The organism is Curtobacterium sp. UNCCL17, assembly GCF_000686685.1.
GTDB classification, from domain to species: Bacteria; Actinomycetota; Actinomycetes; order Actinomycetales; family Microbacteriaceae; genus Curtobacterium; species Curtobacterium flaccumfaciens.
Window position 1 is genome coordinate 448112 of sequence record NZ_KK366002.1, and the last position, 115080, is coordinate 563191.

Below are 115080 nucleotides of genomic sequence, written 5' to 3' on the forward strand. Positions count from 1 at the left end.
ACGGACCACCGCCGGTCAGGACGTAGATCTGGTCGAACGCCTGCAGTGCGGCGATGAGGGCGACGATCACGACGAACGCCATCGTGTTGCTCAGCATCGGGAAGGTGACGTTCGCGAACCGCTGGCGGCCGTTCGCCCCGTCGAGCTGCGCTGCCTCGTACAGGCTCGTGGGGATCTCCTGCAGCCCGGCCAGGAAGATCACCATGTAGAAGCCGAAGTTCTTCCACACGGCCACGAGCACCACGGTGGGCATCGCGAGCGTCGGGTCCTGCAGCACGTTGCCGAGCCGGATGCCGACGAGCTGCAGCCAGTGGTTCAGCAGGCCGATCTGCGGGTCGAGCAGGTACGACCACGCGAACGCGGCGACGGCCAGGGACACGATGAACGGCAGGAACAACGCCGACCGGAAGAACCCGCGGAACGGCAGGGCCGGGTGGTTCAGCACGAGGGCGAGCACCAGGGCGACGACGATCGCGACGGGGGTGAAGAGCACCGAGTAGAGCGCGGTGTTGCCGATGGACCGCAGGACGTCGGGGTCGGTGAAGACCCGGACGTAGTTCGCGAACCCGATGAACGACGGGTCGCCGAACCCGCTGGCGTCGGTGAACGACAGCCGGAGCGCCGAGAGCATCGGCCAGAGCACGAACGCCCCGAGGATGACGATCGCGGGTGCGAGGAACCCGACGATGGTGGCGCGGCGGCGGAACGTGCCGTTCAGGGGCGATCGTCCGCCGAGCTGGCCCGGTGGTCGGTACCGCCGGCGTCGGCCGAGTTGCTGCGTGGTCACGAGGGTCCTCCGAAGGCCGCTGCTGCTACTTCAAGGCCGACTGCACGTCGGCGTCGGCGGTGGCGAGGAGCGATCCGGGGTCCCCGCCCGCCATCGCCTTCTGGGTCGCGGCGTCCACGGCGGTGAGCACGTCAGCGCTGTCGACCACGCCGGGCAGGAGCGGGATCGTGGTGCCCGGCAGCCCGGTGAGCGTCGCGACGGTCGGGTTCTCGTCGACGTCCGCGGCGGTGACGTCGGTGCGGAGCGGCGGCCAGCCGGACCCGAGGGCCCACTTCGTCGCGACGGACTGCTCGTTGAAGTAGCGCAGGAACCGCTCGGCCGCGGCCTGCTTCGCGTCGTCGGTCTGGGCCGTGACACCGAGCGAGATGCCGATGGCCGAGGCCACCTGCGCTTCGGGGCCCGCCGGGATCGCGGCGATGCCGTAGTCGATGTCCGAGGCCTGGGCGACGCCGGCCATCCAGGGGCCACCGATCTCCATGGCGGTCTTTCCGGCCGTGAAGAGCTTGTCCGCGGCGATGCCGTCGACACCGGTCGGCGAGATCTTGTCGTCGCGCACCGCCTTCGCCCAGTACTCGAGCGTCTCGGCGTTCGCGGCGGAGTCGATGGTGGACTTCGTGCCCGCCTCGTTCGTGATCGATCCGCCGTTGCCGGCGAACAGGCTCGGCCAGATGCCGTTGCCGACGGTCTGGTGGTCCGGCAGCACGAGCCCGTACTGCTCGGGGGTGCCGTCGCCGTTCTCGTCCTTCGTGAGCTTCTTCGCGTCGGCGATCCACTCGTCCCAGGTGGTCGGGAAGGAGTCGATGCCGGCCGCTGCGAACAGCTTCTTGTTGTAGATCACGGAGAGCGGGACGAACCCGCTCGGCACCCCGTACTCCTTGCCGTCGACCCGCTCCATCGCGACGGCCTGTTCCTTCAGGTCCCCGGTGTTGTTGGCGTCGTCGGCGTAGAAGTCGCTGAGGTCGACCAGCGCCTTCTTCTGCGCGTAGACCGGCAGCCGGTCGGAGGTCATCGCGACGAGGTCCGGGCCCTTCTTCGCGGACAGGGCGGGGAGCATCGTGTCGTCGATCACGGCCCAGGTCTTCGTCTGGGTCGTGATGGTGACCTTGTCCTGCGAGGCGTTGAAGTCCTTGACGATGCCGTCCAGGACCTTGCCGTCAGCCTCGGTGTAGCCGTGCCAGAACGTCAGGTCGACGTGGCCGCCGTCACCCGACGACCCGGGGGAGCCGGCGCACCCGGCGAGGGAGAGCGACGCCGCTGCTGCGAGCGCGACGACCGCGATGTGCTTCTTCATCGAAAACCTGCCATCCGTCCGGCACGTCGGTGTGCGGACCTCGTCCATGCCGGATTTACACCGGTGTAAATGTGGACAGTAGCCGGTGCTCGACCACCCGGTCAAGGGGTCGGGGAGCACCCGTGGTCACCGGGTCAGGCGGAGACCGAGCGCAACGGTCCGGACGACGCCCGGACGACGAGTGCGTGCGGCGAGCGCAGCACCCCCGGTGTCGCCGGGGCGCCCTCCTCGAGCTGGGCGACGAGCACCCCGACCGCCGTCGCCGCGACGCGGTCCAGGTCGGCCGACACCGTGGTCAGCGCCGGGGTCGAGTACGCCGACTCCTCGATGTCGTCGAACCCGACGACCGCGACGTCGTCCGGCACGGTCCGGCCCGCGAGCTGCAGGGCACTCATCGCCCCGAGCGCCAGCGCGTCGTTGCAGCAGACGATCCCGTCGACCGGCACGCCGGCGTCGAGGAGTTGCCGTGCGGCCGCCGCCCCCTCGGCCCGGTGCCACAGCGCGGTCGGCACCACCCGCTCGGGTGCGAACGGCACGCCGTGGTCGTCGAGCGCCTCGCGGTAGCCCCGCAGTCGCTCCTGGGCCGTGCGCACGGGGCCCGACGGGTCGGAGCCGATGAACGCGATCGACCGCCGACCGGCGTCGAGCAGGTGCGCGGTCGCGTCCCGCAGCGCGTCCGCGTTCGACATGGCGATGAACGGCACGGGGGCCTCCGGGATCGGCTCACCGAGCACGACCAGGGGGAACTTCACCTCGAGCGCGGCGGCGTCGCTCGGCCGGACGGTCAGGGGGCTGTAGATGATGCCGTCGATGGAGTGCTCACGCATCCGCGTGATCGCGTCCGCCTCGCGCACGCCGCTCGCGGTCTGCTCGATGAGCACCGTGTAGCCCACGGTTCCGGCAGCGCGGATGACGGCGTCGGCGAGTTCGGCGAAGTACGCCTGCCGCAGTTCCGGCACCGCGAGGCCGAGCACCTTGGAGCGTCCGGCGCGGAAGTTCCGCGCCGAGACGTTGAGCTCGTAGCCGAGCTCGTCGACGGCGGCCATCACACGGTCGCGGGTGCGGACAGAGACGTGTTCGTAGCCGGACAGCACGTTCGAGACGGTCTTCTTCGAGACACCCGCCACGGCGGCGACGTCGCTCATCGTGGGCGGAGAGCGGTGCCCCTGCGCCATCGGGCGCCCCCTCTCACGTGCGGACTGCGTTCGGCAGGAACCTACCGCACCAGCGTGGTGCGGACCGGACGGGAGGCCCGTGGCGGGCCCGCCACGGGCCTCCCGTCCGGTCGGTCACCCGTCCAGGGCCCCGCTCAGTCCGCCAGGAACCGCAGGACCGCGAGCACCCGCCGGTTCTCGTTCGGCGTCGCCTCGAGCCCGAGCTTGGTGAAGACCGCGGTGACGTGCTTCTCGACGGTCCCGCCGGACAGGAACAGCGTGTCCGCGATCGCGGCGTTCGACCGACCCTCGGCCATCAGGCGCAGCACGTCGGTCTCGCGGGCGGTGAGCGAGTCGAGCGGACCGCTCGTGGCACGCGGCGCCTGGACCAGTGCGGCAGCCACCTCGGGGTCGAGCACGACGTTGCCCGCGGCGACCTGGTGCAGCGAGTCGATGAAGGTGCCGACCTCGGCGACCTGGTCCTTCAGCAGGTACCCGACGCCGACGGTGGCGACGTCGAGCAGCGCCCGCGCCCACTGCGCCTCGGCGTACTGCGAGAACAGGAGCACCCCGACGTCGGGCCGGACGTCCTTCACCCGCACGGCCGCACGGACGCCCTCGTCGGTGTGCGTCGGCGGCATCCGGATGTCCATCACGACGACGTCGACCGCGCCGTGCGCGACGGCGGCCACCGCGGCGTCGCCGTCCGACACCGGCACGACCTCGTGCCCGCGACCGCGCAGCAGGGACGTCAGCCCCTCGCGCACGATCGTGTTGTCGTCGGCGACGACGATCCTCACCGTTCGGCTCCGCTCGGCATGCGCATCCGGATGCGGGTCGGGCCGCCGGCGGGGCTGTCCACCTGCAGGTCCCCGTCCACGGCGCGCAGCCGTTCGAGCACCCCTGCCAGGCCGGTGCCGTGACCGTCGGGGGTGCCGAGCGCGACGTGTGCCCCGCCGTGGCCGTCGTCCTCGACCTCGACGAGCAGGTCGGTGCCGAGCATGCCGACCCGGACGGCGGTGGCCGAGGCTCCGGCGTGCTTCGACACGTTCGTCAGCAGCTCGAGCACCCCGAAGTACGCGATCCCCTCGACGACGCGGGACGGCCGGACGGGCAGGTCCACCGACAGCGCGACGGGGAACGGCGTCCGGGAGCACGCCGAGGTCAGCGCCGCCTCGAGCCCCTCGTCGAGGACGGGCGGGTGGATGCCGCGGGCCAGGGCGCGGAGCTCGACCAGCGCCTCTTTCGTCGACGCGTGCGCCCGGTCGACCAGCGCGGTGACCGCGTCCGGGTCGGCGCCGGTCTGCAGGCGGTCACGGGCGTCGCCGAGGGTCATCGCCAGGCCGACGAGCCGGGCCTGGGTGCCGTCGTGCAGCTCCCGCTCGATGCGGCGCAGGGTGGTGTCGGCGTCGAGCACGGCGGCGTCGCGCGAGGCCGTGACCTGGCGGAGCCGCAGGTCGCGGGCGGTGGCACCGAGCAGGGCGCGGATGACCACACGCTGCAGTGCCGCGAGCCCGTGGTTCACCGCGGGCCAGAGGAACAGCACGATGAGCAGGCCGAGCACCGCGAACCCGACCTGCAGCGGCGGGGTGTCGACGTACACGCCGAGGAACTGCGCACCGCTGTGGAGCTCGCCGTCCGCGCCCCGCTGCGCCGGCAGGAAGTGCCCCCACGCCGCGTGGGTCATCGCGCCCAGACCGCTCACGAGCACAGCGGTCGAGACGGCGAACGTGGTGGTGGTCAGCACGAACCCCGCGAGCAGGTACGCGAACGCCCGCCAGGTGGGGCCGTCCGACAGCCGGGCGAACGCGGTGCCGAGCGGCGTCGAACCCGCACGGGGCGGTGCCGGGGCGACGACGACCTGCCCGAGCAGCGCGGCGGACATCCGGCGGGTGACCGCGGCGAACCAGTGCGACCCACCGAGCAGGAACGCGGCGACGACCAGGCCGACCCAGGTCAGCGACACCGGGATGCCGACGGCCAGCACCACGACGAACCAGGCCAGCGCGGCGATCGCGATCGGCAGGTGCGCGGCGTGGAACGCGAAGGCCCGCCAGGTGCTGCCGTCGGCGACGGCTCGGAACGGTCGGAACCGGGGGACGGTGGTGGGTGCGCCCGGGGTGGCGACGGCGGTGTACATGCGGACCTCTTCGTGTCGGTGACGAGCTTATTGCCCGACACCAGCCTCGCCGCGGGGGTCCGCCCGCACACCGGTGCTGCCCCCCGTGGTCGGTGGGGAAACCCCGCGATCGTCGTCAGCCGGGTCCGCTCAGGCGCCGGTCTGCTCCGTCGGCGCGGCCACGGGCTTCGACTGGCTCGACCCTCGTTGCCGCAGGGACACGGTGGCGATCACCATCACCGAGATGACCAGGAACTCCGACTGCCAGTTCTGCATCGACTCGAACCAGAACTGGCTCGTGCCCAGGTAGCCCCACGCCGTGACGACATCGCCGCCGTGTTCGAGCTGCTCCTCGTTGTAGGCCGCCGCACCACCGATCAGGTGCCCCACGACACTGCCGAGGAACAGCACCGCGAACAGGATCAGCAGGGAGTTCTCGTACAGCACGAGCACGATCCCGCCCCGGCGCACCGGCCACGGGGCCTTCGGGTCGTCGGCGTGCTCCCGGGGGTCCTCGTCCTGCGGGCTCTGTTGATCCAGGGGCTCGGACTCGCTCGACCCCTTCTGGAACAGGAACACCGTGAACACGATGTACGCGCCCATCTGCAGGAACTCGCTCTCCCAGTTCTCGAAGGTGGCCTCGGCGAAGTCGCCGCTCGTCAGGAAGCCCCAGAGCGACACGGCCGCCTCACCGTGCTGGAGTGCGTCCGCCGCGGACACCCGCCACCCGGCGAACACCATGCCGACGAAGCACACGACGAAGACGGCGACGTTCGCGAGGAGCAGGCCGTGCCGTCGCACGCGCTGCCACCCACTCGATCCGTTGTGCAGGCCGAGGGTCACCGGGTCCTCCGTTCGTCGCGTCGAGCCCATCCTGGTCCGGACGCCACGAACGCCTTCGCAGGAGCACCTGGCCGGTCGTGCCGGTCCGTCAGCGACTCAGAGCGTGACGCCGGTGGCCGTCGCGAGCGCGTCGAGCAGTTCGGTGCGGAACCGCCGGTCGGCGACCGCCGGGTGCGGCTCCTGCCACTCCCCGTGGAACCAGTAACCACCCGTCACGGTTTGGTCCGGGTCGGTCGCGAGCGTCTCCTGCGTGCGGTGTCCGAGCTCGAAGTCGTCCGGAGCGCCGGCCCCGCCCATCTTGGTCGCCACCCAGCCCGGGTCGACGGCGTTGCTCAGCACGCCCGGGCGTCGGAGCGGCACCTCGGCGGCGAGCGCCGTCACGAACAGCTTCGTGTCGGAGTACGAGTTCGTCTCCGAAGCGCCGGTCCAGTCGACGGTGTCCAGGCGCGGACGGCCGCCCCGGTGCATCCCGCTGCTCAGGTACACGTGTCGCCCCGGCGAGCGCAGCAACGCGGTGAACAGGTACGGCGCCACGACGTTGACGGGCACCAGGGAACGGCCGGAGATCACCCCGGCGTTGTGCACGACCGCGTCGAGCGGGGTGCCGGCGTCGAGTTCCCGGGCGGTGGCGATCACGGCGTCGCGGTCCGCCAGGTCGGCGACGACGAGTTCGGCGCCGCGCTCCACCAGGTCGGCGACCGCCTCGGCGCGGGCCCGGTTGCGCGCGTGGACGACGACGTCGTGTCCGCTGCGGAGCAGCGAGTCGGCGGTCCCCCGCCCGAGGCCGTCGGTGGATCCGGTGACGAGGATGCGTGCCATCCGCCCATCATGCGCCCGACGGCTGCGGCGGGCCCGGCAGGTGGACCGGGAACGAGCGGACGGGAGGCACGGTGCGGGCCCGCCACGGGCCTCCCGGCTGTTCACGGGCCGGCCACAGGGCCGCGGTGGGTGACGTGGCCGGACGCCCCGTTGCCGGACGGTGCGGTCGACGAGGTCGGGGTCCTCGCGACCGACGGGGGCGCCTGGGTCGTCTACGGATCGCTCGAGGAAGTGGGCGACGACCTCGACGAGATGTCCCGGACCGCCGTGTACGTCACGCCGACCGGGGTGACGTGCGCGGTCGACCTCGGTGATCGACGCGTGCTCGGGGCGGACGTCGAGGGGCTGTGGATCGGCGACCCGCGTGACGCGTCGATGTGGATGGGAGAGGACGAGGACGAGGACTCCGAGGACGAGGGCCTCGAGGATCCGGAGGACGACGACGGGGACTCGGACGACCCGCTCGACGGCGTCGACCCGGAGACCCTGCCGTGGGCGCCGTCGGAGCCGTTCTGGCCGTCGCCGGAGGAGTGGGCGGCGACGCTGGCGGCCGGCGAGGAGCCGGAGGACGACGACCCCGAGCTGCTGGACGACGACGCGGACGACGACGGCCCCCGCTACTCCTGGAGTGCCGGATCCGACGCCGACGACGACGAGGACGACTTCCCTCGTCGGTCGGGAGCACCGGCCGTTCCCGCGCCACCCCTGCCGACCCCGCCGACCGACCTCGTGCTCGTGCGGACCGACGGCAGCCGGACGACGATCGCCGTCGACCACCTGGTCGAGGACGTCCGCCGTGCCGGCTCGGTCCTCACCATCCGGTATGCACCGACCGGTCCGCGACTGGAGCCCGACGCGTCCGTGTTCCGGAACGTCGTCTACGTCTCCCGCGAGGTCGACCTCGACGTGACCGGTGGCCTGCCCGCCACCGTGACCACGGGGGACCTGCCGTCCCGCCCCGCGATCGACGAGGACGAGACGTCGTGGGAGGACGAGCAGGACCGACAGCAAACGGCCCTCGCACCGTGGACGGAGCGGTTCGACCTGACCGACGTCGAGGGCGCGCGCTGGCCGCTGCACGACCTGGACGCTGCCGCACGGGAGCGCCCGGTCGCGGACCTCATGGGGGTGTTCGAGGCACTCGACCAGCCCGACATCCGGTGGACCCGCGAACACCCCGCGCTCCACCGGTCGGCGAGCGCCTACCGGGCCGTCGAGGTCACCGTCGAGGGGGAGTGGCCCGCGACCGAGGTCGTGGTGTCGTTCGAGCACAGCGCCGTGCCGTACCTGCGGCTCCGTCGGCGCTACCGGGTGTTCGACGATGCCGGGCACGTGCAGGACCGGCCGTACGTCGGCGTGCACCTGGACGAGGACATCGACAGCGGGCACATCGCCGACCGAGCGGACGCGGTGGACGGGGTGCTCGACATCTGACGGGTGCCGGGGTGCCGGTCAGTGCCGCATCAGACCTCGGCGACGGCCCGCAGCTCGAGCGCCACGGCGTTCAGGTCCTCGATCAACCCGTCCGCCCGATCGGCGTACTCCGGAGCAGGTTCCCCCGCATCACGCCCCTTGCCGTTCGGCCACGGTGCCCGCACCGGGGCGGCGACCGTCAGCAGGTCGTCACGGTCCCATCCGCGCTCGAGCAGCCCACGCGCATGGTCCACACGCTCCTGCACCCGGACGACGTGGGGGTCGTCGTGCTCGGTGAGGAACGCGACCAGCCGGTCGCCGCGGACCACGTACCGCCGGAGCTGGTCACGTCGGTCCCGCTCGTCGTACCGGCCGCCGTGCAGCAGGTGTCGGCGCAGCCATCCCATGCCCCGATGATCCCACCGCACATCGCGGCCCGTTGGTCCTGTACGTTTCCTGTGTAGACATCCCCCTGATCAGAGAGGACGCGGCGCCATGAGTGACGGCACGCCCCAGTACAACCAGCAGAACCCGAACCCCTACGCAGCCGGCGGGCAGCCCTACGGCGCTCCGATGCAGCCGTCGTCCGACCGCTTCAACGTCATGGCGATCGTCGGGTTCGTCCTGGCCTTCGTGGTGAACATCGCCGGCCTCGTGGTGTCCATCATCGCGCTCTCGCAGATCAAGAAGACCGGGGAGCGCGGCCGCGGCCTGGCCCTCGCCGGCGTCATCATCAGCGCCCTGTCGCTCGTGTTCGGCATCTTCTGGATCATCTTCGTGGTCACGGTCCTCGCGAACACCCCGACCAGCACCACGGGCGGGTACTGACGCCCACCAGCACCAGACCGGAGGCCCGTGGCAGCTCGCCACGGGCCTCCCGTTCGTCCGGTGTCGGTTCTGACCGCGGCCTCAGCCGATGACGCCGGTGTGCTCCAGCACGATGTTCAGACCGATCAGGATCAGGACGACACCACCCGCGATCTCCGCCGGCTTGCCGAAGCGGGCACCGACACGGCGACCGACCAGGACCCCGACGAACGACAGCACCGCGGTCGTGATCCCGATGAGCAGCACCGCGCCGCCGATCGAGACGGGCAGGAACGCCAGGGTGACGCCGACCGCCAGGGCGTCGATGCTGGTCGCGACCGCCAGCACGAGGAGCTCGCGGACCGGCAGACGATCGGTGTCCTGCTCGGTGTCCTCGTGCTTCGAGAACGCCTCCCACAGCATCTTCCCGCCGATCAGCGCGAGCAGCCCGAACGCGACCCAGTGGTCGAAGGCCGCGATGTACTGCGCGAACGCCGACCCGAGCAACCAGCCGAGCAACGGCATCACCGCCTGGAACACCCCGAACGTGAGCGCGATCACGATCGCATGCCGCACGTCGAAGCGCTTCATGTGCAGGCCCTTGCCGAGGGCGACGGCGAAGGCGTCCGCGGAGACGCCGAGCGCGATGAGGAAGAGGGCCCAGAAGGACATGGGGTGGCGCCTTTCGAGACGGTCGGATGGAGACTCCGACGTCTCAGGACCTGACGATCCTGGCACGGTCCAGGGCACGAAAAGGCCTGATCAGCGGGATTCGTCGCCCCGAATCCGCGGGTTGGTGGGCCCGGTCCGCCAACCCGGCCCACGTCGTCGACGTGACCAGGGGACGGACTGGAGGCCCGTGGCGGGGCCGCGGTGCGCCTCCAGGCCGGCAGTCGGTGCGTCAGGAACCGGCGGCCGCGTGCGCGGCGACCTGGCTGGCCGTCAGTTCGGTGCCGTAGACGGCGGCGTACCGCATCGAGCCGGTGAAGTACGGGTTGTTCGTGGAACCCGGCCACCCGCTGACGACGTCGTAGCCGACGCGGAAGTACCCGGTGAAGTTCTCGGGGCTCTTGAAGGCCGCGTTCGACGCCACGAGGGTGCCGTCGACGTACAGGCGCATGCCGTTGGTGGGCGACATCGTGGCGACGGTGTGGTGCCAGGCGCCGTCGGTGTAGGCCTTCGGCGAGGTGAGGACCTGCGTGGTGCCGCTGAACGTGCCGAACGCGAGCTGGCCGCTGGTGGTCACGTAGAGTTTCCGGTCGTGCTGGCTCGACGCTCCGGTCTGGCTGCTGCCGAAGCCGATGAGCATGCCGCCGGCGACCGTGGTGCGGAACCAGACCTCCTCGCTGAAGGTCGTGGGGTTGGCGTACGAGCGCGGGGTGGAGACGTAGCTCGTGGAGCCGTTGAGCGCGTAGGCGGTCCCGCTGTCACGCGGGCAGGCGTTCGGGCTCGGCGTGGTCGCGGTCATGGTGCCCTGGTAGGTGCCGTTCGCAGCACGACCGGACCAGTCGGTGGCCGTCTTCGAGCCAGAAGCCTCGGTCAGGCGGTAGGCGAACAACGCGTTCGCGGTGTCCGCACCGACGGCGCCCGTGCAGGTGAAGTACGGGGCGGTGGCGGCCGTGTTCGCACTGTTGGTCACGCGGGCGGTGTACGCCGAGCGGGTCGGGGCGAACTGGTTCAGCAGGACGACGACGGCCAGGGCGACCACGAGGAGGACGGCGACGACGCGACCGTCGCGCAGGCGGCGGCGGATCACGAGGGACGCACCGCCTCGACGCGGCCGACCGCCAGGCACGCCACGAGCGGCACGAGGCACACGGCGATCAGGGCGACCCAACCCAGAGGGTCGAGGTCGATGTTCGACATGAGCTGGTAGTGCCCGTTCTTCGTCAGCTCGTGGATGACGACCCGGCCCATCTCGCCGTCGACCAGGTGGACGCTGTTGCCGCCGTGGGCGTCGACGCGGACCGGGAAGATCCCCGACGAGATCACGGTGGCCTCGACGCCGGTCGGGCTCGAGGTGTTCGTGATCGTCGTCACGTTGACGAACGGCTTGAACACGAACGCCGCGTACGAGACGGTGAGGGCGCTGCCCGCGATCCGCAGGCAGGAACGGGTCACCCGGTCGGTGAACGCGCTGGTCAGGGTCAGGATGATCAGCGTGCCGATGAGCAGGATCGGGGCGGCACGGAGCAGCCAGCCGATGCGCGGGACCAGGAGCGCGGGGGTGCCGATCACGTCGGCCTGGGTGAGCGTCCACGGGTCCGTCGCGCCGTTGACGTCACCGCGGGTGTGGATCCCGCCGTCCGCGTCGATCGAGACGATGCGGTGCGTGTAGACGACGTCCGGGTTGGCGGAGGTCTCGAACGAGACGATGTCGCCGACGCTGAGCGTGGCGACGTCCACCGGCAGGTCGAGCACGAGGGTGCCGACCGGGGCGGCTTCGCCCATCGATGGGGTCTCGACGACGAACCAGCGGCCGCCGGCGGAGAGGAACAGGACGGCGGCGGTGAGCAGCAGGGCTGCGATCGCGGCGACCGACCAGGCGAGGACCGTCTCGGAGCGGGTGACCTGACGGCCGCGGAGGACCGGGCGGTCGAGCATGCCGCTGAGCGGGATCGCTGCGGTCTGGCTCATGGGCTCTGCTCCGGGAGGTCGGGGTGGGGCGATGGTCTTGCTGGTCTTGCTGGTCTTGCTGGGGTGGCGACGCTCGGCCGGAGGGGGGTCGGCCGAGCGTCGCCAGTCTGGGGGAGGGGTGATGGGGGTGGATCAGGCCGGATCAGGCTGGATCAGGCCGTGAAGGTCCAGGTCATCGGGACCGAGGCGGCGAGGCCCTGGTAGGTGTTGCCGGCCGAGGAGTCCAGGGTCACCGCGAAGTTGAACGGGACGCTCGCGCCGGCGGCCGGGGCCTGCGGCATCGTGAAGGCCGACGCCGCCGCACCCTTGAAGCTGGCGAGGGTGCCGCTGAACACGGTGGTCGAACCGGAGGTGACGACGAGGTTCATCTTGGCGCAGAGGTCGGTCGCGGTGCCGTTGGCCGAACCGTTCGCCGACTGGGTGCACGTGGCGCCCGGGTTCAGCGTGAAGGTGCTGGCGTTCGCGGTGCCGGTGTTCTTGATCGAGATCGCGGTGTTGACCGTGTTGCCCGGGGTCATCGTCGTGCTGCCGCCGAACTTGTTGATCGTCGAGCAGGTCGCCGAGTTCGTCGAGACCGAGCCGCCGTCGGTGCTGAGGCAGGTGACGGTCGCGCCGGCGTTCTGCTCCTGCATGATCAGCGTGCCGCTGCCGGCGGTGTTGCTGCTGTTGGTGATGCTCGCGGCGAACCCGGAGAGGGTGCCGGTGAGCGAGAGGGAGAGCAGGACGGCAGCGAAGATACCCGCGAGGAGCGCCACGGGGGCGAAGCGGATCCGCTTCAGTGCGGAGGTGCGGAGCTTGGTGGACACGGGGTACCTCTTCGTTCGGTGGTGGTTTCAGGAAGTCGGGGGAAGCAAGACCTTCGGGCTGTTTTACTTCAATGGTTAAGATAGTCAGTGATTCACCAAGTTGACCACTCGTATACTCACCCCAGTGAGGGGGACGCACCTTGTCCCCCGGTCCCCGACACGGAAGAAGGCCCTCGTGGCAGCAGCACCGAACGACGACGACGCCGCCGATCTCATGGCCGCGTTCACCGCCGTCGTCCGTGCGAACGCCAGCCTGGTGAGCCAGCTCAGCGCCCGGGCGGGCGTGCACGAGAACGCCCTCCGCGCCCTGGTGCTCATCAGTGACACCGGGTACTCCACGCCGACCGAGGTCGCCGGGTACCTGGGGCTGACCTCGGGCGCGGTGACGAACATGATCGACCGGATGAGCACCGCCGGCCTGCTCGAGCGCGCACCGAACCCGGCCGACCGCCGGGGCTCACTGCTGCGGCTGCTGCCCCCGGGCCACGTCGTCGTGTCGGACTACCAGGAGCGGTACGCAGCGATGCTCCGAGCCGTCGACGGGGCGCACAAGGGTGAACTGCACGAGGTGCTCAACGACCTGGCGACGAGTCTGTACGAGCAGGCTGCCGCTGCGACCTGATCTCGCTCGTGCGGACCGCGCGTCTACCTGGTGTGGATCGCCCGTTCCGCTGTCGCGGTGAGGCCGGCACGGCGTTCCCGATCCGTCCCGCGGGCACGCTCGTCCTCGAGCACCCGCACGACGGTGTCCCGGAGAGGTCGGGTCACCCCGCCGGCGTCCGTGAACGCCACCGCGGAGCGCTGCGCGAACCCGGCCTCCGACACCGGGATCCACAGGGGGAGTGATCGCGGTCCGGCCCAGTAGGCCACGTCGTGTGCAAGCAGGACGTCGTCGTCGACCGTGACCAGCTCGTCGTCGAAGCCGGTGACCTCGGCGACGCACCCGAAGAAGTCCTGCATCGGCGTCGGAGCGCCCACGGCGTTGACCGTGCCGACGAACCCGTCGCGCCCGGCACGGACGAGCCAGGCGGCGAGGTCCGCAACGTCGATCACCTGGACGAAACGCTCCGCCGTCGTCGGCACCAGCACCGGCCCACCGCGGTCGAAGCGTGCCGGCCAGTACCCGAACCGGTCACTGGGGTCGCCGGGCCCGACGATCAACCCCGGTCGCGCGATGAGCAGCCGCGACCCGAGCCGGAGCCGGGTGGTGCGTTCGGCGAGGACCTTCGCGTCGGCGTAGGCGGACGGGTCCCTCGGCTCCACCAGCCGAGCGGACTCGTCGGCACCCGGTTCGTCGTTGTCCGCGTACACCGAGACCGTCGACACCAGGGTCCAGTGCGCGGCCTGGTCGGCGAGGGCGTCGAGCGCCGGGGCGACGAGTTCGGGGGCGTGGGCGAGCTCGATGACCTCGTCCCAGTCGCCGGTGGCCTGATCGTACGCGCCGGCCAGGGCTCGATCCGCCTCGACGAAGCGCGCTCCCTCGGGGACGCTGCCGTTGGCGCCCCGGGCGAGGCAGGTGACGTCGGCGCCCTCGGCCAACAGCTCGTCGACGATCGTCCGTCCGAGCCAACCGGTGCCGCCGAGCACCAGGACGGGTCGCACGCGCTGCGGCATCAGACGGGCTGGAGGGGTCGTCGTTCGCCGTCCGGGAGCTCGACCCGGATGCGATCGCCCGGCCGGACCGTGCCCCCCGTGAGCACGACGCTCATCACGCCGCCCTTGCGCTCGACCGTGCCGTCCTCGGCGCGCCCCAGCACGGCTCTCAGGAGTCCGGGCTCGAAGCCGTTGATCTGCTGGCACGGGTTCCGCAGGCCGGTCACCCGTACGGAGGCGTCGTCACCGAGGTGCAGCACCGCCCCCTCGGGCAGTCCGAGCAGATCGACGCCGCTGGTCGTCACGTTCTCGCCCATCTGGCCCGGCTCAACGCTGAACCCGGCCTCGGCGACCTCGTCGAACAGCTCGGCGTGCAGCAGGTGGACCTGTCGCCGGTTCGGCTGCGAGGGGTCACGGGCGACCCGGGAGCGGTGCTGCACGGTCGTGCCGGCGTGGGCATCACCCTCGATGCCCCACCCCGCCACGAGCGTCACCGCGTCGACCAACGGCTTGCTGAACCGGTGCTCGCCGTCCTTGCTCACCGCGACCACGCGCGGCTGGTCCATGTCGCCCCCGCTCATGGGGCCGATTCTGCCCCATGGTGACGGCCACGCGAGTGCAGCGTCGGTCAGCGGCGCTCGCGCAGACCGGTTCAGCGGCGCTTGCGCAGCGCGTTCGTGGCCCACAGGGAGACGGCGATGAGCACGGGCTGGAACAGCAGGCGGACGAAGCGCTTCGTGTCGGTGTCCAGACCGAACCCGTCGCGGTGGTGCATCCACTGCGCGATGTTGCCGGGGAAGACCGCCAGGAAGAACACCGCGACGACCCAACCGACCGTCACCTGACGCCGAGCCAGGAGCATCAGCGCAGCTCCGAGGGAGATCTCCACCACGCCGGAGGCGATCACCGTGACGTCGGTCGGCAGCGGCACGAACTTCGGCACCTGCGCCTGGAACTCCTCACGCGCCACCGTCAGGTGGCTGATGCCGGCCCACGTGAGCATCGCGCCGAACAGGATGCGGACGATGGTCCGGGGGCGGGTGGAGCGGACTGCGGGGGTGCGGGTTGCCATCGGGGTGGTGCCTTTCACGGTCGTGGTGGGGTTCGGTGGAATGGGGGAGCCGAGGTCAGCGGCTGCGGAGGACTCGGCGTCGGCGTGCGGCCTCGAACGTGATCGCGGCAGCGGCGGCACCGAGCGTGAGGATCCGAGCGATCGGACGGCCGCGTGTCGAGGCGGCCAGTCGCAGTGCGCCGACGAGTGCGAGTGCCCCGGCAGCACCGGTCGTGGTCGTCGCCTGCCGGTCTTCGAGGTCGATCACGAGCCGGGTCCCGCCGAGAGCGGTCGCCGCGATGGTGGCGCCGGTGCCGATCAGGTCGCCCCCGGGGGCACGACGGAACGCTGCAGCGGCGAGTCCGAGCCCGGACAGGAGTTCCAGAGCCGGGATGCCGAGTGCGTGTGGAACGCCCGGCTCGAAGCCCCGGCGCTGCATCTGTTGGGCTCGTGCGCGCAGCGGCGTGCGGCGAACCGTGCTGATGCCGTGCCCGGCGAGCAGGCCACCGGTGACGAGGTCGATCCAGCTGGTCAGTTTCACGTTGTGCTCCATTAGGTTGTGCACAACCTAACACGTCGACGTGTCGAGTGGGCGGGAGCAACGGGCACCTACCCTGAACACGTGGAGGACGATGTCGCTGGCGGACCAGGTTGGATCATCAGAGCTGCTGACCTCCGCCCCGTCGTCACCGACCTGGAGGCCTTCCGAGCCGGCCTCGCTGAGGATCCCCTCGCCGAGCCGATCGAATTGCTGTGGACCGGGAACGCCGGCGCTGCGCTTCAGGTGCTCGACGTGCTCCGGCAGACTCCACGAGTACGGGCGCTTGCTGCCGATTGCCACCGCGACCTCGGGGACACCGCTCATGCCGTGAGCGAGTACGACGCGCTCGTCGCAGAGTGCGTGGGCACGGCACGCGAGGCCGTGATGCGACAGCACCGCGGCAAGGCCCTCCTCGCTAACGGCGAGTCGGAACGTGCAGTCGAGGACTTCCAGCGTGCCGTCGAACTCCGACGGACAGCCGACCCGGTGCTCCTCGCGTCGGCAGAGCAAGGCTTGGCGGTCGCGCGCGCTCGTGTGGACCGCGGGTGACCACAGCCGGAGTGGCGTGCTACCGGATCGTGAGCTTCGAGCGCTCAAATGGTTCCTGTCCCTGCCTCTGACCCTTGGTTGGCTTCGAAGCGCTGGTCTCACGGGGAGCCATCGGTCTGAAGGGGAACATCATGCAGAAGAAATCGAGGTCAGCACGCTTCGCCAGAGCAAGATGCTGGCGGAACCATGGGGCCCGCGGCTGATGCGCTGTGGCCAGCGGCGATGGCATCGATGCCTTCCGCCGACGGCTCACGAAAGCGCACGTCTCACTAGCTGATCCCTCAAAGGGACGTTGTGCCCGCCGGGCTCAGCTGAGAGGTTCGAGTCGTGAATGGTGAGGTCACTGCAGAGGCTCTCCGGAAGGCGTTCCGTGAAGCTGACGGCTTGGAGCCGCTGGTCCTTCCTGATGCTGAGGTGATCGGCTCCCTGGAGGCTGACATCGACACGTTGCGTGACGCCCTCACGAGCGCGCCGTGGATCCGTGTTGAGGAGCGCCGTGGAGGTGATGAAGGAGAAAGCTATTCCGTCTGGCCGACCGACGGCGTCCAGGTCAATTTCTTCTTCGACTGGGGAGCCCCCATCGAGTTCGACTTCGACCTTCGGGAGCTGATCGATGACGAGGCCGTCAACGGGCTTGTTCGCTTGTTTCGGCTGGTGAGTTCAGCAGTAGGCAAGGACGTCGTCGTTCGAGCCGAGGGACATGGAGACGGTCTGCCAGTCGTGCGCGTCGACGCTGGAACCGGCTGCGTCGTGCTCAGCCCTCTCTCCTGAACGATGAAGGCGCCCCGTAGGTGATCGGCTACCGGATGGGCAGCGTTATGGTGACCGCGTGAGCACCTTGCTGTCCGTGGCGGATCTGATGCGGCTACTCGACCCCATGTTCGACTCCATGCTCACTCCCCGTGAACGGAAAACGCTCACGGTACGGGTCGAGCAGATCACCGACGGGCACGAGCTCTTCGAATCCGACATCATCGAGAGCGGCTCAACCTGGCTTCGCTGGGCGGTGTTTGGCGAGGACGGGGGCTCCGGATCGTTGCAGCTGGCTCAAGGCACCCGAGAGATGGTGTTGTCTGTCCAACGTGATCTTCAGGACTTCCTCGCAGAGACCACGTTCGCCTGGGGTGAGCTTCGCGAGCCAAGTGACCTGGCCTAGTCAGTACCTGCCTGCCTGACCGGCAAACGGTCCATCAACGGTCTCCTCTCCCGAGTGACCCGACATCTCTGCGTGTGCCTGCGAGACTCGCACGATGGACCTCGACGAGCTCGGTCAACGGATCTGCATTCTCGGGCCGTCCAACAGTGGCAAGTCGACCCTTGCGGCCGCTGTCGGCCGAGCCCGCTCGCTGCCGGTCGTGCACCTCGACCAGTACCGACACCTACCCGGAACAAACTGGCGCGAGCGACCGGACCTCGATTTCGAGTACATGCACGACGAAACGATGAGCACCGATCAGTGGGTCATCGAGGGCAACTATTCGCGTTGGTTGCCAGCCCGGTTGCGGCGAGCAACCGGTCTGGTGCTGCTGGACGTCTCGACCGCCGTGGGCATCGTCCGCTACTTTCGGCGCACCTTCTTCGAGCCCGACCGTGCTGGACGCTTGGAAGGCACTCGTGACCGAGTCCGCGTCGAGATGTTGCGCTTCATGCTCGGGCCGGCCAGGAGGAACCGGCTCCGTTATCAGCAGGCCTTCGACGAGTTCGAGGGGCCGAAGGTGTTCCTGTCGGACCGCGCTGCCTTGGAGACCTTCTACCGCCGCAACGGACTGGCCCGTCGAAGCCGATGACGCACCGATCCTTCACTGGACGGCGCAAATCCTCTGCAGGCGCTTGCGTCAGGACAGTGTGCTCACCGCATTCAGGCGGGAATGCGCAACAGCGGATCGGAGGCTCTGTTGCTCGTCAGATGCTCGGTGGCGTAGAGGTTGTCGACGTTAGGACGATGCTTGGCTGCGGACAGCCTTCCGAATCAGCTGGCGGCTCGCTTCGTACAAGGTGGTTTGGTCAACTGCGGCGCGCGAGAAGCGGTCGTAGCGAGCGATCACGTCACGGTCAGCAAGGCTGTCGACCCAGGCATCAACGGCTTGCCGTTCGGGTTCGCTCTGGCATAGGGGCTGGAGCAGTTCTTTAAACCCTGGGCGAACCACGCCCTCTGCCTGGAGACGATCCAAGTTGCGGGCTGCTGCTCCGGGCTTGCCAACCACCCGCGAGGCAGCGGCACGCACGTCCTGATGTCCTTGTCGGACATTGAGCGCTGGCGGTAGCTCTTGATCGGTGCCGAGTCCGAGCAATGCTGGTAGCGCGATCTCGCGCACCCACTGCTCGAGGTACGCCAGCTCAGACATGATCACTTTCCAGTTCCCCGAACCGGGCCGCTGCATCGCGTAAACCGGCCACACATCCAGACCGACCTTGGTTCCCGCTGGTGAGCTCACGATCACGTCACCCACGGCCGCCGGCCGCCCCGACGGAATGGGAACCGCGAGCCCATCGACTTCGAAGTCGGGAACGACCGTACCAACGTGCGACGCTGCGATCGCTGGGGCCCGATGCTTGATGGTGTTGGTGTGGTCCGCAAGGACTCGAAGCGGAGAATCATCGGGTCCTGCCCACGAGAATGGCTGAAGCCTACGGATCGCTTCCAACAGCGGAGCACCCGCCTGAAGGACCGGGATCGCACGACGGCGCTTGTCTGCGACCCACTTGTCGAACGCCCCAGCGGTCGAGCTTGCCGGCATCTCGAGCGAACGTTCCTCCGACTCTGACAGCACACGCCCAACCGTGGCGCTGACTTCCGAGAAGATCACATGCTCCAGCACTGCGCGCAGCTGGGTGAGGATGTCCGCCGCTCGTCGCGGGACCAGCGCCGGTAGCGGGCGAACCGTGGCGATGAACAGTTCCTCGACATCGCCGCGCCGCCGCTCAGCGAAGGTGAACACCCCGATCCGGGATTCGTCTTGGAGCACCGTGGCGACGTCGTCCATCAGCTCGTCGATGTAGCCCAAGGACTCCAGCACGTGCGTCTGATGCCCAGGGAGCCAGTCAAAGTCAGAAGCAAGGTTCATCACCGACGCTCGACCCTCGAACGGTCGGACTCACCGGCGGAGTGGATCGGACCCTCAACCGCCATGAGCAAAATGTAGCGGAACTCGTCCCCACGGCGCTGTAGTGACGCATAGATTTCGACACTGAGTTGCGTTACACGAAACGCCGCTTGGACTCCGCTCGCCGACCACCCCAGTCGTGATGCGCCACAAACGACCGTTCGCGGCACGCTGTGACCGGGGCAAAGAATCGCCAGGCGACGCACGGGTATCACGAGCCAGGTTTGTGCGATGCTCAGATTCCGAAGAAGGGAGCAACATGCAGACGGACATGTCGTTCCTGATCGACTCCAACGTCGTGATCGCAGCTGAGCCTTACGACGGTCGCCTCGAGGAGGCTCAGCCGGGCGTCAACAGTTTCCTTCGCCTTGCTGCACAGCACGGTCATCACGTCTTCGTACATCCGGCCACTCGCGAGGATCTCGAACAGACACGCGAATGCACGCAACGAGCGCAGAACCTCGCTGCCTACGAGAAGTACCCCGCGTTGGCCGAGCTCCCTGTTCCGCCCGAGGTATGGGAAGTCTTTCCATCGGATCCTGGCCCGAACGACCAACGCGACGCGCGCATACTCGCCGCGCTTCACGCAGAAGCAGTGCACTTCCTCGTGACCAACGATGCCAGGCTCCGAAGGAGAGCCGCCCGACTCGGCTTCGGACACCGAGTTCTGCGATCGGGTGAAGCAGCTGCTCAGCTCGCCGCTTGGCACCCCGAGGCCCCTCCCCCACCTCCGATGGTTGAGCGGCTGCAGACCTACGAGCTCGATACCTCGGAGCCGATCTTCGACAGTCTGCGCTCGGACTACTACCCCAAGTTCGACTCCTGGATTACGAAGGTGAAGAAGGAAGCCGTCAGCCGCCGAGCTTGGGTCATCCGTGGGGAAGGAGGACAGTACGAGGCACTCGCGCTCGTGAAGATGCGAGACGAGCACCCGTTGCAGCGGGGCGCGCCGGCGATCAAGCTCGCCACCTTCAAGGTGGGCGACACCGCCGGAGGCAAGCGGTACGGCGAACTACTGTTGAAGGCCGTGCTTCGGTGGGCCGCAGAGGAGCCCGGTCGCCCTGGGGTTATGTTCGTGGAAGTCAACAGCCGCCAGGAGCGGCTTGTTGAGTTCCTTGTGGACTTCGGGTTCCAGAACGTCACGGTGAAGGACGGCGATCCAGACGAGCAAGTCTGGCTCAAGGAGCTGGACCCTCCATCATCGTCGACGTTGTCCGGCTTGGACTTCCATATCCGATACGGCCCGCCCGCGGTTCAGCGCGGCAACCCGATCTTCGTGATCCCGATCACCCCGCAGTGGTACGAAGACCTGTTCCCCGACGCAACCGTAGTCGGCACCACGGGCGCCACGATGCTTGCCGACACCTTCACCACCCCGAAGGCACATGGCAACGCGATTAGGAAGGCGTACCTCTGCCGTAGTCCCACGAAGGAGATCCCGGCAGGGTCGACGCTGCTGTTCTACCGCAGCCAGGGCGGAGTGCGCGGCGATGGCGCAGTCGTAGCTGTCGGAGTCACCGAGCGCTCCCATCGTTCCGAGGACCCGATGGAAACGATCGAGCTCTCGTTCAAACGGACGGTCTACTCAGCGTCCGATGTCGCCGGGATGCATCAGGATGGCAAGGCAGTCCTGACGATTCTGTTTCGACACGACCGCTTCATCGAGCCCCCTTGGTCGTTGACCGAGTTGGTGGAACGTAAGGTCATAACGTCCTGGCCACAGTCGGTCGTGCGTGTACGGGATCCGGGAGGAATCGAATGGGTGCAGAACCAGCTGAGCGCGTAGCCCTGATGTCGATCCACGAACGATGGGCTGAAGCGATCGTGGACGGCCGCAAGCAGGTCGAGTTCCGCAAGCGACGCCTGGCCGACGACATCCGCACAGTACTCATCTACGCGACCGCCCCGAGCAGTCAGGTGATCGGACAGTTCACCGTTAGTGACATGGTCTCCGACACCCCGGCTCGCATCTGGGAGCAGTTCGGGCACCTCGGCGTGATCGAGGAAGAGGCGTTCTTCGCCTACTACGGCAGCGCGCCGACGGCAGTGGCCATCTTGGTGGCCTCAGCTGAGCGTTTCGCTACTCCGCTCACGCTTGGTGAGTTCGAGCCCCGGCCAGCGGTGCCACAGTCCTTCGCGTATCTGCCTGCCGCAGCACGCGAGCTCGCAACCGCAGGCTGAGCGCCGGGACGCCATGTATGCCATCGGTCCGTGGACGTTGGGAGCGCCGGTTGGCTCGCACCTTTCCGGTGATCTCGGCGATGACGATGGTTGGGACGATGAGCTCGAGCACGTCCTCATCGATTGCTGCGGAGATCTCGGCCCATGTCGCGCCGATCAGCTCTGAGTTCGGGATGACGGCGTTTGCGTCGAGGATGAGGATCATTGTTCACCTTCTGTGAGCCCGCGATGTGTTCCGAGATTAGAGCCCTCATCGCGGTGCCGGAAGGTGTGCGGTAGCCGATCCGTGACCGCTCACGGCTACGTTGTCGGAATGATCGATCCGGAGCGCCGTCGCATCAACATGTTCTGCGACTACGAAGCCCAGTGGCCACTCTGGGACGGCGCCATGCTCACCCCGTCGTCGCTCGGGCTTACCTCAAGGCTCCGCGTTTGGACCGACTACTACCTGGACCACGCGCGAATGAATCAGCCGTGGCTGGTCTCGAACGAACGCGACGCGGAGTGGTACGCCGAGGGCCAGCGCTTGAGCGAACACCTCGCTAAGGAGCTCGGTGGCAAGGTCGAGATCCACTACACAGCCACTTGACTCTTTGGTGCCCGATAGACGGTCCTCCAGCGGACCACGGGTACTCGCGGGCTGCTCCGGACTCCTACGGCCCTGCTCCGGGGCGAACCCGTCTCACATAGGTGGTCCGCGAACTATCTCACTTCCCGCACGCCATACGGACGCCTCGCGACGCACGAAGACCGAGCCGACCCCTAGTCAGCGTGGCCCATCCGTACTGCCAAACATCGTGTCCATGTCCGTCTTTCAGACACGTTGGTTGGCAGTCGGACAAGTCAGCTGGCGGACGACACAACAAACCTGTGCACGCAGTCGCAAAGTGTCGCCGTAGAGCGGCTCGGGTAGGCGGCTGCGCATCTAATCTGTCGCCGCACTTGCGTGCGTAAAGTGTCGCTCCGCCACGAACCGCATCGTCATGGGGGGCCAACGGCGTCTTAGGGGAGGACGAGAGGGCGCTGGCTTCGCGAAACCGCTCTTGGACGAAGCCAGTCGGTTCATCCAAGCTCTTCGCTATAGGCGACTCTGGAAGTGCTGCTGTACGAGTGAGAGCACTTCGGGCGGGGTGGTCGTGTCGCTGGCAAGGCGTCGAAGGAAATTGGTTGCTGCTCCATCGTTGACCCACCGGGCGGCTTCGGCGACCGCGAGACTGGTCGACACGGGTGCCCGTCGGCAAGTTTCGTCCAGGCTGTCCCACCACTCGGGGTACGCCCGCGCGACACTTCCGACAGCGAGGGTCAGGACTCGAGAGGCCCTGTTTCCGATGAGGTCCGTGTCGGTCTCCCCGATGACGCGCTCGAACTCTTCAAGCAGCGGCGAACGCGGAAGGATGCGCTTGCAGACTTCCGTCATGAAAGTGAGGTTCTGGCCGAAGACGGCTGGTCGTTGGGTGTCGGCGAGCTTCCCGGTGACCTTGAGCGCGTGGCGGAACGCGGCGAGAACCGAGATGCACTGGGGCGGGGTTGGGCGTGCTGTATCGTCCGCGGAGCGGTGGGACAGATCGGCTAGTAGGGACAGCAAAGTGTTCGTGATCTGGGGTTCGTGCTGGGCGCGTATGGCGCCGATAGCTCGAGCTATAACCGCCGAGGTCACTTCCGGCGTCCACCCCGGGTCGAGGATCTCCTGACGCAGCTGCTCAGTGAGACTGATCACGGCGCCGGGTGCCCGAAGTTTGAGCAGCGTGGTCGTCCAGCGTAGGCCGCGCGTGCTCCACTCGTCCGGCTCCCAGTCGCGTCGATGCTTCAGCAAGACCTTGACAGCGTGCTCTTGATCCTTGTTGTGGCTGTGCTTCAGGAGCCCGTCGAGGGCTGCGCCGCCGTCGGCCGAAGCGGACGCCTCCGCGGCCGCCAAACGAATGCGCGTCCTGGTCGGGACGGGCCAGCAACTCGCGAGCAGCGCCTCGATCGCTGGGCGTTCGCGTGCGAGTGTGGTGGCGGGCACGAAGGTGGCGAGCGCGTCAAGTACCTTGTGTGCGATCGTCTCGTACTGCTGACTCTCTCGCCCTCGTTCGGCGAAGAGCGTGATCGTTTGGGCGACCATAATTTCATCGGCGCTCGCGACTCGGACCATCGCCGGCCAGGCCGTCGCGGGCACCACGTCGGTCGCGGGGACGAGTGCCGTGGCGATTTGCCGCGTGGTGTCTGGGTCGGCGGATTGGGCTGCCCGGGACAGCAAGTGGCAGAACTCAGTCCAAAGCCCCGGGGACGTTGGTGCCGCATTGGCCAGGATCGCGGCCGCTACTTCCGTAGGATGATCGCCCGCGAGCTGGCGGAGCAAGCCGGTCAGGTTCCGGCGATGGTTGCCGGTGACGGCTTCGTCGAAGACCTCATCCGTGATCGAAGAGAGGTCGTCCGCGGTCGGGCTCGAGTTCGAGATGGCACGTGCGAACACGGTCATCCAGTTCGAGGGATGGTCAGCCCTCACGATCGCGCTCCAGTCGTCCCAGTTTCCGGCGTCTCGGTTCGCGCTTATAAGGTCCACGACGTCATCGAAGACCGCCATCGGCACCGCGAAGTGGACTGCCACCTGAAGCAGTTCAGTCGCGTCTCCGAGTTCGCCACGAGCAAGCGTCGCGAGGATCCCCGCACGACCCGCCTCCGGCAGATATTGGTAACGCCTCTGGAGATCCCGAAGGAGGCGCTGACGGTGCGGACGTCCCGATGCGAGGACATTCTCGATGAGGCGACGGATCTCGGATTCGGCCAGCCGATCGCCTCTCCCGCGTCTGATGTTGAGCGCGTCGAGACCTTCATTCAGAAGCGCGACGGCGTGGTCGGCGTCACCATCGCCGACGTGGTCGCCAAAAATCCGGACGATGGTCGTTAGATGACCGTGCGCCGACGGCAGTAGCTCTCGCGCCGCGTCGAGTACCGACGGCGCGTGGTCTTCGGGGGCGCCGAGCAGAAGATCGACGCTCTCGATCAACCCGTCACGTCGTTCCCGCAGGAGGGTGCCCCACCACTTCAAGGACATCTCATCGAGGGGCCGCTGGAGTATCCCGGTGAGGATCGTGTAGACACCGCCACGTGCTTCCTCGGGAACGGCGGAGGCGGCTCTGTCGAATTGCGCTGGCGTCAAGTCGGCTCTGCGCATGAGGTGTCCTGCGATCGCCCAGTAGCCGGAGCGTCTGACAGCCATCCCTTCGCCGAGGCGACGCCAATCGTCCTCGGCGTCTTCCGTGGCGAGGTGACGGGCGACCGCGAACTCCGCGAATGTCTGGTGGAAGAACGCGACCGTGCGCGTGTTGAACTCGGCGATGCCGTCGCTTTCGAGGTGGCGGCGAGCGTCGTTCGTCATCTCTGGGACGGGGACCTGGTCAACGAATCGCGACACGCTTCGCGCCCACATGCGCTCAGCGATCCGAGACGCTCCGATCTCGACGTCCTGCGACAGCTGGGTGATCCGCCCGTGCCGGTCGGTGTGGATCCGGTCCAACCAGTACTGCTCGTACAGCCGTGACGCGGTGAGGTCGGCAGGGAGGGCCCCTTCCGTCGCATACAGCGAGCAAGCCATGCCGAGGCGGAGCGGCACTCCGAGCACCTCGACGCCGCCGTGGCTTCGCAACGTCGAATCGAGGCTCGCGAGAAAGCTCGCTCCCAGTTCCTCGGTCAGATCGTCCCCAAGGTGGTCTCGGACGTAGTCCTCTGCCCACGAGCGCGCTTCCTCCGCCGAGAGGGGATAGATCGAACGGGGCTTGATGGACTTGCAGAATGAGCCTGCGGCGAGCAACTCCGTCCACTCAGTCTCACGACAGGTCACGAACAGGTCCGCATGGTCGGCGACGGCCTGCAGGATCCGGTCGATCTGTGCCGCCGTGTCGTCGCGCGTGACGATGTCGAGGGTGTCCAGCACCACCAGTGGACGGACGGGCTCGTTGTCCGCAATTGCGCGCACGCTGGACGACAGCGACCCGTCGCTACCGATCACCGCACCGAAGTCGCGGTCAAGATTCTCCGCGTTTCCGCCCGAAGTCGGGACCTGGTCACATCTGACGAGTATCACGACACGATCCCCGCTCTCCGCGCTGACAACTTCGCCGGCGAGGACGCTCTTCCCCATTCCGCCCTCGCCGAGGAGCACGCGGACATCGGACGATTCGGCGAACAGCGCGCTGAGCATGGGTAGCCGGTTCTGCTCCCGAAGGGTCCTCGGTCGCAGACCAGTTCGCCCCTCGTCCGTCGCTCGTCGCGCGGAGGAGCGAAGCTCGGCCGGTGCCCGACCCGAAACGCCATCGAGGGACCTGTTGATGCCCGCAAGTACGTCGCCGGACTGCGTCAGCAGAGTGTCAAGACTCCGGACGGTGTAGGCCGTGACCGCGTCCTGCAGCCCTGGAGCGTTCTTCGCGACTCGGACGAACGCGACCGCTGCGGCATCAATCAGGCGGTCCAGGAACGGTTCAATAGACGCCTCGGCATTGCGCCGGAGTTTCGCGGCGGCCGCTCCTTGGGACAGGATCCTCGGGTCGGGGGCCCTTACGACGGCGAGCAGGGCGTCATCGGACTGCAACTCGGCTTGCAGCATCGTCGCGACGCCCGTGCTCACGGCGCGCATCTCCGACCGTCGCAGGGGATCGGGATTCCGGTTGGCGAATTCCTCGCGAAGAACCTTGTGAATCTCGCGGCGAAGCGCGCGCTTGCTGGAGCGTGAGTTCCACAGCCCGACGGACAATCGAGCGGCGTCGGACATGTCGCCGGCAACCGTGGCCCCGGTCGACAAGTCAAACGCGCGAAGGATCAGCTTCGTCATCACTGTCGCTAGACCGAGAAGCATCATCCCCATCGCGCAACACTATCGAGGCATCGTCGATTTTCCACAGGCTCTCCGGCCCGTCTGGTTGGGGCAACGCAAGCGCTCTCATGGCCATGTCGATGCGTCATGTCCGCGGAATCAACCGCCGGCATCAGCTGCTCACCACCGCCAGCAGCGCTCGAAGTCGCCGCTGCTCGTCTCGGACCGCGCGCGACCGCCTGATCAGGAAGTCTGCACGAATCGCATCCACCGCCGCTCGAACGCTCCACCGAACCGACCGCGGAGTCGCGACCGCGACGAGCATTGGTGTGATGTACGCCGAGGCCACGACCAGTGCGGCTCCTCGCGGAAGTGACCCTGACACGGCGAGGCCCACGGGCGAGGCGGAGGCAGCCACGAGGTATACCCATGCCGGCACGATCCCTGCCCATGAGCGCTTGGGCGCGTCGCGAAGGTAGGCGCACAGGGCGGCCTGCACGCCGCCAGCGGCTGCCGACGGCGCCGCCAACGCGAGTGAAGCCACAACCCACGGCACACCTGTACCCACCCACACGGCGACACCCACCGAGACCGCCATCGAGAACAGCCCCAGGAAGGACGCCGCTCGGAGCAAGAGGCGGATCGGACGCGGGCGCAACGCCGACATCGGCAGAGCGTCCATCGACGCGTACAGGTCATCGAGGGTGTGGCTCAGAACACGGAGCTGCTGCTCCGGCGGCCCGAACACGACCGTCCCGACCCAAAGCGCCGCGACAACGAGGAGCGTCACCGAGACGACGACCGCCCATGCGTGAGCCCGTCCGCCACCGCTGAGCACGAGCCCCGCGTCAGCGACCCCGATCCCCGCGACGACCCAACACAAGACAGCCAAACGGCGGCGATTGACGTCCGCCTGTGCCGCGGCGACGCCCGTGAAGCTCTGTCCCGCGGTCACTGCCAACACGGCCAGGACGATCCCGAACAGCAATGGAATCAGCCACGACGAGTCCGCCGCCGCGGCAACGCTGACCGCGTTAACGGTGACACCGAGGTGTTCACGATCCGAGCTTATTGTCACGGCGGCCACGACGAACCCGCCGCAGATCATGGCGGTCATGGCACCGATGACGGCGCCAGCGCGCAGAGCAAGCCCGGCACCGGCAGGCGCGGATGTGACCGCGTTTTGCGAGGTCATTTCCCGCTGAGCGCCGTGAAGAACGCTGTCTTCAGCGCTTTGCCCTTGAACACCTGGTCCCTGGTCGACTCCGGGTTCTCCGCCTGGTACGTGTCGTACACGGTCTTGAGGGAGGTCAGAACGGACGCGAAGCGGGCTGTGTTGGGTGCCTCAGGCATCCGGCGGTGGTTCTCGTCCCACCGGATCTTGTCCGCCGCGTACGCCTTCAAGGTCTTCATCTCGTAGCCGACGGCGACGTAGAAGCGCGCGTTCGTGAAGTCGTCGAAGATCGCTGTCGCGTCCCCCGACCGCAGGTACGCGTCCGCCTGCGCCATCACCTTCACCACAGCGAGGTAGGAGTCACGGTCGACGCCGTCGCCGAAGATCGTCGTGTAGAGCTTGTCGTCGTTGAGGACGCTCTGCGGACGTGCGCGGGCGTCATCCGGCCTCGCGAGCGCGATCGCGATCATGTACTGCGACAGTTCGGTCATCGCGACGATCCGGCCGCCGTGCTTGCCCGTCCCGCGGTACTGGTGCTTCCGGCGTTCGTAGTACCAGCCCTGGGTCTCGAAGTACGCCTCGATGTCTCGGTGTTGCTTCTCGGTGGCGTGCAGTTGCGCGGGCTGGATGCTGTTCTGCCGGTTCGTCGACGCAATGACCCCGTCCCGGACCGCCTCGTCCGCGCTTGTGATGATGCGAACGAGCAGGCCCTGATCCAGCCGCTCGTCCGACACATCGCCAGCACGGTCCGCCTCATGGAGCACGTTCGAGGTCTGCAACCCGTTCACGACGAGGGGGTTCGTCAGCGACACGGACAGAGGGGGTGCGTCCTGGGCTGCGTCGCAAAGCACCGTAACGCCGTTGTTCAGCCACCAGAACGTGGGACCGTCCTCGGTGGTGAGGGTTCCACGGATCGCGGCGTTGACCTGCACCTTGGATCCTGCGTAGTCGCGGACGTTTGACTCAAAGATGTTCGGCCGAAGCTCCTGCCCGTCCTCTTGACGGATGAAGGTCAAGTAGTCGCGCAGTGTGACCAGACCGACGAAGGACTTGTCGTCGCGGATGAACGGGCCGTTGAACTTCAACGTCGAGGTGGTCGCCGGCGTCGTGGCGATGATCTCGCACATCGCTTTCGCTCCGAGGAGTCGCACCTCGACGATCGCGTTCGCAGGCAGCAGCTTCTTCACCGCGTCCTCGAGCGACTTGCGTTTCGATTCAGCGTCGTGGTTGTCGACGAGGTTCTCGTCCGGACCATTGGTGGAGTAGTAGATGTGGAAACGGAACCGAGCGAACTTCGTGAGCGTGTTCTCGTAGAGGCGCCGGAAGATCCCCGTCCGCTCGATCGTGGCGCTGTTGAGCGTCAGTTCCAACGCCTTCTCATCGGAGTCGAACGGGATCGTCTTCTCCAGAGTGTCGCGCATCCGTGTCAGCGGATCGCTCTGCCACGATCCGGTCCACTTCGACTGGATCACGACGACGTCGACGGTCGCGTTCTGGGCGAGCGACTGTAGGGCCTTCTTGTCGCCGAGAACCAGGGGACTGTCGATGTCGAGCACTTCAGACTCGTTGATCACCACGTAGAAACCATCGATGCCGCCGTCATGGCTGCCGCCGATGATGCCCTTCTTGACCTCGCCCGCGCTCAGGCCGAACTGCTTCGTGAGTTCCTGCCCACAGAAATGTTCAAACGCGTCGCCCAGCGGCTCGTCCGACATCTCTTGCGCCCTGTAGGCGTCGAACGCGCTCTGCAAGACCGCTTGGTCGGGTGTCTGAGACTGGGGCACTGCACGCTCCGCTTCGAGGCCGGTATCGACGGGTCCGAACGATGATGACGACCTCACTTGAGCGTAATGTAGTCGGCTGTTCGCCTCATTCTCGGGTTAGTCGCAGCCGTGGAGTCTGGATCGCCTCGCAGGGGAACGGCCGTCGCGAACTGCCCTCCCAGCACGAGAAGTCCCGCGGCGAGCCCCATGACCGTCTTCTCGTTCTTCATAGTTGTTCCCCTCATTCACTGTGCGACGGGCCGCACCGCGGTCATGGGCCTCCCCACAACTGTCGTTCGTGTCACCCTCAGTTGCACTCCCAAGCGCGCTGCCCAACTGCTCGGAGCAAGAATCGAAGTGGACGTGAAAGCGGAACTGGCTGACGTGTTTTCCGGCGCAGACGTCTACCCGAGAAGCCTCGAGACGGTTCAACCGACCTCGGTCGGTCCCGGCACATTGCAGGTCGAGACGCGGCTCCCCATGTCCCCATTCGTATTCAGCAACCCCCGCAAGCTCGAACTCAGTCTGCGCGCGCAAATCTCGACAGACCACCACGATGCGTCGTGACCGGACATCGGCCGCTACAGCCTGCGTGCGCCGCGTCTGCTATGGCTATGGCTATGGCTATGGCTATGGCTATGGCTATGGCGTGTCTTATAGATGGCGGAGTCCGCTAACGGTTGCCCCTTCCGACCCGCGGCGACCGGGCAGCAGATCAGCGCTCCGCGAACTGGTCGTCCGAGAGTGCCCGGAAGCGGGTCAACCCACCAATATCCCCGGTGCCAGTCAAGCCCAATCGAAAGCACGCCTCAGCTACTCGAAAGGTTCGAAAAGTCAGCGAACATCTGCGTCGCCTCGCGCGTGAGCCTCTCGATGAAGTCCGGCTTACTCAGCCCGTCTCACTCCTTGGCCAGGACGGCTTGGCCACTCGACCCGGAGGTGTGCGCGGCAATGCTTGGCACGCGCCTACGCATCAAGACACCAGGTCGTCGACCAGACCACCGGCATCGTCTACGAGCGCGCTTCCCTCTTCGGGGTTGAGCCCATCGGTGCAGTAGAGGAAGACCAAGACTTCAGCGGACGCGGTGTGTCCTGGAGCGTACCAAAAGCCCGCGTCGTCGCTGTCGAGGAAACAGACGTGCACCTCGAACTGCCGGCCGCGACCCGACACGTCGGTCCGCACATGACCTGGGACGACGGCAGTGCCATCTACAACGCAGCCGCCAGCTACCAGCCGAGCCCGATCCTCCGCCGTACCGGCAGAATAGCGGCCGACTTCAAGGGCCGGTACCCGGCCTGGTTTCCGTTCGACCTTGTGGACGACGACCGCTGCCGCCGTCAGGCCGCCCCTGACCGCGGCAGCGCAGTCCCCCCCCCCCCCCAAGTCGTCCATATCACTCATACCCATCGTCGGTCACCCGGGTGGCCGGGCGGGCGAAGGCGCGTCTGGAACGAATTCCGCGGCTCCCTTCCAGGGAGAGCATTTCGCTCAGTGCCGCTATGCGCTTAGATGTAATCATGCCTAGCGCCACAATCTGGAACGACGATGCACTCGACGCCTCTGACATTCCGGGCCGATCTGACTTCGCTCTCGTATTGGCCGAGCGGGTAAACCAGGTGGGGCCAAACCAGAATTCGGCTGTTTTCGGTCTTGTTGGCGCATGGGGTACCGGCAAAAGCACTTTGCTTGCAGAGGTTCGGAGTCACCTCTACGACAAGGCATGGACGGTAGTGGATTTCAGCCCATGGGCGTCGGGTGATGTGACCTCTATAACAGGTGAATTTATCGCCACACTGTCAGGGGCATTCCCAGGTAAGAAGGGAAAAAGCTTGCGTAGGGCACTTGCCGGGTATCTCCGTTTCGGTACCCCCGCATTGAGTGCGATTCCGATCGCCGGTGCTGCTGTAGCAAAAATCGCTGACGCGGCGTTAACGTATGCGGCCAATCAGCCCGCGTGGCATGTCGCGTTCAAGACAATCAGTGACGAAGTCGCACGCCAGAACAAGCGAGTTCTTGTAATCGTCGACGACGTAGACCGCCTCGATTATGAAGAACTCAAGGCAGTGCTACGCGTGGTGAGACTTCTCGGTCGATTCCAAAACGTACATTACCTCTTGGCTTACGACCAGATGACCATAGATAAGAAACTTACGGCAGAAAATACCAACGGTGCCAACTCCGAGTTCATGGAGAAAATCGTTCAGCATCCGTTCGAAGTCCCGCCCGTACCGATGGTGACACGTCGAGGTTGGTGTCGCGCAATCGTGGACGCGCACACTGTAGCGGTGGCGAGTGACATCAACGAGTTCGAATACGCCGAGCAGAAAGAGGATCTGATCAGACTCCTCGCAGAAGGAATCGAAACACCCAGGAGCGCTCGTCGGCTTGGTGAGCAGCTTGACGGGCTTGCGTCACTGTTCGCGGATGCGGAGATCGATGTACTCGACTTCATTGCCTTGACGTGGTTGCGCCTGAACCAGCATGCGGTCTGGGACGACGTCCGTACCCGGCCTGACCGTTATCTTGGATGGATCGATAGCGATTCGGGCGATCTTCCGGACCCTCGAATGGAGCACTTGTCGCACTACGTCGCGCGTGAACAAATTGCGGCCGTGAGTCAGGTGCTTCGGTTCTTGTTCGTGCATTCAAGCGCAGCGGAAAATGCGGGAAGAAAGTGGCGACTTTACAACGAGCGCTACTTCTATCGCTATTTCGTGGTTGCACTCACTGATGCCGACGTCAGTGAGCGACTGGTTGACGCTGCCCTATCCGAGTTGCTGTCGGATGAGCACGAGACTTCAGAGTTGGATCGCCTGAAGGCGATCATGGTGGGGGCGAACGGCGAGCGAGGAGCGCTGGCGATCGAGCTGGCAGCAAACGCGAGGAAGGACGCAACAACCACCACGCGTTCGATGATGCTATTTCTCTGGGACCTGCATGCGGAGTTGTCTGCGGTGGACGGTAATTCGGACTATAGAATATCTGCCCTTAATCGCTGGCTGGCCCCTGAGGCGGAGCTGGCTATTCAGTCCGAAGTGGTAACAACACCTGTGTTTATTGATCAGTTCGGATATCGTCAGTTGGTTCGTGCCGGCTACGCTGCGCGAAGGCGTTCCGGGACGACCTTCGAAGATGTTCGCGCGCCGTATGACAACGCCATCTCAGCCTGGGTAAAGAAGCTTGCAGACCACGGGGTGGATGCGGTTTCTGACGCAGATGAAGTGGCTGTGATGACAGCCTTTGCGCACTCCTTTGATGAGGAAAAGCATTACGGATTTCTCGGGCATTCGGTCCACAGCGCCGATGATCTAGTGCGACTTGCTGATCTGTTTGTCAATTACAACCGGTGGGTCGGTTCTGGTATTCATTATGAAGTGGCGTTTTACGCCAACGAGTTCAGGTTTGCTATTGGCGATGCCCTAACGAGATTTAGTTCCGCCGATCTGCCGCCATTCGCTGGCCCACTCAATTACGAGACGGATGATCGAGAAGCGCCAAACTTGTCGCCTGGGGAGCGTAGGGATTACGCGATACGGCGAGTTGCGGAGATGCTTGTCTAGGCGTCGTACCCGCTGATCGGCTACGCACGTCCGGCGGGCCTGAACCTGGTCGCAGTAGATGCGTCTGACATCACTGACTCCCTCTCAATCCCAATTCGAGCAGACGTTCGGTTTGTGCTGTCGCGGCGGTCAGCAAATTTGGCTTGGGGAGTCAACTGGTGGCGCGATTCTGGCTTCTGGGGCCCGTCAGGAACTCACGGCGAGGGTGCAGATTTGAGTTTCGTGGCCCTCGCCGTTAATGGCCGGGTGCCTGATTCGGCCCTTGCGTCAGCCTTGGCTAGGAGAGCTCCGCGTGTGCTGTGGCGCACGTGGGGCAGACCTTTAGGTCTACGAAGTCGTTGATGGGCACGAACCAGTATCCACACAGCGCCGGAACTGCGCGTCCCTCAACTGTGGCTTCGGTTAGGCTGTTCTTCTTCGAATAGTGGGCCACCGTGCCGATGCGGAGATCGCTCGCAGGGTCCGGTAAGACTGGCTCGCCGCCCGCGACTCGTGCGGCAAGGTCGAGGGTGGCCTGATCGATATCGGCCGAATAGAGCAGCTCGCTGTTCTGAAGCGGGCTCACGCGCCACCGGTCAGCATCGGATGCAAGTACGGCTCGTGCTTGCACAGCGAGTTCGGTGAGGAGGTCTTGACGGGAGTGATCCTGGGGGGAGATGACAACTGAGCATTCAACGATCCGATCTTCGCCCTCTTCGAGGATGTCGAGGTGAACGACGATCGACGCAAGGGGCGAAGTCTTCAGCTTCGTCGAGGGAATCGGGATCTCGATTGGTTCGTTCGTAGCTCCGTGTTGGTGGGCGGCGTGGACCTGCACCAGGACCGCTGTGCGGATCTGGAGCAGCCAGGCGCTGGTGACGTCGAGCTTCGCCGTGACTCGTTGAACCGCGCGGTCAGCGTCGGTGGGGATGAAGGAGGTTCCCCGCCCGATGGCGGCCATGAACACTTGATAGAAGTCACGAGTCTTTTCGCCAGCGGCACGGATGCCGGCCGCGCACAGCCAAGCCTCATCATCGCCAACCGACACGTGGTCGGTCGCCGCTCCCCGCCACCGTCCGGTCTTCTGCTTCCACCAGTGCGGATTCTTTAGCCCGGTGATGCTCTCACGAGCATCCGGGCTTCCTGCAAAAGACTCGTCGAAGTGTCGGATGATCGGATGACTGAGCTTCGCCAGCGGCGGCAGTTCGCCGAGCAGCCCCGCGAGTTGCCCGTCCGTGCCCGTGCCTGCTGCCACTGATTCGGCGACATCGCGCAGTTGGGTGACGGCTCGCATGTGCCCTGCGTCGTCCCAGTCCGACATGAGGTCGTCCGTGAGGCAGCGGAGGGTGACGTATCGCTCGGGTGGCACGTCAGCAGCCTAAGCGAGGAAGGCGACGTTCGACGAGGACTGCTCAGTCGATGAGGTCGATCAGTGGCGCGTTGCCGGTACCGCGGTTCGCGATATAGAGAGCGTCGGCCTTGCGGATCTGGTCGGTCCTCGCAAGGTAGGCATGCAGGTCACCAAGTCTGATGCGACGGTGGCTGCCGGCGGGTGTGTAATCGATCGCGCCAGAGTCGAGGATCTTATAGAGGTGCGGGCGGCTGACCCCGAGGACCTTGGCGGCGTCAGTGGTACTCACCAGTTCGTCCTGGCGCGCGAGAATGACATCCGTACCCTGACGAAGGTCTTCCGTCATCTTGGCGAGTGCGAAGCGCAGCGGGGACTTCTCCGGGAGCGATCGCTGAAGGGAGTCCAGCTTGGTCAGTTCGCTTTCGGGTACGGCGGATGCACTGAGAGTGGTAGCAGTCATGATGCCTTCGAGTAGTTCGCAGTGAGGCAGATGCGGGAGCTTGGGGAGGACGCTACACCGCAGTGGTTCAAGTGTCACAGAAGTAACACTGCGGTGCAACTGTCGCGGCGAGTCGCACAAAGCGGGCTGGTCACACCCTTGTCGCGCGGCTACCGACTCGGACTGAACACCGTCAGCTTCGGTGCCGTTATAGCAACTTGCGGGGGTGTGCACCTCCCGCGCTGCGACCACAGCCCACTGAACGGGGGACTGCCAAGTCGTGGGCTTCACTCACTAAGTTGACACTGTGACTACGACTACCTATTCCGTCCCTAACGCCACCTGGCCGAACTTCGAAGTGGCCGGTGAGTCGAACTACGAAGCCACCATCCGGGCTCTGCTCGGTCGTCTTGCGAAGGACCAGGACAGGGAGGTGCTGACGGAAGCCTCGCTCGTTCCGGAGCCCGACAACCCATACGATCTGAACGCCGTCAGCGTGCGGATCAATGGCGGCGTGGTCGGCTACCTGACTCGAGATGACGCCCGAGCATTCGCGCCGGTTCTGCATCGGCTCGCCGCGTCCGGGGTCACCGCCGTCGTTCGGACCCGCGTGTGGGGCGTCATCCGCGACAACTGGGAAGGAACGGGCACGCGCTTCAACTCGAACGTCCGTGTTGCGTTGCCCGAGCCCCATCTGATCCTGCCGCTCAATGATGCACCTAGCGAGCCATACTCGGTTCTGCCCTGGGGCGCTGGGTTGCAGGTCACAGGTGAGGACAAGCACTTCGATGTTCTGGCACCGTTCGCAGGCCGATCCGACCGGTCACTCCTCATCGTGACGCTGCACCGTAGATCCGAGGAGAAGGCACGGGGCGGGCAGCGTGAGTTCGTTGAGGTTCGAGTGGAAGGCCAGCGGGTTGGTGAGTTGAGTGCGCAGTCATCCAAGCACTACTTCGCCCTCGTCGACCACCACAGAGAGAAGGGCATCACCGTCGCTGCGTGGGCTCATGTGAAGGGTTCAGCTCTCGCTGCGGAGGTTGTTTTGCAGGCCGCGAAGGCCAGCGAAGTGGACAATGCGTACTTGAACGGTGCCCCCGTCACCGTGCCTCGGCTCGTCCCCGCGGCACGCCACTACCAGGTCCCGCCCGCGTACAACGGGCCCGCTCGTCCCGCACTCACAGAACGGCCGAAGTCGTCATCGAAGTCCGCGCCAGCTGCTGCACGTGGGCAAGCAAAGAAGCAAGGGGCTGCGGCGGCGAAGTCGGGATGCGCCGTCGTCGCGGTCGGGCTTCTCGGCGTGGGCGGTGGCTTCGTCACCACAATCCATCAGCTCCTCAGCTGAACAGGCCGCAGGAGGTTCGCAGCGTTTCGGAATCCATGCGTCGAGATCCCCCCGGGGCGCCGATATGACTGCAGTTGCAGTCGGCGATCTCCGCTTCCTCCGGGTAGTTGTGCCACGCGAGTATCGGCCCGAAGTACCCGGACCGGTCGCCCTCCTCCGCGGTCAACCAGCGCCATCACTAGTGAGAGGCGCCTGTAATCCATGCCTCGGCTGCGCCAATGCGTCCGGATTGCACGGGACGAGTACGCCTTGTCGCCGCGGAGTCGTCCGAGTCGGGTGCGTGGTCGGCCAACCGGACGACTGCCGCGGAGTGCCCCGAGCAGCGGGATCACCATCGGGGAGTCCCCGGATTGACCGGGCGTGATCGTCGTCACCAGCGGTAGCCCGCTACCGTCAACGAGCTGGTGGGCCTTGGTCGACAAGGCTCCGCGAGAGCCCCCGAACCCATGCCAGGCGGCTCGACGCCTTCGTGCGCTCCGATGCATCTCCCTGTGGTGCGCGTGATGTTCGTCGAGTGTGATGCGCGCGAGCAATCGCCGAGTCCACCGACAGCGGCCAGATCCAGAGAGCACCCCTCCGGTACATGTGCTGACCGGCGCAGATTTCGTCACCCTGCCGTCGAAGCGTCGCGTGCGCATACAAACTGTCGCTCCGCCACAAAGCGACACTTTGCGCGCTCAGGCGACACTTTGAAGCTGCGCGCACAAAACCCCCTACTGCGGCATGTCGACGAACCGCGAGAACATCCCGTGGAACGCCACGGTGATGGTGTCCGTCGGTCCGTTACGGTGCTTCGCCACGATCAGGTCCGCCTCACCCTGACGCGGGTTGTCCTTCTCGTACGCCGACTCACGGTGCAGCAGGATGACCATGTCGGCGTCCTGCTCGATGGAGCCGGACTCACGGAGGTCGGAGATCGCCGGCTTCTTGTCGGCACGCTGCTCCGGACCACGGTTCAGCTGCGACAGGGCGATGACGGGCACCTGGAGCTCCTTGGCCATCAGCTTCAGGGCACGCGAGAACTCGGAGACCTCTTGCTGGCGGCTCTCGACCTTCTTGCCCGAGGTCATCAGCTGCAGGTAGTCGATGACCACGAGCTTCAGGTTGTGCTGCTGCTTGAGTCGACGGCACTTGGCGCGGATCTCGACGAGCGTCATGTTGGGGGAGTCGTCGATGAAGAACGGGGCGTCGTTGATGCGACCACGGGTCTGGGCGATGGTGGTCCAGTCGCGGGAGTCCACGGTGCCCTTGCGCATGTTCTGCAGCGGCACGCTGGTCTCGGCGGACAGCAGACGCATCGCGATCTCGGCGCGACCCATCTCGAGCGAGAAGAAGGCGGCAGTCTGGTCGTGCTTGATCGCGGCGGCGCGGCACAGGTCGAGCGCCAGCGTTGACTTGCCCAGTGCGGGGCGCGCGGCGACGATGATGAGCTGCCCGGGGTGGAAGCCGTTGGTCAGGCCGTCGAGCTGCGCGAACCCGGTCGGCACGCCCGTCATCTGGCCGTCGCGGCCCTTGGCGGCCTCGATCTCGTCGAGCGCGGCGGAGATGGCGTCGGTCAGCGGGACGTAGTCCTCGGTCTGCACACCACCGGCGACGTTGTAGACCTCGGCCTGCGCGCTGTTGACGAGGTCGGTGACCTCACCCTCCGACGCGTAACCCATCTGCACGATGCGGGTGCCGGCGTCGACCAGACGACGGAGCACGGCCTTCTCGGCGACGATGCCGGCGTAGTAGCCGGCGTTCGCGGCGGTCGGCACCATGCTCGTGACGCTGTGCAGGTACTCGGCGCCGCCGGCACGGGACAGCAGACCGGTCTTGGTCAGCTCGTCGGTGACGGCGATGACGTCGGTCGGTTCACCGTGCGAGTAGAGCGACAGGATCGCGTCGAAGATGACCTCGTGCTTGGGGACGTAGAAGTCCACACCGCGGGCGGTCTCGATCACGTCGGCGACGGCGTCCTTCGACAGGAGCATGCCACCGATGGTCGACTGCTCCGCGAGCATGTCGTGCGGCGGGGTGCGTTCCATGCCGCGGTCCGCGTAGTCCTGCGGTGCGGGCTCAAGATGTGCGATCGACACACGCTCTCCTCTGTTGACGACACGGACCTGAACCGGCGGGACAGCACCCACCGGCCGGACCCGCACCCCTGTTTCTACCCCCGGCGACCGACATCCCCGAGTCGCTCGCCCAAGCTACGGCCCCAGAGTTATCCCCAACAAACGGCCCTGTGGATAACTCTGTGGAGAGGCTGCGGAACACGCCGGAACGCTGTGTGGAGAACTGTGGACGAGCCTGTGGAAAAAGTGGCGTGCGAACACACTTTCGACCACTTGACCTGGGGTTTTCTGTTGCACACCGTGTGTGGAAAAGTGGGGTTAAAGTACCCCTTGAAGGTTCCGATTTGACACGTTTCCACTGTGTAAAACGACTTGACAAGCACCCCTCCTGTGGGAAGAGTTCTCGGCCTGTTCCCAGCCAGCGTGACCCCGTCTGAACCGTAACCAGCCAGCCCGAGTCGAGCCGCGCCTCCAGGCCCGTGACCATGTCGGCGACAGCCGTAGGACAAGCCGCGCGACCGCCCCCGGAACGCAACGACGGGCGGGCCTCCCGGAGGAGACCCGCCCGTCGTGGAGCGGAACGTCAGTGCTACTTGGCAGCGACGACCTTGAGCGAGATCACGGCAGTGATGTCCTCGCGCAGGCGCACGGTGGCCTCGTGGTCACCGACGGTCTTGATGGTCGCGGGGACCTCGACCTTGCGCTTGTCGAGCGAGCCGACGCCCTGCGCCTGGACGGCGTCAGCGACGTCGCCCGGACGGACGGAGCCGAACAGACGACCGTCCTTGCCGGCCTTGACCGACAGGGTGATGGTCGCGTTCTCGAGCTTCATCTTGAGGTCCTGTGCCTCTTCGATGGTGGCGAGCTCGCGCGCGGTACGCGCGGCACGGATCGACTCGACCTGCTTCTCGCCGCCCTTGGACCACGCGACAGCGAAGCCCTGGGGGATGAGGTAGTTGCGGGCGTAGCCGTTCTTGACGTCGACGACGTCACCAGCGGAACCGAGGCCGGAGACCTCGTGGGTGAGGATGAGCTTCGACATGTGTCGACCTCCGATCAGCGGCCGGAGCCGGCGTAGGGGAGGAGCGCCATCTCACGGGCGTTCTTCACGGCACGGGCGATGAGGCGCTGCTCCTGGACGGAGACGCCGGTGATGCGACGGGCGCGGATCTTTCCACGCTCCGAGATGAACTTGCGAAGGGTCGCAACGTCCTTGTAGTCGATGACGCCGACCTTGATCGACTTCGCGGGAGCAGCGTTCTTGCCGCCCTTGCCGCGAGGCTTCCGGCGGTCGCCGGTGCTCTTTCCAGCCATAGTGATTTGTCCTTAGAAGAAAAGTTGTGTGTCCGTCGGAACGCTGAGGATCAGAACGGGGTCTCGTCGTCGAAGTTGCCGCCGGGGGTGCTCCACACGTCGTTCGACTGTGCGTTGCCGCCACCCTGCTGGCCACCCTGGGGAGACCAGGGCGCGTCCGACTGACCGCCACCGTTGTTGTTCCAGTTGCCGCCGCCGTTGCCCGCGGGGGCGCTGGCGCCGCCGCCGACCTGGCCACGACCGCCGCCACTGCCACCCGCTGCACGGGTGATCTGTGCGGTCGCGTAGCGGAGCGACGGGCCGATCTCGTCGACCTCGAGCTCGATGCTCGTGCGCTGCTGGCCCTCACGGTCCTGGTAGGAACGCTGACGCAGACGACCCTGCGCGATGACGCGCGAGCCCTTCGTCAGCGACCCCGCCACGTGCTCGGCGAACTCGCGCCACACACTCGCGCGGAGGAACAGCGCATCGCCGTCCTTCCACTCGTTCGCCTGACGGTCGAACGTGCGAGGGGTCGACGCGATGGTGAAGTTCGCCACGGCGAGCCCGTTCTGCGTGTACCGCAGCTCGGGGTCCGCGGTGAGGTTGCCCACCACCGTGATGACGGTTTCGCCGGCCACGGGTTACTCGGCGCTCGCGGTCGCGGTTGCGGAGGCGTTGGCGGCCTTGCGGGCCGCGCGAGCCTCGTCACGCTGCTTCTGGGCGGCGACCTGCGCGATGCCCTCTTCAGCGCGGAGGACCTTCGTGCGGAGCACGGCCTCGGAGAGACCGAGCTGACGGTCGAGCTCCTTGGCGGCCTCGGGCGACGACGTGAAGTCGACGACGGCGTAGATGCCCTCGGACTTCTTCGCGATCTCGTAAGCGAGCCGGCGACGGCCCCAGACGTCCACGTTGTCGACGGTGCCACCCGCGTTGCGGATCACGGCCAGGAACTTGTCCAGGCTGGGAGCGACGGTGCGCTCATCGATCTCGGGGTCGAGGATCGCCATCAGTTCGTACTGGTGCATGCGGAACCCACCTCCTCTGGTCTCAGCGGCCCCGGGCGGTTCCCGGGGCAGGAGGGTTGATGCATGTGCCCCAGACCACGCAGGTGCGCGAGGGGCAACCTGGGTAGCCTACCGGACTGCCTGGAGGCGCGCCACCGGCCTGTGGAGAACGGTCCCGCCCGTCAGGCGGTCGCGTCCCAGGCGCCGGTGTCTCAGGCGGTGGCGTCGCCTCGGGCGCTCCACCACTCGCGCAGGCGCTCCTCGGCCGTCTCCGGCCCGAGGGGTCCTTCGTCCATCCGGGCCTCGAGCAGGAACCGGTAGGCCTCGCCCACGGCACGCCCCGGCGGGATGTCGAGGATCCGCATGATGTCGTCGCCGGTCAGGTCCGGACGGATCGACTCCAGTTCCTCCTGCTCGGAGAGGGTCTTGATGCGGTCCTCGAGGTCGTCGTAGGCGAACGCCAGCCGGTCGGCCTTGCGGCGGTTGCGGGTGGTGACGTCCGAACGGGTGAGCTCGTGCAGCCGTTCGAGCTGGGGTCCGGCGTCACGGACGTAGCGGCGGACGGCGGAGTCGGTCCAGGCGCCCTCGGTGTACCCGAAGAAGCGCAGGTGCAGCTCGATCAGGCGGGACACCGCGGCGATGGTGTCGTTGTCGAAGCGGAGCGCACGGAGTCGCTTCTTCGCCATCTTCGAACCGACCAGGTCGTGGTGGTGGAAGCTCACGGCGCCGCCGGGCTCGAGCTTGCGCGTCGCGGGCTTGCCGATGTCGTGCAGCAGCGCCGCGAGCCGCAGCACGGTGTCCGGGGGATCCCCGGCGTGCCGCTCGGCCTCGTACCCGATGGCCTGCTCGAGCACGGTGAGCGAGTGCTCGTAGACGTCCTTGTGGTGGTGGTGCTCGTCCACCTCGAGCCGCATCTCGGGCAGCTCCGGCAGGAACCGCTCGGCGAGTCCGGTGTCGACGAGCAGCCGGAGGCCGGGGACCGGATCGTCCGTGTTGAGCAGCTTGACGAGCTCGTCGCGGACCCGCTCGGCGGACACGATGTCGATCGACGCGACGAGCTCCTGCATCGCGGCCCGCACGTCGTCGTCGACGGTGAAGCCGAGCTGGGAGGTGAACCGTGCGGCGCGCATCATCCGCAGCGGGTCGTCGCGGAACGAGACGACCGCGGTCTGGGGCGTCCGGAGCCGTGCGGCGAGCAGGTCCTCGACGCCGCCGTGCACGTCGACGAGCTCGCGGGCCGGCAGCCGCAGGGCCATCGCGTTGACGGTGAAGTCGCGACGGAGCAGGTCGTCCTCGATGGTGTCGCCGAACGCGACCTCGGGCTTGCGGGTCTCGCCGTCGTAGACGTCGCTGCGGTACGTGGTGATCTCGACCTGCTCACCGGCGACCCGTGCGGCGATGGTGCCGAACTGGCGACCGACGTCCCACGTGGCACTCGCGATGGGCTCGACGATCCGCAGGATGTCGTCCGGCCGGGCGTCGGTGGTGAAGTCCAGATCGGTCACCGGACGGCCGAGGAACGCGTCACGGACGGGGCCGCCGACGAGGGCGAGTTCGTGTCCGGCGTCGGCGAAGGCCCGAGCGAGGAGGTCGACGGGCTCGGTGGTGGCGAGTGCGTCGAGTCGTTCGACGGCCTGGGCAACGGACTGCATGACGGTGCTCATCCTCCCAGATCGAGGCCCCGAGTTCTCCACAAGCCGCGCGCGCACGGGACCTGTTCATGGTCGCGCCTCATACACTCGTGCTCGGCCCGAACCGACCCCGTGGCCCGCTCCCCGTATGCAGATGCTCCGCACCACGCTCGCCGCAGCCGCGTCGACCCTCGTCGCGCTCGGCCTGGTCGTCGCGCCCGTCACCACCGATCACGCCTCGGCGTCCACGGCATCAGCCGCCAAGAGCCACGTGGCCGATCCCGCCGCCGCCGACGCGGGCAAGGCGACCATCTCGATCGCCCCGGCGAACCGCGGCGTCGTCCAGCGCGACCAGGACCTCACCCTCTCGGTCACCGTCACGAACGACACCGACGCGGCCCTGCCCGCCGGGACCGCAGACTTCCGGATCTTCCGGTCGGTGAGCACGCGCGACGTCCTCGCCGGCTGGCTTGCCGACACCACCACAACGGGTTACCTCGGCGCAGAGATGGACTCCGTGGGCATCCCGGCGATCCCGGCACACCGTTCGGTCTCGATCGACTCGGTGGACATCGTCTCCGGCAACGTCGCCCTCGGCGGGTACCCCTCGTTCGGTGCCCGCCGCATCGCTGCCGAGTACACGGCGGGTGACGCCTTCGCCGTGGACCGCTCCGCGATCACCTGGTACCCGGACTTCGAACAGGCCCCGGTCAGCGTCTCCGTCGCGATGCCGGTCACGGTGCCCAAGTCGACCGACGGCGTCCTCACCGCCCCGGTGCTGGCCGCCGCGACCTCGGTGGACGGCACCCTCACGCAGCAGCTCGACGCGGCCGAGGACCACAACGTCGCCGTGGCCGTCGACCCGCGGATCATCGCCTCGATCCGGCTCCTCGGCGACAACGCCCCTTCGAGCGCGACCACCTGGCTGCAGCGTCTCGAAGCACTGCGCAACGAGACCTTCGCGCTGTCCTACGCCGACGCTGACGTCACCGGTCTCCGCCAAGCCGGGTCAGACGGAATCCTCTCGCCGATCTCCCTCGACCAGTCCGTCGAGTCCGAGAACTTCCCCGGCGCCGAGACCCCGGCCCCGACACCGACGGCCACGCCGGGGCAGACCTCGTCCCCGGCACCCACCGAGACCTCGACCGGCGGCGCGACGACCGACGACGCCGCCGACCAGGCGCAGGAGACCCTGCCGACCACCGAGTCCCTGCTCGACTTCCCGTACTCGATGGACTCGATCGCCTGGCCGACCGAGGGAACCGTGTCCTCCGCCGACCTGCCCGCCCTCGAGCGTGCCGGCACGAAGACCACCATCGTCTCGAGCGGCAACACCTCGGCCGGCGCGGACACCACCATCACGGCGTCCGAGAAGATCGGCGACGACCACGTGCTCGTCTCCGACCAGTCGATGTCGTCGATGCTCCGCCGAGCCGCGGCCGCCACCGACCGGCAGACCTTCTCGTCGGCGATGTCCGAGCTCACCGCGACGCTGGCCACCTCGGCCCGTGCAGCCACCGCCACGGGCCCGATCCTGCTCACCCTCGGGCGCGAGTGGCCGTCTGACTCCACGCGGCTCAGCCAGGCGCTGGACGCCCTCGAGAGCACCGCCTGGGTCGCCCCGGCCGACCTCTCCACCGCTTCGAAGGCCGTCGCCGGGTCGCTCACGCTCGCCAGCGCGTCCACCGGCGAGGCCCGCATCGACAAGCTCCGGCGACTCGTGCGCGGAGAACAGGGGCTCTCCGCGTTCGCGACGATCCTCGACGACCCGAACCAGCTGACCGCCCCGGCCCGGCTCCGTCTGCTCGCGCTCGCCTCGAACGCGTGGCGCGACGACGACCAGGGCCTCGCCGCCGCGGTCGAGGCCCGCACGGCCGCCTGGGCGAAGACCACCACCGAGGTCGGCATCGTCGACTCGAGCAGCCTCACCCTGCTCGGCGACCGGTCATCCCTGCCGGTGTCCATCCGCAACAGCTCCGACTACCCGGTCACGGTGCACCTGTCCGTGCAGCCGTCCAACTCGGCGCTGCGGGTGGTCCGCAACGACATCGTCGTCGAGATCCAGCCCGACTCCTCCACCCGCGCCACCGTCCCCGTGCAGTCGGTCGCGAACGGCAAGGTCGAGCTGACGATGTCGCTCTCGAGCCCGACCGGCGTCGCCGTGGCCCAGCCCGCGACCGTCGAGCTGAACGTGCAGGCCCAGTGGGAGACGGTCATCACCGCGGTCGCCGCGATCGCCCTGATCGGCATCTTCGGCTTCGGCATCTTCCGCAGCATCCGCAAGCGCATCCGCCGCCGGAACGGCGAGCTCGATGAGGACGACGACGACGACCCGAACCGCCCCCTGGCGGTCCAGCCGACGGTCGGGGGCACTCAGGCGGCCACCACCCGGCCTGGAGGCACGGATCACCCCTCCGGAGCGGCCCCCGCACCCAGCGTGGTCACGTCCACTGCAGCCGTGGCGACCGCAGCGCCGGGTGCAGCGCCGGCCGCTGCGCCGCCCGCGGCCGTGGACCAGGGCCCCCTGCAGGACGCCATCGCGCGCGCCGGAGCCGAGCCGGGCCGCCCGTCCGACGCCGCACGCAGCACCGTCGCGGACGACCGCGACCCCGAGGAGCCGACCATCAGCGCCAGCCAGCCCCAGCCCGACGTCGACGCCGAGCCGGTCGCCGAGCGCAGCCTCGGCCGGGCGAGCGCGATGCTCGCCGCCGGCACGATGGTGAGCCGCATCCTCGGTTTCGCGAAGACCTTCGTCCTGGCGTACGCGATCGGGCAGAACGCGAGCCCCTCGGCCAACGCGTTCGCCGTCGCGAACCAGCTGCCGAACAACATCTACGCACTGATCGCGGGCGGCCTGCTGTCGGCCGTGCTCATCCCGCAGATCGTCCGCGCGATGAAGGCCGGCACCGACGGCGGGCAGGCGTACGTCAACAAGATCGTGACCCTCGGTGGTTCCGTCTTCATCGTCATCACGATCGTGGCGACGGCACTCGCCCCGCTGCTGGTGCGGTTCTACACCAGCAACTCGGCGGACTCCGGTCCAGCCGCCACCGACCTCGCCGTCGCCTTCGCGTTCTGGTGCCTGCCGCAGATCCTCTTCTACGCGATGTACTCCCTGCTCGGCGAGGTCCTGAACGCGAAGCAGGTCTTCGGGCCGTTCACGTGGGCGCCGCTGCTCAACAACGTCATCGCCATCGCCGGGCTCATCGTGTTCATCGCCCTGTACGGCACCAGCGGCAGCGAACTCGACCAGTGGACGCCGGCGAAGATCGCACTCCTGGCCGGCAGCGCATCGCTCGGTGTCTTCGCCCAGGCTGCGTTCCTCCCGTTCTTCTGGAAGCGCGCCGGCCTGTCGTTCCGCCCCGACTTCCGCTGGCGTGGGGTGGGCCTCAAGTCCACGGGGACCGCCGCTGGCTGGCTCTTCGCGATGATCCTCGTCACCCAGATCGCCGGCATCGTGCAGTCACAGGTCGCGTGGCTCGGACGGGATGACGGTCCGGGCAACGCCGTGCTCGGCAACGCGTGGCTCATCTTCATGCTCCCGCACTCGATCATCACGGTCTCCATCGCGACGGCGTACTTCACCCGGATGAGCCACGACGCCGAACGCGGCGACCTCGGCGCGGTCCGCCGCAACCTGTCGCTGTCCCTGCGCATCGTCGGGCTCTTCACCGTCTTCGCCTCGGTCGCGCTGATCGTCGTCGCCGTCCCGTTCGGCCGCCTGTACGAGGGCACGTTCGAGAGCGCCCTGCAGGTCGGCGCCGTGCTCGTCGCCTACATGCCCGGACTCGTCCTGTTCAGCATGCTGTTCGTGATCCAGCGGGTCTTCTGGGCGATGCACGACCACCGGACGCCGTTCCTGATGCAGTGCATCCAGTCGGTGCTGTTCGTCATCGGCGCCCTTGCGGTGTCGACGTTCCCCACCTCGGTCATCGGCATCGGGGTCGCCGCCTGCACCACCATCGCGGGGTCGGCGCAGACGATCGTCGCACTCGTGCTCGTCCGCAAACGGCTCGGCAGCATCGAGGGACCGGTCATCACCCGGTCGCACGTCCAGTTCGTGATCGCCGCGCTGATCTCGGGCGTCGTCGGGCTCCTCGTCGTGAACTTCTTCGGCGCGTTCTCAGAGGCCGGGTTCGCGATGTCCGACCGCACCGGTGCCCTCATCACGATCATCCTCACCGGCGCCGCGATGGTGGCCGTGTACTTCGGAGCCCTCGTCGTCGCGAAGAACGGTGAGATCGGCAACGCCGTCCGGATGCTCCGCAGCAAGCTCGGCCGCTGATCCCACCCGCGCACCACACGCTCACGGGTCGTGTGGAATGCCACGCCGGTACGATGGGTTGACCCGGTCAGACGCAACGGAAGGGCAATCAGGCATGCGCCAGCTCATCATCATCGGTTCCGGCCCGGCCGGGTTCACCGCCGGCATCTACGCAGCGCGCGCAGAGCTCAAGCCGCTCATCGTCGCCTCCAGTGTCGAGACGGGCGGTGAACTCACCAAGACGACCGAGGTCGAGAACTTCCCCGGCTTCCCCGAGGGGATCCAGGGCCCCGACCTCATGATCAAGATGCAGGAACAGGCCGAGAAGTTCGGTGCCGAGGTCCTGTACGACGACGCCGTCTCCGTCGACCTCACCGGCAAGGTCAAGAAGGTCACCGTCGGCTCCGGCGAGACGTACGAGGCCCTCGCGGTGATCTACGCCACCGGCTCGGCCTACCGTCACCTCGGCCTCCCCGACGAAGAGCGCCTGTCCGGCCACGGTGTCTCGTGGTGCGCGACCTGCGACGGCTTCTTCTTCCGACAGAAGAACATCGCCGTCGTCGGTGGCGGCGACTCCGCGATGGAAGAGGCGACGTTCCTCACCCGCTTCGCCGACAAGGTGACGGTCATCCACCGCAAGGACTCCCTGCGTGCGTCGAAGATCATGCAGGACCGCGCGATGAACGACCCGAAGATCGAGTTCGCCTGGAACAAGGAAGTCACCGGCATCACGGGTGACTCCGCGGTCGAGGGCGTCACGCTCAAGGACACCGTGACGGGCGAGGAGTCCGAGCTCGCGCTGGACGGCCTGTTCATCGCGATCGGCAACGACCCGCGCACGCACCTGATCCACGGCCAGATCGACATCGCGCCCGAGGGCACGATCGCCGTTCTGGGCCGCTCGTCGAAGACCAACCTGCCGGGTGTCTTCGCCGCCGGTGACGTCATCGACCCGACCTACCGTCAGGCCATCACGGCTGCGGGTTCGGGCACGGTCGCCGCGCTCGACGCCGAGAAGTACCTCGCCGAGCTCGACGACGCACTGACGGACGAGGCCGAGGGCGTCGCCCCGACCGAGCCCGCGATGGTCGACGTCATCGCCGCGCGGGCCTGACCCGCCTCGGAATACCACGACGGCATCGCCGTTGTACCCTCTGAACGACTTCTCGAAGGAGCACACATGTCCAACGCCAAGGCTGTCACCGACGCCACCTTCTCGGACGAGGTCCTCAAGTCCGACAAGACGATCCTCGTCGACTTCTGGGCCGAGTGGTGTGGCCCGTGTCGTGCGGTCTCGCCGATCCTCGACCAGATCGCCGAAGAGCACGCCGGCAAGATCGAGATCGTGAAGCTCAACGTGGACGACAACCCCCAGTCGGCCATGAACTACCAGATCACGTCGATCCCGGCGATGAAGGTCTTCAAGGGCGGCGAGGTCGTCAAGACCGTCATCGGCGCCAAGCCGAAGCCCGCGCTCGAGGCCGACCTCGCCGAGTTCCTCGCGTAGGTCGCCCCACCCGAACGGCCCCGCTCTCCCCGGAGAGCGGGGCCGTTCTCGTCCGGAGCCACCGGATGACGATCGGCCCCGTCGCGGAACCCTGGTTCCCCGGGCCGATGTCGTAGTGTGGCGGGAATGTCCCACTGAACGGAGCACTCGATGACGAACGGCAACAGCCTCGACCCCTGGTACGACTCCTACGCCCAGCGCACCGCCGGGCTGAGCGCCTCCGAGGTCCGAGCCCTGTTCGCCGTCGCCTCGCGGCCCGAAGTGGTCTCGCTGGCCGGCGGCATGCCGTTCGTCTCCGCGCTCCCCAGAGAGCTCGTCACGGGCTCCCTGGACCGTGTCATGACCGAGCACTCCGCCATGGCCCTCCAGTACGGCGGTGGACAGGGCCTGCGGTCCCTCCGCGAGCACATCGTGGACGTCATGAGCCTCGAGGGCATCCGGGCCAGCGCCGAGGACGTCGTGGTCACCACGGGCTCGCAGCACGCCCTCGACCTCGTCACCCGGCTGTTCATCGATCCGGGCGACGTCGTGCTCGCCGAGTCGCCGTCCTACGTGGGCGCGATCGGCGTCTTCCGGTCGTACCAGGCCGAGACGGTACACGTGACGACGGACGAGCTCGGTCTCGTCCCCGAGGCGCTGCGCGAGGCGATCGCGAACCTCCGCGCCCAGGGCAAGCGGATCAAGTTCCTCTACACGATCCCGAACTTCCACAACCCGGCCGGCGTCACGATGAGCCGCGAGCGCCGCATCGAGGTGCTCGACATCTGCCGGTCGAACAACATCCTCGTGCTCGAGGACAACCCGTACGGGCTCCTCTGGTTCGACGAGCCGGCGCCGCAGGCGATCCGATCGATCGACGAAGAGGGCGTGGTGTACCTCGGCTCCTTCTCGAAGACCCTCGCACCGGGCTTCCGCGTCGGCTGGGCCCTCGCACCCCACGCCATCCGCGAGAAGCTCGTGCTCGCCAACGAGTCGGCCGTGCTCGCGCCGAACTCCTTCGGCCAGTACGTCGTGAACGCCTACCTCGACGCGGCGGACTGGAAGGGCCAGGTCGACACCTTCCGAGGAATCTACGCCGAGCGCCGTGACGCCATGCTGTCCGCGCTGGGGGAGTTCCTTCCCGACCTGTCCTGGACCAAGCCGAACGGTGGCTTCTTCGTGTGGCTCACCCTCCCCGAGTCCATCGACTCCAAGGGCATGCTGCCGCGCGCGGTCAAGGAGCTCGTGGCGTACACCCCCGGGACGGCCTTCTACGCCGACGGACGCGGAGGCGGACACATCCGTCTGTCGTTCTGCTACCCCACCCCGGAGCAGATCCGGGTGGGGGTCAAGCGCCTGGCCAACGTCGTCAACGACGAACTCGAACTGATCGAGACGTTCGGCCCGACGACCCGAACGAACACCGTGGTCCGCCAGACGTCGTCGGTCAGCGCACCGCCGCCGAACATCTCCTGATCAGCGCTTTTTCCTCAGTGCTGCTCGCACAGCACCGCAGTTCCACACCGGAGGACCCCGCATGGCCGAGCTCACCCGTCGTCACGTCGTCGTCGTAGCCGGAGGCATCTCGCACGAGCGCGACGTCTCCCTCCGCTCCGGCCGTCGGGTCGCCGACTCACTGACCGGCTACGGCTGGCAGGTCGACCTGCGCGACGCTGACGCGATGCTCCTGCCGGCTCTCGCCGAATCACGCCCGGACGTCGTGTGGCCGGCACTGCACGGCGCCTCCGGTGAAGACGGGGCCCTGCGGGGCATCCTGGAGGCCGTGGACATCCCGTTCGTCGGCTCACGTTCGACGTCGGCCCGGTTGGCATGGGACAAGCCCACGGCGTCAGCGCTGGTCGCCCGCGCCGGCGTCCGCACCCCTCGTTCCGTGACGCTCTCCCACGACGTCTTCCGTGAGCTCGGTGCCGTCGGTGTCCTCGAGGCCATCGCGACGGAGCACCCGGTGCCGCTCGCCGTGAAGCCGGCGCGAGGCGGGAGTGCACAGGGCGTCACCCTGGTCGACGACGTCAAGGACCTGCCCCGGGCCATGGTGACGGCGTACACGTACTGCGACGACGTCGTGGTCGAGCAGCTCATCCGCGGCACCGAGGTCGCGGTAGGGATCATCGACACCGGAGACGGCCCCGTGGCGCTCTCCGCCGTGGAGATCGTGCCGCGGAACGGCATCTACGGGTTCGAGGCTCGCTACAACGCGGGGGAGACGACCTTCTACACGCCCGCGCGGCTCTCGGACGAGTTTGCCGAAGCAGCCGCGGAGGCTGCGGTCGCCGCGCACGCAGCTCTGGGACTCCGCCACCTGTCCCGCGTCGACCTGATCATCGACGGGGCCGGGACGCCCTGGTTCCTCGAGGCGAACGTTCTCCCCGGGCTCACCGAGACGTCACTGCTGCCGCAGGCACTGTCGGCGTCCGGTTTCGATCTCGGCTGGACCTACGCCGAGCTCGCCGAGCAGGCGATTCGAGACCACCGCGCCTGACCCCGCAGCCGATGTTCCACGTGGAACACCCGCACATCGTGTCCCGCCTGCTCGGCCGACGAGCTTTGATGTTCCACGTGGAACGTCGCTTCACTCGCCGAGGCGTTGGGTGTCGAGCAGACGGGCGCTTGGCGCGTCCGTCACGTTCCACCTGAACAGCACCGGGTGCCAGAGGCCTGCGTTCTTCCGCGATGGGTCGATCAAGCCGTTCGCACCGACTTCGATGAGGCGGTCACGCACCGCCCGCAACCGCTGAGTCCCGCCGGCCTCCGCGATCCGCTGCCGAGGAGCCAAGGCGTCCTCGAGGTCGATGCCGACTGCCTTCACGGCGCTCACATCGCGCAGGTCGACGATGCCGGACGCTTCGACGTCGATCGAGACGATCGCCACCGCCTCGGGCTGGACGTGAGTGTGGGCGATCATCGCGGAAGCTCGGGTCAACGGCCCGGTAGAACGTCCCTCGGACCGATGGCATGAAGGGCGAGCCGCAGTTGGCCACGACACCACCATCTCACCTGAGGCAGACCACGGTCAGCCCTGTTGCAACCGCGCCCGGGCGAGCTGCGGAGCCGCTGAAGCCGCCGAAACCGCGTACCCTCATCCGGACCCAGCCTGGCCGTTACAGGCGCTCAAACCGCCGCACACGGCCGCGCAGCGATGGATTCAGCCCTCGAGGTCCTGCACGCCGAGCTCGCCGAGGATCCGATTGAGGTCGTCGCCGTTCGCGAAGTCGATCGTGACGGAACTCTTGCGAGCACCGACTGCGATCTTCACCCGGGTGTTCAGGCGATCACCGAGCCGTTCAGCGAGATCGTTGAAGTGTGCCTGGCGCTTGGACGGCTCGACCTTCGGCTTCGCCGGCGGCGTCTTCGCGGAGAGTTGCTGGGCGATCGCCTCAGCAGCACGGACGGACAGGTCCTCGTTGACGATCTTCTCGGCCAGGTACTCCATCGCCTCGGCGTCCGGGGCGGCGAGGATGGCACGAGCATGTCCGGCAGAGAGCACGCCTGCGGCCACTCGCCGCTGCACGGGGGAGGGGAGCCGCAGGAGTCGGATCGTGTTCGTGATCTGCGGGCGCGATCGACCGATGCGCTGTCCGAGCTGTTCCTGGGTGATCCCGAAGTCCGCGAGGAGCTGCTGGTACGCCGAGGCTTCCTCGAGCGGGTTGAGCTGCGCACGGTGGAGGTTCTCCAGCAGTGCATCGCGCAGCATCGCGTCGTCGGGGGTGTCCTTCACGATCGCCGGGATCGTGCTCAGGCCGAGTTCCTTCGTGGCACGCAGACGACGCTCACCCATGATGAGTTCGTACTGGGGCTCGGTACCCGTCGCGCCGGGGATGGGCCGAACGACGATGGGCTGCAGCACGCCGATCTCACGGATCGAGTGGACGAGTTCCTGGAGCTCCTCCTCGCGGAACTCCTTCCGCGGCTGCTGCGCGTTGGGGATCACGTCCAGCGGGTTGAGGTTGGCAAGTCGTGCTCCCGGCACCGCAACCAGCTCGTCTGCCGTCGGTGCGGATGCCGGCGAGCCACCGGTCGGGAAGAACACGTCGACGGGACGGTCCTGCTGATCGCTCGCTGTCGGGATCAGGGCGCCGATACCTCGGCCGAGCCCGGTTCGCTTCGGTGCCATCAGTGCTTCGCTCCTCGTGCTGCGATCTCGGCGGCCGCTTCCAGGTAGGACAGCGACCCGGTGGAGTTCACGTCGTAGGCGACGACACTCTGGCCGTAGCTCGGTGCTTCGCTCACTCGGACGGAGCGGGGGATCATGGCCTTGAGCACCTGATCGCCGAAGTGCTCACGGACGTCGTTCGCCACCTGGTTCGACAGGTTCGTGCGGCTGTCGTACATGGTCAGCAGGATCGTCGAGACCCGGAGGTTCGGGTTGAGGTGCCGTTCGATCAGTTCGATGTTCCGAAGCAGCTGGCTCAGTCCTTCGAGCGCGTAGTACTCGCACTGGATCGGGATGAGTACCTCTTGTGCGGCAACGAAGGCGTTGATCGTCAGGAGGCCCAGCGACGGCGGGCAGTCGATGAAGACGTAGTGGTAGGGCTCATCCAGCGACTGCAGGTACATGTCGAGTGCAGTCCGAAGGCGCTGCTCACGGGCCACCAGTGACACGAGTTCGATCTCGGCGCCCGCAAGGTGGATGGTGGCCGGCACACACCAGAGCGTGTCCGACTCGGGGGAGGCTTGCACGGTGTCGGCCATCGGTGCCTCATCGACGATCACGTCGTAGATGCTCGCGACCTCCGCCTGGTGGTCCACGCCGAGCGCCGTCGAGGCGTTGCCCTGCGGGTCGAGGTCGATCACCAGCACCCGAGCGCCGCCATGCGCGAGACCAGCGGCCAGGTTCACCGTCGTCGTCGTCTTGCCGACGCCACCCTTCTGGTTCGAGACGGTGATGATCCGTGTCTCGGAAGGCAGCGGGAACTGCTGCGTGGCGATCGCGCGCCGGCGACGGTTCAGGTCGGCGATCTCGCGAGCGAGCGGTGTCGACGCGTCGTAGTCGGTCGATGAACTCAACGAGTGCCTCTTCCCCGGTTCGATGTTTCACGTGGAACGCGGAGCCACTGGCGGCCGGATGTCCCGGCCCGAGCCGCAGCGTCAGTCAACTGTAGCCCGGAAGACGCGGGTGGTCTCGTCGACCACACCTTCTCCGAGCTCGAGCACCTCGACATCAGAGAGGCGCTTCCGAAGGATGACCTTTCGGGCCTTCTCGATCTCTTCGTCGACCCGCGCACCCTTCATCAGGATGAGCTGCCCGCCCGAGCGCACCAGGGGCACGGTGAGCGGGATGAGCTTCGACAGGGCACTCACGGCCCGTGCGGTGACCTGGTCGACGACGACGTCGTCAGCGACGTCCTCAGCACGCCCGCGGAGCACCGTGACGTTCTGCAGGCCGAGCCGATCGGACTCGGCACGAAGCCAATCCGTCCGACGCTCCATCGGCTCGATGAGGACGAACTCGACGTCCGGACGGGCGATCGCGAGCACGAGACCCGGCAACCCTGCCCCGGAGCCGACGTCGGCAACGCGACCACGGGCCTCCAGGAGCGGTGCAAGCAACGCAGAATTGAGGATGTGTCGTGTCCACAAGCGGGGGAGCTCGAGCGGGCCGATCAGGCCCAGCTCCTCACCCCGTCGCGCAAGTTCGTTCGTGAACGAGCGAGCACCCTCGATCTGGTCACCGAAGAGTGCTGCGGCCGCTGCAGGCTCAGCCTCGAGCACCGGTGCGGCCTCGGTCGGGACGGGTGCGTCCGTCATCGGGTGACGACCGTGTGGCGGTCCCGACCCTCACCCTCGGACTCCGAGTGGAAGCCCTTCTCAGCGACCAGGTCGTGCACGAGCTTGCGCTCGTAGGACGACATCGGGGGGAGTGCAGCCGACGACGAACCGGCTTCGATGCGCTCGACGGCGGTGTCCACGAGCCGCTGCAGCTCGTCAGCACGGGCGTCCCGCGAGCCGCCGACGTCGAGGATGAGCCGGCTGAACTCGCCGGTCTCCGCCTGCACGGCGATCCGGGTCAGCTCCTGCAGTGCCGTCACGGTGTCGGGCTTCGACAGCACGCGGAGTGCCTCGCCGTCATCGGTGACCGACAGGTACACGCGACCGGCGCGTTCCTCGATCTCGATGTCGCCGTCGAGGTCGCAGATGTCGAGGAGCTCCTCGATGTAGTCCGCCGCGATGTCCGCTTCGTCGCGGGCGTCCTCGATCTCGGTGTCCGTCGTCTCGGTGTCCGTCGCCTGGACGGCGGCTGCGGTGTCCTGCTCGGTCACTTACTTCTTCCCGTTCTTCTTCTGGCGCTGCTTGCCGACCGGCTGCTGACGCTGGGTGGTGACGCGCACGGGCTCGATCTCCGTTGCACCGGCGCCGGCACCGGCCTCGGCGAGGACCGGGGTGGCGGTCCCGCGACGCTGTGCCTTCTTGGCCAGGCGGGCTTCACGAGCCAGTGCTGCTTCGGAGCCGGGCGTCGGCATGCTGCGGATGACGAAGTACTGCTGCGCCATCGTCCAGAGGTTCGAGGCCAGCCAGTAGAACATGACGCCGAGGGGGAAGCTCAGACCCGAGATCACGAAGACCAGCGGGAGGATGTACAGCATCATCTTCTGCTGGCGGTACATCGGAGACTCCTTGGTCTCCGGCGACATGTTCTTGGCGACGAGCTGCAGCTGCGTGATGAACTGCGACGCCGTCATCACGACGATCATGAAGCCCGCGATCGCACGGACCTCCCACCCGGACGCGTTCGTGAACGTCTCGTGCAGGGGAGCGCCGAACAGGGCCGCGTTGCCGAACGACGCCGCGAGGTCGTTCGTCAGCAGGCCGATGCCCGTCTTGTTGATCTGGGCCTCGTGCAGCACCGAGTACAGCGAGAAGAAGATCGGCATCTGCAGCAACAGGGGCAGGCAGGAGCTGAGCGGGTTGGTCCCGGTCTCCTTGTAGAGCGCCATCGTCTCGCGGCTCATGGCCTCACGCGAGAACTGGTCCTTCTTGCCCTTGTACTTGTCCTGGATCTTCTTCAGCTGGGGCGCGACCTCGAGCATGCGGCGCTGCGACTTGATCTGCCGGACGAAGATCGGGATCAACGCCGCGCGGACGACGAACGTCAGGAAGATGATCGAGAGCACCCACGTGATGCCCTCGTTCGGGTCCATGCCGATGTTCTCGAAGATCCAGTGGAAGCCGACGAGGATGGCCGAGACCACCCATTTGAGCGGCCAGAGGATCGTTCCGATGATGTCCATGGGGACGGCTACGCCTTTCGAGTGCGCTGGGGGAGCAGGACCGGCCGAACCGTTCCGACCGCGGGGTGCGGCTGCTGCGGGATCGGCGCGAGGACGAACCCGAACCGGTTGACGACGAACGGGTGACGGCGTTCCTTGACGTCGTCGATGCCGCCAGCAGCCCAGGGGTTGCATCGGGCGATGCGCCAGGCGCCCATGGCGGATCCGCGCACGACGCCGTACTGCTGGATCGCCTCGAGGGCGTACCGGGAGCACGACGGGTGGTAGCGGCAGACGTTGCCGTACAACGGGGAGATCACAGCACGGTAGGCCCGGAGCACGACGACGCACGCGTTGCGTGGGAGCAACGCGATGACCCAGGCAAGCCGGGTCCACAGAGTGCGGTTCATGCTGCCTTCTCCACCCCGCGCGCGAAGGAGCGCGTGACGTCTTCGAGCAGGGTAGGCCATCCGGCCTGCGATGCGGCTGGCAGTACACGGACCACCACGTCGAAGCCCTGAGGGCACTCGACGAGCAGGTCGTGCGCGATCGCCTTGAGCCGCCGCCTGATCAGGTTCCGGGTCACGGCGTTGCCCACCGTCTTCGCGACGATGAAGCCGAACCGGGTCGGTCCGTTGCGATCCGCCGGTTGGCGGACCACGGACACGACGACGTGCGCCGTGGCGCTCTTGCGACCACGACGCACGACGTTCCGGTAGTCATCCCCGCGCACGATGCGGTTGGCGCTGGCCAACACTGCGACGCCGGGGTCAGACCGAGGACCGGATCAGGCGATGAGCCTGATCAGGCCGAGAGCTCGGTACGGCCCTTGGCGCGACGCGCCGACAGGATGGCGCGGCCGGCACGCGTCCGCATGCGGAGGCGGAAGCCGTGCTTCTTGGCGCGGCGGCGGTTGTTCGGCTGGAAGGTGCGCTTGCTCATGATGTTCTCCACACGGCTGCTCGCGGCGAGCCGTCACGTATGTGTAGCCGTCCGGGTGTCGAACGACGCAGATGGGCGCGACCAAAGGGCCGCAGTCAACTGGTTAACGGTACGTGACAGCGGCGAGCAGGTCAAACCCCGCTCGGAGCGGTCGCACCGTCGCCGCCGGGTCCGGTGCCCCTCGAGCCCATTCTCCACATTGGGGACAACTTCCGTTCGGTGGGACTCGGTTCGGTCCTTTACAGTGGTGTGATCGATCCCCCCCGATGGCTGGTACGACAGGGAAGTACTCCTGTCGGACGGCTCGAGGTGGTCGTGGACAACACTGTGGACAACCCTGTGGGAACCTCCGCGGCAACGAGGCGTCGACGAAGCCCCCGGAGCCACCGACGATCCGCCGGCGACGACCTGGTCCCGAGTGCGGTCGCCGAGGACGCCACGGCATGTCCGACCCCGCAGGACGCACCCTCGTCCGGCAGCGAACGCACGACACGACCCCTGGAGACGAGCGCGACATGACGATGCCGGCCGACCCCGTCGAGGACCTCTGGTCATCCGTACTCGGACTCCTCGCCGAGGACCCCCGCATCACGCCGCAGCTCCACGGGTTCCTGAACCTCGTCGAGCCGAAGGGCGTGCTCGCCGGCACCCTGTACCTCGAGGTGCCGAACGACCTGACCCGGGGCATGCTCGAACAGCGCATCCGCATCCCGATCACCGAGGCGGTCGCCCGCATCGGTGACGACTCGGTCGCGAACTTCGCGATCACGGTCAACCCCGACATGGCCTCGGAGCCGCGGGTGGACCCGAACGTCCCCGAGTACGCCGAGCCCGTGCAGGAAGCCGTCGAGCAGAGTGCCGCCCCGCGCCAGTACATCGAGGCGCCGTTCGTGCCGAGCCAGATCGACTCTCCCGGCACCAGCGGGCGCCCCGAGTCGCGGCTCAACCCCAAGTACAACTTCGACAACTTCGTCATAGGGTCGTCGAACCGGTTCGCCCACGCCGCAGCGGTCGCAGTCGCCGAGGCACCGGCCAAGGCCTACAACCCGCTCTTCATCTACGGGGACTCCGGGCTGGGCAAGACCCACCTGCTCCACGCCATCGGGCACTACGCCGAGAGCCTCTACCCGGGGATCCGCGTCCGGTACGTGTCGAGCGAGGAGTTCACCAACGACTTCATCAACTCGATCGCGAACAACCGCTCGAACCAGTTCCAGCAGCGGTACCGCGACATCGACATCCTGCTGATCGACGACATCCAGTTCCTGCAGGGGAAGGACTCCACGCAGGAGGCCTTCTTCCACACCTTCAACACGCTGCACGACCACAACAAGCAGGTCGTCATCACGTCCGACGTCGCGCCGAAGCACCTGACCGGGTTCGAGGACCGGATGCGATCGCGCTTCGAGTGGGGCCTGATCACCGACGTGCAGGCACCCGAGCTCGAGACGCGCATCGCGATCCTCCGCAAGAAGGCACAGTCCGACCACCTGCAGGTGCCCGACGACATCCTCGAGTTCATGGCGTCGAAGGTGTCGAGCAACATCCGCGAGCTCGAGGGCACCCTGATCCGGGTCACCGCGTTCGCGAGCCTGAACCGGACGGCCGTGGACATGGCCCTGGTGCAGACGGTCCTCAAGGACCTGATCACCCTCGACGAGGACAACGTCGTCGCGCCGACGGACATCATCAACCACACCGCGGAGTACTTCAAGCTCTCCGTCGACGACCTGTACGGGTCGTCCCGCTCGCAGGCGATCGCCACGGCACGACAGATCGCGATGTACCTGTGCCGCGAGCTGACGAGCCTGTCCCTGCCCAAGATCGGGCAGCTGTTCGGCAACCGCGACCACACCACCGTGATGTACGCGAACAAGAAGATCACCGAGCTGATGAAGGAGCGTCGGTCGATCTACAACCAGGTCACCGAGCTCACCAGCCGCATCAAGCAGGACCGCCGCTACCGCTGAGATCGGCCCGTTCCCGGCCCCATCCACCATCTGAGACGGTTCCATGGGCCGGAGTTCTCACAGTGTGGATAGCCTGTGGATAACTGTGGAGGACACGCCGCCCGGTTGTACACAGGTGGGGGGTCACCTGTGGAGACTGGGGATGGAAGTGGATAGATGAGTTTCATTCATCCCGTTAACGCTCACACGCCGCTCACAAGTGACAAGCGTGTAGTTCCCTACTGCGGAGCGGGATACACAGGGTTATCCACAGTGTGCACAGGCGTTAACACCATTACTCCTGGTTAACGATCAATCTCTGCGGGACAACCTTGTGGACGGCGGGATGACAAGAAATCCGGCCCCCGTCCGCCTGTGCCAGAATGGGGCGGCCGGACAGTCCAAGCCGATCGACAGGGGTTCCAGCTGTGAAGTTCGAGGTCAACCGGGACGTCTTCTCCGAAGCCGTCTCCTTCGCAGTGAAGCTCCTCCCGCAGCGCACGACCCTCCCGATCCTCTCGGGCGTCCTGATCCACGCCGACGGAGATCGTCTGACGCTCTCGTCGTTCGACTACGAGGTGTCGGCGCAGACGTCCATCTCGGCCCAGATCGACGAGCCGGGCACGGTCCTGGTCTCCGGTCGACTGCTGAACGACATCGCGAGCCGACTGCCGAACGCCCCGGTGTCGTTCACCACCGAGGACGCCAAGATCTCCGTCTCCTGCGGTTCGGCGCACTTCACGCTGCTGTCCATGCCGGTCGAGGAGTACCCGACGCTGCCGGAGATCGGGCCGCAGACCGGTGTTATCCCCGGCGACGCGTTCTCCGAAGCGGTGTCCCAGGTCGCCGTCGCCGCCAGCCGCGACGACGTGACCCCCGTCATCACGGGCGTGCAGCTCGAGGTCGGCGACAACGACCTCTCCCTCATCGCCACGGACCGCTACCGCGTCGCCGTCCGCACCATCGCATGGGACTCCGGCCGAGTCGGCTCGGACCCCCTGCACGCACTGGTCCCGGCCCGCACCCTGCAGGAGGTCGGCCGCACGTTCGGTTCGGCGTCCACGGTGTCGGTGTCGATCAGCGGCAACTCCGACCGCGAGCTCATCGCCTTCCACGCCGACGACAAGACCGTGACGTCGTTGCTCATCAAGGGCAACTACCCGCCGGTCCGCCGGCTCTTCCCCGAGACCGTCAACGACCACGCGGTGATCAACACCGCGGAGCTCGTCGAGGCGGTCCGACGGGTCTCCCTCGTCCTGGAGCGCGAAGCGGCGCTCCGGTTCTCCTTCACGGTCGACGGGCTCACGCTCGAGGCGATCGGATCCGAACAAGCGCAGGCGTCAGAGTCGATCAGTGCGTTGTTGACCGGCGAGGAAACGGTGGTCTCGTTGAAGCCCGCCTTCCTCCTGGACGGACTGAACGCGGTGCACTCCGAGTTCGTCCGCATCTCCTTCACCAAGACGGAGAACCCCAACAAGCCGGGCCCGGTGCTGATCACCGGCCAGACTTCGCAAGAGGCCGCAGCGACCGATGGATACCGGTACCTGCTGCAGCCGAACCTGCTGCTGCGATAGGCGCAACAGGCAACCTGCGCTGGCGCACACCACCGGCAGCATCAGCGCGACGACGAACAGAAGAGGAAATCATGCACATCGGTCTTGTCGGCCTTGGTCGCATGGGCAACAACATGCGTGCCCGTCTCCGCAACGCAGGTATCGAGGTCACCGGGTACGACGCCAACCCCGCCGTCTCGGACGTCGCCGACCTCGGCGCCCTCGCCGCTGCCCTCCCGGAGGGCAAGCGTCTCGTGTGGGTCATGGTCCCGCACGGCAAGATCACCGACGACGTGATCACCGACCTGGCCGGCGTCCTCGGCGAGGGCGACCTGGTCATCGACGGTGGCAACTCGAAGTGGCTTGACGACACGACGCACGCCGAGCAGCTCGGTGCGCGCGGCATCCGCTACATGGACGTCGGCGTCTCCGGTGGCGTCTGGGGCAAGGCCAACGGCTACGGCCTCATGGTCGGCGGTGACGCCGCGGACGTCGAGTTCGCGATGCCCGTGTTCGACGCCCTGCGTCCCGAGGGTCCCCGCGAAGAAGGCTTCTCGCACGCCGGCCCGATCGGCGCCGGCCACTACGCGAAGATGGTCCACAACGGCATCGAGTACGCGATCATGCAGGCGTACGGCGAGGGCTACGAGCTCCTCGAGGCCAAGGACCTGATCACCGACGTCCCCGCCGTGTTCGCCGGCTGGCAGCGCGGAACGGTCGTCCGTTCCTGGCTGCTCGACCTGATGGTGCTCGCGCTGAACGAGGACCCGAAGCTCGACGAGCTCGAGGGCTACGTCGAGGACTCGGGCGAGGGCCGCTGGACGCTGGAAGAGGGCATCGAGCTCGCCGTGCCGATGCCGGCGCTCTCGGCGTCGATCTTCGCGCGCTTCGTCTCGCGCCAGGGCAGCGCCTCGCCGACGATGAAGGCCGTCGCGGCGCTCCGCAACCAGTTCGGCGGTCACGCCGTCAAGAAGTCCTAGGACTTCCCGGGGGAACCCGGACTCGGCCCGCGTGCACGTCGACCATCTCCAACTGACCGACTTCCGGAACTACCGGGAGGCGGACGTCGACCTCGCACGCGGGCCGAACCTGTTCGTCGGGCGCAACGGACAGGGAAAGACCAACCTGGTCGAGGCGATCGGGTACCTCTCCACGCTCGGCTCGCACCGCGTCCCCACCGACGCGGCCCTCGTCCGTCAGGGATGCGACGCCGCGATCGTCCGGGCACGGCTCGCCCACGAGGAACGCAGCATCCTCGCCGAGGTGCAGATCAACCGCACCGGCGCGAACCGTGCGCAGGTGAACCGCTCCGCGATCAAACCGCGCGAGCTGCCGCGCTACTGCACGAGCGTGCTCTTCGCGCCGGAGGACCTGGCGCTCGTCCGAGGCGAGCCGGCCGGTCGGCGCCGGATGCTCGACGAGCTGCTCGGCCAGATCGCGCCTCGGATGCAAGGCGTGCTCGCCGACTACGACCGCACGCTCCGCCAGCGGAACACCCTGCTCAAGTCAGCCCGTGCCACCGGCGCGAAGGCGAACGCCCTGTCGACGCTCGACGTCTGGGACGACCGGCTCGTCGGACTCGGCGCCGAGATCGTCGCGGCACGTGACCACCTGACCCGGCGGCTCGCACCCTTCGTGGCCGAGGCCTACGCGACCGTCGCCGGCGAGCACCACGACGCCTCGATCACCGGTGTCCTGTCGATCCGTGGTGGCGACCCCGAGTCGGCGGCGGCCACCGATCCCGTCCTCGGGACCCCCGACGAGCCCGTCACGGTGGCGTCGGCGGCCGAGGCCTTCGCAGCCGCGCTCGAGCGACGTCGCCGGGACGAACTCGATCGCGGGCTCACCCTCGTGGGACCGCACCGGGACGACGTTCTGTTCCAGCTCAACCGGTTACCGGCACGGGGGTACGCCAGTCACGGCGAATCCTGGTCCTTCGCGCTGGCCATCCAGCTCGCGAGCGCCTCGGTCCTGCGTGCGGAGTCGAACCTCGGCGACCCGATCATCATCCTCGACGACGTCTTCGCCGAGCTCGACGAATCGCGTCGGGAGCGACTGGCGAACGCCGTCGCCGACTACGAGCAGGTGCTCATCACGGCCGCGGTGTTCGGCGACGTGCCCCCGAAGCTGGCGGCGCACACCGTGCGGATCGAGGCGGGCACGATCGTGACCGACGAGGCGGACGCGACCCGGGCCTCCAGTCCGGCGACGGACCGGACGGACCCGACGGATGCCGCCGGCGCAACGGCCCCGACCGACCCGGCGGACGCCACCGACCCGGCGGACGCCACCGACCCGGCGGACGCCACCGGCACCCCCGACCCGACCCCCGCCGAAGCCGACGCCTGATGCCGAAGCCCCGCAAGCCCACCGAGCCCTCGCAGGTGTACCGACACCTGCGTGCGGTGTTCGGCGACCCGTCCAAGCGCGGCACCGATGCCCGCCGCCGCCGTGCCCGCGAGTTCGACGCCGACACCGTGCCGTACGGGCGCGGCCGCGAGCCGAAGGGCCTCGCCGACATCGTCGGTTCGCTCGCCCAGGAGCTCGGCTGGACGGAACCCCTCGCCCGTTCCGAGCTCTTCGTGGACTGGCCGAGCGTGGTCGGTGAGGAGCTGGCGAAGCACTCCCGGCCGGTCACCATCGAGGACGGCGCCCTGGTCATCCGGTGCGACTCGACTGCCTGGGCGACCCAGCTCCGACTCATGCGTGCGACGGTCACGACGACCATCGCGGAACGGCACCCCGAAGCCGGGGTCGAGTCGATCAGGGTTTCCGGCCCGGACGCCCCCACGTGGAAACGCGGCCCCAGGACGGTCCAGGGGCGCGGTCCTCGCGACACCTACGGTTGAGGCGACGAAATCATCCTGGAGTGCCAGAAAAGCCCGTCTGAGGGGCAGATGAGCCCTCGAAAGAGGGGGCTCTGCGGTAGACTGGGAGGTGCAGTGCGCGGGCGTTCCGCGCGCAGGCAGGAGCACGCTCGACATGGCAGCAGAATCTGAAGACGACCGGCAGAACCCGCTCGGCGCGGAGACCCCGCAGAGCGAACCGTCCTACGGCGCAGACCAGATTCAGGTGCTCGAAGGGCTCGAGGCCGTCCGCAAGCGCCCCGGTATGTACATCGGTTCGACCGGGCCCCGTGGTCTGCACCACCTGGTCCAGGAGATCGTCGACAACTCCGTCGACGAAGCCCTCGCCGGCTACTGCGACACCATCGACGTGAGCATCCGTGAAGACGGTGGCGTCCGCGTCGTCGACAACGGCCGTGGCATCCCGGTCGACGTCCACGCGGCCGAAGGGGTCTCGACCCTCCAGGTCGTCCTCACCGTCCTGCACGCCGGCGGCAAGTTCGGCGGTGGCGGCTACGCCGTCTCCGGTGGTCTGCACGGCGTCGGTTCGTCCGTCGTGAACGCGCTGAGCTCCGAGCTCGACGTCGAGGTCCGTCGGCAGGGCCACGTCTGGCGCCAGAGCTACACCGACGGTGTCCCCGTCGCGCCCGTCTCCAAGGACGAAGCGACGGACGAGACCGGCACGACGATCACGTTCTGGCCGAACGCCGAGATCTTCGAGTCCGTCGTCTTCGACTACGAGACCCTGCGCACCCGGTTCCAGCAGATGGCCTTCCTCAACAAGGGCCTGCGGATCAACCTGCGCGACGAGCGCACCCCGGAAGAAGGGGAAGAGGCGCGCAACGACACGTTCATGTACGAGCGCGGTCTCGCCGACTACGTCGAGTACATCAACGCGCAGAAGAAGGCCGACCTCGTTCACCCGGACGTCATCGGCTTCGAGTCCGAGGACCCGGAGCGCAAGATCGCGCTCGAGGTCGCGATGCAGTGGAACACCTCCTACCAGGAGAGCGTCCACACCTTCGCGAACACGATCAACACGCACGAGGGCGGCACCCACGAAGAGGGCTTCCGCGCCGCGCTCACGACCCTCGTCAACCGCTACGCGCGCGAGACGAAGATCATCAAGGAGAAGGACGACAACCTCACGGGTGACGACATCCGCGAGGGGCTGACGGCCGTCATCTCCGTGAAGCTCGGCGAGCCGCAGTTCGAGGGCCAGACGAAGACCAAGCTCGGCAACACCGAGGCGAAGTCGTTCGTGCAGCGCGTCGTCGGCACCGAGCTGACCCACTGGTTCGAGAGCAACCCGACGCAGGCCCGCGACGTCGTCCGCAAGGCGATCCAGGCGTCGCAGGCACGTCTGGCCGCCCGCAAGGCGCGCGAGACCACCCGCCGCAAGGGGCTGCTCGAGTCGGGCGGCATGCCCGGCAAGCTCAAGGACTGCCAGTCGAAGGACCCGACGGTGTCGGAGATCTTCATGGTCGAGGGTGACTCCGCCGGTGGTTCCGCCGTGCAGGGCCGCAACCCGATGACCCAGGCGATCCTGCCCCTGCGCGGCAAGATCCTGAACGTCGAGAAGGCCCGGCTCGACCGCGCCCTCGCCAACCAGGAGATCCAGTCGATGATCACGGCGTTCGGTGCCGGCATCGGTGAGGACTTCGACCCGGACAAGGCCCGGTACCACAAGATCGTGCTGATGGCCGATGCCGACGTCGACGGCCAGCACATCACCACGCTGCTGCTCACGCTGCTGTTCCGCTACATGCGTCCGCTCATCGAGCACGGCTACGTGTACCTCGCGCAGCCGCCGCTGTACCGCCTGAAGTGGTCGAACTCGGCGCACGAGTACGTCTTCAGCGACCGGGAGCGCGACGCCCTGATGCAGGCGGGCCTCGCAGCCGGCAAGCGCATCCCGAAGGACAACGGGATCCAGCGCTACAAGGGCCTGGGCGAGATGGACTACAAGGAGCTCTGGGACACCACGATGAACCCGGACACCCGCACGCTCCTGCAGGTCACGCTGGAGGACGCGGCAGCTGTGGACAGCGTCTTCTCGACGCTGATGGGTGAAGACGTCGACGCACGTCGCCAGTTCATCCAGCAGAACGCCAAGGACGTCCGCTTCCTCGACATCTAACGGCCAGGAGGCGCGGCGTGAGCCGCGTCGACCAGTCCTGACCACCTGTGGTCGCGCCCGGCGCGACCAACGGAACCACAGCCTCCAGGCTGTCCAGAAAGGGAACGAAGCCACATGGCTGACGACAACGAGAACGGCGCCGACGAGCTGCCCGAGATCGTCCACGGCGACAGCGGGGACATCGTCGTCTCCGGTGACCGCATCTCGCAGGTCGACCTGCAGCTCGAGATGCAGCGCTCGTACCTCGACTACGCGATGTCGGTCATCGTCGGTCGTGCCCTGCCGGAGGTCCGCGACGGCCTCAAGCCGGTGCACCGCCGTGTGATCTACGCGATGTTCGACGGCGGCTACCGCCCGGACCGTGCGTTCTCGAAGTGCTCCCGCGTCGTCGGTGACGTCATGGGCCAGTTCCACCCGCACGGTGACTCGGCGATCTACGACGCCCTCGTCCGCCTGGTGCAGCCGTGGTCGCTCCGGTACCCGCTCGCGCTCGGCCAGGGCAACTTCGGTTCGCCGGGCAACGACGGCGCCGCTGCCCCGCGGTACACCGAGACGAAGATGGCACCGCTCGCGCTCGAGATGGTCCGCGACATCGACGAGGACACCGTCGACTTCCAGGACAACTACGACGGCCGCACCCAGGAGCCGGCGATCCTGCCGGCCCGGTTCCCGAACCTGCTCGTCAACGGCTCGGTCGGCATCGCGGTCGGCATGGCCACGAACATCCCGCCGCACAACCTGCGCGAGGTCGCCGAGGGTGCCAAGTGGGCGCTCGACAACCCCGATGCCACCCGCGAAGAGCTGCTCGCCGCGCTCATGCAGCGCATCAAGGGCCCGGACTTCCCGACCGGTGCGCAGGTGCTCGGCACCAAGGGCATCCAGGACGCCTACCGCACCGGCCGTGGCTCGATCACGATGCGGGCCGTCGTCTCGGTGGAGGAGATCCAGGGTCGCACCTGCCTCGTCGTCACCGAGCTGCCGTACCAGGTCAACCCGGACAACCTGGCGATCAAGATCGCCGAGCTCGTCAAGGACGGCAAGCTCGCCGGTGTCGCCGACATCCGTGACGAGACCTCCGGTCGCACCGGGCAGCGCCTGGTGATCGTGCTGAAGCGCGACGCCGTCGCCAAGGTCGTGCTGAACAACCTGTACAAGCACACCCAGCTGCAGGAGAACTTCGGCGCGAACATGCTCGCGATCGTCGACGGGGTGCCCCGCACCCTGCCGCTCGACGGCTTCATCTCGGCGTGGGTCGCGCACCAGGTCGACGTCATCGTCCGCCGCACGCAGTTCCGTCTGCGCGAGGCCGAGAAGCGCGCCCACATCCTGCGCGGCTACCTGGCCGCGCTCGACGCCCTCGACGAGGTCATCGCGCTCATCCGTCGCTCGCCCGACGTCGAAGAGGCCCGCACCGGCCTGATGGACCTGCTGTCCGTCGACGAGATCCAGGCGCGCGCGATCCTCGAGCTGCAGCTCCGTCGTCTCGCCGCCCTCGAGCGTCAGAAGATCCACGACGAGGCCGAAGAGCTCGAGCGCAAGATCGCCGACTTCCAGGACATCCTCGGGTCGGAGAGCCGTCAGCGCTCGATCATCCGCGACGAGCTGAGCGAGATCGTCGACCGCTTCGGCGACGACCGCCGTACCGAGATCATGTTCGGCTACGACGGCGACATGTCGATGGAAGACCTGATCCCCGAAGAGGAGATGGTCGTCACCATCACCCGCGGTGGCTACGTCAAGCGCACGCGCAGCGACCAGTACCGCTCGCAGCACCGCGGTGGCCGAGGTGTCCGTGGCGCCCAGCTCCGCGCCGACGACATCGTCGAGCACTTCTTCGTCACGACGACGCACCACTGGCTCCTGTTCCTCACCGACCAGGGCCGGGTCTACCGCGCGAAGGCGTACGAGCTGCAGGAAGCCGGCCGCGACGCGAAGGGCCAGCACGTCGCGAACCTCCTCGCGATGCAGCCCGACGAGCAGATCCAGCAGGTGCTCGACATCCGCGACTACGAGGTCGCGCAGTACCTGGTCCTCGCGACCGAGCACGGCCTGGTGAAGAAGACCGCGCTCACCGAGTACGACACGAACCGCACCGGCGGCATCATCGCCATCAACCTGCGCGACGGCGACAAGCTCCGCCAGGCGCTGCTCGTCGACGAGCACGACGACCTGCTCCTGGTGTCCCGCCAGGGCATGTCGCTCCGGTTCACGGCGACGAACGACACCCTGCGTCCGATGGGTCGCTCGACCTCGGGCGTGAAGGGCATGTCCTTCCGCGACGGCGACTCGCTGCTCGCCGCCCGGGTCGTGTCCGACGACGGCTACGTCTGGGTGATGACCGAGGGCGGCTACGCCAAGCGCACCGCGGTCGACCAGTACCGCGTGCAGGGCCGTGGTGGTCTGGGCATCAAGGTGGCCAAGTTGGCGGTCGACCGAGGCGATCTTGTGGGCGCTCTCATCGTCGGCGAGGACGACGAGGTGCTCGTCGTGCTGCAATCGGGCAAGGTGGTAAGGTCTGCCGTGGCCGAGGTCCCTGCCAAGGGCCGTGACACGATGGGCGTCGTCTTCGCGAGGTTTGCGGAGAACGACCGGATCATCGCGGTGGCCCGGAACACCGAGCGGAACCTGGACGACCAGGACGACGCCGAGATCGAGCCCGCGGGCCCGGTGGAGACGGTCAGCCCTGCCGAAGCGGCCCCGGATTCCACTGATCCCATCGACACCGAGCCCGTCGCAGACGAGGCCGGAGAGGACCAGTCAAGCAATGAGTAGTGTCGCCGAGAAGCTCCAGAAGAAGGCGAAGCGACCCGTCGGCACCCGCCAGGTGCGGTTGCGGCTGGTCTACGTCGACTTCTGGTCGATGGTGAAGCTCAGCTTCCTCATCGCCCTGGCCGGCAGCATCGTGATCGTGGTCGCCACGGCACTGGTGTGGGTCATCCTGAACCAGACGGGTGTGTTCACCCAGGTCGACGCCCTGTTGAAGGACGTCACCGGGCAGAACAGTTACTCGATCATGGACCAGTTCTCGCTGGGCCAGGTCCTCGGGTTCTCCATCGTCGTGGGCATCCTCAACGTGGTCGTCGGCACCGTGCTCGGCGCCATCGTGAGCGTGCTCTACAACCTCAGTGTGCGGATCACGGGCGGTCTGCTCGTGGGCTTCACGAACAACTGACACACCCGGGCCGGATGGGCCCACTGCTCGATTTCGTTCCGGCGGGATCGTACGGTAGGCTTTCATCCGGTCTGAGGGGCTATAGCTCAGGCGGTTAGAGCGCTTCGCTGATAACGAAGAGGTCCAAGGTTCAAGTCCTTGTAGCCCCACCAGTTCTCCGGAACAGCACGACAATTCCATCCCGTCGCCGAGCACCTCGGTGGCACTCGGGGCCTTAGCTCAGTTGGTAGAGCGCCTGCTTTGCAAGCAGGATGTCGGGAGTTCGATTCTCCCAGGCTCCACTCGCATCAGCCCCTGGTTGCCGACTTCGTCGTCTGCCCAGGGGCTTCGTTCTGTGCCCGTGCGCGCCGCCGCCCCTGCGGCGCGATCGTCGCGGGCAGCCCGGTCGTCGTGCTTGTCTGCGTGCCTTCGGCGCCGCTCCGCGATGGCTGGGTCCGCCATGCGACGGCCGGGCTCGCCATGCGCTGCCGTCTTCGTTGAGTGGTCACGACTTGCCGCGTGCGTGGTGGCGTGGTGGCACGAACGGTCGTCTGCGGGCCGTCTGGACGACAGGTTGCGACCTCTCGGCGGCGTTCCCGGGGCGCGTGGCGTGACTGCGCGGCGGACGGGAGGCGCGGGGCCAGGCCGGCGCGGGCCTCCAGGCCGGTGGTTGGGCGCGCTCAGGGCGCGTGGCGCGTGGGGGACGGATGCCAAGCCCGAGAACGACGAAGGGCCCCGGCAACAGCCGGGGCCCTTCGTACGAACCGGGAGGTCAGGCGGCGGGCTTCTCCGCCGTGTCGGCGTCGTCGGCGACCCACAGGTCGTCGTCGGCGCGGAGCGTCTGGTACGCGGCGTACGCAGCACCGGCGACGGCGACGACGCCGACGATGATGAGTGCGACTCCGCCGAAGCCGAGACCCTTCTTCTGCTGCGACGGGACGTACTTCGCCGCGGCCTTCTTCGCGCTCTTGCTCTTCTTCTGCGCGTTCTTCACGATCTTCTTGACCCGGGGGTCCTTCGCGAGATCGGTCACGCTGAGCACCGAACCAGCGGTCGAGACGAGTCCGGGGACCACCTCAGACTGGAACTTGTGCGAAGCGCTCTGCGCTGCCGAGGTGGCAGCGTGCACGCCGGTTGCGAACGCGGGACGGATCCCGTTGTCGATCGCGTTCTGCACGCGGGGTGCGATGTCCTTGCGAGCTGCGTCCGCGGCGTTCGACCGGGCCTCAGCCAGGATCGCGTTCGCGTGCTCGAGGACCTTGCGCTGCTCGCCGAGGAGCGAGGCGGTCTGGCCCTTGAGCTTCTTGATCTGCTTCCGACGCTTTCGCGGGATCTCGATCGTCGTCATCTGGTACCTCCATCGGATCGGCGTGCCCCCATCCTGCCACCACACTGCCTGACAGGTCACGGAACCGCAGCTGTGCAATCCGTCCGCGGTCAGGAGTACATGCGAGAATCGGAACATGTCTCTGCACACCGCTGTCGCAACGATCCACACCAACAAGGGCGACATCCGCGTCAACCTGTTCGGCAACCACGCACCGAAGACCGTCAAGAACTTCGTCGACCTCGCCACGGGCCAGCAGGAGTGGACCCACCCCGGCACGGGCAAGGTCTCGACCGACAAGCTCTACGACGGCGTGATCTTCCACCGCATCATCAAGGACTTCATGATCCAGGGCGGCGACCCGCTCGGCCAGGGCATCGGTGGCCCGGGTTACCGCTTCGACGACGAGATCTCCCCGGAGCTCACGTTCCAGAACCCCTACATCTTCGCCATGGCGAACGCCGGCATCCAGGGCGGCCGCGGCACCAACGGCTCGCAGTTCTTCATCACCACGGTGGCGACGCCGTGGCTGCAGGGCAAGCACACCATCTTCGGTGAGGTCGCCGACGACGAGTCCCGCGCGGTCGTCGACGCGATCGAGGGTGTTCCGACCGACGGTCGCGACAAGCCCGTCGAGGACGTCGTCATCCAGAGCATCGACGTCGAAGGCGTCTGACCCTCACGTGACCGACCAGGCGTACAACCCGAACAACACCTGCTACCGGCATCCGGACCGGCAGAGCTTCGTCCTCTGCCAGCGCTGTGGGCGGACGATCTGCCCGGAGTGCCAGACGCCGGCGGCGGTCGGGGTGCACTGCCCGGAGTGCGTGCGTGAGCAGCGCGCACAGTTCGCAGCGAACCGCCGAGCGTCCGGAGCCCCGAGTGGGTTCACGGTCGCTCGGCGGCGCTTCGCCATGCTCGACCAGAAGGCCACGGTCGTCATCGTGGCCGTCACGGTCGCCATCTGGCTGCTCGATCAGGTGAGCGGTGGGTTCTTCTCGAACCTGTTCGCCTACAACTCGCTGTTGTTCCCGACCCAGCCCTGGCGCGTGGTGACGGTCCTGTTCGTGCACTCGGGCATCTTCCACATCCTGTTCAACATGTGGGCGCTGTGGATTTTCGGTCGGATGCTCGAGAACATGCTCGGTGCCTGGCGGTTCCTGGCGCTGTACTTCATCACCGGGATCTTCGGGTCGATGCTCGTGACGTTCCTCGCTCCGGGCACCTGGGTCGTCGGAGCGTCCGGCGCCATCTTCGGTCTCTTCGCCGCGTTCTTCGTGCTGCAGCGCAGCCTGGGGAACAACGCCGTGCAACTCCTCGTGATCATCGGGCTGAACCTGGTGATCGGGTTCCTGCCCGGGACCAACATCTCGTGGCAGGCGCACGTCGGCGGGATCATCGGGGGCTTCGTGATGGGCTTCGTCTTCGCGCAGACGCGGAACATCCGGAAGCGTCCGTTGCAGATCGCGTTGATCGTCGCTGCGGCGGTGCTCGGCCTCGCCCTCACTGCAGTCGGGTACGCCGTCACGGTCGGCTGACACGTCGGCAGCACCACCCTCGAACGCCCCGTCGCACTGCGGCGGGGCGTTCGTCGTTCCCAGGGCACCCGCTCCTGCTCCTCCACAGCTCTCCACAGCGTCGCCGGAAGTTATCCACAGGTGTGGAGAAGTCGGTGAGTTACACCAGTGTGATTATCCCCACTGTGGACTCAGCTGTGGATAACTCCGGGGTGCGGGTGTGGATGACCGTGTGGAGAGTGGGGAAATGTGTGGAGAACGGCCGGATCATCGAGGATCTGCGTTCCTCTGGTGCCCGACCTTGTGGAGAACGACGACGCCCGCCGCACCTTGCGGTGCGACGGGCGTCGAGAGAACAGCGGGCCGGGGGTCAGCGCCACCGGGTGGTCATGAGGAAGCCGACGAACATGATGCCGAAGCCGATCACGATGTTCCACGAGCCGAGGCTCGGAACCGGCAGCGTGGCGTTCGAGATGTAGAAGACGATCACCCACACCAGACCGATGAGCATGAAGCCGAACATGACCGGCTTGAACCACACCGGGTTCGGGGCGTCCCCCGCGGTGTCGACCGAGTCAGCTCGGGTCGTCCGGGCGGGCTTGGTGCGGTCCTTGTCCTTGGCCATGGCCGGTATCCTACCGTGACCACGTGTGTGGATCGGCCCGCGGACCGCCGCACACATCCCCCACGAGTACGGTGAACCGCCATGACCAGGATCCTCGTCGTCGACAACTACGACAGCTTCGTCTACACGCTCAACGGGTACGTGCAGCAACTCGGCGCCGAGACCGACGTCGTGCGCAACGATGCCTTCCCCGAGTCCGAGATCGCCGACCGGATCGCCGAGTACGACGGCGTGCTCCTGTCCCCGGGTCCGGGAACGCCAGCGGCTGCGGGCGTCTCGATCCCCACGGTGCACGCGGCCATCGCTGCCGAGACCCCCCTGCTGGGTGTCTGCCTGGGGCACCAGGCCATCGCTGAGGCCCTCGGCGCCACGGTGACGCACGCCGAGGAGCTCATGCACGGCAAGACCTCCGAGGTCGACCACGACGACAGCGCGCTCTTCGCCGGTGTCCCGCACCCCTTCACGGCCACGCGGTACCACTCGCTCGCCATCGTCGACGGCACCGTCCCCGACGAGCTCACCGTCACCGCGCGCACCGAGGGCGGGGTCATCATGGGCGTCCAGCACCGTGCGCACCCCGTGTTCGGCGTGCAGTTCCACCCGGAGTCGGTCCTGACCCAGGGCGGCTACCGCATGGTCGGCAACTGGCTCGAGACCACCGGCCTGACCGGAGCCGCTGCGCGCGCCGCTGACCTCGGGCCACTCATCGCCACGCACCGCGCCTGACGCACCTGTCCGCCGTACGCGGACCTGGCGATCACGCTCGGGGCGCTGCCGTCTGACCGGTCGCGGGCGCGGCGGACGGATCAGCGTCCGTCGTCACCGTCACCGTCACCGCCGCGGTCGCCCTTGTCGCCGCTCGGGGTCGGGTTCTTCGCCGGCTCGTTCGGTGCCGCGCAGTAGGCCAAGGTGACGGTGCTGCCCTGGGCGATGTCGCCCTGCGGGGTGCTCTGCTGGGTGACCAGGCCGCCCGTGCACGAGTTCGACGGCGCCGGAGCGACCGTCAATCCGAGTTGCTCGAGGGACGCCTTGGCTTCGGTGTACGGCTGGTTCGTCACGTTCGGCAGCTGCACCTTGCCGTTGGAGACCGTGAGGTTCACCGCGGAGCCCTTGGTCTGGATCGAGCCTGACGCCGGGTCGGAGCTCATCACGGTGCCGGAGGGGACATCGGGCGAGTACCCGGACGTGATGGCGCCGAGCGTGAAGCCCGCACTGTCCAACGCCTGCTGTGCTGCTGCCTGTGACTGGCCGCTCAGCTCGGGGATGGCAACGGGTTCCGGACCCGAGGACACGATGACGTTCACGCTCTGGCTGCGTCCGACGTTGATCCCTGAGCCGGGGTCGGTGCGGATGACCGTCCCCTTGTCGACGTCGTCGGAGTTCTCCTCGACCTGGACCGCCTTCAGGTCGCGCCTCTCCAACGCGGCGGCGGCGGCGTCGTAGGACAACCCGGCGACGTTCGGCACCGAGACCGAGGACGACACCGGCGGCTTGCCGGGCTGCAGGTTCGCCACGAAGAAGACGACCCCGACGACGACGGCGACCGTCAGCAGGACACCGACCCAGATCCACGCGACGGGCGGGCGGTTCTGCGTGCGCTGCGGACGGTGTTCGGCGGTGTCGTCGTCGAGCTCGCGGAAGGCCGACGCGGCGTTCGAGGTCATGCGCGGATCGACCCCGAACAACACCGTCGAGGCGTCGTTCGCGGCGTTCTGCTGCAGCTTCTTCGTCGATGCCGGGACGTGCCCGGCTGCGGCCTGCTGCAGATCCGAGCGGAACTCGGCGGCGTTCTGGAACCGGCGGGTGCGGTCCTTGACGAGGGCGTGGAGTGTGACCGCGTCGAGCGCCGGGGAGACCGCGGGGGTGATGGTGGACGGCGCAACGGGCTGCTCGCTGACGTGCTGGTACGCGACCGCGACCGGGGTGTCACCGAGGAACGGCGCGCGACCGGTGAGGAGCTCGAAGAGCACGACGCCGGTCGAGTACAGGTCGGTCCGGGCGTCCACGGTCTCGCCGCGGGCCTGCTCCGGGGAGAAGTACGACGCGGTACCGAGGATCGACGTGGTCTGCGCGACCGTGGCCGAGGTGTCGGTGATGGCTCGCGCGATGCCGAAGTCCATGACCTTGACCTGGCCGCTGTGCGTGACCATCACGTTGGCCGGCTTGATGTCGCGGTGCACGACGCCCGCCCGGTGCGAGTACTCGAGCGCCGTGAGGATGCCCTCGGTGATGCGAACGGCCTCGTCCGGGGCGACGGCACCCTCGGCGATGATGTCGGAGAGCGGCCGCCCCTCGACGTACTCCATCACGATGAAGGGGACCTGCACCTCGGCACCTGACGGCTCGGACACCGTCTCTTCGCCGGCGTCGTAGACGCGGACGACGGTCGGGTGTGCCATGCGCGCAGCGGCCTGGGCTTCCTGGCGGAACCGCGTGCGGAAGACCGGGTCGTTCGCGAGGCTCGGCTTGAGGAGCTTCACCGCGACCTTCCGGCCGAGGCGGGTGTCGTTGCCGAGGTGCACGGTCGCCATGCCGCCTCGACCGATGACGTCACCGATCTCGTAGCGATTCGCGAGGAGCGTGATCCCCGCGGTCACACCTTCTGGCACGTACTCCTCCGTCTGTCGGTCCGGGCTAGTGTACGGCAGCCCCACCTGGTGGGAGGCTGGTCACCGCGCGCTCGACCGAACCGTTACCGAACGGTGTCGACAGTCCCCGTCCGGGGGGCGTTCAGTTCGGGTCCTGCGGACCCTGGCTGGGGTTGTTGCCCTCGGTCGGGTCGGTGGTCGGCTCGTCGGTGGCCTCCCACGTGGCGCTCGTGGTGGACGAGCTCGGCGAGGTCAGGTCGCCGCACTTCGCCGTGTACGAGAGCGAGATCGTGCCCGGTTCGGCGCCGGTGACCTCGATCGAGGTCGTGGTCACGGTGCCGGTGGACTGGTTCTTCCCGTCGGTGCCGTTGTTGATCGTGTAGTTGTACCCGCTCAAGGAGTGGCCGGCCGGGCACGCCGTGAAGGCGTTCCACGAGAACGTCACCTTGCCGTCCGACGAGACCGTCCCGGCGGTCGGGGCATCGGGTGCGGTCGTGACGGTCGGCACCGCGGTGTACGCCTTGATGGTCACGAGCGTGCCGGGTTCGAGGTTGCCGGTGGGGTCGAGTGACTGCACCGTGCCGACCTGACCGGCGTTGGCAGCCGGGTCGCCGTCGACGATCGTCGCCTCGAGCCCGAGCTGCTGCAGGCGCGCCTGGGCCTCCGTCGCCTGCACGCCGGTGTAGTCCGCCAGGGACACCGTCACCCTGCTCGGTGAGGGCGTGGGGGTCGGCGTCGGCGTCGGGGTCCGGCTCGGTTTCGGAGAACTCGAGCTCTTCGTCGGAGCGGGCTCCGGGTCGCCTGCACCGTTCAGGGCGAAGGCTCCGATGACGGCTGCGATGGCGAGCACGACGACGACACCGACGACCCACCAGATCCAGGCGCGCTTCTTCTTCGGCTCGTCGGAATCGTCGGAGACGGGCGAACCGGGGGTGCCCGGGCCGCCGGCCACCGCGCCGGCCTGGGTGCCGATGAGTGCGGTCGCGGCGTCGTTCCCCTGGCCCTGCGGCGGGTTGAACGCGACGGTGCCGTTCTGCGCGATCGCGGGGACGGCCACGGTGGCTGCGGCCACGTCACCACGACGGAGCGCCTGTGCGGCACGGGCGAGGTTGGCGGCCGTCGCGGGACGGTCGGCGGGCTTCTTCGCGATGCACGAGATGACCAGGGCCGAGACGGGCTCCGGGATGTCCCCGGGCAGCGGCGGCGGCTGCTCGTTGATGTGTGCCATCGCGATCGCGACCTGCGACTCACCGGTGAACGGACGACGACCCGCCAGGGCCTCGTACGCGACGATGCCGAGCGAGTAGATGTCGGTCGACGGTGAGGCGGGGTGGCCGCTCGCCTGCTCGGGCGACAGGTACTGCACCGTGCCCATCACCTGACCGGTCGCGGTGAGCGGGACCTGGTCGGCGATGCGGGCGATGCCGAAGTCGGTGATCTTGACGCGCCCGTCGGGCGTGATGAGCAGGTTGCCGGGCTTGATGTCGCGGTGCACCAGGCCGACCGCGTGCGCGGCCTGCAGGGCGTTCGCGGTCTGCGCGACGATGTCGAGCACCTTGTCGACCGGGAGCGTGTGCTCGCGCTCGATCATGGTCGACAGGGCCTCGCCGGGGACGAGCTCCATCACGAGGTAGGCGCTGCCGTCCTCCTCGCCGTAGTCGAAGACGTTGGCGATGCCCTCGTGGTTGACGAGGGCAGCGTGCCGGGCCTCGGCGCGGAAGCGCTCGAGGAAGCCGGGGTCACCGAGGTACTCGTCCTTGAGGATCTTGAGTGCGACGGTTCGGCCGATGACGAGGTCGGTCGCCTGCCACACCTCGCCCATGCCGCCGATGGCGACCCGGGAGGAGAGCTGGTACCGCCCACCGAAGGTGAGTCCGCTGGTGGGTCTCATTTGTTCAGCACCGCCTCCATGACTTTCTTCGCGACCGGGGCCGCGACCGTGTTGCCGACTCCGGACTGCCCGAGCCCGCCGCCGTTGCCGACGACGACCGCCACGGCGACCTCCGGGTCCTTCGCGGGGGCGAACCCCGTGAACCAGAGCGTGTAGGGATCGCCGGTGCCACCTTCGGCCGTGCCGGTCTTGCCGGCGACGTCGACACCGTCGATCTTGGCATTGGTACCGGTCCCCGCGTTCACGACGCTCTGCATGGCCTCGGTGAGGTCAGCGGACTCGGAGGGTGACAGCGGATCACTGTACTGCTTCGGGGAGAAGGACTCGACCGTCTTCAGGTCGCTCGTGGTGATCGAGTCGATGAGCGACGGCTGCATGACCTTGCCGCCGTTCGCGATGCCGGCCGACACCATCGCCATCTGCAGCGGGGAGACCCGGACGCTGGCCTGGCCGAAGGCGCTCAGCATGAGCTGGGCCGTCGAGTCGACGTCGGGGTACTGGCTCGCGGTGGCAGCCATCGGGACCTCGATCGCGTCGCCGAAGCCGTACTTGTCGGCCATGCTCTTGATCGCGTCGTACCCGAGCTTCTGGCCGAGTTCGGCGAAGGGGATGTTGCACGAGTACTGGATGGCCGTGCGGAGTTTGACCTTGTCGCCACCGCCGCAGGTGCCACCCTCGGCGTTGTTGATGTACGAGCTCGTCCCGGGCAGCTGCAGTCGCGACGGGTTCGGGAACGTGGAGTCGAGGTTGTACTTGCCGCCCTCGAGTGCCGCGGAGGCCACCACGAGCTTGAACACCGACCCGGGTGTGTACAGGTCACCGCCGATGGCGCGGTTCTGCAACGGGGCGGTGTCGGCGCCGAGCAGGGCGTCGTACTGCCGCTTGACCTCGGCCGTGTCGTGCGAGGTGAGCGAGTTCGGGTCGTAGCTCGGCTTCGAGACCATCGCGAGGATCTTGCCGGTCTTCGGCTGGATCGCGACGACGGCACCGCTGTTGGTGCCGAGTGCGTCGTACGCGGCCTGTTGCACGTCGGGGTCGATGGTCAGGTTGACGTTGTCGCCCTGGACGTCCTGGCCGGTGAGGATCGAGTTGAGGTTCTGGAAGAACGAGGCGTCGGAGTTGCCCGACAGCACGGTGTTCTCCGCGCTCTCGATGCCGGTGTTGCCCTGCCCGATCGTGAAGTACCCGGTCACCGCCGAGTACAGGTCGCCGTTGGTGTACTTCCGCTGGTACTGGTACTGGTCGTCCACCGGGGTCGACTCGGCGATCGGGCTGCCGTCGACGAGGATCGCGCCCCGCTTCGTCGAGTAACTGTCCAAGATGGTTCGGGAGTTCCGGGAGTCGGCGCGCAACGAGTCGGCTGCGAAGAACTGGATCGACGTCGTCGACACGAAGAGTGCGACGAACATGAGCACGATGACGGTCGAGACACCGCGGAGCTGTCGGTTCATCGACGACGCTCCTTCCTGGTCCGCCCGCTCGCGGCGGGCAGCGCGCCCTGCTGGACACGCTGTTCGGCGGGGATCGAGTCGGTCAGGCGCAGCAGCATCGCGGCGATGATCCAGTTGGCGATGAGGGACGAACCACCGGCGGCCATGAAGGGCGTCGTCAGGCCCGTCACCGGGATGATCCGGGTGATGCCGCCGACGACCACGAACACCTGCAGGGCGATGATGAAGCCGAAGCCGACACCGAGCAGCTTGCCGAAGTCGTCCTGCGCCATGAACCCGACGCGGATGCCGCGCGATGCGAACACGATGAAGAGGGCGAGGATCGCGAAGACGCCGATCAGGCCGAGCTCCTCACCGAGCGACGCGACGATGTAGTCGGCGTTGGCGACCGGCGTGATGTACGGCCTGCCCTGCCCGAGCCCGGTTCCGGTGATCCCGCCGTTCGCGAACCCGAACAGGCCCTGCACGAGCTGGTAGCTCGCCTGGGTGTCGCGGCTGAAGACCTCTTGGTTGAACGGGTCGAGCCACTGTTCGAAGCGGCCGCGCACGTACTCCAGGACGCTCTGCGCGACGAGGGCACCACCGATGAACAGCGTGAGACCGATCGCGACCCAGCTGATGCGTGCCGTGGCGACGTAGATCATCACGAGGAACAGGCCGAAGTACAGCAGGGCGGTGCCGAGGTCGCGCTGGAACACGAGGACGGCCATCGCGGCGCCCCACATCACCAGGATCGGACCGAGGTCACGGGCACGCGGGAACGTCATGCCGAGGAACTTCTTGCCGACGATCGACAGCGAGTCGCGGGCGGTGACGAGGTACCCGGCGAAGAACAGCGCCATGGTGATCTTCGCGAGTTCACCGGGCTGGAACGAGAACGGGCCGATCTTGATCCAGACCCGCGCGCCACCGATGTTCGTGCCGATGCCCGGCAGCATCGGCAGGAGCAGCAGGACGATCGTCAGCGCCATGAAGATGTAGCGGTACCGCTGCAGGAATCGGTGGTTCCGGACGGCGACCAGCGTGATGATCGCCAGGACCATCGCGAGCATCGTCCAGACGATCTGCTTCACGCCGATGGCGTCCCAGCCGGACAGGCCGTTGTGGACGTCGATGCGGTAGATCTCGGCGATGCCGATGCCGTTCAGGACGAGCGCGATCGGCAGGATGAACGGGTCGGCGTTCTTGGCGACGACCCGCAGCACCACGTGCATGACCAGCGCGAGGCCGAGGATGCCGCCGCCGACCCAGAGCACCGACTGGTCGAACAGCCGGCCCTTGGTGCCGAGCTGCACGAGCACCATCGCACCCGCGCAGATGCCGCACGCGATGACGAGCAGGAAGAGCTCGAGGTTCCGCGCGCGTGCGGGCTCCCGGAGCTTGATCGTGATCGCCTGGGTGAAGGACTGGGCGGCCGTGGCGTTGCTCATCGCGGGCTCCGCGTGGGGCTCGGCGACGGCGAGCGGGTCGGCGAGGGCGACGGGGACGAGCTGGCGTCGCCGTCCCCACCGGTGCCGGCCTGGTCCTCACCGGTCGCGGCGGCCTTGCGCAGGCGCTCGACGATGTCACGGGCGTCGGAGAGTGACTGCGCGTTGATCGTCGAGCGGACGTTCTCGCGGGTGTAGTCCGGCAGCGACGAGACCGTGATGTCGCTGTCCTCGTACACGTCGGACAAGGCCAACGGCCCGATCGACTGCTGCACGCCCTTGTAGATCGCGACGGTGCCGCGGTCGGTGCCGACGTAGTAGTGGTCCTGCGTGATCCGCCAGCCGATGAACACCGCGCCGACGAGCACGGCGACCGCGACCACGAGCGCGACGGTCCAGGAAACCCGACGGCGGATGCGGCGTCGGCGGTCCTCGGCGATGAGCTCGGCGAAGAACTGGTCGGACTCGGGCTCGAAGTGCGAGTCCTCGGGCGCGGTGGTGACCTTGAGCGGGTGCAGCAGGATCGTGGGGAGGCGGATCGGCTTGCGGCCGGTCGACGCCTCGAAGGTGAGCGGTGCCGCAGCGGAGCCGACCGTGGTGGCCGCGTCGTCGTCGTCCTCGGGTTCGGTGTCCGTGACGTCCATCACCACGACGGTGACGTTGTCGGGGGCGCCGTGGTCGAGCGTCTCCTTCACCAGGCGCTGCGTGACCTGGTTGGCGTCCATGTTCGAGGCCAGGGCGTGACGGATGCGCTCTTCGGCCAGGTACGAGGACAGGCCGTCGGAGCAGAGCAGCCAGCGGTCGCCCGGCTGGATGTCCATGATCGCCGTGTCGACCTCGGGTGCGGCGTCGACGTCACCGAGCACGCGCATCAGCACGGAGCGACGCGGGTGGACCGCGGCTTCCTCCGGCGTGATCCGGCCGCTGTCGACGAGCCGCTGGACGAAGGTGTGGTCGGACGTGATCTGCTGCAGCTCGCCGTCGCGGTGACGGTAGATGCGGGAGTCACCGATGTGCGCGATCGCGATCTGTTCGCCGACGCGGATCATCGCGGACACCGTGGTGCCCATGCCGGTGAGCTCCTGGTGCTCGAACACTGTCTCGGTGATCAGCTGGTTCGCCGCGATGAGTGCCGACTGCAGCGCGAACTCGGCGTCGTGCGCCGACGGGAACTCGCGGTCGACCTCGCGGATGCGCCGGATCGCGATCGCCGAGGCGACGTCACCGCCGGCGTGGCCGCCCATGCCGTCCGCCACCGCGAACAGGTGCGCCCCGGCGTAGCCGGAGTCCTGGTTGTTCGCGCGGATGCGCCCCACGTGGGACACAGCGGCGCTCAGCGTGCGAGCGGTCATGCCGGGTTACCGCCGCAGCTCGAACGTCGTCGTCCCGATCGTGATGGGCGTGCCCTCTGCCACGAGGACGGGAGTGCTCACCTTCTGACCGTTGACGAAGGTGCCGTTCGTGGACTCGAGGTCGGTGAGGAGCCAGCCGTCGGCGCGGAGGTCGAGGCGGGCGTGGTTGGTCGAGGTGTAGTCGTCACGGATCACGACGTTCGACTCGCTCGAACGTCCGATCGTGATGGGGCCGCCACCCAGGGGCATCTCCATGCCCTCGCGTGCACCCTCGGTGATGACCAGGCGGGACGCGGCCGGCGAGGCGGGCCGTTGCGCACCGCCGGGTTGCCCGATCACGTCGGTGAACGCACCGCTCGAGGCGGGGCCGGGGGCCGCCGCAGCCGGGACGGTGGGGGTGCTCGGTCCGGACGGCGCCGACTTGGGATCGGTCGGGATCGTGCGGACGCGCTGGCCGAAGAGATCGCTGCGCAGGGCGAACACGATCACGAACACGAACAGCCAGAGCACCGCGAGGAACGCGAAGCGCAGGACGAGCAGGGTCAGGCCTGTGGTCATCGAGCACCTCCGTCGTTCTCCGGGATCACCCGGAACACCATACGGGTACGACCGATCTCGATGGTGGAGTCCGGCTCGACGATCGCCTGCTGGAAGTGCTGACCGTTCAGCTTCGAGCCGTTCGTGGAGCCGAGATCGGTGGCCTGGGCGTGCTTGCCGTCCCACAGCACCTCGACGTGCTTCCGGCTCGTCCCGGTGTCCGCGATGGTGATGTCGGCGTCGCTGCCGCGCCCGATCACCGTGCGCCCGCGGTGCAGTCGGTGTCGCTGCGAGCCGATGTCGAGCACCGGGATCCAGGCCACGTCGCGCTGCACGGTGGTGGAGTCGACCTGCAGGATGCCCGTCGAGAGCGTGCCGTCCTGCTGGACCCGGATGGTGACCGGGCCGGAGAACGAGTAGTTCTGCGCGACGGCGTGTTGGTGCACCATCTGGGTCAGTTCGTCGATGAGCGGGCGACCGACGTCGTTCATGCGCGTGAAGTCCGGCGGTGCCAGACGCACGGTGAACTCGTTCGGCACGAGGATGCGCTCGCGGGAGACCACTGCAGCCTTCGTGTCGAGCTCGCGCCGCAGGGCGCTCGAGATCTCGACGGGCTGCACCCCGGAGCGGAAGGTCTTCGCGAACGCGCCGTTGACGGCGCGTTCCAACCCTCGCTCGAAGTTGTCCAGCAGGCCCATGCGTCTCCCGTGTCGTCGGTCGTCAACCACTGCATGGTAGTGGTTGGCGTTGACACCCGTCTGTGCGTGGTAGTGTTTCGGGGCTGGCGCGAGTGGCGGAATTGGTAGACGCGCACGGTTCAGGTCCGTGTGCTGGAAACGGCGTGGGGGTTCAAGTCCCCCCTCGCGCACCAGGCGAAAACAGGAAAGGCCCCGGAGGAATCCGGGGCCTTTCCTGTTTCCTCGGAGTCGTCCGCGGTTCGCGGCTGTCAGGCCCGGTCGGCGTCCGTCGTGTGGTCGGCATCCGGCCTGGAGGCACGGCTCGGCCCCGACACGCCGGTCCCATCGAACCCGTGGTCGGCTCTCCGTCCTTGCCGCGAGGCGAAGAACGGGCGCGCGCTGGGCAGGAAGAGCAGGATCGCGGCGACGACCGACAGCGCGATCGTCAGGACCGCGAGTTCGCCGCCGGTCAGGCTCAGGACCGCGCGGAAGGCCGCGACGACGACGAGCACGATGCGCGCGACGCGGGAGCCTCCGGCCATCCGGAACACCGCCCACGTCACCAGGGCCCAGAGCGCCAGGGCGACGATCCCGGCGAGGACCGGTGCCTGGCCGACCGCGGCGTCCGTCGCGAAGAACTGGAGCACGGTGGCGACGACGCAGGCTGCCACCCACACCAGCCACAGCACGAAGGACACGGTGACCACCTGCGGTCGGTCCGGTCGTCGGAGGATGAACGTCCTGGTCATGCTGCACCGCCCTCTGCCGCTCCCTGGTGCGGCACGTCGAGCGTACCGAGCGGACGGAGTCCTGCCGAGGTGCCCCGCTACGGTGACCGGGTGACCGACGAACGCACGACCGCTCCCCGTCCCGGTGTCGACGTCCCCGACGACCGCGGTCGCATCGGACTCGACGCCGTGGGCCGTGCCCTCGACCGCAACCCCGACGTCGTCGTGCGGGACGTCGAGGTGGTGTCGAACGGCTGGCACGTGCTCCGCCGCACGACCCTCGACGTCCGGCGCCGTGACGGTCGGTGGGACCGGCAGCAGCGCGAGACCTACGACCGCGGCAACGGTGCGACGGTCCTGCCGTACGACGCCGAGCGCGGCACCGTCCTGCTCACGCGGCAGTTCCGGTGGCCGGCGTACGTGAACGGACACCCGGACGGCATGTTGATCGAGGCCGCGGCGGGACTGCTCGACGAGGACGACCCCGAGACCGCGGTGCGGCGTGAAGCGGTCGAGGAGCTCGGCATCCGGCTCGGTGCGCTCGAGCACCTGGGCGACGTGTTCATGAGCCCCGGTTCGGTCACCGAACGGGTCCACTTCTACCTCGGCGCGTACACCCCGGCCGACCGGGTCGAGGCCGGTGGCGGCGTGGAGGACGAGGGCGAGGACATCGAGGTGCTCGAGGTGCAGCTCGACGAGGCGCTCGCGATGGTGGCGGACGGTCGGATCGCCGACGGCAAGACGATCATGCTGCTGCAGTGGGTGGCGCTGCGGCGGGTGTCACCCCGACAGGGCTGACCCGTCCAGGCCCACCGCTCGCGCGATCGTCGTGCGGACCAGGCCCTCGCGGGTCGGCCGGTCGAGGTAGTCGACCAGGGCGTACCCGTTGGTGGCGTCGACGAGCGCGAAGAGCAGGCGTCCGACGCCGTCCGGGTCGTCGATGTGCAGTACGCCCGCGCGCACCCCGTCGCCGACGACCGTGGTCGCGAGGAGCTGCCAGTCGTCCATGACGTCCCGTGCCGCAGTCGCCAGTGCCGCGTTCGTGCGGCCGATGCTCCACGCGTCGGCCCACAGGGTGGCGACGTCGTCGCGGGCGGGATCGGCGATGCAGTCGAGCAGGGTGCGGAGGCCGGAGACGGGGTCGGGCGCAGCGGCGACGATCGCGCGGACCTCGGCGACCTCGGCCACCGCGACGGTGCGGAACGTCTCGCCGACCAGGTCCTCCATGCTCGGGCGGTAGTGGGCGACGAGCGAGGGCGCGACCCCGATCACGGCGGCGACCCCGCGGAGCGTCACCGCCGCGAGGCCCTCGGCACGCGCCAGGTCGACGGCGGCCGCCGTGATCTGGGCTCCGCGTTCGGCCGGGCTCAGGCGCCGGCGGGCCGGTGTCGACGGCATCGTCCCACCGTATCCGCGCGTCACGCGCCCTCGACCACGAAGGCTGCCCAGAGGTCGGCCCGGGTCGAGAAGACGGAGAGGTCACGGTCGAGGAGCCGACCGGCGTGCTCCACCCGGGCGCGGGCGGTGTGCCGGTGGATGCCGAGGACCCGTGCGGTGCGGTCGTACTCGCAGTTCTCCTGCAGCCAGGTCCGGACGGTGCCCGTGAGCTCGGTGCCGGCCGTGCGGTCGTGGTCGAGCAACGGGGCGAGGAACGCGCGGGCGACGGCACCGGCGTCCACGTCGACGTGGGCGAGGTGGGCGAGCACCCCCTCTCGGGCGAGGTCGCCGAACTCGGTGGTGCCCGGGCGTCCTTCACGGCGTCGGTCGAGCGCCTGCACGGCCTCGGTGCGGGCGCGCCCGAACGACCGGTACGCGGCGCCGTCGGACAGGCCGGCGCGCAGGTCGAAGCGGTCGACGAGTTCACCGACGATCCCGGTGTCGTCCGCGTTCACGCAGAGGAACAGGGCGTCGTCGACCGCGAAGAACAGGTGCCCCGGACGGTCCTGCACCCACAGTTCGAGCAGGTCCACCACGGTGTCGAGGTCGTGGTCGGGGACGTCGACGGCCGCGATCCGGACGGGTTCGGCGGGCAGCGGCCCCCACACCTCGCGTGACGTCGCCTGCACCACCTCGGGTTCGCCGACGGACAGCATCGTGAGGAGTCCGGTGCGCAGGAGTCCGCGGGCACGGGCGAGCTCGCGGTTCTGCTGCAGGGCGAGGCCGGCCAGGGCGATCACGGCCGTGACGACCTCGCGTCCGGCCCGGTCGAGGGCTCCGCCGTTCGCGATCGCGAGCACGCCGCTCAGGTGCCCGCCGCTGCCGAGCGTCTGCAGGGTGTACCCGACGCCCCGGTCCGTGGCGACCGGCAGGCTCGCCCGCTGCCCGGAGCGCAGCAGCCGCAGCGCCTCGGTCCGCAGGAGTTCGAGGTCGGCAGCGGGCAGCCCGTCGGCGGGGTGTCCGCGGTCGAGCCGCCCGGAGACGTCGAACAGGCCGACCCACCCGTCGAGCTGCCGGGACAGCTCGGCGATGGTCGCACCGAGTCCGTCCGGTCGCATCGCGGCGAGCGAGATGGCCCGCTGCGCCGCGAGGGCCCAGGCACCGCGTGCGTTGGCGTCCCGCGCGACCGCTTCGGCGTTGGCCTGCGCGACCGCGATGAAGGAGGTCTCGTAGGGCACCTCGAACAGCGGCAGTCCGTTCCGGGTGCAGGCGGCGACCAGGGCGTCGGGGGTGCCGGCCCGGACCACCTCGGTGCCGAACCCGAGCGCCACGACACCGCCGTCGACGAGCCGCCGGACGTAGGCCTCGGCGACGTCGTCGCGCACCTCGGCCTCGGCGCCGAACTGCGTGCCGGTCGTGAGCAGTCCCTGTCCTTCGGCGAGGAACGGCGTCGGGTCCTCGAGGTCCGAGCTGTGCAGCCAGGACAGCGGGGCATCGAGGGCGTGCTCGTCCGCGTCGGTGAGCGGGCGCAGGTGGAGTTCACGCCGGTGCAGCAGGGAGCGCAGCGTTGCGGGCATGCGGTCACCCTATCCACCGGGTCGATCTGGCCGGGGGCCGATGTACGCCGTGGACAGTACGAGTGCGCGGTGGTGGCTCCTACCATCGCGGCATGTCCTCCACCGCAGCGTCCGCGACCCGAGCGACCACCGGCGGCCCCTCGCTGCCCCAGGAACGACGGCTCGTCACCGCAGTCCCCGGCCCGCGATCGCAGGAGCTGCTCGCCCGGAAGGCCGGTGCCGTCGCGGCCGGGGTCGGCGTCGCCGTGCCCATCGCCGTCGTCGCGGCCGGTGGCGGCGTCGTGGTCGACGCCGACGGCAACTCGTTCGTCGACCTCGGGTCCGGGATCGCCGTGACGTCGGTCGGCAACGCCCACCCCGGTGTGGTCGCTGCGGTCACCGAGCAGGTCGCCGCCTTCACGCACACGTGCTTCACCATCGCCGCCTACGACGGGTACGTCGCCGTCGCCGAGGCACTCAACCGTCTGACCCCCGGCGACCACGAGAAGCGGACGGCGCTGTTCAACTCCGGGGCCGAGGCCGTCGAGAACGCCGTCAAGATCGCCCGGAAGCACACCGGTCGGCAGGCTGTCGTCGTCTTCGACCACGCGTACCACGGCCGCACGAACCTGACGATGGCGCTGACCGCGAAGAACCAGCCCTACAAGAACGGCTTCGGACCGTTCGCACCCGAGGTCTACCGCGTCCCGATGTCGTACCCGTTCCACGACGGGCTGTCGGGGCCCGAGGCGGCGAAGCGTGCGATCAGCCAGATCGAGAAGCAGGTCGGGGCTCTGAACACCGCCGCGGTCCTGATCGAACCGATCCAGGGCGAGGGCGGCTTCGTCGTCCCGGCACCTGGGTTCCTCACCGCACTGTCCGAGTGGGCCACCGCCAACGGCGTCGTGTTCATCGCCGACGAGGTGCAGACCGGGTTCGCCCGCACCGGCGCGATGTTCGCCAGCGAGCACGAGGGGATCGTGCCCGACGTCGTCACGACCGCGAAGGGCATGGCCGGCGGACTCCCGTTGTCCGGTGTGACCGGGCGTGCGGCGATCATGGACTCCGCCCACGTCGGCGGCCTCGGCGGGACGTACGGCGGCAACCCGATCGCCTGCGCCGCGGCCCTCGCGGCCATCGACGCCTTCGAGCACGACGGACTCGTCGAGCGCGCCGGAGCCATCGGTGCGGTCCTGCTCGACGCCGTGCGCAGCGCGCAGGCCGACGACCCCCGCATCGGCGACGTCCGCGGCCGCGGTGCGATGGTCGCGATGGAGCTCGTCGACCCCGCCACCGGTGATCCCGACCCCGGGCTCACCGGACGGGTGGTGCAGCACGCGTTCGAGCACGGCGTCATCGCCCTCACGGCCGGCACGTACGGCAACGTCGTGCGCTTCCTGCCGCCGCTGTCGATCGACGACGACCTGCTCCGCGACGGCCTGACCGTCGTCCTCGACGGGCTGGCCGCGTCGTGAGCGCGACGATCCCCGCCACAGCGTGGCCCAGCGTCCCCGACGCCACCGGACCAGCCGCCGAACAGGCGGTGCTCGACCGCGTCCCCACGGGCCTCCTGGTCGACGGTGTCTGGCAGCCGGCGGCCGACGGCGGTACCTTCGCCGTCGTCGACCCTGCGACCGGCGAAACACTCCTGCACATCGCCGACGCCTCGCCCGAGGACGGCCGGAAGGCGCTCGACGCTGCCGTCGCCGCACGGCACGGCTGGGCGACCACGCCCCCGCGGCAGCGCGCCGAGGTGCTGCGCCGCGCCTTCGACCTGCTGCAGGAGCGACGCGAGGAGTTCGCGCTCCTGATGACGCTGGAGATGGGCAAGCCCCTGGCCGAGGCCCGCGGCGAGGTCGCGTACGGCGGCGAGTTCCTCCGCTGGTTCTCGGAGGAAGCGGTCCGGAACGGTGGTTCGTACGGCACCAACCCCGAGGGGACCGGCCGCGCCACCGTCTCGCACAAGCCCGTCGGACCCGCGTTCCTGATCACGCCGTGGAACTTCCCGTTGGCGATGGCGACCCGCAAGATCGCACCGGCGCTCGCCGCAGGCTGCACCGTCGTCGTGAAGCCGGCCGAACTGACGCCGCTGACCACCCTGCTGTTCGCCGACCTGCTCGTCGAGGCGGGTGTGCCCGCCGGCGTCGTCAACGTCGTCCCGACCACCCGGGCCGCCGACGTCTCCGCGCCCGTGATCGCCGACCGCCGCCTACGCAAGCTGTCCTTCACGGGTTCCACGCCGGTCGGACGCACACTGCTCGGCCAGGCGGCACAGAACGTGCTCCGGACGAGCATGGAACTCGGCGGCAACGCCCCGTTCCTGGTGTTCGCCGACGCCGACCTCGACCTGGCGGTGGAGGGCGCGCTCGCCGCGAAGTTCCGGAACACCGGCCAGGCCTGCACCGCCGCGAACCGGTTCCTGGTGCACGAGGACGTCGCCGACGAGTTCACCCGCCGGGTCACCGAGCGGGTCGCCGCGATGCGGGTCGGCCGGGGGACCGAGGACGGCGTGGCCATCGGGCCGCTCATCGACGCCCGAGCCGTGGACAAGGCGCACCGCCTGGTCACCGACGCGGTCGAGCGCGGGGCGACGCTCCGGACCGGCGGACACCCGGTCGACGGGCCCGGCACCTTCTACGCACCGACCGTCCTGACCGACGTGCGACCCGGCAGCGCGATCCTCGACGACGAGATCTTCGGGCCGGTGCTCGCCATCCGCACGTTCCGCTCCGAGGACGAGGCCGTGGCCGCCGCGAACGACACCGAGTACGGTCTGGTCGGCTACGCGTTCACCGAGGACCCGGCACGCGGGCAGCGCCTGATGGAGCGGCTCGAGACCGGCATGCTGGGGCTGAACACCGGGGTCGTGTCGAACGCCTCGGCCCCGTTCGGCGGCGTGAAGCAGTCCGGCCTCGGTCGCGAGGGCGGCGGCGAGGGCATCGCCGAGTACCTCGAGACCATGTACACGCTCACCCCGGACCCGTTCCGGCACGCCGACAGCACCACGACCGCACAGGGAGCAGCTCGATGATCGAGAAGGACGTCGTCGTCATCGGAGCCGGTGTCGCCGGTCTCACCGCCGCGAACCGCCTGCGGGCCGCCGGCCTGCGGGTCGCCGTGCTCGAGGCCCGCGACCGCGTGGGGGGCCGCACCTGGACGAACGACATCGACGGGGTGACGCTGGAGATCGGCGGGCAGTGGGTCTCGCCCGACCAGACCGCACTGCTCGAGACCCTCGACGAGCTCGGCCTGCAGACGTACGACCGGTACCGCGAGGGCTCCAGCGTCTACGTCGACGCCGACGGCACCCGGACCGAGTACACCGGCGACATCTTCCCCCTGCCCGAGGCCACGGCGAACGAGATCGAACGGCTCGTCGCCGTCGTCGACGAGTACGTCGCGAAGGTCGACCCGGCCCGCCCCTGGGAGACCCCGGACGCGGCCGCCCTCGACGAGGTCTCGTTCCGCGCCTGGCTGCACGACCTCAGCCCGGACCGGGTCGCGACCGACAACGTCGAGCTGTTCATCGCCGGTGCCATGCTCACGAAGCCCGCGCACGCGTTCTCGGCGCTGCAGGCCCTGCTGATGGCGGCGTCCGCCGGGAGCTTCACCAACCTGGTCGACGCCGACTTCATCCTCGACAAGCGGGTCGTCGGCGGCATGCAGCAGGTGTCCGAGCGGCTCGCCGAGCGTCTTGGCGACGACGTGCACCTGAACGCGCCGGTCCGGACGCTGCGGTGGGGCGACGAGGGGGTCGTCGCGCTCGCCGACGGCGGCATCGAGGTGCACGCCCGACAGGCACTCGTCGCGGTGCCGCCGCCCCTGTACTCGCGGATCTCGTACGAGCCGCCGCTGCCCCGACGCCAGCACCAGCTGCACCAGCACCTGTCGATGGGCTTCGTGATCAAGGTGCACGCCGTCTACGACCGTCCCTTCTGGCGTGCGGCGGGCCTGTCCGGCACCGCGTTCAGCCCGTACGAGGTCGTGCACGAGGCGTACGACAACACCTCGCACGGTTCCGAGCAGGGGACCCTCGTCGGGTTCGTCTCCGACCAGCACGCGGACGACCTGTTCGCGCTGTCGACCGAGGAACGCCGGGCCCGGGTGCTCGCCTCGCTGGCGCACTACTACGGCGACGAGGCCCTGTCGCCCGTCGTCTACTACGAGAGCGACTGGGGCACCGAGGAGTGGACGCGCGGCGCCTACGCGGCGAGCTTCGACCTGGGCGGGCTCGTCCGCTACGGCGCCGACCAGCGCGCCGCGGTCGGTCCGATCCGGTTCGCCTCGAGCGACCTGGCCGGGCAGGGCTACCAGCACGTCGACGGTGCCGTACGCATCGGGCGCGAGGTCGCCGAGGAGATCCTGGCGGTCGTTCCACAGCCCACTGCGGCACGGTAATCACCTCGGCGGGTTACGGCTGGGTGCCCCGTCCAGGCGCCGACGCGTACCGTCCGGGCCATGAGTGACGCAGCGAACGGGTCGAGCGACCCCACCAAGGACCAGGAGCAGTACACCGAGGACCTGCCGGACGGGTCGCCCACGGGCGACGCGACGGAGGACCCGCAGCAGGACAGCGACACGGACTCCGGCGGCGAGCCCGCCGACCCGCAGCAGTAGCGGCGACCCACGGACGGACGGGAGGCGCGGTGCCAGCTGGCACCGCGCCTCCCGTCCGTCGTGGGGCCGGCTGCAACACACCGGCGTCTTGATCGGACGCCGTCACGTCAGCGAGACGCCGCCGGATTCGCCGGCGTCTCGCGGAGACGCCGGCGTCTCGCGTCGGTCAGCCGATGCGGATCAGCTTCTTGTTCACGAACTCGTCGGCCCCCAGGGGGCCGAGCTCGCGGCCGAAGCCGCTGCCCTTGACGCCACCGAACGGCAGCTCCGGGCTGTCCGCGCCGACGATGTTCACGTAGACCATGCCGGCCTCGATCCGGTCGGCGACCCGGAGTGCCTGGTCGGCGTCGGTGGTGAACAGGTACGAGCCGAGGCCGTACGGGGTGTCGTTGGCCAGGGCGATCGCCTCGTCCTCGTCGGCGACGCGGTACACGGCGGCGACGGGGCCGAAGAACTCCTCGCGGTAGGCGTCGTTGTCCGGTGTGACGTCGGTCAGGATCGTCGGCAGGAAGGCGTTGCCCTGGCGGTCGCCGCCCGTGACGACGGTCGCACCCTGCTCGACGGCGGCAGCGAGCTGCTCCTGCAGCCGGTCGGCCGCGGCTGGTGACGACAACGGGCCGAGTTCGGCACCGGGCACGCTCGGATCGGTCGGTTCGACCGCCGACATCGCCGCGGTGAACTTCGCCAGGAACTCGTCGTACAGGCCGTCGACCACCAGGAACCGCTTCGGGGCGTTGCAGACCTGCCCGTTGCCCTCGAGCCGGGTGGTGACGGCGGACTCGACGACGGCGTCCAGGTCGTCGGTGGACAGCACGATGAAGGGGTCGGAGCCGCCCAGTTCGAGCACCACCTTCGTCAGGTTCCGGCCGGCGATCTCGGCGACCGCGGCACCGGCGCGCGCCGAACCGGTGAGTGAGACGCCCTGCACGCGCGGGTCGGCGATGACGTCGGCGACCTGGTCGTTCGTCGCGAACACGTTCGTGTAGGCGCCGTCCGGGAAGCCGGCATCGTGGAAGATCCGCTCGATGGCCAGGGCGGACTCCGGGCACTGCGGTGCGTGCTTCAGCAGCACGGTGTTGCCGATGACCAGGTTCGGTCCGGCGAACCGGGCGATCTGGTAGGCGGGGAAGTTCCAGGGCATGATGCCGAGCACGACGCCGATGGAGGCCTTGCGGATGAACGCCGACCCCTCGGACTCGTCAGCCAGGGTGATCGGCTGGTCGGCCAGGAACGCCTCGGCGTGGTCCGCGTAGTAGTCGTAGATGTCGGCGCAGAAGTCGACCTCGCCCTCGGCCTGGTCGATCGGCTTCGCCATCTCGCGCACGATCGTGGCGGCGAGCTCGGCGTGCCGCTCCCGGTACAGGTCCGCGACCCGGTGGAGCAGGGCCGCGCGGTCGGCGACCGTCGTCGTCCGTGACCACTCGGTGTGGGTGCGGTCGGCGGCTGCGACGGCGTCGTGCAGCTCCGCGTCCGTGATGGTCGGGTAGGTCTCGAGGGTCGTGCCCGTGGTGGGGTCGGTGACGGCGTACATGGCGTCCTCTCGTGGTGGCGGTCAGGCCTGGTCGGTCAGCTGCTTGTTCACACCGGTGACGGGCTGGTTCTCGTCGAAGCCCTTCGGTGCGACCCGGAAGCCCTTCGTGATGACGAGCAGGTAGACGAACCCGATCGCCGCCCACACTCCTCCTGCGATCAGGGCGTCGGCATGGAGCTGTGACCAGAGCACCCCGGTCAGGAGCATCGCGACCCCCGGCAGCACGATGTAGCGCCAGCGGTCGCCCGCCGTGTGACGGCGCCCGTTCCGGATCGCGAAGTGCACGATCACGGTGGCGTTGACGAAGGTGAACGCGATGAGCGCGCCGAAGTTGATGTAGGCCGCGATCGTGTCGAGTGAGAAGCTCATCGCCAGCAGGGTGACCGCGCCGACGAAGACCACGTTGAACACCGGGGTGTGCGTACGGGGGTGCACGTAGCCGAAGACCCGCTTCGGCAGCACGTTGTTCCGACCCATCACCATGAGCATGCGGGCGACGCTGGCGTGCGACGCGAGACCCGAGGCGAGTGCGGCGACGAACCCGGCCGACACCAGGACCGCCTGGAACACCGGACCGCCGACGAGCAGGCCGATCTGGGGGAGCGGGTCGTCGGTGAACTCGCCGAACGGTGCGTTGGTGGGGAAGCGGAGCTGGGCGAAGTAGGCGGAGACCAGGAAGATCGCGCCGCCGAGCAGGACCGTCAGCATGATCGCCTTCGGCATGATGCGGATCGACTTCGCCTCTTCCGTGTACATCGTCACGGCGTCGAAGCCGATGAACGAGAAGCACACCACCGTCGCCCCGGTGAGCAGGGCCGACATCGTCACGCCGTCGTGGACGAAGGGTTCGGCGCTGACGATCGTGCCCGCACCGGCACCGTGGGTGAGCTCGATCACGGTGAAGACCACGAACGCGATCATCGCCAGGACCGCACCGATGAGCAGCACCATGTTGAGGTTCGACGTGCCGCGCATCGACAGGCAGATCACCGTCGTCACGAACACCGTGTACACGACGACGGTCACCCACGGGGGCAGCCCCGGGAACACCTGCTCCAGGTAGAGCCGGATGATCAGGGCGTTCACCATCGGCAGCAGCAGGTAGTCGAGCAGTGACGCCCAGCCGACCATGAAGCCGAGGTTCGGGTGCATCGACTCCCGGACGTACGTGTACGCGGAACCGGCCGCGGGGTAGACGCGCACCATCTTCCCGTAGCTGATCGCGGTGAGCGCCATGATGACGAGTGCGATGAGGTAGGCGCTCGGCACCGCGCCGTCGGTCTGCCCGGAGACGATGCCGAAGGTGTCGAACACGACCGTCGGGGTCATGTAGCCGAGGCCGAGTCCGACGATCGCCCAGAGCCCGAGGCTCCGCTTCAGCGACCCGCCGCGCACCGGTGCTGCCGGCGCGGTGACCGCGATCGGTGATGCCATGTGACTTCCCTGCTCTTCGGGGCCGGGCAGCGTCGCCCGGATCAGTTCGGAGCACCATACCGACGGGTCGGCAGTGGGCGGACCGGCCGCGGTGTACAGGTGATCGGCACCCGCTGTACACCGCGGCAGTGGTTCAGGCCACCGGTTGCTGCTGCGTGATGCAGTGCAGCCCGCCGCCGCGTGCGAACACCTGTCGCGCGTCGATCGAGCGGACCCATCGGCCCGGGTACGCCTCGGCGAGGATGCCCCTGGCGCGGTCGTCAGCGACCGGGTCGCCGAACGCGCAGGCGATCACGGCACCGTTCACCACGACGTGGTTCACGTAGTTCCAGTCCACCGGTCCACCGTCGTCCGACAGCGTCGAGGGGGCGGGCAACTCGATGATCGTCGCGTCGGTCGCCTGCTCGAGCGCTCGCCGGATCTGGGGCATGACCAGGTGGTCCGGGTGGCCCGCATCCGGCTGGGCGTGCAGCAGGACCGTGTTCGGGTCGGCGAAGGTCGCCACCATGTCGACGTGCCCCCGGGTGCCGAAGCCGTCGTAGTCGCGCGTCAGACCGCGGGGCAGCCAGACCACCCGTGTGGCGCCGATCGTGCGCGCCAGCTCCAGCTCGACGCGCTCCCGGTCGGCGTACGGGTTCCGGCGCGGGTCGAGCTGCACCGTCTCCGTCACGAGCACGGTGCCGGTGCCGTCGACGTGGATCGCCCCGCCCTCGTTGACGAGCAACGACGGGATCCGCGAGGCTCGCGCAGCACGGGCGACCGTCGCGGCGACCTCGGCGTCACGCGTCCAGGTCGACCACGGGTTCGCACCCCAGCCGTTGAAGACCCAGTCGACTGCGCCGAGTCGCCCGGTGTCGTCGACGACGAACGTCGGACCGATGTCGCGCATCCAGAAGTCGTCGAGGGGCGCCTCGAGCACGTCCACGCCGGACGACAGCAGGCGACCGGCATCCGCGCGTGCGACCGGGTCCACGACGACGGTCACCGGCTGGTGCTCGCTGATCGTGTTGGCCGTGGTCGCCCACGCCGTGCGCGCGGCCTCGGCACTCGCCGCGTCGTCGCCGAGCGTCAGGCCGGGGCGCGGGAACGCCATCCAGGTGCGTTCCTGCGGAGCCGTCTCGGGAGGCATCACCCACGTCATGCGCGCGCCTCGCGCCCGGCGGTGGCCGGTTCCACGGCCAGGGCCGCGTCGATCGCGTCGCGTGCGCCGTACGCGTGGCGTTGCTCGTCGACGGGGTCGACGAGCCCGGCGTACAGGTCGGGTCGCCGGGTCAGGTAGAAGGGGAACAGCCGGAGCCACTCCGTCCGGGCGTCGAGGTCGAGGTCGGCGACGAGCACCACGCTCGCGTCACGGGGCGCCTCGACGAGCACCCGGCCGAACGGGTCCGAGATGAAGGACGAGCCGTAGAACGTGATGTCGCCCTCGTCACCCCACCGGTTCGGCACGACCATGAACTGCCCGGCGGTGATGCCGTTCGCCACGATCACCCGCTGCCAGATCGGCGCGGTGTCGAAGTCGGGGAAGGTCGGTTCGGAGCCGATCGCCGTCGGGTACACGAGCACCTCGGACCCGGCGAGGCCGTAGGAACGGGCGACCTCGGGGAACCACTCGTCCCAGCACGTCGGCAGCCCGAGGCGCGCACCGAGTCCGGCGGGTTCGTACACCGGGAAGGCGTCTTCGTCCGTCCCCGGGCGGAAGTACGTGTCCTCGTGGTAGCCGGCGCTGATCGGGATGTGGGTCTTCCGGGTCCGGCCGACCAGGGTGCCGTCGGGCCCGACGAGGACGGCGGTGTTGTACCCGCGCGGGTCGTCGGGCTGGTCGTCGTCATCCGGCCGCTCGTACAGGGAGGCGTGCACGAACACCCCGTGCTCGATCGCCTGGGCACGGGCGAAGGCGACGGTCGGACCGTCCTGCAGCGACTCGGCGAGGTCCTTCGGGGTCCCGCTCGCCGGGGAGTCGCCCGGGTAGCGGCGTAGCGTCAGTTCGGGCAGGAACACCGCGGTGGCTCCGTGCGCTGCGGCGGTCGCGATGCCGTCGGCGAGCTGGGCCCGGTGCTCGTCCGGGTCGGGGAGCCACCGCACCTGCACGAGGGCGACGCGGAGGGACCGGCGGGGTGCGCCGGTGTCGGCGTGCAGCGGCGACGGGAGCGGGGGTGCTGTGACGACGTCCATGCGCCATTGTTGATCACACGATCAACTACCGCAAGGCCTTCAGCTGATGATGTTGACCGCGCGCGAGATGACCAGTGCCAGCAGGATGAACCCGCTGAGCGCCTGGTAGGCCATGATCATCTTCGCCCGGACGGTCATGGGCATCGTGTCCGTCGGGCTGAACGCCATCATGTTCGTCATCGCCATGTAGAGGTAGTCGAGGTAGACCGGCCGCCAGTCCGCGGTCTTCGGGTCGGTCTCCTGCGGGAACTGGAAGTCCGCCTCGGCACTCGCCCACAGCTCGGGGCGACGCCGTGCCACCGGACCCCCGCGGTCGAGCTCCCAGTAGACGAGCCCGAACACGATGATCGTGCTCACCCAGACCTGCAGCGCGGTGAGCAGCACGGCCGCACCGTCCGCGTGCCCGCCGAGCAGCTCGGTGATGGTCCGGACGACGGTGAGCTGGCTGGCGACGGTGAGCAGGGCCGCCAGCGCGAACGACAGCCACCGTGACCAGGTGGTCTCGCGCGTCAGACGCCGCGGGTTGAAGACGATGAGCGGGGCGAGCAGCAGGACGCCCAGGACGGGCACCACCCACGACGGGAAGAACAGCACCTCGTCGGGCAGGAACAGGCTCAGCGCCAGGTTCACCAGGACCGCGACGGCGACCGGTGCCCGGTGCTCGTGTTTCGGTCGGGTCCTCGTCGGGGTCACGGAGCGAGTGTCGCACGGGCCGACACCCGCGGGGGTGTGGCGCTCAGGGCGTGGACAGCGGGTCGGCGAGCGAGAGCGGCTCGACCTGGGTGCCGAGCAACCGCCCGGCTGCCCGCAGCCCGGACAGCAGCGCACCGTGCACGGTCGCCGGGTCGTCGCTCCAGGTGGCCTCGCCGGCGAGCTGCACCGGGCCGGACGGGGTGCCGAGCAGGTCGTGGTCGTCGGGTGACGCCCCGACGTGCAGGTACGAGTACGAGCCCCGCGAGAACGGGTCCTCGGCCCACCGGGTGATCCGGAACGCCTCGGGCCGGGGGACGGACGCGCCGAACATCCTCCGCAGCGCCACCACCCCCTCGTCGACGACCATGGCGTCCGGCAGGGTCTCGAGTCGACGGGCTCCGGCACCACCGACCAGGGCAGCGAGCACCGGCGCACCGGTCACCCGGGACATGTCGTACCAGGAGTGCCAGTCGACCCCGGCAGGCCCCTGCTGCCGGACCACCCACGAGTCGCCCCAGAACCGTGAGGGGAACCGCAGGAACACCTTGTCGTAGGTGCCCATCCCGAGCCGGTCGAGCGCTCCGGTCACCGGCGCGGACAGGGGCGGGTCGAAGACCATGTCGCCGGCCTGCAGCACCCCGAGCGGCACCGTGACGACGACCTGCCGGGCGACCACGGTGGTGCCGTCGGTGAGTCCCACCGTCACCGAGTCGTCGGCCTGGGTCACCGACCGCACGACCGACGACAGCCGGACGTCGAGACCCTCGGCCAGCGCGCGGGCGTACTGGGCGTAGCCGCCGGGGAACACCACCTCGTCACCGGGGACGTGCTCCTCGTCGAGGCCGTGCGCGTCGAGGACGGTCACGGGGGCACCGCAGAGGTCCTCGGAGCGGTGGGCCGTGTACTCGCGGACCCGTGCGGCCCGGTCGCCCTGCCACTGCAGCGACCGCAGCACGGTGTCGACGGCGGCCGCGTAGGTCGAGGGTGGGGGCGCATGCGCGACGACGGCGTCGAGGGCCGCGTCGACGGTGTGCAGGTCCGCGACGAACGCCGACGTGTCCTCGGCGGAGAGTGCGGCGCCGGACGGGTCGTGCCACGCGATCGGCCGGCCGTCGAACTGGAAGCTGCCGACCGTGAACTCCACGGTGTCGATGCCGAACGCCGGCGCCAGGGCCCAGAGCGGGTTGCCGTCGACCCCGTGGATCCACGAAGCGCCGAGGTCGACCGGAACCCCGAGCGCCGAATCGGTCCAGGTGCGCCCGCCGATCCGGTCGCGGGCCTCGAGCACGACGACCCGCTGCCCGCCGAGTGCGAGCGCCCGGGCGGCGGCGAGCCCGGCGATCCCCGCCCCGACGACCACGACGTCGGCGTCGGCGTCGAGACCATCAGCCATCAGTGTCCTCCGGTCAGCGGTGCCATCAGCCGCGCCGCCAGACTCGGCCGCCCGGTCAGTGCTTCCTCGCGGTCGGCCAGGTCGGTCGCGACGAGTCCCGCGTTCGCCCCGAGGAACCGCAACGGCTCGGGCTCCCAGTCGGGCGATCGGTGGTTCACCCACGGCAGTGCGGTCAGTGCCGTCGACTCGCCGCGCACGAGGTCGGCGAGGGTCCGTCCGGCCAGGTTCGTCGTCGACAGGCCGTCCCCGACGTACCCGCCGGCGCTGCCGACGTGGCCGTCCCAGGTCACCGAGGCGCACCAGTCACGCGGCACCCCGAGCGGTCCGCCCCACGTGTGCGTGACCGGGGCGTCCGCGACGACGGGGAACAGGTCGACCAGGGCCCTCCGCAGGTGCTCGAACACTCGCGGCACCCGGTCGTACCCGGGCGTGATCGAGGACCCCCAGTGGTAGCGGGCTCCGCGGCCGCCGAACGCCAGCCGGTCGTCGGCCGTGCGCTGCCCGTACACGAGCAGGTGCCGGTAGTCGGAGAACGTCTGCCCGTGCTCGAGCCCGATGCGCTCCCACGCGGACGCCGGCAGCGGGGCCGTCGCGATCATGAGCGAGTACAGCGGCAGGATCCGCCGCTTCGTCTGCTCCAGCTGGGCACCGTAGCCCTCGACCGCGATCACCACGGCGCCCGCCGTGACGGTGCCACGCGACGTGACCACACGCCCGCGATCCCAGGACGAGACGGGCGTGTGCTCCGCGATCCGGACGCCACGGGCCTCCAGGGCTGCCGCGAGGCCACGTACCAACGCGGCGGGCTGCACGCGCGCGCAGTCCGGGGTCCACGCGACCCCCGCCGATCCGGCGGCGTCGCCCGCTCGAGCGGGCCGCCACGTCATGTCGTCGCCCCATGCCGCGGAGGACGCGACCTCGCCGTGGGCGGCACGTTCCTGCACGGCGGAGCGTGCGTACAGGACGGTCCCGCCCTTCACGTAGTCGCAGTCGACCTCGGCTTCGGCCGCGGCGCGGCCGACCTCGTCGACGGTGTCGCGCATGGCGGCCCGCAGCGCCAGCGCGGCGTCGCGCCCGTGCTCCTCGGCGATCGCGGAGGCGGACCGTGGGAACAGCGCCGAGCACCAGCCGCCGTTCCGACCGGACGCGCCGAAGCCGGCGATCTCGCGTTCCAGGACGACGATCCGGAGGCCCGGGTCGGACCGGTGCAGGTACCACGCGGTCCAGAGACCCGTCAGTCCACCGCCCACGATCACGACGTCGGCCGTCGTGTCGCCGTCGAGCGGCGGCCGGGGCGTCAGGTCGTCGCGTCCGGTGGACGCGAGCTGGTCGAGCCAGAACGAGACGCCCCGGTAGCCGCCCACGGTCAGATCTTCGTCCAGGCCTCGGACAGGACGCTCCGCAGGATCGACGTCATCTCGCGGAACTCCGGCTGCCCGATGGTCAGCGGCGGTGCGAGCTGCACGACGGGGTCACCGCGGTCGTCGGCCCGGCAGTACAGCCCCGCGTCGAACAGCGCCTTCGACAGGAACCCGCGCAGCAGCCGCTCGGACTCGTCGTCGTCGAAGGTCGTCTTGGTGGCCTTGTCCTTGACGAGCTCGATGCCGTAGAAGTAGCCGTCACCGCGGACGTCCCCGACGATCGGCAGGTCGAGCAGGGTGTCGAGCTCGGCGCGGAAGAGCGGGGCGTTCTGCTGCACGTTGGCGAGCAGCCCCTCTTCCTCGAAGATGTCGAGGTTCTCCATCGCGACGGCGGCCGACACCGGGTGCCCGCCGAACGTGTAGCCGTGGTAGAAGGTCGTGTCCCCCTTGGAGAACGGCTCGAACAGGCGATCGCTGATGATCGTCGCGCCGATCGGGGAGTACCCGGAGGTCATCGCCTTGGCGCACGTGATCATGTCCGGCACGAAGCCGTAGGTGTCGCAGGCGAACATCGTGCCGATCCGGCCGAAGGCGCAGATGACCTCGTCCGAGACGAGCAGCACGTCGTACTCGTCGCAGATCTCGCGCACCCGCTGGAAGTACCCGGGCGGCGGGGTGAAGCAGCCGCCGGAGTTCTGCACCGGCTCGAGGAACACCGCGGCGACGGTGTCGGGGCCCTCGAACTCGATCATCTCGCGGATCCGCTCCGCCGCCCAGAAGCCGAACTGCTCCTCGGTGCCCCCGGGGAAGCCCATCTCCTCGGCGCGGTACGAGTTCGTGTTCGGTACCCGGAAGCCACCGGGGGTCAGGGGCTCGAACATCTCCTTCATCGCCGGGATGCCGGTGATCGCCAGGGCGCCCTGCGGGGTGCCGTGGTAGGCGACCGCCCGGGAGATCACCTTGTGCTTCATCGGCTTGCCCTGGAGCTTCCAGTAGTACTTCGCGAGCTTGAAGGCGGTCTCCACCGCCTCGCCGCCGCCGGTGGAGTAGAAGACCTTGTTGAGGTCACCGGGGGCGTGCTCGGCCAGCCGGTCGGCGAGCTCGATCGCCGCGGGGTGCGCGTACGACCAGATCGGGAAGAAGCTCAGCGTCTCCGCCTGCTTCGCGGCCATCTCGGCCAGGCGCTTCCGCCCGTGCCCGGCGGCGACGACGAACAGGCCGGACAGCCCGTCGATGTACTCCTTGCCGTGGCTGTCGTAGACGTGGTGGCCCTCACCGCGCACCATGATCGGCACGTCGGCGCCGGCCTGGTTCGCACCGTGCCGGGCGAAGTGCATCCACAGGTGGTCCCGGGACTTCCGCTGCAGGTCGGCGTCGTCGACCGGTGCGAACGGGTCGTACGAGCCGAGGCGGGTGGACTGTTCGGTCTTCTGGTCGGAGATGGTCATCGCGTTCCCCAGTCGTAGAGCTGTTTGCGGAGTTGCAGGTAGACGAAGGTCTCGGTGCCGGCGACGCCCGGGATGGCCCGGATGGTGCCGTTGAGCAGTTCGATCAGGTCGTCGTCGTCCTCGCACACGACCTCGACCATCAGGTCGAAGCTGCCGGCGGTCATCACGAGGTAGTCGACCGCCGGCAGTTGTTCCAGGGCATCGGCGACGGTTCGGGTGTCGCCGCTGACCCGGATGCCGATCATCGCCTGGCGGTGGAAGCCCAGTTGCATCGGGTCGGTGACCGCGACGATCTGCATGACGCCGGTCTCGGTCAGCTTCTGCACGCGCTGTCGGACCGCCGCTTCACTGAGACCGACGGCCTTGCCGATCTCGCCGTACGGGCGGCGCCCGTCCGCCTGGAGTTGTTCGATGATCCGTTTCGAGGTGTCGTCGATCGGTCCCGGACGTCGTGGTGCTGCCGCCATGCCGGACAGCATGGCAGCGAGGTCCGGGGTGCGCAAGGGATTCCGTTGTGAACACCGTGTTTCGCGACGATTTCCGTTGTTACGGTTCTCCACAACCTCCGGATCCTTCTTCCGCGCGGCCGGAATCCGTGTCAGTATCACCGCCATGCTGGACGCACAGAGCACGGCGACGGCGGACACCGACACCCGGGTCCTGCGGAACTTCGTCGGGGGTGCCTCGGTCGAGTCGACCGCCGACACCACGTTCGACCTGGTCGACCCGACCGACGAGCACGTCTACGGCACGTCCCCGGTGTCCACCCCCGCCGACGTCGACGCCGCCTTCGGCGCGGCCGCGTCCGCGTTCGAGACCTGGCGCCGCACCACCCCCGGCGAACGGCAGCTCGCCCTGTTCCGGATCGCCGACGCGATGGAGCAGCGGGCGTCGGAGTTCGCCGACCTCGAGTCGCTCGACACCGGGAAGCCCCGCGCCACCCTGGTCGAGGACGAGATCCTGCTCTCCGTCGACCAGATCCGCTTCTTCGCCGGGGCCGCCCGGAACCTCGAGGGCCGGAGCGCCGGCGAGTACCTGGCCGACCACACCTCGTTCGTCCGGCGTGAACCCATCGGTGTCGTCGCCCAGGTCACCCCGTGGAACTACCCGCTCAACATGGCGGTGTGGAAGGCCGCGCCGGCGCTCGCCGCGGGGAACACCACCGTGCTCAAGCCGAGCGACACGACACCCCTGTCGACCCTGCTGCTCGCCGAGGTCGCCGCCGAGTTCCTGCCGCCGGGGGTCCTGAACGTCGTCGTGGGGGACCGCACCACGGGCGCCGCGATGATCGACCACCCCACCCCGCAGCTCGTCTCCATCACCGGGTCCGTCCGTGCCGGCATGGAAGTCGCCCGTGCCGCCGCCGGTGACCTCAAGCGCACGCACCTGGAGCTCGGCGGCAAGGCACCCGTGATCGTGTTCGACGACGCGGACATCCCCTCGGCGGTGGCCGGGATCGTCGCCGCCGGGTTCTTCAACGCCGGACAGGACTGCACCGCCGCCACCCGGCTGCTCGTGCAACAGGGCATCCACGACGAGTTCGTCGCAGCGCTCGCAGCAGAGGCACGCGTCAACGCGAGAACCGGGTCGGACGGTCACTACGGTCCCGTCAACAACGCGAACCAGCTCGCGCACGTGCAGTCGTTCCTGGACACGCTGCCCGACCACGCGACGATCGAGCTCGGCGGCGCACGACAGGGCGACCGCGGGTACTTCCACGAGGCCACGATCGTCGCCGGCCTGCGCCAGGACGACCGTGCCGTGCAGCAGGAGATCTTCGGCCCCGTGCAGACCGTGCAGCGGTTCTCGACGGAACAGCAGGCCCTGACGTGGGCGAACGGCGTCGAGTACGGCCTGGCGGGTTCGGTGTGGACGACCGACCACGCGCGTGCGATGCGCTTCGCCCGCGACCTGGACTTCGGCTGCGTGTGGATCAACACGCACATCCCGATCGTCGCCGAGATGCCGCACGGCGGGTTCAAGCACTCCGGCTACGGCAAGGACCTGTCCCAGTACGGCTTCGACGACTACACCCGCATCAAGCACGTCATGTCCTACATCGGCTGAGGCCGACCACCCCCTGGAGGCACCATGGCAATGACCGGAACGTTCGCCGAATCGGGAGCCGATCTCCGGCTCGACCAGATCACGAAGTCCTTCCCCGGCCACACCGCGGTGGACAGCCTCGACCTGACGGTGCCCGCCGGCTCGTTCTTCGCGTTGCTCGGCCCGTCGGGCTGCGGCAAGACGACGACCCTGCGGCTCGTCGCCGGGCTCGAGGAACCCACGAGCGGCACCATCACCATCGGCGGCCAGGACGTCACCGACACGAAGCCGTACCAACGGCCCGTCAACACGGTGTTCCAGAACTACGCGCTGTTCCCCCACATGAGCGTGCTCGACAACGTCGCGTTCGGGCTGAAGCGCCGCCGGATCCCGGACCCGATGACGAAGGCCACGGAAGCGCTGCGGCTCGTCGAGCTCGAGGGATCGGCGTCGAAGCGGCCCGCCCAGCTCTCCGGCGGCATGCAGCAGCGCGTCGCCCTGGCCCGCGCGATCGTGAACCGGCCGGCTCTGCTGCTGCTCGACGAGCCCCTCGGTGCCCTCGACTTGAAGCTCCGCCACCAGATGCAGCTCGAGCTGAAGACGATCCAGGCCGAGGTCGGACTCACGTTCCTGCACGTCACGCACGACCAGGAAGAGGCGATGACGATGGCCGACACGGTCGCCGTCATGAACGGCGGCCGGATCGAGCAGATGGGCAGCCCGCAGGACCTGTACGAGCTGCCGCGCACCGCGTTCGTCGCGAACTTCCTCGGCCAGTCGAACCTGCTCGAGGGCGAGGTCCGCGGCACCGATGCCGGCCTGCTCGTCGTCGCCACCGCGGCCGGCTCCATCGCGGTGCCGGCCGACCGAGCCGTCGCCACGACCGGTCGCGTCGTCGTCGGCGTCCGGCCCGAGAAGCTCAAGATCCGCACCGCCGAACCGACCCCCGAGGCCGGACGGAACATCCTCGGCCCCGGTCGGGTCGTGGACGTCTCGTTCTCCGGCGTCAGCACCCAGTACCTGGTCGATGTGCCGGGCGCCGGGCGCGTCTCGGTGTTCGCGCAGAACTCGAAGGGCGGGCCGCGGATCGCGACCGGCACCGAGGTCTGGCTCACGTGGGGCGTCGACCACGGTTTCGGCCTGGAGGCGCACCCCGCGTCCGACGCGACCGTCACCACCCAGGACGACCCGGGCCTCCAGGCCGTCCCCGCCACGGCAGGATCGCTCGCGTGACCGGCGCGGTGCCCGGTCCGGACCTGCTGCGCGGGCTGACGTCGGCCCGCGTGAGCCGACGCGGCCTGCTGGCCGGCGGCGGGGCCGCCGCGCTGGCCGCCCTGCTCACCGGCTGCAGCATCAAGGGCTCCGCCGCCGCCGGCGCCGAGGACACCGTCGACTGGGCGGCGTTCTGGAAGGACGCGAAGGCGACCGGCACCCTGAACTTCGCGAACTGGCCGCTGTACATCGACTCCGACCACGGCAAGTCCGAGTCCCTGGCGCTGTTCAAGCAGGAGACCGGCATCGCGGTCGACTACCAGGCGGTGATCCAGGACAACGCGACCTTCTACGCGACCGTCTCACCGATCCTGCGGGCGCACGGTGCGACCGGCTACGACCTCGTCGTCATGACGAACGGGTTCGAGCTGACCCAGATGATCAAGAACGGGTTCGTGTGCGAGCTCGACCACTCGCGGCTGCCGAACTTCGCCGCGAACGCCTCGGACTCCGTCAAGGACCCCATCTACGACCCGGGCAACAAGCACTCCGTCGTCTGGCAGACCGGGTTCACCGGGCTCGCCTACAACCCGAAGTACACCGGGCGGAAGATCACCTCGCTCAAGGACCTGCAGGACCCGGCCTTCACGGGCCGCATCGGACTGATGAGCGACAACACCGAACTCGGGTCGCTCGGACTGCTCGCGCTCGGCATCGACCCGGAGACCTCGACGCCCGCCGACTGGCGGAAGGCCCAGGCCTGGCTGCGCGAACTGCGGCCGAGCGTCACGGGCTTCTACGACCAGAGCTACATCAACCGGTTGGAGAACGGCGACACCTGGATCACCCAGGCGTGGTCGGGCGACGTGTTCCAGGCGCAGCAGTCCGGGTTCCCCGACCTGGAGTTCGTCACGCCGGAAGAGGGGCAGATGACCTGGCACGACAACATGCTCATCCCACGGCAGGCCGCGAACCCGGTGTCGGCGCTCGAGTGGATGAACTTCTACTACACGCCGAAGGTCGCCGGGATCGTCGAGGACTGGGTCAACTACGTCTGCCCGGTGCCCGCGGCCGAGGACTACGTGCGGGACCAACTCGACGACGCCACCGTGGCGGACAGCCCGCTCGTGTTCCCCTCTGCGGAAGTGTTGGAGCAGTCGCACGAGTTCCGGGTGTTCCAGAACTACGACGAGTACTCGGAGTGGAACGGCATCTTCAACGCGGTGGTGCAGTCGTGAGCGCGGTCGGAGTGGCGCCGGGGCTCGCTCCCGGTGGTTCCGCCGGCCCGGCGCCGGTGCGGCGGGGACGCCGTCGGAGCACACCGTTCTTCCTGGCGCTCGTCGGCACCGCGTACCTCTGCGTGTTCTTCGTCATCCCGCTGGTGTCCGGGCTGATCGTCTCGCTCATGACCGGCAACCCGGACGACGGCTACACGTTCACCTGGAACTTCGGCATCTACGGCTCGCTGTTCGTCGACCCGCAGGTGCCCTACCTGACGTTCCTGCTCCGGTCGCTCTGGTACGGCGCCGCCGCCACGATCGCCTGCATCGTCGTCGGGTACCCGGTGGCGTACTTCATCGCGTTCCGGGTGTCCCCGCGGTGGAAGAACCCGCTGCTCATGCTCGCGTTCATCAGCTTCCTGGTGTCGTTCATCATCCGGACCGACATGTGGGCGTTCGTGCTCGCGTCGCAGGGCCCGGTCGTCACGACGCTGCAGGCGCTCGGGCTGGCCGGCAAGGACTTCCACATCCTCGGCACCGGCGGCGCGGTGATCTTCGGCGACGCCTACAACGACCTGGCCTTCATGGTGCTACCGATCTACGCCGCCCTCGAGCGCATCGACCCACGACTCGGCGAGGCCGCGAACGACCTGTACGCCGGCAAGTTCCGGGCGTTCTGGCACACCACGCTGCCGCTGTCCCGCTCGGGCATCTTCGCCGGGGTGCTGCTCGTCTTCATCGACAGCGTCGGCGACCCGGTGAACTCGGCCCTGCTCGGCGGCACGAACACGTACACGATCGGTCAGGCGATCCAGGACGCCTACTCCGGCAACCAGCAGTACAACGTCGCCGCAGCCCTGTCGACCGTGCTCATGGTCGTGCTCGGCATCATCCTGTTCATCTACGCCCGCGTCTCCGGCACCGACGACCTCGAGGACCTCGTATGACCGCCGTCGCACCGTCCCGATCCGCCGCCGCTCCGGCCTCGCCCGTGACCGGTTCCGTCGCCGGCCGTCCGCGTCGCCACGGCGTGAACCGTCGTGGGCCCTGGCTCGCCATCGTGTACTGGGTGACGATCGCGATCACCCTGGTGCCGATCGTCTACATGATCGTGTACTCGTTCAACGACGCCCCCACCAACCGGCTGTCGTTCGCCTGGAACGGTTTCACGACCTACTGGTACGCGAACCTGGTGAACGTGTCCGGGCTCGGGGCGGCGTTCGTCACCTCGGTGCTCGTCGCGTTCCTCGCCGCCATCATCTCCGTCGCGATCGGGCTGCCCCTCGCGCTGGCGCTGGAGCGGTACCGGTTCCCGGGTCGCGGAGTCGTGAACACCGTCGTGTTCGCCGACATCGCTGCGCCGTCGATCGTCGTCGGTTCCGCGTCGCTCTCGTTCTTCCTGTCGGTGGGGCTCGGCACCGGGTTCCTGACCGTGCTCATCACGCACGTGGCCTTCGACGTCGCCTACGTGGTCGTGGTGCTGCGGGCTCGGATCGCGGGGACCTCGCGGGCGCTCGAAGAGGCCGCGGGTGACCTCGGGGCGACACCGTTCCAGGCCTTCCGGCTCGTCACCCTGCCGCTGCTGGCGCCGGGCATGCTCGCCGCCGGGCTGCTGGCGCTGGCGATGTCGATCGACGACTACGTGATCACCTCGTTCGTCGCCGGGCCCGCGGTGACCTTCCCGCTGTTCGTCTACGGCGCCGCGAAGGCCGGGATGCCGCCGCAGGTGCTGTGCTTCGGGACGCTGGTGTTCGCGGTGGGGCTGCTCGTCGCGCTGCTGAACGGGGCGCTCAACCGGCGGCTGGCGCGCACGCGGGGGTAGGGCTGCGCGCGCTGGTGCTCTGGTGCGAGGTTCCGTCCTCGGTGCGAGCCCGCGCGCGTCGCACCGAGCACGGAACCTCGCACGGGATGACGAGGCCGGGTGATCAGGACGCAGTGTCGGCGAGCTGCGGGCCGAGTGACCGGCGTCGGGCCTGCAGCACGGGGTTGACGGTCGCGACGAGCATGATCAGCAGGCCGATCGCGATGACGAACGGCACCGGCCGGAGTGGGGCGGTCCAGCTCGTCAGGGCTGCGGGGATGCTCGCGAGTGCGAACGGCAGGGCGATGAGCACCGAGGTCACGACGAGGGCGACTGCCTCGAGGACGGCCCCGACGAGTGCGGTGCGGAATGTCCCGCCGGCGACGACGAGCAGGGCGACATCGCGCCGCCGACCCGACGTGGTCATCACGACGGTCGCGGCCCCGGTGAACAGGACGATCAGGACCGGCCCGCCGAAGATCGCCAGGCCACCGAGGTAGTACGCCGGGGAGTCCCAGACGCCGGCCAGACCGGTGAGCGCGGCGAGCATCACGGCCACGGCGAGCAGTGCGACCGCCGCGTGGCTCCGTGCGGCGTGGAAGCGCAGTGATTCGCGGGCGAGGAACCAGGCGACCGGTGACCCGGGCACCGCTGCGGTCCAGGCCGAGACCAGCCGGTGGCACGACCACGGTGCCGACGCGATGACCAGGCCCATCGCCGGGACGAGGAAGAGCATGGACACCCCGCGTTCGCCGAGCAGCGTCGAGGCGTACATCACCAGGGAGATGCCGCCGAGGGCGTACGCGGTGACGAGTCGAGCGCGACCGGGGCGCGTCGGCTCAAGCTCGGGCTCCCGGACGGCGAGGAGTGCGGGGGTCCTCGAGGCCGCGCGTGCCGCCCCGATGGCGCTCAGCAGGACCACGAGGACGAACACCACGAGCGCGACCATGGTCTCGACGCCCCCGAGTCGCGGCTGGAGTGCCGCTGCACCCGGGTTCCGCAGCGGTGCCGACAGGAACGCCATCAGGGCGCCGAGCACGAGCGGCACGAGTGCGAGGGCCGTGGCGAACGCGGCGAGGGCCAGTGTCGCGGCCTGGGCGAGCACCACGCGCTCGACCAGTCCGGGACCGATCCCCACCAGCTGCCAGCGTGCGTGGTCCTGACGCTGCGTCCGGATCGAGAAGCCGACGAGCACGTTCAGGGCACCGATCACCACGATCGCGTTCATCGCCCCGAACACCAGAGCGTGGTTCCGGAGTCCGGCTGCGTCGACGGGGTCGGTGACGGCGGCGGCGGTCGAGACGTCCCCGGCGCAGACCAGGGCGACGAGGGCCGCGAGCACCATCACGACGAAGGCCGCGGTCCACAGACGCCACGACCGCGCCACCTCGGAGAGGACGAGTCGGGCGATCACCGGGACACCGCCTGCAGCACGTCGGCCGCGGTCGGTGCGACGAGTTCGCGGTGCAGGCGTCCGTCACGCAGGACGAGCACCCGGTCGCCACGGGCCGCCGCCTCGAGGTCGTGCGTGACCATCACCACGGAGCGGGATCCCGTGGCCGCGCCCTGCAGCAAGGCGAGCACCCTCGCGCCGGACTCGGAGTCGAGGGCACCGGTCGGCTCGTCGGCGAAGACCACGTCGGGGGCCGTGACGATCGTGCGCGCGATCGCCACCCGCTGCTGCTGCCCGCCGGAGAGCTGCCCCGGTCGCTGCCGGGCCACGTCGGACAGGCCGACGGCGGCGAGGGCGTCGTGGACGGCCGACCGGTCGAGTGAGCCGGACGCCAGGCGCAGCGGCAGGGCGACGTTGTCGAACGCCGTCAGTGCCGGGATGAGGTTGTACGACTGGAACACGAAACCGAGGTGGTCGCGGCGGAACCGTGCAAGGGCGTCCCCGCGGAGCGTCGCCAGGTCGGTGCCGTCGATGTGGACCGAGCCGGAGCTGGGGGAGTCCAGTCCGGACAGGCACTGCAGCAGGGTGGACTTGCCCGACCCGCTGGGTCCGACGATGGTGACGAACTCCCCACGGGGGACGGACACCGTGATGTCGTCGAGGACCGTGGCTGCTCGCCCGCCGGGGCCGCGGAAGGAGCGGGTCAACCCGACGGCGGAGATCAGAGAGGTCATCCGACCAATATATGACATATGTTACGAGCGTGAGTCGGGCGGAGCGGCGGCGGACACGCCACAGGGCGCACGCGTAGGTTCCAGCCATGAGTGCAGAGCTGACGCTCGGCGCCGAGGAAGAGCTGCACCTCATCGACCTCGAGTCCGGCCGACTTTCCGCGAAGGCCCCGCGCCTTCTGCCCAAACTGCCCACCGACCGCTTCGGCGCCGAGCTGCAGCGCACGACGATCGAGACGAACACCCCGGTGGTGCGGACCCTCGACGACCTGCGGCGGGTGATCGTCGACCTGCGCAGTGAGCTCAGCGCCGCGATCGCCCCGGCCGGCGTCACCATCGCGGCCGTCGGCACCGCGCCGAGGTCGGAGTACGCCGACTTCGAACTGAGCTCCGGCGGTCGGTACGGCCGGATGCAGGAGCAGTACCGGATGCTCGTCGACGAACAGCTCATCTGCGGCCTGCAGGTGCACGTCGGGGTGAGCGACCGCGACCTGGCGGTGCTGATCGCCCAGCGGGTGGCGCCGGTGCTCCCGGTCCTGCTCGCCCTGAGCGCGTCGAGTCCGTTCTGGAACGGGCAGGACACCGGGTACGCCTCGTTCCGCAGCATCATCTGGCAGCGGTGGCCGTCGGCCGGCAGCTTCGGTCCGGTCGAGGACGCCGCCGAGTACGACCGGGTGCTCGACGACCTGATCGCCTCGGGCGTGATCGCCGACAAGAAGATGGCCTACTTCGACGTGCGGCCGTCCTCGCACGCACCGACGCTGGAACTCCGGGTCTGCGACGCGACCCCGGTGGTGGACGACGCCGTGCTCATCGCCGGACTCTTCCGCGCCGCCGTGCGCAAGGCCGAGAAGTCGGTCGTGTCGGGCGCCGAGTGGCATCCGCGCAGCGAACCCCTGCACCGTGCGGCGATGTGGCAGGCCGCCCGCTCCGGGTTGAGCGGGGAACTCGTCGGCCTCGGACAGCACCCCGAACGCCTGCCCGCCGAGGTCGCGGTCCGCCAGCTCGTGTCCCGCCTGCGGCCGGAGCTCGAGGAGCTCGGTGACTGGGGGACGGTGACGGAGCTGCTCGACGCGACCCTGGCCCGTGGCAACTCCACCGACCGGCAGCGCACCGCGTACGCCGAGCGCGGAGAGATGGACGACGTCGTCGCCCTGGTGGTGGAGGACACCGCGGGGCTCCCGTCCGGACGCGACGAGGACCCCGTGGTCCCGATCCACGGGTACCGCGTCCGCGCCGGCGACGAGGCGGTCGGCCCCGGGGCACGCCCTCGTCCGGCGTTCCGTGACCTGGCGGCGTTCTTCGACGGCTGGGACGCCGAGACCGCGATCGAGCGCTGCACCGCCCGCGACGTCTGGACCCGCGAGCACCACGTCGGCTTCGTGGTGGACGGCGGGGCGCAGGCGTTCGGCTGCGACCTGGTGCCCCGGACGATCAGCGCGTACGAGTGGTCGCAGCTCGAGCGTGGCCTGGGGCAGCGTGCCCGCGCGATCGAGCTGTTCCTGCGTGACGCGTACGGCGAGCGGCGGATCGTGGCCGACGGCGTGCTGGACGCGGACCACTTCGTCGGCGCGAAGGGCTGGGACCCGGACGCCACCCGGCTGCCGGCGACCGCCGTCCGTGCGCCGGTGCTCGGGTTCGACCTGGTGCGCAACGAGTTCGGCGGCTGGCGGGTGCTCGAGGACAACGTCCGCTCGCCCTCGGGCGTCGCGTACGGCATCGCCCTGCGCGAGCTGATGGACGACGTCGTGCCGGACGCCCCGCGGCCGGCGCACCTGCGCGACCCGCACGGCGTGACCGACCGCCTCCGCCGGACCCTCTGCGCGAACACCTCCGCGGTGACGGGCGCGACCGACCCCGTGATCGCGCTGGTCAGCGACGGCCCCGCCGCCGGCGCGTGGTTCGAGCACCGCAGGCTGGCCGACGGGGCCGGGTTGCGCCTCCTGGCCGGGTCCGACCTGGACGTCCGTGACGGACGCGTGGTCGACGCGACGACGGGCGACGTGCTCGACGGGCTGTACCTGCGGATCGACCGCGACGTCAGCGCGCTGACCGCGGAGCACGCTCCCGACCTCGGCGCGCGGATCCTCGACGCGGCGGAGGCAGGACGCGTCTACCTGGCGAACGCGCCGGGCAACGCGCTGGTCGACGACAAGGCGATGTACGTCACCGTGCCGGACCTGATCTGGTACTACCTGGACGAGAAACCCCTGCTGGCATCGGTGCCGACCTACCGCACGAGCATCGAGGTCGAACGGCTGTCGGTCCTGGACCGCGTCGGGGAACTCGTCACGAAGCCGGTCGACGGCGAGGGCGGACGCGGGGTCCTGATCGGACCGAGCGCGAGCGCCCCCGAGGTGGCCGAGCGACGGCGCGAGATCGCCGCGGACCCCGCCGGGTGGGTGGGGCAGGAGGTGGTGCAGCTGTCCTCGCACCCGACGATCGGACCCGCAGGTCTCGACCCGCGGCACGTCGACCTGCGGGCCTTCGTCTACGCGACGGGGACCGGACCGGACGACGTGCACCTGGCCGACGTCGCCCTGACGCGCGTCGCGCCCGAGGGCAGCATGGTCGTCAACTCGTCGCAGGGCGGCGGCGCGAAGGACACGTGGATCGTGGGGAACGCCCCGGCGGACACCGAGGGAGAGCGCTGATGTGTGGACTCGCGGGCGAGATCCGGTTCGACGGCCGAGCGCCGGACGTCGGGGCGGTCGCCCGGATGACCGGCTGCATGACGCACCGCGGCCCGGACGGCGACGGTCTGTGGGCTCGCGGCCCGGTCGCGCTCGGGCACCGACGGCTGTCCATCGTCGACCTGTCCACCGCGGGCGCGCAGCCGATGGTGCTGGCCGAGGCCGGGCTGACGATCGCCTACAACGGGATGGTCTACAACTACCGGCAGCTCCGCGACGAGCTGCACGGCAAGGGGCACCGGTTCGCGTCGACGTCGGACACCGAGGTCATCGCCCTGGCGTACGCCGAGTGGGGCACCGCGTTCGTCGACCACCTGATCGGGATGTTCGCCATCGCCATCTGGGAGCACGGCAGCGGCCGACTCGTGCTGGCGCGGGACCGGCTCGGCATCAAGCCGCTCTACGTCGCACCCGTCCCGGGCGGCCTCCGGTTCGCGAGCTCCCTGCCCGCGATCCTGGCGGGGGACGGCGGCGCGAGCGGCACCGGCACCAAGGAAGTCGACACGTCCATCGACTCCGTCGCCTTCGCGTCGTACATGAGCTTCCACTCGATCGTCCCCGCGCCCCGCACGATCCTGGCCGGCGTCGGCAAGCTCCCGCCGGCGACCGTCCGGGTGATCGAGCCCGACGGCACCGCGCACGACACCGTCTACTGGGAGCCCCGTTTCGAGCGTGACCCCGCCCGGGCCGACTGGTCCGAGCGGGACTGGGAGCAGGCGTTCATCGGCTCGCTCCGCACCGCCGTCGAGCGCCGGATGGTGGCCGACGTCCCCGTCGGGGTGCTGCTCTCCGGCGGGATCGACTCCTCGCTCGTGGTCGGGCTGCTCGCCGAGGCCGGGCAGCAGGACCTCGCCACGTTCAGCATCGGGTTCGAGGCGGCGGGCGGCGAGTCCGGCGACGAGTTCGAGTACTCCGACCAGGTCGCTGCGCACTTCGGCACCGACCACCACCGCATCCACATCCCCTCGTCGCGCCTGCTCGACGGCATCGACGGTGCGGTCGCCGCGATGAGCGAGCCGATGGTCAGCCACGACTGCGTCGCCTTCTACCTGCTGTCGCAGGAGGTCTCGCAGCACGTCAAGGTGGTGCAGTCCGGCCAGGGCGCCGACGAGGTGCTCGCCGGCTACGACTGGTACCCGCCGCTCGCCGACGTCCCGCGCGACCAGGCCGCCGAGGCGTACCGCTCCGTCTTCATGGACCGCCGGTGGCCGGCGGTGCAGGGCCTGCTCGGGGAGCGGTGGAAGAGCGACGACGACACCCCGTCGGCGTTCGTGGACCGCCAGTTCGCACGGCCGGGCGCGGAGACGAGCGTCGATGCCGCGCTCCGCAGCGACACCACGATCATGCTCGTCGACGACCCGGTGAAGCGCGTCGACAACATGACGATGGCATGGGGGCTCGAGGCCCGCGTGCCGTTCCTGGACCACGAGTTCGTCGAGCTCGCCGCTGCGATCCCGCCGTCGATGAAGCTCACCGACGGCGGCAAGGGCGTGATGAAGCGCGCCTCGCGCGGGATCGTGCCCGACGCCGTCATCGACCGCAGCAAGGGCTCGTTCCCGGTCCCCGCCATCCGGCAGCTCGAGGGCCCGTACCTGGAGCGCGTCCGCGACGCGCTGCACGCACCCGAGGCGCGGGAGCGCGGGCTCTTCGACCCCGCCACCGTCGAGCGGATGCTGCAGGACCCGAACAGCACCAGGACCGCGATCGGCGCGAACGCACTCTGGCAGCTCGGCCTGATCGAGATGTGGCTGCAGCAGCAGGGGGTGCGGTGACCGTGGGTTCCGTCCGGACTGGAGGCGCGCAGGGCGTCGCGTCGTCGGCCACCGTCGAGCCGTCGGTCACCACCAGGGCCGCGGCCGACCTGGGTGCGCGCCTCACCGCCGCCTGGGGGTCGTGGGGACCGACCATGACCCGGAACGCCCGGCGGGTGGCGTTCGTGAGCGACCGGCACGGCACCCCCGAGGTCTTCGTGCAGGACGTCGTCGTCGACGGCGAGTTGCCGGAACCGGTGCGGATCGCGCTGTCCGACGACCCGGTGATCCGGGTGTCGTGGTCGTCCGACGGGGAGTGGCTCGCCGTCGCCATCGCGACCGACGGCGGCGTGAAGCAGCAGGTCTGGGTGGTGCGGCCGGACGGCTCCGGCGCCGCGCAGATCGCCGGCTCGCGGTACCAGCACGCCGAACTCGGACCGTGGAGCCGCAGCGGACACCGGGTCGTCATCACCCTGCCCTCGACCGAGCCCGAGCAGCCGGCCCGTGCGTACCTGGTCGACCCGGTCACCGGTGATCGCGACGACCTGGCCGTGGGGGAGCTCATCCACATCCTCGACCTGTCGGTGGAGGAACGGCTCGTCGTGCTGAGCGACGGCCAGCGCGGCCAGGAGTTCGTCGTGGTCGTCGACCGGCTGACGGACGAGAGCCACGCCCTGTTCGCCGACGACCCCGACGGGTCCGCCGAGATCGCGTTCCTGCGACCCTCGCCCGCGAGCGAGACCAGTCCGCTCGTCGCCTACGTCGCCACCGAGGCCGGACTGCCCCGCCGCGGACTCGTCGCGCAGCCGGTCGGCCCGCACGGCTGGCGCGGCACACCGCGGCGGATCGTCGAGCGCGACGACGCCGAGCTCGAGTACCTGGACGCCGACGACGCCGGCCGCACGCTGCTGCTCGTCTGGAACGTCGACGGCCGCAGTGAGCTCGACCTCATCAACACCCACGACGCCTCGCGCACCCCCGTGCCGGACCTGCCCGGGTACGTCGTCACCGACCCCGTGCTCAGCCGTGACGGCCGGAGCGTGCTGCTCGCCGTCGAGGGACCGACCCGGCCGCGCGAACTGTGGCGACTCGACACGAACGCGCTGACCTGGAGCCGGGTCACCGACGTACCGGTGCTGCCGGACGTGCAGCTGGTCGAGCCGACGCTCGAGCGGTTCGCCGCCCGCGACGGACTGGAGCTGACCGGGTGGCTGTACCGGGCCGTGGAGCCGACCGCGTCGGGGGCGGACGCCGACCCTGGTGCTGGTGCCGTGCCTCCCGGCCGCGCAGCGCTCGTCCACCTGCACGGCGGACCGGAGTCGCAGGAACGACCCACGTTCTCGCCGCAGCACCAGGCGCTCGCCGCCGCCGGGGTGACCGTGTTCGCACCGAACATCCGCGGGTCCTCCGGGTACGGCCACGAGTTCGTGCACGCCGACGACCTGGCGCTGCGGTGGAACGCGCTCGCCGACGTCGTCGACTGCGCTCGGTTCCTGGTGACCAACGGGTACGCCGAGCGTTCCCGGGTCGCCGTCGAGGGACGCTCGTACGGCGGGTACGCGACGCTCGCGTCGTTGGCCTTCACGCCCGACGTGTTCGCGGCCGGGGTCGCGGTGTGCGGGATGAGCGACTTCGCGACCTTCTACCGGGACACCGAACCGTGGATCGCGGCCGCTGCCGCCACGAAGTACGGCCACCCCGTCGAGGACGAGGCCCTGCTCGCGGCACTGTCGCCGATGCGCGCGATCGACGACGTCACGGCGCCGCTGCTCGTCGTGCACGGTGAGCTCGACACGAACGTGCCGATCGGTGAGGCGCACCAGGTCGTCGCGGCGCTGCGGGAGCGGGCGCACGACGTGGAGTACCTGGAGATCGAGGGTGAAGGGCACGAGTACCGGCGGGCGTCGTCGCAGGCGCTGCTCGTGCGGCGGATGGTGGAGTTCGTGGCGGCGCGGCTGGGGTGAGGCCTGGCGGGGCGGGGCGCTCGGTCTGGCGCTCGGTCTGGTGCGAGGTTCCGTACTCCGTGCGGCGCACGTGCCCTCGCACCGAGTACGGAACCTCGCACGGGCCGTGGGCCCCCTCGCACCGTGCGAGCCCCGGCTCGGCGTCACCGGGTGCAACGATGCGTCGGCGGCGCTCGCCGCGGGCGGAGAATGGTGGCATGACGACGACTGCGCCGACCTCGACCGCGCTGCCCCGACCGGGAGAGGTCCTCGTGGCCTCGGCAGCGGAGGTCGAGCAGGTCGTCCACCGTGCCACGAACCAGTACGCCTCCGGCGTCGTCGCGGACACCGCCGGGTGGGCGGACGGCGATCGTCGGCGGATCGAGGACCTCGGGTTCCGTGGTGGTGATGCCCGCGGCGAGGCGCTCCGGACCCTCGACCTGACGATCGCCGACGACGGAACCCCGACGCGCATGCTCGACGCACCCGCGATGGCCGCACTGAACAGCCACCACGCGCGGTTCGCCGAGCGGCGCGGCGACGTGGTCCGCTACCAGACCGACGTGTCGGTGTGGACGGGGATCCCCGAGCGACCCACCGCGCAGGACTGGGAGGACGTCCGGGCGCTGCTCGGGTCGGGCGGGTTGCTCGGCGTCGGTGCGGCTGCCGTCCTGCCCGAGGGGTGGGAGCTCGTCGAGGGTGCCGGCGGCGTGCAGCTGACCGGTGAGGCGATCGACGGTGCGCCGGACGACGAAGCCGTCGTGCTGACGCCCGACGACGTGCCGGAGATGACCGCCCTGGTGGAGCGGACGAAGCCGGGGCCGTTCCTGCCGCGCACGATCGAGCTCGGCACGTACCTGGGCATCCGGCGGGACGGGCGGCTCGTCGCCATGGCGGGGGAGCGGTTGCACCCGCCGGGGTGGACCGAGATCAGCGCGGTGTGCACG

The 115080-nt window shown here is 68.7% G+C and carries 104 protein-coding genes, 3 tRNA genes and 1 pseudogene (2 of these 108 only partly in view); 46 read left to right on the plus strand and 62 right to left on the minus strand.

Features of this window, described 5'->3' with window-relative positions:
• The 7 genes from BR70_RS21385 to BR70_RS0116035 all read right to left on the minus strand — a co-directional run.
• Nucleotides 1-787, minus strand: the 5' portion of a protein-coding gene (locus BR70_RS21385) for a carbohydrate ABC transporter permease (RefSeq protein ID WP_035809298.1). Its footprint begins 167 nt before the window's first position; only the first 787 of its 954 coding nucleotides appear in the window; it begins with the start codon at nucleotides 785-787; its stop codon lies beyond the left edge, outside the window.
• A gap of 25 nt (nucleotides 788-812) precedes the next feature.
• On the minus strand, nucleotides 813-2078 hold the full coding sequence (locus BR70_RS0116010) for an ABC transporter substrate-binding protein (protein ID WP_027466876.1): 1266 nt from the start codon (nucleotides 2076-2078) through the stop codon (nucleotides 813-815).
• 134 nt (nucleotides 2079-2212) lie between these two features.
• On the minus strand, nucleotides 2213-3223 hold the full coding sequence (locus BR70_RS21390; RefSeq protein WP_051597021.1) for a LacI family DNA-binding transcriptional regulator: 1011 nt from the start codon (nucleotides 3221-3223) through the stop codon (nucleotides 2213-2215).
• A gap of 164 nt (nucleotides 3224-3387) precedes the next feature.
• Nucleotides 3388-4032: a response regulator transcription factor gene (locus tag BR70_RS0116020; protein WP_027466877.1), complete on the minus strand. Its 645-nt coding sequence runs from the start codon at nucleotides 4030-4032 to the stop codon at nucleotides 3388-3390.
• Nucleotides 4029-5372 carry a sensor histidine kinase gene (locus BR70_RS0116025; protein WP_027466878.1) on the minus strand — a complete coding sequence of 448 codons (1344 nt, stop codon included), beginning with the start codon at nucleotides 5370-5372 and terminating at the stop codon, nucleotides 4029-4031. Before BR70_RS0116025 ends, BR70_RS0116020 begins: the two co-directional genes overlap by 4 nt.
• A gap of 129 nt (nucleotides 5373-5501) precedes the next feature.
• Nucleotides 5502-6194: a DUF6766 family protein gene (locus BR70_RS0116030; RefSeq protein ID WP_231495717.1), complete on the minus strand. Its 693-nt coding sequence runs from the start codon at nucleotides 6192-6194 to the stop codon at nucleotides 5502-5504.
• Nucleotides 6195-6290: 96 nt separating this feature from the next.
• Complete coding sequence (locus BR70_RS0116035) at nucleotides 6291-7013, minus strand: SDR family NAD(P)-dependent oxidoreductase (RefSeq protein WP_027466880.1); 723 nt, start codon at nucleotides 7011-7013, stop codon at nucleotides 6291-6293.
• 129 nt (nucleotides 7014-7142) lie between these two features.
• Here BR70_RS0116035 and BR70_RS0116040 point away from each other — a divergent pair, with 129 nt between their 5' ends.
• Nucleotides 7143-8447 (plus strand): hypothetical protein, encoded by a 1305-nt coding sequence (locus BR70_RS0116040; RefSeq protein WP_155896903.1) that lies wholly within the window; start codon nucleotides 7143-7145, stop codon nucleotides 8445-8447.
• Between the two features lie 29 nt (nucleotides 8448-8476).
• On the opposite strand, the gene BR70_RS0116045 is transcribed toward BR70_RS0116040, so the two are convergent.
• The gene (locus tag BR70_RS0116045) at nucleotides 8477-8833 is read right to left on the minus strand and encodes a hypothetical protein (protein WP_027466882.1); all 357 of its coding nucleotides are present in this window, start codon (nucleotides 8831-8833) and stop codon (nucleotides 8477-8479) included.
• A gap of 88 nt (nucleotides 8834-8921) precedes the next feature.
• Here BR70_RS0116045 and BR70_RS21395 point away from each other — a divergent pair, with 88 nt between their 5' ends.
• Nucleotides 8922-9254 (plus strand): DUF4190 domain-containing protein, encoded by a 333-nt coding sequence (locus BR70_RS21395; RefSeq protein WP_051597022.1) that lies wholly within the window; start codon nucleotides 8922-8924, stop codon nucleotides 9252-9254.
• A gap of 81 nt (nucleotides 9255-9335) precedes the next feature.
• On the opposite strand, the gene BR70_RS0116055 is transcribed toward BR70_RS21395, so the two are convergent.
• The 4 genes from BR70_RS0116055 to BR70_RS0116070 all read right to left on the minus strand — a co-directional run bounded on the left by BR70_RS0116055 (nucleotide 9336) and on the right by BR70_RS0116070 (nucleotide 12676).
• Complete coding sequence (locus BR70_RS0116055; RefSeq protein ID WP_027466883.1) at nucleotides 9336-9905, minus strand: manganese efflux pump MntP; 570 nt, start codon at nucleotides 9903-9905, stop codon at nucleotides 9336-9338.
• Between the two features lie 229 nt (nucleotides 9906-10134).
• On the minus strand, nucleotides 10135-10989 hold the full coding sequence (locus BR70_RS0116060; protein ID WP_027466884.1) for a LamG domain-containing protein: 855 nt from the start codon (nucleotides 10987-10989) through the stop codon (nucleotides 10135-10137).
• Entirely contained in the window at nucleotides 10986-11870 is an 885-nt protein-coding gene (locus tag BR70_RS21400) for a S26 family signal peptidase (RefSeq protein WP_051597023.1), read from the minus strand. The genes BR70_RS0116060 and BR70_RS21400 overlap by 4 nt, the downstream gene beginning before the upstream one ends.
• 152 nt (nucleotides 11871-12022) lie before the next feature.
• Nucleotides 12023-12676: a COG1361 family protein gene (locus BR70_RS0116070; RefSeq protein WP_027466885.1), complete on the minus strand. Its 654-nt coding sequence runs from the start codon at nucleotides 12674-12676 to the stop codon at nucleotides 12023-12025.
• Nucleotides 12677-12851: 175 nt separating this feature from the next.
• Between BR70_RS0116070 and BR70_RS22585 the strand changes: the two genes are divergently transcribed.
• Nucleotides 12852-13298 (plus strand): MarR family winged helix-turn-helix transcriptional regulator, encoded by a 447-nt coding sequence (locus BR70_RS22585; RefSeq protein WP_051597024.1) that lies wholly within the window; start codon nucleotides 12852-12854, stop codon nucleotides 13296-13298.
• A 23-nt stretch (nucleotides 13299-13321) separates the two neighbouring features.
• On the opposite strand, the gene BR70_RS0116080 is transcribed toward BR70_RS22585, so the two are convergent.
• The 4 genes from BR70_RS0116080 to BR70_RS0116095 form a co-directional block, all read right to left on the minus strand.
• Nucleotides 13322-14278 (minus strand): NAD-dependent epimerase/dehydratase family protein, encoded by a 957-nt coding sequence (locus tag BR70_RS0116080; protein ID WP_231495718.1) that lies wholly within the window; start codon nucleotides 14276-14278, stop codon nucleotides 13322-13324.
• Nucleotides 14279-14289: 11 nt separating this feature from the next.
• Nucleotides 14290-14850, minus strand: coding sequence for an MOSC domain-containing protein (locus BR70_RS0116085; protein ID WP_027466887.1), 561 nt, complete (start codon nucleotides 14848-14850; stop codon nucleotides 14290-14292).
• A gap of 71 nt (nucleotides 14851-14921) precedes the next feature.
• On the minus strand, nucleotides 14922-15341 hold the full coding sequence (locus BR70_RS0116090) for a DoxX family protein (protein WP_027466888.1): 420 nt from the start codon (nucleotides 15339-15341) through the stop codon (nucleotides 14922-14924).
• 55 nt (nucleotides 15342-15396) lie between these two features.
• Nucleotides 15397-15861: a hypothetical protein gene (locus tag BR70_RS0116095; protein WP_155896904.1), complete on the minus strand. Its 465-nt coding sequence runs from the start codon at nucleotides 15859-15861 to the stop codon at nucleotides 15397-15399.
• Between the two features lie 81 nt (nucleotides 15862-15942).
• Between BR70_RS0116095 and BR70_RS22940 the strand changes: the two genes are divergently transcribed.
• The 4 genes from BR70_RS22940 to BR70_RS0116115 all read left to right on the plus strand — a co-directional run bounded on the left by BR70_RS22940 (nucleotide 15943) and on the right by BR70_RS0116115 (nucleotide 18197).
• Nucleotides 15943-16410, plus strand: a complete 468-nt coding sequence (locus BR70_RS22940) for a hypothetical protein (protein WP_081827424.1) — start codon at nucleotides 15943-15945, stop codon at nucleotides 16408-16410.
• Between the two features lie 327 nt (nucleotides 16411-16737).
• On the plus strand, nucleotides 16738-17181 hold the full coding sequence (locus BR70_RS0116105; protein ID WP_027466891.1) for a hypothetical protein: 444 nt from the start codon (nucleotides 16738-16740) through the stop codon (nucleotides 17179-17181).
• Nucleotides 17182-17239: 58 nt separating this feature from the next.
• A complete protein-coding gene (locus BR70_RS0116110) occupies nucleotides 17240-17566 on the plus strand; it encodes a hypothetical protein (RefSeq protein ID WP_027466892.1) in 327 nt (108 codons plus the stop codon).
• A gap of 94 nt (nucleotides 17567-17660) precedes the next feature.
• On the plus strand, nucleotides 17661-18197 hold the full coding sequence (locus BR70_RS0116115) for a P-loop NTPase family protein (protein ID WP_027466893.1): 537 nt from the start codon (nucleotides 17661-17663) through the stop codon (nucleotides 18195-18197).
• Between the two features lie 147 nt (nucleotides 18198-18344).
• Here BR70_RS0116115 and BR70_RS21410 read toward each other — a convergent pair whose 3' ends face one another.
• Complete coding sequence (locus BR70_RS21410) at nucleotides 18345-19478, minus strand: hypothetical protein (RefSeq protein ID WP_155896905.1); 1134 nt, start codon at nucleotides 19476-19478, stop codon at nucleotides 18345-18347.
• Between the two features lie 295 nt (nucleotides 19479-19773).
• On the opposite strand from BR70_RS21410, the gene BR70_RS21415 reads away from it, so the two are divergent.
• From BR70_RS21415 to BR70_RS0116140, 3 genes are all read left to right on the plus strand, one after another.
• Nucleotides 19774-21300, plus strand: a complete 1527-nt coding sequence (locus BR70_RS21415) for a PIN domain-containing protein (protein ID WP_155896906.1) — start codon at nucleotides 19774-19776, stop codon at nucleotides 21298-21300.
• Nucleotides 21301-21305: 5 nt separating this feature from the next.
• Nucleotides 21306-21695 (plus strand): ASCH domain-containing protein, encoded by a 390-nt coding sequence (locus tag BR70_RS21420; protein ID WP_197019659.1) that lies wholly within the window; start codon nucleotides 21306-21308, stop codon nucleotides 21693-21695.
• A gap of 313 nt (nucleotides 21696-22008) precedes the next feature.
• Complete coding sequence (locus tag BR70_RS0116140) at nucleotides 22009-22284, plus strand: hypothetical protein (RefSeq protein ID WP_027466894.1); 276 nt, start codon at nucleotides 22009-22011, stop codon at nucleotides 22282-22284.
• Nucleotides 22285-22773: 489 nt separating this feature from the next.
• On the opposite strand, the gene BR70_RS0116145 is transcribed toward BR70_RS0116140, so the two are convergent.
• From BR70_RS0116145 to BR70_RS0116155, 3 genes are all read right to left on the minus strand, one after another.
• Nucleotides 22774-26505 (minus strand): NACHT domain-containing protein, encoded by a 3732-nt coding sequence (locus BR70_RS0116145; RefSeq protein WP_155896907.1) that lies wholly within the window; start codon nucleotides 26503-26505, stop codon nucleotides 22774-22776.
• Between the two features lie 154 nt (nucleotides 26506-26659).
• Nucleotides 26660-27604: a hypothetical protein gene (locus tag BR70_RS0116150; protein WP_027466896.1), complete on the minus strand. Its 945-nt coding sequence runs from the start codon at nucleotides 27602-27604 to the stop codon at nucleotides 26660-26662.
• A 74-nt stretch (nucleotides 27605-27678) separates the two neighbouring features.
• Nucleotides 27679-29412 (minus strand): AIPR family protein, encoded by a 1734-nt coding sequence (locus tag BR70_RS0116155; RefSeq protein ID WP_155896908.1) that lies wholly within the window; start codon nucleotides 29410-29412, stop codon nucleotides 27679-27681.
• A 219-nt stretch (nucleotides 29413-29631) separates the two neighbouring features.
• Between BR70_RS0116155 and BR70_RS0116160 the strand changes: the two genes are divergently transcribed.
• Nucleotides 29632-29991 carry a hypothetical protein gene (locus BR70_RS0116160; protein WP_027466898.1) on the plus strand — a complete coding sequence of 120 codons (360 nt, stop codon included), beginning with the start codon at nucleotides 29632-29634 and terminating at the stop codon, nucleotides 29989-29991.
• Between the two features lie 406 nt (nucleotides 29992-30397).
• On the opposite strand, the gene BR70_RS23395 is transcribed toward BR70_RS0116160, so the two are convergent.
• Nucleotides 30398-30826 (minus strand): hypothetical protein, encoded by a 429-nt coding sequence (locus BR70_RS23395; protein WP_155896909.1) that lies wholly within the window; start codon nucleotides 30824-30826, stop codon nucleotides 30398-30400.
• 116 nt (nucleotides 30827-30942) lie between these two features.
• Here BR70_RS23395 and BR70_RS22945 point away from each other — a divergent pair, with 116 nt between their 5' ends.
• Nucleotides 30943-32985, plus strand: a complete 2043-nt coding sequence (locus BR70_RS22945; protein WP_197019660.1) for a P-loop NTPase fold protein — start codon at nucleotides 30943-30945, stop codon at nucleotides 32983-32985.
• 277 nt (nucleotides 32986-33262) lie between these two features.
• Here BR70_RS22945 and BR70_RS21425 read toward each other — a convergent pair whose 3' ends face one another.
• Nucleotides 33263-34333: a DUF3039 domain-containing protein gene (locus tag BR70_RS21425; RefSeq protein WP_035809306.1), complete on the minus strand. Its 1071-nt coding sequence runs from the start codon at nucleotides 34331-34333 to the stop codon at nucleotides 33263-33265.
• Nucleotides 34334-34376: 43 nt separating this feature from the next.
• Nucleotides 34377-34775: an excisionase family DNA-binding protein gene (locus BR70_RS22595; RefSeq protein ID WP_051597028.1), complete on the minus strand. Its 399-nt coding sequence runs from the start codon at nucleotides 34773-34775 to the stop codon at nucleotides 34377-34379.
• 286 nt (nucleotides 34776-35061) lie between these two features.
• On the opposite strand from BR70_RS22595, the gene BR70_RS21435 reads away from it, so the two are divergent.
• Nucleotides 35062-36096: an HIRAN domain-containing protein gene (locus tag BR70_RS21435; RefSeq protein WP_155896910.1), complete on the plus strand. Its 1035-nt coding sequence runs from the start codon at nucleotides 35062-35064 to the stop codon at nucleotides 36094-36096.
• 200 nt (nucleotides 36097-36296) lie between these two features.
• On the opposite strand, the pseudogene BR70_RS23785 reads toward BR70_RS21435, so the two are convergent.
• From BR70_RS23785 to BR70_RS0116210, 7 genes and pseudogenes are all read right to left on the minus strand, one after another.
• Nucleotides 36297-36654 (minus strand): annotated as a pseudogene (locus BR70_RS23785) (transposase); the annotation flags it as partial.
• 155 nt (nucleotides 36655-36809) lie between these two features.
• Complete coding sequence (gene dnaB, locus BR70_RS0116185; RefSeq protein ID WP_027466900.1) at nucleotides 36810-38174, minus strand: replicative DNA helicase; 1365 nt, start codon at nucleotides 38172-38174, stop codon at nucleotides 36810-36812.
• 568 nt (nucleotides 38175-38742) lie between these two features.
• Nucleotides 38743-39195 (minus strand): 50S ribosomal protein L9, encoded by a 453-nt coding sequence (gene rplI / locus BR70_RS0116190; RefSeq protein WP_027466901.1) that lies wholly within the window; start codon nucleotides 39193-39195, stop codon nucleotides 38743-38745.
• Nucleotides 39196-39209: 14 nt separating this feature from the next.
• Entirely contained in the window at nucleotides 39210-39467 is a 258-nt protein-coding gene (gene rpsR, locus BR70_RS0116195) for a 30S ribosomal protein S18 (protein ID WP_017887834.1), read from the minus strand.
• A gap of 50 nt (nucleotides 39468-39517) precedes the next feature.
• Complete coding sequence (locus BR70_RS0116200) at nucleotides 39518-40087, minus strand: single-stranded DNA-binding protein (protein ID WP_027466902.1); 570 nt, start codon at nucleotides 40085-40087, stop codon at nucleotides 39518-39520.
• A 3-nt stretch (nucleotides 40088-40090) separates the two neighbouring features.
• On the minus strand, nucleotides 40091-40474 hold the full coding sequence (gene rpsF, locus BR70_RS0116205) for a 30S ribosomal protein S6 (RefSeq protein WP_027466903.1): 384 nt from the start codon (nucleotides 40472-40474) through the stop codon (nucleotides 40091-40093).
• 191 nt (nucleotides 40475-40665) lie between these two features.
• Nucleotides 40666-42105 carry a CCA tRNA nucleotidyltransferase gene (locus BR70_RS0116210; protein WP_027466904.1) on the minus strand — a complete coding sequence of 480 codons (1440 nt, stop codon included), beginning with the start codon at nucleotides 42103-42105 and terminating at the stop codon, nucleotides 40666-40668.
• A gap of 127 nt (nucleotides 42106-42232) precedes the next feature.
• Between BR70_RS0116210 and BR70_RS23790 the strand changes: the two genes are divergently transcribed.
• From BR70_RS23790 to BR70_RS0116235, 5 genes are all read left to right on the plus strand, one after another.
• Nucleotides 42233-46369 carry a DUF6049 family protein gene (locus BR70_RS23790; RefSeq protein ID WP_231495719.1) on the plus strand — a complete coding sequence of 1379 codons (4137 nt, stop codon included), beginning with the start codon at nucleotides 42233-42235 and terminating at the stop codon, nucleotides 46367-46369.
• Between the two features lie 94 nt (nucleotides 46370-46463).
• Nucleotides 46464-47462 (plus strand): thioredoxin-disulfide reductase, encoded by a 999-nt coding sequence (trxB, locus tag BR70_RS0116220; RefSeq protein ID WP_027466906.1) that lies wholly within the window; start codon nucleotides 46464-46466, stop codon nucleotides 47460-47462.
• Between the two features lie 66 nt (nucleotides 47463-47528).
• Nucleotides 47529-47855 carry a thioredoxin gene (trxA, locus tag BR70_RS0116225; protein ID WP_017887828.1) on the plus strand — a complete coding sequence of 109 codons (327 nt, stop codon included), beginning with the start codon at nucleotides 47529-47531 and terminating at the stop codon, nucleotides 47853-47855.
• Between the two features lie 150 nt (nucleotides 47856-48005).
• On the plus strand, nucleotides 48006-49310 hold the full coding sequence (locus BR70_RS0116230; RefSeq protein WP_027466907.1) for an aminotransferase-like domain-containing protein: 1305 nt from the start codon (nucleotides 48006-48008) through the stop codon (nucleotides 49308-49310).
• A 61-nt stretch (nucleotides 49311-49371) separates the two neighbouring features.
• Nucleotides 49372-50334 carry a D-alanine--D-alanine ligase family protein gene (locus BR70_RS0116235; RefSeq protein WP_027466908.1) on the plus strand — a complete coding sequence of 321 codons (963 nt, stop codon included), beginning with the start codon at nucleotides 49372-49374 and terminating at the stop codon, nucleotides 50332-50334.
• Nucleotides 50335-50424: 90 nt separating this feature from the next.
• Here BR70_RS0116235 and BR70_RS21440 read toward each other — a convergent pair whose 3' ends face one another.
• The 9 genes from BR70_RS21440 to rpmH all read right to left on the minus strand — a co-directional run bounded on the left by BR70_RS21440 (nucleotide 50425) and on the right by rpmH (nucleotide 56002).
• Nucleotides 50425-50724, minus strand: a complete 300-nt coding sequence (locus BR70_RS21440) for a hypothetical protein (protein ID WP_231495720.1) — start codon at nucleotides 50722-50724, stop codon at nucleotides 50425-50427.
• Between the two features lie 273 nt (nucleotides 50725-50997).
• On the minus strand, nucleotides 50998-51966 hold the full coding sequence (locus BR70_RS0116245) for a ParB/RepB/Spo0J family partition protein (protein WP_027466909.1): 969 nt from the start codon (nucleotides 51964-51966) through the stop codon (nucleotides 50998-51000).
• Complete coding sequence (locus BR70_RS0116250; protein ID WP_027466910.1) at nucleotides 51966-52859, minus strand: ParA family protein; 894 nt, start codon at nucleotides 52857-52859, stop codon at nucleotides 51966-51968. The genes BR70_RS0116245 and BR70_RS0116250 overlap by 1 nt, the downstream gene beginning before the upstream one ends.
• A gap of 81 nt (nucleotides 52860-52940) precedes the next feature.
• Nucleotides 52941-53600, minus strand: coding sequence for a 16S rRNA (guanine(527)-N(7))-methyltransferase RsmG (gene rsmG, locus BR70_RS0116255; RefSeq protein ID WP_051597032.1), 660 nt, complete (start codon nucleotides 53598-53600; stop codon nucleotides 52941-52943).
• Nucleotides 53597-54112: a Jag family protein gene (locus BR70_RS0116260; RefSeq protein ID WP_027466912.1), complete on the minus strand. Its 516-nt coding sequence runs from the start codon at nucleotides 54110-54112 to the stop codon at nucleotides 53597-53599. The genes rsmG and BR70_RS0116260 overlap by 4 nt, the downstream gene beginning before the upstream one ends.
• Complete coding sequence (gene yidC, locus BR70_RS0116265) at nucleotides 54113-55081, minus strand: membrane protein insertase YidC (RefSeq protein WP_027466913.1); 969 nt, start codon at nucleotides 55079-55081, stop codon at nucleotides 54113-54115.
• A gap of 8 nt (nucleotides 55082-55089) precedes the next feature.
• Entirely contained in the window at nucleotides 55090-55470 is a 381-nt protein-coding gene (yidD, locus tag BR70_RS21445; RefSeq protein WP_071248636.1) for a membrane protein insertion efficiency factor YidD, read from the minus strand.
• Nucleotides 55467-55817: a ribonuclease P protein component gene (gene rnpA, locus BR70_RS0116275; protein WP_027466914.1), complete on the minus strand. Its 351-nt coding sequence runs from the start codon at nucleotides 55815-55817 to the stop codon at nucleotides 55467-55469. The genes yidD and rnpA overlap by 4 nt, the downstream gene beginning before the upstream one ends.
• Nucleotides 55818-55864: 47 nt before the next feature.
• Nucleotides 55865-56002 (minus strand): 50S ribosomal protein L34, encoded by a 138-nt coding sequence (gene rpmH, locus BR70_RS0116280; protein WP_022889115.1) that lies wholly within the window; start codon nucleotides 56000-56002, stop codon nucleotides 55865-55867.
• A gap of 515 nt (nucleotides 56003-56517) precedes the next feature.
• On the opposite strand from rpmH, the gene dnaA reads away from it, so the two are divergent.
• From dnaA to BR70_RS0116330, 10 genes are all read left to right on the plus strand, one after another.
• Nucleotides 56518-57972 carry a chromosomal replication initiator protein DnaA gene (gene dnaA, locus BR70_RS0116285; RefSeq protein ID WP_027466915.1) on the plus strand — a complete coding sequence of 485 codons (1455 nt, stop codon included), beginning with the start codon at nucleotides 56518-56520 and terminating at the stop codon, nucleotides 57970-57972.
• A 407-nt stretch (nucleotides 57973-58379) separates the two neighbouring features.
• Nucleotides 58380-59525, plus strand: coding sequence for a DNA polymerase III subunit beta (gene dnaN, locus BR70_RS0116290; RefSeq protein WP_027466916.1), 1146 nt, complete (start codon nucleotides 58380-58382; stop codon nucleotides 59523-59525).
• Nucleotides 59526-59596: 71 nt separating this feature from the next.
• Nucleotides 59597-60484 (plus strand): phosphogluconate dehydrogenase (NAD(+)-dependent, decarboxylating), encoded by an 888-nt coding sequence (gene gnd / locus BR70_RS0116295; RefSeq protein ID WP_027466917.1) that lies wholly within the window; start codon nucleotides 59597-59599, stop codon nucleotides 60482-60484.
• Between the two features lie 31 nt (nucleotides 60485-60515).
• Nucleotides 60516-61853, plus strand: a complete 1338-nt coding sequence (recF, locus tag BR70_RS0116300) for a DNA replication/repair protein RecF (protein WP_027466918.1) — start codon at nucleotides 60516-60518, stop codon at nucleotides 61851-61853.
• Nucleotides 61853-62353, plus strand: a complete 501-nt coding sequence (locus tag BR70_RS0116305) for a DciA family protein (protein WP_027466919.1) — start codon at nucleotides 61853-61855, stop codon at nucleotides 62351-62353. Before recF ends, BR70_RS0116305 begins: the two co-directional genes overlap by 1 nt.
• A gap of 133 nt (nucleotides 62354-62486) precedes the next feature.
• Nucleotides 62487-64490 (plus strand): DNA topoisomerase (ATP-hydrolyzing) subunit B, encoded by a 2004-nt coding sequence (gyrB, locus tag BR70_RS0116310; protein WP_027466920.1) that lies wholly within the window; start codon nucleotides 62487-62489, stop codon nucleotides 64488-64490.
• Nucleotides 64491-64604: 114 nt separating this feature from the next.
• On the plus strand, nucleotides 64605-67262 hold the full coding sequence (gyrA, locus tag BR70_RS0116315) for a DNA gyrase subunit A (protein ID WP_027466921.1): 2658 nt from the start codon (nucleotides 64605-64607) through the stop codon (nucleotides 67260-67262).
• On the plus strand, nucleotides 67255-67662 hold the full coding sequence (locus BR70_RS0116320; RefSeq protein WP_027466922.1) for a DUF3566 domain-containing protein: 408 nt from the start codon (nucleotides 67255-67257) through the stop codon (nucleotides 67660-67662). Before gyrA ends, BR70_RS0116320 begins: the two co-directional genes overlap by 8 nt.
• 75 nt (nucleotides 67663-67737) lie before the next feature.
• Nucleotides 67738-67814: transfer RNA gene (locus BR70_RS0116325), tRNA-Ile, on the plus strand.
• Between the two features lie 56 nt (nucleotides 67815-67870).
• Nucleotides 67871-67943: transfer RNA gene (locus BR70_RS0116330), tRNA-Ala, on the plus strand.
• A gap of 470 nt (nucleotides 67944-68413) precedes the next feature.
• Here BR70_RS0116330 and BR70_RS0116335 read toward each other — a convergent pair.
• Nucleotides 68414-68989 carry a hypothetical protein gene (locus BR70_RS0116335; protein WP_051597033.1) on the minus strand — a complete coding sequence of 192 codons (576 nt, stop codon included), beginning with the start codon at nucleotides 68987-68989 and terminating at the stop codon, nucleotides 68414-68416.
• Nucleotides 68990-69104: 115 nt separating this feature from the next.
• Between BR70_RS0116335 and BR70_RS0116340 the strand changes: the two genes are divergently transcribed.
• Both BR70_RS0116340 and BR70_RS0116345 read left to right on the plus strand, forming a co-directional pair.
• Entirely contained in the window at nucleotides 69105-69644 is a 540-nt protein-coding gene (locus tag BR70_RS0116340) for a peptidylprolyl isomerase (RefSeq protein WP_027466924.1), read from the plus strand.
• 7 nt (nucleotides 69645-69651) lie between these two features.
• Nucleotides 69652-70506 carry a rhomboid family intramembrane serine protease gene (locus tag BR70_RS0116345; RefSeq protein ID WP_027466925.1) on the plus strand — a complete coding sequence of 285 codons (855 nt, stop codon included), beginning with the start codon at nucleotides 69652-69654 and terminating at the stop codon, nucleotides 70504-70506.
• 349 nt (nucleotides 70507-70855) lie between these two features.
• On the opposite strand, the gene BR70_RS0116350 is transcribed toward BR70_RS0116345, so the two are convergent.
• Nucleotides 70856-71110 (minus strand): cell division protein CrgA, encoded by a 255-nt coding sequence (locus BR70_RS0116350; RefSeq protein WP_027466926.1) that lies wholly within the window; start codon nucleotides 71108-71110, stop codon nucleotides 70856-70858.
• An 81-nt stretch (nucleotides 71111-71191) separates the two neighbouring features.
• Between BR70_RS0116350 and BR70_RS0116355 the strand changes: the two genes are divergently transcribed.
• Complete coding sequence (locus tag BR70_RS0116355; protein WP_027466927.1) at nucleotides 71192-71836, plus strand: anthranilate synthase component II; 645 nt, start codon at nucleotides 71192-71194, stop codon at nucleotides 71834-71836.
• 80 nt (nucleotides 71837-71916) lie between these two features.
• Here the strand turns inward: BR70_RS0116355 and pknB are convergent, their stop codons facing one another.
• The 7 genes from pknB to BR70_RS0116390 form a co-directional block, all read right to left on the minus strand.
• A complete protein-coding gene (gene pknB / locus BR70_RS0116360) occupies nucleotides 71917-73719 on the minus strand; it encodes a Stk1 family PASTA domain-containing Ser/Thr kinase (protein WP_027466928.1) in 1803 nt (600 codons plus the stop codon).
• A 121-nt stretch (nucleotides 73720-73840) separates the two neighbouring features.
• Nucleotides 73841-75589 carry a serine/threonine-protein kinase gene (locus BR70_RS0116365; RefSeq protein WP_027466929.1) on the minus strand — a complete coding sequence of 583 codons (1749 nt, stop codon included), beginning with the start codon at nucleotides 75587-75589 and terminating at the stop codon, nucleotides 73841-73843.
• The gene (locus BR70_RS0116370; RefSeq protein ID WP_027466930.1) at nucleotides 75586-77040 is read right to left on the minus strand and encodes a peptidoglycan D,D-transpeptidase FtsI family protein; all 1455 of its coding nucleotides are present in this window, start codon (nucleotides 77038-77040) and stop codon (nucleotides 75586-75588) included. Before BR70_RS0116370 ends, BR70_RS0116365 begins: the two co-directional genes overlap by 4 nt.
• On the minus strand, nucleotides 77037-78470 hold the full coding sequence (locus BR70_RS0116375; RefSeq protein ID WP_027466931.1) for an FtsW/RodA/SpoVE family cell cycle protein: 1434 nt from the start codon (nucleotides 78468-78470) through the stop codon (nucleotides 77037-77039). The genes BR70_RS0116370 and BR70_RS0116375 overlap by 4 nt, the downstream gene beginning before the upstream one ends.
• Nucleotides 78467-79819 (minus strand): Stp1/IreP family PP2C-type Ser/Thr phosphatase, encoded by a 1353-nt coding sequence (locus BR70_RS0116380; protein WP_027466932.1) that lies wholly within the window; start codon nucleotides 79817-79819, stop codon nucleotides 78467-78469. Before BR70_RS0116380 ends, BR70_RS0116375 begins: the two co-directional genes overlap by 4 nt.
• Before the next feature lie 6 nt (nucleotides 79820-79825).
• Nucleotides 79826-80377 (minus strand): FHA domain-containing protein FhaB/FipA, encoded by a 552-nt coding sequence (locus BR70_RS0116385; protein WP_027466933.1) that lies wholly within the window; start codon nucleotides 80375-80377, stop codon nucleotides 79826-79828.
• Nucleotides 80374-81054: an FhaA domain-containing protein gene (locus tag BR70_RS0116390; protein ID WP_027466934.1), complete on the minus strand. Its 681-nt coding sequence runs from the start codon at nucleotides 81052-81054 to the stop codon at nucleotides 80374-80376. The genes BR70_RS0116385 and BR70_RS0116390 overlap by 4 nt, the downstream gene beginning before the upstream one ends.
• 86 nt (nucleotides 81055-81140) lie before the next feature.
• Here BR70_RS0116390 and BR70_RS0116395 point away from each other — a divergent pair.
• A tRNA-Leu gene (locus BR70_RS0116395) sits at nucleotides 81141-81227 on the plus strand.
• A gap of 75 nt (nucleotides 81228-81302) precedes the next feature.
• On the opposite strand, the gene BR70_RS0116400 is transcribed toward BR70_RS0116395, so the two are convergent.
• Nucleotides 81303-81782, minus strand: a complete 480-nt coding sequence (locus BR70_RS0116400; RefSeq protein ID WP_027466935.1) for a hypothetical protein — start codon at nucleotides 81780-81782, stop codon at nucleotides 81303-81305.
• 90 nt (nucleotides 81783-81872) lie between these two features.
• Here BR70_RS0116400 and BR70_RS0116405 point away from each other — a divergent pair, with 90 nt between their 5' ends.
• Nucleotides 81873-82559 (plus strand): NUDIX domain-containing protein, encoded by a 687-nt coding sequence (locus BR70_RS0116405; protein ID WP_027466936.1) that lies wholly within the window; start codon nucleotides 81873-81875, stop codon nucleotides 82557-82559.
• Here the strand turns inward: BR70_RS0116405 and BR70_RS0116410 are convergent.
• Nucleotides 82542-83159, minus strand: a complete 618-nt coding sequence (locus tag BR70_RS0116410) for a TetR/AcrR family transcriptional regulator (RefSeq protein ID WP_027466937.1) — start codon at nucleotides 83157-83159, stop codon at nucleotides 82542-82544. The two genes, BR70_RS0116405 and BR70_RS0116410, sit on opposite strands and share 18 nt — an antisense overlap.
• A gap of 20 nt (nucleotides 83160-83179) precedes the next feature.
• Nucleotides 83180-84715, minus strand: coding sequence for a PucR family transcriptional regulator (locus BR70_RS0116415; RefSeq protein ID WP_027466938.1), 1536 nt, complete (start codon nucleotides 84713-84715; stop codon nucleotides 83180-83182).
• 92 nt (nucleotides 84716-84807) lie between these two features.
• Here BR70_RS0116415 and gabT point away from each other — a divergent pair, with 92 nt between their 5' ends.
• The 4 genes from gabT (at nucleotide 84808) to BR70_RS23400 (ending at nucleotide 89311) form a co-directional block, all read left to right on the plus strand.
• Nucleotides 84808-86169 carry a 4-aminobutyrate--2-oxoglutarate transaminase gene (gene gabT / locus BR70_RS0116420; protein WP_027466939.1) on the plus strand — a complete coding sequence of 454 codons (1362 nt, stop codon included), beginning with the start codon at nucleotides 84808-84810 and terminating at the stop codon, nucleotides 86167-86169.
• Nucleotides 86170-86237: 68 nt separating this feature from the next.
• The gene (locus tag BR70_RS21450; RefSeq protein WP_155896947.1) at nucleotides 86238-87725 is read left to right on the plus strand and encodes an NAD-dependent succinate-semialdehyde dehydrogenase; all 1488 of its coding nucleotides are present in this window, start codon (nucleotides 86238-86240) and stop codon (nucleotides 87723-87725) included.
• Entirely contained in the window at nucleotides 87722-89092 is a 1371-nt protein-coding gene (locus BR70_RS0116430; RefSeq protein WP_027466940.1) for a flavin monoamine oxidase family protein, read from the plus strand. Before BR70_RS21450 ends, BR70_RS0116430 begins: the two co-directional genes overlap by 4 nt.
• A gap of 60 nt (nucleotides 89093-89152) precedes the next feature.
• Nucleotides 89153-89311 (plus strand): hypothetical protein, encoded by a 159-nt coding sequence (locus BR70_RS23400; RefSeq protein ID WP_155896911.1) that lies wholly within the window; start codon nucleotides 89153-89155, stop codon nucleotides 89309-89311.
• A gap of 166 nt (nucleotides 89312-89477) precedes the next feature.
• On the opposite strand, the gene BR70_RS0116440 is transcribed toward BR70_RS23400, so the two are convergent.
• From BR70_RS0116440 to BR70_RS0116480, 9 genes are all read right to left on the minus strand, one after another.
• The gene (locus BR70_RS0116440) at nucleotides 89478-90842 is read right to left on the minus strand and encodes an NAD-dependent succinate-semialdehyde dehydrogenase (protein ID WP_027466941.1); all 1365 of its coding nucleotides are present in this window, start codon (nucleotides 90840-90842) and stop codon (nucleotides 89478-89480) included.
• Nucleotides 90843-90863: 21 nt separating this feature from the next.
• Nucleotides 90864-92276, minus strand: a complete 1413-nt coding sequence (locus BR70_RS0116445; protein WP_051597034.1) for an APC family permease — start codon at nucleotides 92274-92276, stop codon at nucleotides 90864-90866.
• Nucleotides 92277-92409: 133 nt separating this feature from the next.
• The gene (locus tag BR70_RS0116450; RefSeq protein WP_027466943.1) at nucleotides 92410-93417 is read right to left on the minus strand and encodes an agmatine deiminase family protein; all 1008 of its coding nucleotides are present in this window, start codon (nucleotides 93415-93417) and stop codon (nucleotides 92410-92412) included.
• Nucleotides 93414-94448, minus strand: a complete 1035-nt coding sequence (locus tag BR70_RS0116455) for a nitrilase-related carbon-nitrogen hydrolase (protein ID WP_027466944.1) — start codon at nucleotides 94446-94448, stop codon at nucleotides 93414-93416. Before BR70_RS0116455 ends, BR70_RS0116450 begins: the two co-directional genes overlap by 4 nt.
• Before the next feature lie 39 nt (nucleotides 94449-94487).
• Nucleotides 94488-95141, minus strand: coding sequence for a DUF1345 domain-containing protein (locus BR70_RS0116460; RefSeq protein WP_027466945.1), 654 nt, complete (start codon nucleotides 95139-95141; stop codon nucleotides 94488-94490).
• Between the two features lie 43 nt (nucleotides 95142-95184).
• Nucleotides 95185-96534: a flavin monoamine oxidase family protein gene (locus tag BR70_RS0116465; RefSeq protein WP_027466946.1), complete on the minus strand. Its 1350-nt coding sequence runs from the start codon at nucleotides 96532-96534 to the stop codon at nucleotides 95185-95187.
• Nucleotides 96534-97898, minus strand: a complete 1365-nt coding sequence (locus BR70_RS0116470; protein ID WP_035809312.1) for an NAD(P)/FAD-dependent oxidoreductase — start codon at nucleotides 97896-97898, stop codon at nucleotides 96534-96536. The genes BR70_RS0116465 and BR70_RS0116470 overlap by 1 nt, the downstream gene beginning before the upstream one ends.
• A 2-nt stretch (nucleotides 97899-97900) precedes the next feature.
• Nucleotides 97901-99343 carry an aspartate aminotransferase family protein gene (locus BR70_RS0116475; RefSeq protein ID WP_081827427.1) on the minus strand — a complete coding sequence of 481 codons (1443 nt, stop codon included), beginning with the start codon at nucleotides 99341-99343 and terminating at the stop codon, nucleotides 97901-97903.
• Nucleotides 99340-99822, minus strand: coding sequence for an Lrp/AsnC family transcriptional regulator (locus BR70_RS0116480; protein ID WP_035809531.1), 483 nt, complete (start codon nucleotides 99820-99822; stop codon nucleotides 99340-99342). Before BR70_RS0116480 ends, BR70_RS0116475 begins: the two co-directional genes overlap by 4 nt.
• Nucleotides 99823-99955: 133 nt before the next feature.
• Here BR70_RS0116480 and BR70_RS0116485 point away from each other — a divergent pair, with 133 nt between their 5' ends.
• From BR70_RS0116485 to BR70_RS0116505, 5 genes are read left to right on the plus strand one after another with little or no spacing between them, the layout of a single operon-like run.
• Nucleotides 99956-101410: a gamma-aminobutyraldehyde dehydrogenase gene (locus BR70_RS0116485; protein WP_035809314.1), complete on the plus strand. Its 1455-nt coding sequence runs from the start codon at nucleotides 99956-99958 to the stop codon at nucleotides 101408-101410.
• Between the two features lie 30 nt (nucleotides 101411-101440).
• Nucleotides 101441-102622 (plus strand): ABC transporter ATP-binding protein, encoded by a 1182-nt coding sequence (locus BR70_RS0116490; protein WP_027466951.1) that lies wholly within the window; start codon nucleotides 101441-101443, stop codon nucleotides 102620-102622.
• Entirely contained in the window at nucleotides 102619-103839 is a 1221-nt protein-coding gene (locus tag BR70_RS0116495) for an ABC transporter substrate-binding protein (RefSeq protein ID WP_027466952.1), read from the plus strand. Before BR70_RS0116490 ends, BR70_RS0116495 begins: the two co-directional genes overlap by 4 nt.
• Complete coding sequence (locus BR70_RS0116500; RefSeq protein WP_051597035.1) at nucleotides 103836-104768, plus strand: ABC transporter permease; 933 nt, start codon at nucleotides 103836-103838, stop codon at nucleotides 104766-104768. The genes BR70_RS0116495 and BR70_RS0116500 overlap by 4 nt, the downstream gene beginning before the upstream one ends.
• Nucleotides 104765-105643 carry an ABC transporter permease gene (locus BR70_RS0116505; RefSeq protein ID WP_027466954.1) on the plus strand — a complete coding sequence of 293 codons (879 nt, stop codon included), beginning with the start codon at nucleotides 104765-104767 and terminating at the stop codon, nucleotides 105641-105643. The genes BR70_RS0116500 and BR70_RS0116505 overlap by 4 nt, the downstream gene beginning before the upstream one ends.
• 103 nt (nucleotides 105644-105746) lie before the next feature.
• Here BR70_RS0116505 and BR70_RS0116510 read toward each other — a convergent pair whose 3' ends face one another.
• The gene (locus BR70_RS0116510) at nucleotides 105747-107036 is read right to left on the minus strand and encodes a hypothetical protein (protein WP_027466955.1); all 1290 of its coding nucleotides are present in this window, start codon (nucleotides 107034-107036) and stop codon (nucleotides 105747-105749) included.
• Nucleotides 107033-107749 carry an ABC transporter ATP-binding protein gene (locus BR70_RS0116515; protein WP_027466956.1) on the minus strand — a complete coding sequence of 239 codons (717 nt, stop codon included), beginning with the start codon at nucleotides 107747-107749 and terminating at the stop codon, nucleotides 107033-107035. The genes BR70_RS0116510 and BR70_RS0116515 overlap by 4 nt, the downstream gene beginning before the upstream one ends.
• Before the next feature lie 86 nt (nucleotides 107750-107835).
• Between BR70_RS0116515 and BR70_RS0116520 the strand changes: the two genes are divergently transcribed.
• The 4 genes from BR70_RS0116520 to BR70_RS21460 form a co-directional block, all read left to right on the plus strand.
• Nucleotides 107836-110400 (plus strand): carboxylate--amine ligase/circularly permuted type 2 ATP-grasp protein, encoded by a 2565-nt coding sequence (locus tag BR70_RS0116520; protein WP_027466957.1) that lies wholly within the window; start codon nucleotides 107836-107838, stop codon nucleotides 110398-110400.
• Nucleotides 110400-112211, plus strand: coding sequence for an N-acetylglutaminylglutamine amidotransferase (locus tag BR70_RS0116525; protein ID WP_027466958.1), 1812 nt, complete (start codon nucleotides 110400-110402; stop codon nucleotides 112209-112211). The genes BR70_RS0116520 and BR70_RS0116525 overlap by 1 nt, the downstream gene beginning before the upstream one ends.
• Nucleotides 112208-114154 (plus strand): S9 family peptidase, encoded by a 1947-nt coding sequence (locus BR70_RS23880; protein ID WP_027466959.1) that lies wholly within the window; start codon nucleotides 112208-112210, stop codon nucleotides 114152-114154. The genes BR70_RS0116525 and BR70_RS23880 overlap by 4 nt, the downstream gene beginning before the upstream one ends.
• Nucleotides 114155-114351: 197 nt before the next feature.
• Nucleotides 114352-115080, plus strand: the 5' portion of a protein-coding gene (locus tag BR70_RS21460; RefSeq protein WP_155896912.1) for a GNAT family N-acetyltransferase. It continues 231 nt past the right edge of the window; the window shows 729 of its 960 coding nt (coding positions 1-729); it begins with the start codon at nucleotides 114352-114354; the stop codon falls past the right edge of the window.

Bases quoted from the DNA above. Each gene is read 5' to 3' on its own strand.
- BR70_RS0116010 (WP_027466876.1), bottom strand. From the start codon at position 2,078: ATGAAGAAGCACATCGCGGTCGTCGCGCTCGCAGCAGCGGCGTCGCTC.
- BR70_RS21390 (WP_051597021.1), bottom strand. From the start codon at position 3,223: ATGAGCGACGTCGCCGCCGTGGCGGGTGTCTCGAAGAAGACCGTCTCG.
- BR70_RS0116025 (WP_027466878.1), bottom strand. From the start codon at position 5,372: ATGTACACCGCCGTCGCCACCCCGGGCGCACCCACCACCGTCCCCCGG.
- BR70_RS0116035 (WP_027466880.1), bottom strand. From the start codon at position 7,013: ATGGCACGCATCCTCGTCACCGGATCCACCGACGGCCTCGGGCGGGGG.
- BR70_RS0116045 (WP_027466882.1), bottom strand. From the start codon at position 8,833: ATGGGATGGCTGCGCCGACACCTGCTGCACGGCGGCCGGTACGACGAG.
- BR70_RS21395 (WP_051597022.1), top strand. From the start codon at position 8,922: ATGAGTGACGGCACGCCCCAGTACAACCAGCAGAACCCGAACCCCTAC.
- BR70_RS0116055 (WP_027466883.1), bottom strand. From the start codon at position 9,905: ATGTCCTTCTGGGCCCTCTTCCTCATCGCGCTCGGCGTCTCCGCGGAC.
- BR70_RS21400 (WP_051597023.1), bottom strand. From the start codon at position 11,870: ATGAGCCAGACCGCAGCGATCCCGCTCAGCGGCATGCTCGACCGCCCG.
- BR70_RS0116085 (WP_027466887.1), bottom strand. From the start codon at position 14,850: ATGAGCGGGGGCGACATGGACCAGCCGCGCGTGGTCGCGGTGAGCAAG.
- BR70_RS0116090 (WP_027466888.1), bottom strand. From the start codon at position 15,341: ATGGCAACCCGCACCCCCGCAGTCCGCTCCACCCGCCCCCGGACCATC.
- BR70_RS0116115 (WP_027466893.1), top strand. From the start codon at position 17,661: ATGGACCTCGACGAGCTCGGTCAACGGATCTGCATTCTCGGGCCGTCC.
- BR70_RS21415 (WP_155896906.1), top strand. From the start codon at position 19,774: ATGCAGACGGACATGTCGTTCCTGATCGACTCCAACGTCGTGATCGCA.
- BR70_RS21420 (WP_197019659.1), top strand. From the start codon at position 21,306: ATGTCGATCCACGAACGATGGGCTGAAGCGATCGTGGACGGCCGCAAG.
- BR70_RS0116140 (WP_027466894.1), top strand. From the start codon at position 22,009: ATGATCGATCCGGAGCGCCGTCGCATCAACATGTTCTGCGACTACGAA.
- BR70_RS0116145 (WP_155896907.1), bottom strand. From the start codon at position 26,505: ATGACGAAGCTGATCCTTCGCGCGTTTGACTTGTCGACCGGGGCCACG.
- BR70_RS0116150 (WP_027466896.1), bottom strand. From the start codon at position 27,604: ATGACCGCCATGATCTGCGGCGGGTTCGTCGTGGCCGCCGTGACAATA.
- BR70_RS0116160 (WP_027466898.1), top strand. From the start codon at position 29,632: ATGACCGTCTTCTCGTTCTTCATAGTTGTTCCCCTCATTCACTGTGCG.
- BR70_RS23395 (WP_155896909.1), bottom strand. From the start codon at position 30,826: ATGAGTGATATGGACGACTTGGGGGGGGGGGGGGACTGCGCTGCCGCG.
- BR70_RS22945 (WP_197019660.1), top strand. From the start codon at position 30,943: ATGCCTAGCGCCACAATCTGGAACGACGATGCACTCGACGCCTCTGAC.
- BR70_RS22595 (WP_051597028.1), bottom strand. From the start codon at position 34,775: ATGACTGCTACCACTCTCAGTGCATCCGCCGTACCCGAAAGCGAACTG.
- rplI (WP_027466901.1), bottom strand. From the start codon at position 39,195: ATGTCGAAGCTCATCCTCACCCACGAGGTCTCCGGCCTCGGTTCCGCT.
- rpsR (WP_017887834.1), bottom strand. From the start codon at position 39,467: ATGGCTGGAAAGAGCACCGGCGACCGCCGGAAGCCTCGCGGCAAGGGC.
- rpsF (WP_027466903.1), bottom strand. From the start codon at position 40,474: ATGCACCAGTACGAACTGATGGCGATCCTCGACCCCGAGATCGATGAG.
- BR70_RS0116210 (WP_027466904.1), bottom strand. From the start codon at position 42,105: ATGCAGTCCGTTGCCCAGGCCGTCGAACGACTCGACGCACTCGCCACC.
- BR70_RS23790 (WP_231495719.1), top strand. From the start codon at position 42,233: ATGCAGATGCTCCGCACCACGCTCGCCGCAGCCGCGTCGACCCTCGTC.
- trxB (WP_027466906.1), top strand. From the start codon at position 46,464: ATGCGCCAGCTCATCATCATCGGTTCCGGCCCGGCCGGGTTCACCGCC.
- trxA (WP_017887828.1), top strand. From the start codon at position 47,529: ATGTCCAACGCCAAGGCTGTCACCGACGCCACCTTCTCGGACGAGGTC.
- BR70_RS0116230 (WP_027466907.1), top strand. From the start codon at position 48,006: ATGACGAACGGCAACAGCCTCGACCCCTGGTACGACTCCTACGCCCAG.
- BR70_RS0116235 (WP_027466908.1), top strand. From the start codon at position 49,372: ATGGCCGAGCTCACCCGTCGTCACGTCGTCGTCGTAGCCGGAGGCATC.
- BR70_RS0116245 (WP_027466909.1), bottom strand. From the start codon at position 51,966: ATGGCACCGAAGCGAACCGGGCTCGGCCGAGGTATCGGCGCCCTGATC.
- rsmG (WP_051597032.1), bottom strand. From the start codon at position 53,600: ATGACGGACGCACCCGTCCCGACCGAGGCCGCACCGGTGCTCGAGGCT.
- yidC (WP_027466913.1), bottom strand. From the start codon at position 55,081: ATGGACATCATCGGAACGATCCTCTGGCCGCTCAAATGGGTGGTCTCG.
- yidD (WP_071248636.1), bottom strand. From the start codon at position 55,470: ATGAACCGCACTCTGTGGACCCGGCTTGCCTGGGTCATCGCGTTGCTC.
- rpmH (WP_022889115.1), bottom strand. From the start codon at position 56,002: ATGAGCAAGCGCACCTTCCAGCCGAACAACCGCCGCCGCGCCAAGAAG.
- dnaA (WP_027466915.1), top strand. From the start codon at position 56,518: ATGACGATGCCGGCCGACCCCGTCGAGGACCTCTGGTCATCCGTACTC.
- gnd (WP_027466917.1), top strand. From the start codon at position 59,597: ATGCACATCGGTCTTGTCGGCCTTGGTCGCATGGGCAACAACATGCGT.
- BR70_RS0116305 (WP_027466919.1), top strand. From the start codon at position 61,853: ATGCCGAAGCCCCGCAAGCCCACCGAGCCCTCGCAGGTGTACCGACAC.
- gyrB (WP_027466920.1), top strand. From the start codon at position 62,487: ATGGCAGCAGAATCTGAAGACGACCGGCAGAACCCGCTCGGCGCGGAG.
- gyrA (WP_027466921.1), top strand. From the start codon at position 64,605: ATGGCTGACGACAACGAGAACGGCGCCGACGAGCTGCCCGAGATCGTC.
- BR70_RS0116320 (WP_027466922.1), top strand. From the start codon at position 67,255: ATGAGTAGTGTCGCCGAGAAGCTCCAGAAGAAGGCGAAGCGACCCGTC.
- BR70_RS0116335 (WP_051597033.1), bottom strand. From the start codon at position 68,989: ATGACGACGATCGAGATCCCGCGAAAGCGTCGGAAGCAGATCAAGAAG.
- BR70_RS0116340 (WP_027466924.1), top strand. From the start codon at position 69,105: ATGTCTCTGCACACCGCTGTCGCAACGATCCACACCAACAAGGGCGAC.
- BR70_RS0116350 (WP_027466926.1), bottom strand. From the start codon at position 71,110: ATGGCCAAGGACAAGGACCGCACCAAGCCCGCCCGGACGACCCGAGCT.
- BR70_RS0116355 (WP_027466927.1), top strand. From the start codon at position 71,192: ATGACCAGGATCCTCGTCGTCGACAACTACGACAGCTTCGTCTACACG.
- BR70_RS0116365 (WP_027466929.1), bottom strand. From the start codon at position 75,589: ATGAGACCCACCAGCGGACTCACCTTCGGTGGGCGGTACCAGCTCTCC.
- BR70_RS0116370 (WP_027466930.1), bottom strand. From the start codon at position 77,040: ATGAACCGACAGCTCCGCGGTGTCTCGACCGTCATCGTGCTCATGTTC.
- BR70_RS0116375 (WP_027466931.1), bottom strand. From the start codon at position 78,470: ATGAGCAACGCCACGGCCGCCCAGTCCTTCACCCAGGCGATCACGATC.
- BR70_RS0116380 (WP_027466932.1), bottom strand. From the start codon at position 79,819: ATGACCGCTCGCACGCTGAGCGCCGCTGTGTCCCACGTGGGGCGCATC.
- BR70_RS0116385 (WP_027466933.1), bottom strand. From the start codon at position 80,377: ATGACCACAGGCCTGACCCTGCTCGTCCTGCGCTTCGCGTTCCTCGCG.
- BR70_RS0116390 (WP_027466934.1), bottom strand. From the start codon at position 81,054: ATGGGCCTGCTGGACAACTTCGAGCGAGGGTTGGAACGCGCCGTCAAC.
- BR70_RS0116400 (WP_027466935.1), bottom strand. From the start codon at position 81,782: ATGACCAGGACGTTCATCCTCCGACGACCGGACCGACCGCAGGTGGTC.
- BR70_RS0116410 (WP_027466937.1), bottom strand. From the start codon at position 83,159: ATGCCGTCGACACCGGCCCGCCGGCGCCTGAGCCCGGCCGAACGCGGA.
- BR70_RS0116415 (WP_027466938.1), bottom strand. From the start codon at position 84,715: ATGCCCGCAACGCTGCGCTCCCTGCTGCACCGGCGTGAACTCCACCTG.
- gabT (WP_027466939.1), top strand. From the start codon at position 84,808: ATGTCCTCCACCGCAGCGTCCGCGACCCGAGCGACCACCGGCGGCCCC.
- BR70_RS0116430 (WP_027466940.1), top strand. From the start codon at position 87,722: ATGATCGAGAAGGACGTCGTCGTCATCGGAGCCGGTGTCGCCGGTCTC.
- BR70_RS23400 (WP_155896911.1), top strand. From the start codon at position 89,153: ATGAGTGACGCAGCGAACGGGTCGAGCGACCCCACCAAGGACCAGGAG.
- BR70_RS0116440 (WP_027466941.1), bottom strand. From the start codon at position 90,842: ATGTACGCCGTCACCGACCCCACCACGGGCACGACCCTCGAGACCTAC.
- BR70_RS0116445 (WP_051597034.1), bottom strand. From the start codon at position 92,276: ATGGCATCACCGATCGCGGTCACCGCGCCGGCAGCACCGGTGCGCGGC.
- BR70_RS0116450 (WP_027466943.1), bottom strand. From the start codon at position 93,417: ATGACGTGGGTGATGCCTCCCGAGACGGCTCCGCAGGAACGCACCTGG.
- BR70_RS0116455 (WP_027466944.1), bottom strand. From the start codon at position 94,448: ATGGACGTCGTCACAGCACCCCCGCTCCCGTCGCCGCTGCACGCCGAC.
- BR70_RS0116465 (WP_027466946.1), bottom strand. From the start codon at position 96,534: ATGGCTGATGGTCTCGACGCCGACGCCGACGTCGTGGTCGTCGGGGCG.
- BR70_RS0116475 (WP_081827427.1), bottom strand. From the start codon at position 99,343: ATGACCATCTCCGACCAGAAGACCGAACAGTCCACCCGCCTCGGCTCG.
- BR70_RS0116480 (WP_035809531.1), bottom strand. From the start codon at position 99,822: ATGCTGTCCGGCATGGCGGCAGCACCACGACGTCCGGGACCGATCGAC.
- BR70_RS0116485 (WP_035809314.1), top strand. From the start codon at position 99,956: ATGCTGGACGCACAGAGCACGGCGACGGCGGACACCGACACCCGGGTC.
- BR70_RS0116490 (WP_027466951.1), top strand. From the start codon at position 101,441: ATGACCGGAACGTTCGCCGAATCGGGAGCCGATCTCCGGCTCGACCAG.
- BR70_RS0116505 (WP_027466954.1), top strand. From the start codon at position 104,765: ATGACCGCCGTCGCACCGTCCCGATCCGCCGCCGCTCCGGCCTCGCCC.
- BR70_RS0116515 (WP_027466956.1), bottom strand. From the start codon at position 107,749: ATGACCTCTCTGATCTCCGCCGTCGGGTTGACCCGCTCCTTCCGCGGC.
- BR70_RS0116520 (WP_027466957.1), top strand. From the start codon at position 107,836: ATGAGTGCAGAGCTGACGCTCGGCGCCGAGGAAGAGCTGCACCTCATC.
- BR70_RS0116525 (WP_027466958.1), top strand. From the start codon at position 110,400: ATGTGTGGACTCGCGGGCGAGATCCGGTTCGACGGCCGAGCGCCGGAC.